This window comes from Microbacterium meiriae, assembly GCF_040702565.1.
Lineage (GTDB): Bacteria > Actinomycetota > Actinomycetes > Actinomycetales > Microbacteriaceae > Microbacterium > Microbacterium meiriae.
In genome coordinates this window covers 1,129,546-1,240,310 of sequence record NZ_JBFBLJ010000002.1, presented here as the reverse complement: position 1 = coordinate 1,240,310, position 110,765 = coordinate 1,129,546, and the positions used below count along the sequence as shown (strand labels likewise).

General features: G+C 68.1%; 114 protein-coding genes and 3 tRNA genes (2 of these 117 only partly in view). 51 read left to right on the top strand and 66 right to left on the bottom strand.

Translation table 11 applies throughout. The features are described from left to right. The 4 genes from AB0310_RS13385 to AB0310_RS13370 form a co-directional block, all read left to right on the top strand. Window positions 1-456 carry the 3' end of an RtcB family protein gene (locus AB0310_RS13385; protein WP_363445388.1) on the top strand. The gene continues 714 nt to the left of window position 1, outside the view, so 456 of the gene's 1,170 nt are visible here — the last part of the coding sequence; its start codon lies off the left edge, out of view; its stop codon occupies window positions 454-456. A gap of 144 nt (window positions 457-600) precedes the next feature. After that, window positions 601-909 carry a hypothetical protein gene (locus tag AB0310_RS13380; protein ID WP_187663289.1) on the top strand — a complete coding sequence of 103 codons (309 nt, stop codon included), beginning with the start codon at window positions 601-603 and terminating at the stop codon, window positions 907-909. A gap of 10 nt (window positions 910-919) precedes the next feature. After that, a complete protein-coding gene (locus AB0310_RS13375; protein WP_366237427.1) occupies window positions 920-1,678 on the top strand; it encodes an SDR family oxidoreductase in 759 nt (252 codons plus the stop codon). Between the two features lie 48 nt (window positions 1,679-1,726). Then, complete coding sequence (locus AB0310_RS13370) at window positions 1,727-2,137, top strand: VOC family protein (RefSeq protein ID WP_187663287.1); 411 nt, start codon at window positions 1,727-1,729, stop codon at window positions 2,135-2,137. 9 nt (window positions 2,138-2,146) lie between these two features. Here AB0310_RS13370 and AB0310_RS13365 read toward each other — a convergent pair whose 3' ends face one another. The 9 genes from AB0310_RS13365 to AB0310_RS13325 form a co-directional block, all read right to left on the bottom strand. Then, window positions 2,147-3,661, bottom strand: coding sequence for a helix-turn-helix domain-containing protein (locus AB0310_RS13365; protein WP_366237426.1), 1,515 nt, complete (start codon window positions 3,659-3,661; stop codon window positions 2,147-2,149). After that, entirely contained in the window at window positions 3,658-4,686 is a 1,029-nt protein-coding gene (locus tag AB0310_RS13360; RefSeq protein ID WP_366237425.1) for an S-methyl thiohydantoin desulfurase domain-containing protein, read from the bottom strand. The genes AB0310_RS13365 and AB0310_RS13360 overlap by 4 nt, the downstream gene beginning before the upstream one ends. Window positions 4,687-4,696: 10 nt before the next feature. Then, entirely contained in the window at window positions 4,697-5,800 is a 1,104-nt protein-coding gene (locus tag AB0310_RS13355; RefSeq protein ID WP_280567531.1) for an S-methyl thiohydantoin desulfurase family protein, read from the bottom strand. Continuing rightward, window positions 5,797-6,897, bottom strand: a complete 1,101-nt coding sequence (locus AB0310_RS13350) for an S-methyl thiohydantoin desulfurase family protein (protein WP_268777258.1) — start codon at window positions 6,895-6,897, stop codon at window positions 5,797-5,799. Before AB0310_RS13350 ends, AB0310_RS13355 begins: the two co-directional genes overlap by 4 nt. A gap of 1 nt (window position 6,898) precedes the next feature. After that, entirely contained in the window at window positions 6,899-8,446 is a 1,548-nt protein-coding gene (locus AB0310_RS13345) for a hydantoinase/oxoprolinase N-terminal domain-containing protein (protein WP_268777259.1), read from the bottom strand. 43 nt (window positions 8,447-8,489) lie between these two features. Beyond that, complete coding sequence (locus tag AB0310_RS13340; RefSeq protein ID WP_336501750.1) at window positions 8,490-9,830, bottom strand: purine-cytosine permease family protein; 1,341 nt, start codon at window positions 9,828-9,830, stop codon at window positions 8,490-8,492. A gap of 208 nt (window positions 9,831-10,038) precedes the next feature. Beyond that, window positions 10,039-11,442, bottom strand: coding sequence for a threonine synthase (thrC, locus tag AB0310_RS13335; RefSeq protein ID WP_187663280.1), 1,404 nt, complete (start codon window positions 11,440-11,442; stop codon window positions 10,039-10,041). Window positions 11,443-11,517: 75 nt separating this feature from the next. Continuing rightward, window positions 11,518-12,120, bottom strand: a complete 603-nt coding sequence (locus tag AB0310_RS13330) for a response regulator transcription factor (RefSeq protein WP_268777262.1) — start codon at window positions 12,118-12,120, stop codon at window positions 11,518-11,520. Further along, window positions 12,117-13,310: a sensor histidine kinase gene (locus AB0310_RS13325; RefSeq protein WP_366237424.1), complete on the bottom strand. Its 1,194-nt coding sequence runs from the start codon at window positions 13,308-13,310 to the stop codon at window positions 12,117-12,119. The genes AB0310_RS13330 and AB0310_RS13325 overlap by 4 nt, the downstream gene beginning before the upstream one ends. Before the next feature lie 156 nt (window positions 13,311-13,466). Between AB0310_RS13325 and AB0310_RS13320 the strand changes: the two genes are divergently transcribed. Together AB0310_RS13320 and AB0310_RS13315 are read left to right on the top strand one after the other, a co-directional pair. Further along, window positions 13,467-14,009, top strand: a complete 543-nt coding sequence (locus AB0310_RS13320; RefSeq protein ID WP_366237423.1) for a small multidrug efflux protein — start codon at window positions 13,467-13,469, stop codon at window positions 14,007-14,009. 38 nt (window positions 14,010-14,047) lie between these two features. Next, window positions 14,048-14,950 (top strand): arginase family protein, encoded by a 903-nt coding sequence (locus AB0310_RS13315; RefSeq protein WP_187663276.1) that lies wholly within the window; start codon window positions 14,048-14,050, stop codon window positions 14,948-14,950. A gap of 24 nt (window positions 14,951-14,974) precedes the next feature. Here the strand turns inward: AB0310_RS13315 and AB0310_RS13310 are convergent, their stop codons facing one another. Then, complete coding sequence (locus AB0310_RS13310) at window positions 14,975-16,267, bottom strand: hemolysin family protein (RefSeq protein WP_268777266.1); 1,293 nt, start codon at window positions 16,265-16,267, stop codon at window positions 14,975-14,977. A 94-nt stretch (window positions 16,268-16,361) separates the two neighbouring features. Continuing rightward, entirely contained in the window at window positions 16,362-17,381 is a 1,020-nt protein-coding gene (locus AB0310_RS13305; protein ID WP_187663274.1) for a TerC family protein, read from the bottom strand. 357 nt (window positions 17,382-17,738) lie between these two features. Here AB0310_RS13305 and aspS point away from each other — a divergent pair, with 357 nt between their 5' ends. Beyond that, a complete protein-coding gene (gene aspS, locus AB0310_RS13300) occupies window positions 17,739-19,040 on the top strand; it encodes an aspartate--tRNA(Asn) ligase (protein ID WP_366237422.1) in 1,302 nt (433 codons plus the stop codon). Window positions 19,041-19,099: 59 nt separating this feature from the next. On the opposite strand, the gene AB0310_RS13295 is transcribed toward aspS, so the two are convergent. The 3 genes from AB0310_RS13295 to AB0310_RS13285 form a co-directional block, all read right to left on the bottom strand. After that, on the bottom strand, window positions 19,100-19,747 hold the full coding sequence (locus AB0310_RS13295; RefSeq protein ID WP_366237421.1) for a GntR family transcriptional regulator: 648 nt from the start codon (window positions 19,745-19,747) through the stop codon (window positions 19,100-19,102). 120 nt (window positions 19,748-19,867) lie between these two features. Next, window positions 19,868-20,890 (bottom strand): NADP-dependent oxidoreductase, encoded by a 1,023-nt coding sequence (locus tag AB0310_RS13290; protein WP_366237420.1) that lies wholly within the window; start codon window positions 20,888-20,890, stop codon window positions 19,868-19,870. Window positions 20,891-20,931: 41 nt separating this feature from the next. After that, a complete protein-coding gene (locus AB0310_RS13285) occupies window positions 20,932-21,321 on the bottom strand; it encodes a DUF1304 domain-containing protein (RefSeq protein WP_187663270.1) in 390 nt (129 codons plus the stop codon). Window positions 21,322-21,420: 99 nt separating this feature from the next. Here AB0310_RS13285 and AB0310_RS13280 point away from each other — a divergent pair, with 99 nt between their 5' ends. Continuing rightward, on the top strand, window positions 21,421-22,014 hold the full coding sequence (locus tag AB0310_RS13280; RefSeq protein ID WP_366237419.1) for a TetR/AcrR family transcriptional regulator: 594 nt from the start codon (window positions 21,421-21,423) through the stop codon (window positions 22,012-22,014). A 75-nt stretch (window positions 22,015-22,089) separates the two neighbouring features. On the opposite strand, the gene AB0310_RS13275 is transcribed toward AB0310_RS13280, so the two are convergent. From AB0310_RS13275 to AB0310_RS13265, 3 genes are all read right to left on the bottom strand, one after another. After that, the gene (locus AB0310_RS13275; protein ID WP_366237418.1) at window positions 22,090-23,004 is read right to left on the bottom strand and encodes a hypothetical protein; all 915 of its coding nucleotides are present in this window, start codon (window positions 23,002-23,004) and stop codon (window positions 22,090-22,092) included. Next, complete coding sequence (locus AB0310_RS13270) at window positions 23,001-23,354, bottom strand: PadR family transcriptional regulator (protein ID WP_259953489.1); 354 nt, start codon at window positions 23,352-23,354, stop codon at window positions 23,001-23,003. Before AB0310_RS13270 ends, AB0310_RS13275 begins: the two co-directional genes overlap by 4 nt. 142 nt (window positions 23,355-23,496) lie before the next feature. Continuing rightward, complete coding sequence (locus AB0310_RS13265) at window positions 23,497-24,543, bottom strand: NAD(P)-dependent alcohol dehydrogenase (RefSeq protein WP_259953491.1); 1,047 nt, start codon at window positions 24,541-24,543, stop codon at window positions 23,497-23,499. A 202-nt stretch (window positions 24,544-24,745) separates the two neighbouring features. Between AB0310_RS13265 and AB0310_RS13260 the strand changes: the two genes are divergently transcribed. The 4 genes from AB0310_RS13260 to AB0310_RS13245 all read left to right on the top strand — a co-directional run bounded on the left by AB0310_RS13260 (window position 24,746) and on the right by AB0310_RS13245 (window position 28,783). Then, window positions 24,746-26,212 (top strand): alanine/glycine:cation symporter family protein, encoded by a 1,467-nt coding sequence (locus AB0310_RS13260; protein ID WP_259953493.1) that lies wholly within the window; start codon window positions 24,746-24,748, stop codon window positions 26,210-26,212. A gap of 101 nt (window positions 26,213-26,313) precedes the next feature. Then, the gene (locus AB0310_RS13255; RefSeq protein WP_366237417.1) at window positions 26,314-27,003 is read left to right on the top strand and encodes a TetR/AcrR family transcriptional regulator; all 690 of its coding nucleotides are present in this window, start codon (window positions 26,314-26,316) and stop codon (window positions 27,001-27,003) included. Between the two features lie 48 nt (window positions 27,004-27,051). Further along, window positions 27,052-27,990, top strand: coding sequence for an ABC transporter ATP-binding protein (locus tag AB0310_RS13250; RefSeq protein ID WP_366237416.1), 939 nt, complete (start codon window positions 27,052-27,054; stop codon window positions 27,988-27,990). Continuing rightward, complete coding sequence (locus AB0310_RS13245) at window positions 27,983-28,783, top strand: ABC transporter permease subunit (protein ID WP_366237415.1); 801 nt, start codon at window positions 27,983-27,985, stop codon at window positions 28,781-28,783. The genes AB0310_RS13250 and AB0310_RS13245 overlap by 8 nt, the downstream gene beginning before the upstream one ends. Window positions 28,784-29,171: 388 nt before the next feature. On the opposite strand, the gene AB0310_RS13240 is transcribed toward AB0310_RS13245, so the two are convergent. Both AB0310_RS13240 and AB0310_RS13235 read right to left on the bottom strand, forming a co-directional pair. Next, window positions 29,172-29,690: a DUF305 domain-containing protein gene (locus tag AB0310_RS13240; protein WP_227991980.1), complete on the bottom strand. Its 519-nt coding sequence runs from the start codon at window positions 29,688-29,690 to the stop codon at window positions 29,172-29,174. Then, the gene (locus AB0310_RS13235; protein ID WP_046747258.1) at window positions 29,687-30,088 is read right to left on the bottom strand and encodes a four-helix bundle copper-binding protein; all 402 of its coding nucleotides are present in this window, start codon (window positions 30,086-30,088) and stop codon (window positions 29,687-29,689) included. The genes AB0310_RS13240 and AB0310_RS13235 overlap by 4 nt, the downstream gene beginning before the upstream one ends. A 269-nt stretch (window positions 30,089-30,357) precedes the next feature. Between AB0310_RS13235 and AB0310_RS13230 the strand changes: the two genes are divergently transcribed. From AB0310_RS13230 to AB0310_RS13190, 9 genes are all read left to right on the top strand, one after another. Then, on the top strand, window positions 30,358-30,639 hold the full coding sequence (locus AB0310_RS13230; protein ID WP_046747257.1) for a metal-sensitive transcriptional regulator: 282 nt from the start codon (window positions 30,358-30,360) through the stop codon (window positions 30,637-30,639). Between the two features lie 35 nt (window positions 30,640-30,674). Beyond that, window positions 30,675-30,998, top strand: coding sequence for a heavy-metal-associated domain-containing protein (locus tag AB0310_RS13225; RefSeq protein ID WP_046747256.1), 324 nt, complete (start codon window positions 30,675-30,677; stop codon window positions 30,996-30,998). A gap of 54 nt (window positions 30,999-31,052) precedes the next feature. Further along, window positions 31,053-33,182, top strand: coding sequence for a heavy metal translocating P-type ATPase (locus tag AB0310_RS13220; protein ID WP_396817728.1), 2,130 nt, complete (start codon window positions 31,053-31,055; stop codon window positions 33,180-33,182). A gap of 53 nt (window positions 33,183-33,235) precedes the next feature. Next, on the top strand, window positions 33,236-33,670 hold the full coding sequence (locus tag AB0310_RS13215; RefSeq protein ID WP_052748655.1) for a DUF6153 family protein: 435 nt from the start codon (window positions 33,236-33,238) through the stop codon (window positions 33,668-33,670). An 86-nt stretch (window positions 33,671-33,756) separates the two neighbouring features. Then, complete coding sequence (locus AB0310_RS13210; RefSeq protein ID WP_366237449.1) at window positions 33,757-34,350, top strand: DUF305 domain-containing protein; 594 nt, start codon at window positions 33,757-33,759, stop codon at window positions 34,348-34,350. 143 nt (window positions 34,351-34,493) lie between these two features. After that, on the top strand, window positions 34,494-35,339 hold the full coding sequence (locus AB0310_RS13205) for a F510_1955 family glycosylhydrolase (RefSeq protein WP_046747253.1): 846 nt from the start codon (window positions 34,494-34,496) through the stop codon (window positions 35,337-35,339). A gap of 420 nt (window positions 35,340-35,759) precedes the next feature. After that, entirely contained in the window at window positions 35,760-36,014 is a 255-nt protein-coding gene (locus AB0310_RS13200) for a hypothetical protein (RefSeq protein ID WP_074731521.1), read from the top strand. 303 nt (window positions 36,015-36,317) lie between these two features. Next, on the top strand, window positions 36,318-36,521 hold the full coding sequence (locus tag AB0310_RS13195; protein ID WP_259953503.1) for a hypothetical protein: 204 nt from the start codon (window positions 36,318-36,320) through the stop codon (window positions 36,519-36,521). A 217-nt stretch (window positions 36,522-36,738) separates the two neighbouring features. After that, window positions 36,739-37,455: a TetR/AcrR family transcriptional regulator C-terminal domain-containing protein gene (locus tag AB0310_RS13190; protein ID WP_259953504.1), complete on the top strand. Its 717-nt coding sequence runs from the start codon at window positions 36,739-36,741 to the stop codon at window positions 37,453-37,455. A 32-nt stretch (window positions 37,456-37,487) separates the two neighbouring features. Here AB0310_RS13190 and AB0310_RS13185 read toward each other — a convergent pair whose 3' ends face one another. The 4 genes from AB0310_RS13185 to AB0310_RS13170 all read right to left on the bottom strand — a co-directional run bounded on the left by AB0310_RS13185 (window position 37,488) and on the right by AB0310_RS13170 (window position 40,306). Further along, window positions 37,488-38,585: a YihY/virulence factor BrkB family protein gene (locus AB0310_RS13185; protein WP_259953506.1), complete on the bottom strand. Its 1,098-nt coding sequence runs from the start codon at window positions 38,583-38,585 to the stop codon at window positions 37,488-37,490. A 62-nt stretch (window positions 38,586-38,647) separates the two neighbouring features. Next, window positions 38,648-39,211 carry a DUF3618 domain-containing protein gene (locus tag AB0310_RS13180; RefSeq protein ID WP_259953508.1) on the bottom strand — a complete coding sequence of 188 codons (564 nt, stop codon included), beginning with the start codon at window positions 39,209-39,211 and terminating at the stop codon, window positions 38,648-38,650. After that, window positions 39,208-39,621, bottom strand: coding sequence for a phage holin family protein (locus AB0310_RS13175; RefSeq protein WP_046746438.1), 414 nt, complete (start codon window positions 39,619-39,621; stop codon window positions 39,208-39,210). The genes AB0310_RS13180 and AB0310_RS13175 overlap by 4 nt, the downstream gene beginning before the upstream one ends. After that, the gene (locus AB0310_RS13170; RefSeq protein WP_259953511.1) at window positions 39,599-40,306 is read right to left on the bottom strand and encodes a hypothetical protein; all 708 of its coding nucleotides are present in this window, start codon (window positions 40,304-40,306) and stop codon (window positions 39,599-39,601) included. Before AB0310_RS13170 ends, AB0310_RS13175 begins: the two co-directional genes overlap by 23 nt. A 214-nt stretch (window positions 40,307-40,520) precedes the next feature. Here AB0310_RS13170 and AB0310_RS13165 point away from each other — a divergent pair, with 214 nt between their 5' ends. The 5 genes from AB0310_RS13165 to AB0310_RS13145 all read left to right on the top strand — a co-directional run bounded on the left by AB0310_RS13165 (window position 40,521) and on the right by AB0310_RS13145 (window position 43,202). Then, window positions 40,521-41,183, top strand: a complete 663-nt coding sequence (locus AB0310_RS13165) for a hypothetical protein (RefSeq protein WP_259953512.1) — start codon at window positions 40,521-40,523, stop codon at window positions 41,181-41,183. Window positions 41,184-41,261: 78 nt separating this feature from the next. Continuing rightward, window positions 41,262-42,023: a DUF2382 domain-containing protein gene (locus AB0310_RS13160; RefSeq protein ID WP_259953513.1), complete on the top strand. Its 762-nt coding sequence runs from the start codon at window positions 41,262-41,264 to the stop codon at window positions 42,021-42,023. 38 nt (window positions 42,024-42,061) lie between these two features. Further along, a complete protein-coding gene (locus AB0310_RS13155; protein WP_082066565.1) occupies window positions 42,062-42,238 on the top strand; it encodes a CsbD family protein in 177 nt (58 codons plus the stop codon). Window positions 42,239-42,536: 298 nt separating this feature from the next. Continuing rightward, window positions 42,537-42,872, top strand: coding sequence for a DUF7882 family protein (locus tag AB0310_RS13150; protein ID WP_259953514.1), 336 nt, complete (start codon window positions 42,537-42,539; stop codon window positions 42,870-42,872). A gap of 54 nt (window positions 42,873-42,926) precedes the next feature. Further along, window positions 42,927-43,202 carry a hypothetical protein gene (locus AB0310_RS13145; RefSeq protein WP_259953516.1) on the top strand — a complete coding sequence of 92 codons (276 nt, stop codon included), beginning with the start codon at window positions 42,927-42,929 and terminating at the stop codon, window positions 43,200-43,202. Here the strand turns inward: AB0310_RS13145 and AB0310_RS13140 are convergent. Then, complete coding sequence (locus AB0310_RS13140; protein WP_366237414.1) at window positions 43,199-43,528, bottom strand: DUF7882 family protein; 330 nt, start codon at window positions 43,526-43,528, stop codon at window positions 43,199-43,201. The genes AB0310_RS13145 and AB0310_RS13140 overlap by 4 nt on opposite strands. Before the next feature lie 231 nt (window positions 43,529-43,759). On the opposite strand from AB0310_RS13140, the gene AB0310_RS13135 reads away from it, so the two are divergent. Together AB0310_RS13135 and AB0310_RS13130 are read left to right on the top strand one after the other, a co-directional pair. Continuing rightward, complete coding sequence (locus tag AB0310_RS13135; RefSeq protein ID WP_045264357.1) at window positions 43,760-44,071, top strand: hypothetical protein; 312 nt, start codon at window positions 43,760-43,762, stop codon at window positions 44,069-44,071. 287 nt (window positions 44,072-44,358) lie between these two features. Beyond that, a complete protein-coding gene (locus AB0310_RS13130) occupies window positions 44,359-45,012 on the top strand; it encodes a DsbA family protein (protein WP_045264183.1) in 654 nt (217 codons plus the stop codon). 85 nt (window positions 45,013-45,097) lie between these two features. Here AB0310_RS13130 and AB0310_RS13125 read toward each other — a convergent pair whose 3' ends face one another. From AB0310_RS13125 to AB0310_RS13100, 6 genes are all read right to left on the bottom strand, one after another. Further along, window positions 45,098-45,631 carry a signal peptidase II gene (locus tag AB0310_RS13125; protein ID WP_227991975.1) on the bottom strand — a complete coding sequence of 178 codons (534 nt, stop codon included), beginning with the start codon at window positions 45,629-45,631 and terminating at the stop codon, window positions 45,098-45,100. Next, window positions 45,628-46,236 (bottom strand): cadmium resistance transporter, encoded by a 609-nt coding sequence (locus AB0310_RS13120; RefSeq protein ID WP_045264185.1) that lies wholly within the window; start codon window positions 46,234-46,236, stop codon window positions 45,628-45,630. The genes AB0310_RS13125 and AB0310_RS13120 overlap by 4 nt, the downstream gene beginning before the upstream one ends. Continuing rightward, window positions 46,236-48,146: a heavy metal translocating P-type ATPase gene (locus tag AB0310_RS13115; RefSeq protein WP_182252218.1), complete on the bottom strand. Its 1,911-nt coding sequence runs from the start codon at window positions 48,144-48,146 to the stop codon at window positions 46,236-46,238. The genes AB0310_RS13120 and AB0310_RS13115 overlap by 1 nt, the downstream gene beginning before the upstream one ends. Then, complete coding sequence (cmtR, locus tag AB0310_RS13110) at window positions 48,143-48,502, bottom strand: Cd(II)/Pb(II)-sensing metalloregulatory transcriptional regulator CmtR (protein WP_045264358.1); 360 nt, start codon at window positions 48,500-48,502, stop codon at window positions 48,143-48,145. Before cmtR ends, AB0310_RS13115 begins: the two co-directional genes overlap by 4 nt. 109 nt (window positions 48,503-48,611) lie before the next feature. Continuing rightward, window positions 48,612-50,012 (bottom strand): FAD-dependent oxidoreductase, encoded by a 1,401-nt coding sequence (locus tag AB0310_RS13105; protein ID WP_045264187.1) that lies wholly within the window; start codon window positions 50,010-50,012, stop codon window positions 48,612-48,614. A gap of 11 nt (window positions 50,013-50,023) precedes the next feature. Continuing rightward, window positions 50,024-50,785 (bottom strand): MIP/aquaporin family protein, encoded by a 762-nt coding sequence (locus tag AB0310_RS13100; RefSeq protein ID WP_363444622.1) that lies wholly within the window; start codon window positions 50,783-50,785, stop codon window positions 50,024-50,026. Between the two features lie 48 nt (window positions 50,786-50,833). On the opposite strand from AB0310_RS13100, the gene AB0310_RS13095 reads away from it, so the two are divergent. Both AB0310_RS13095 and AB0310_RS13090 read left to right on the top strand, forming a co-directional pair. Continuing rightward, entirely contained in the window at window positions 50,834-51,508 is a 675-nt protein-coding gene (locus AB0310_RS13095) for an arsenate reductase/protein-tyrosine-phosphatase family protein (protein WP_363444625.1), read from the top strand. 22 nt (window positions 51,509-51,530) lie between these two features. After that, window positions 51,531-51,929, top strand: a complete 399-nt coding sequence (locus AB0310_RS13090) for an arsenate-mycothiol transferase ArsC (protein ID WP_259953528.1) — start codon at window positions 51,531-51,533, stop codon at window positions 51,927-51,929. Between the two features lie 491 nt (window positions 51,930-52,420). Here AB0310_RS13090 and AB0310_RS13085 read toward each other — a convergent pair whose 3' ends face one another. Further along, window positions 52,421-53,719 carry a nucleotide-binding domain-containing protein gene (locus AB0310_RS13085; protein WP_045264191.1) on the bottom strand — a complete coding sequence of 433 codons (1,299 nt, stop codon included), beginning with the start codon at window positions 53,717-53,719 and terminating at the stop codon, window positions 52,421-52,423. After that, complete coding sequence (locus AB0310_RS13080; protein ID WP_197073244.1) at window positions 53,719-54,273, bottom strand: SLATT domain-containing protein; 555 nt, start codon at window positions 54,271-54,273, stop codon at window positions 53,719-53,721. Before AB0310_RS13080 ends, AB0310_RS13085 begins: the two co-directional genes overlap by 1 nt. Window positions 54,274-54,638: 365 nt before the next feature. Here AB0310_RS13080 and AB0310_RS13075 point away from each other — a divergent pair, with 365 nt between their 5' ends. Further along, window positions 54,639-55,511 (top strand): HNH endonuclease, encoded by an 873-nt coding sequence (locus AB0310_RS13075; protein WP_153243569.1) that lies wholly within the window; start codon window positions 54,639-54,641, stop codon window positions 55,509-55,511. Next, on the top strand, window positions 55,511-57,136 hold the full coding sequence (locus AB0310_RS13070; protein WP_366237413.1) for a restriction endonuclease subunit S domain-containing protein: 1,626 nt from the start codon (window positions 55,511-55,513) through the stop codon (window positions 57,134-57,136). Before AB0310_RS13075 ends, AB0310_RS13070 begins: the two co-directional genes overlap by 1 nt. Window positions 57,137-57,538: 402 nt before the next feature. On the opposite strand, the gene AB0310_RS13065 is transcribed toward AB0310_RS13070, so the two are convergent. After that, complete coding sequence (locus tag AB0310_RS13065) at window positions 57,539-58,204, bottom strand: hypothetical protein (RefSeq protein WP_366237412.1); 666 nt, start codon at window positions 58,202-58,204, stop codon at window positions 57,539-57,541. 442 nt (window positions 58,205-58,646) lie between these two features. On the opposite strand from AB0310_RS13065, the gene AB0310_RS13060 reads away from it, so the two are divergent. Beyond that, a complete protein-coding gene (locus AB0310_RS13060; RefSeq protein ID WP_366237411.1) occupies window positions 58,647-60,935 on the top strand; it encodes an NACHT domain-containing protein in 2,289 nt (762 codons plus the stop codon). On the opposite strand, the gene AB0310_RS13055 is transcribed toward AB0310_RS13060, so the two are convergent. From AB0310_RS13055 to AB0310_RS13045, 3 genes are read right to left on the bottom strand one after another with little or no spacing between them, the layout of a single operon-like run. Continuing rightward, window positions 60,832-61,521 (bottom strand): ATP-binding protein, encoded by a 690-nt coding sequence (locus AB0310_RS13055; protein WP_366237410.1) that lies wholly within the window; start codon window positions 61,519-61,521, stop codon window positions 60,832-60,834. The genes AB0310_RS13060 and AB0310_RS13055 overlap by 104 nt on opposite strands. Beyond that, window positions 61,518-63,467 carry a TnsB C-terminal domain-containing protein gene (locus AB0310_RS13050; RefSeq protein ID WP_259953532.1) on the bottom strand — a complete coding sequence of 650 codons (1,950 nt, stop codon included), beginning with the start codon at window positions 63,465-63,467 and terminating at the stop codon, window positions 61,518-61,520. The genes AB0310_RS13055 and AB0310_RS13050 overlap by 4 nt, the downstream gene beginning before the upstream one ends. 53 nt (window positions 63,468-63,520) lie before the next feature. Further along, the gene (locus tag AB0310_RS13045; protein WP_082066568.1) at window positions 63,521-64,258 is read right to left on the bottom strand and encodes a TnsA-like heteromeric transposase endonuclease subunit; all 738 of its coding nucleotides are present in this window, start codon (window positions 64,256-64,258) and stop codon (window positions 63,521-63,523) included. Window positions 64,259-64,704: 446 nt separating this feature from the next. Between AB0310_RS13045 and AB0310_RS13040 the strand changes: the two genes are divergently transcribed. From AB0310_RS13040 to hrpB, 3 genes are all read left to right on the top strand, one after another. Continuing rightward, window positions 64,705-65,133 carry a MarR family winged helix-turn-helix transcriptional regulator gene (locus AB0310_RS13040; RefSeq protein ID WP_025104537.1) on the top strand — a complete coding sequence of 143 codons (429 nt, stop codon included), beginning with the start codon at window positions 64,705-64,707 and terminating at the stop codon, window positions 65,131-65,133. Between the two features lie 171 nt (window positions 65,134-65,304). Continuing rightward, window positions 65,305-66,906 carry an SPFH domain-containing protein gene (locus tag AB0310_RS13035; protein WP_187663263.1) on the top strand — a complete coding sequence of 534 codons (1,602 nt, stop codon included), beginning with the start codon at window positions 65,305-65,307 and terminating at the stop codon, window positions 66,904-66,906. 197 nt (window positions 66,907-67,103) lie between these two features. Then, the gene (gene hrpB, locus AB0310_RS13030; protein WP_366237409.1) at window positions 67,104-69,659 is read left to right on the top strand and encodes an ATP-dependent helicase HrpB; all 2,556 of its coding nucleotides are present in this window, start codon (window positions 67,104-67,106) and stop codon (window positions 69,657-69,659) included. Window positions 69,660-69,678: 19 nt separating this feature from the next. Here the strand turns inward: hrpB and AB0310_RS13025 are convergent, their stop codons facing one another. The 5 genes from AB0310_RS13025 to AB0310_RS13005 form a co-directional block, all read right to left on the bottom strand. Continuing rightward, the gene (locus AB0310_RS13025) at window positions 69,679-70,413 is read right to left on the bottom strand and encodes an ABC transporter permease (protein ID WP_366237408.1); all 735 of its coding nucleotides are present in this window, start codon (window positions 70,411-70,413) and stop codon (window positions 69,679-69,681) included. Then, complete coding sequence (locus AB0310_RS13020) at window positions 70,410-71,192, bottom strand: ABC transporter ATP-binding protein (protein ID WP_522727342.1); 783 nt, start codon at window positions 71,190-71,192, stop codon at window positions 70,410-70,412. Before AB0310_RS13020 ends, AB0310_RS13025 begins: the two co-directional genes overlap by 4 nt. 147 nt (window positions 71,193-71,339) lie before the next feature. Continuing rightward, entirely contained in the window at window positions 71,340-71,936 is a 597-nt protein-coding gene (locus AB0310_RS13015; protein WP_366237406.1) for a TetR/AcrR family transcriptional regulator, read from the bottom strand. 10 nt (window positions 71,937-71,946) lie between these two features. Further along, window positions 71,947-72,687: an AAA family ATPase gene (locus tag AB0310_RS13010; protein ID WP_366237405.1), complete on the bottom strand. Its 741-nt coding sequence runs from the start codon at window positions 72,685-72,687 to the stop codon at window positions 71,947-71,949. Between the two features lie 108 nt (window positions 72,688-72,795). Next, window positions 72,796-74,289: an L-serine ammonia-lyase, iron-sulfur-dependent, subunit alpha gene (locus AB0310_RS13005; protein WP_366237404.1), complete on the bottom strand. Its 1,494-nt coding sequence runs from the start codon at window positions 74,287-74,289 to the stop codon at window positions 72,796-72,798. Window positions 74,290-74,425: 136 nt separating this feature from the next. On the opposite strand from AB0310_RS13005, the gene AB0310_RS13000 reads away from it, so the two are divergent. After that, on the top strand, window positions 74,426-74,698 hold the full coding sequence (locus tag AB0310_RS13000) for a hypothetical protein (protein WP_268777608.1): 273 nt from the start codon (window positions 74,426-74,428) through the stop codon (window positions 74,696-74,698). A gap of 90 nt (window positions 74,699-74,788) precedes the next feature. Here AB0310_RS13000 and AB0310_RS12995 read toward each other — a convergent pair whose 3' ends face one another. Beyond that, window positions 74,789-76,519, bottom strand: a complete 1,731-nt coding sequence (locus tag AB0310_RS12995; protein WP_366237403.1) for an L-aspartate oxidase — start codon at window positions 76,517-76,519, stop codon at window positions 74,789-74,791. A 71-nt stretch (window positions 76,520-76,590) separates the two neighbouring features. On the opposite strand from AB0310_RS12995, the gene AB0310_RS12990 reads away from it, so the two are divergent. Beyond that, window positions 76,591-77,526: a LysR family transcriptional regulator gene (locus AB0310_RS12990; protein ID WP_370428368.1), complete on the top strand. Its 936-nt coding sequence runs from the start codon at window positions 76,591-76,593 to the stop codon at window positions 77,524-77,526. A gap of 77 nt (window positions 77,527-77,603) precedes the next feature. Here the strand turns inward: AB0310_RS12990 and AB0310_RS12985 are convergent. From AB0310_RS12985 to AB0310_RS12920, 14 genes are all read right to left on the bottom strand, one after another. Next, a tRNA-Arg gene (locus AB0310_RS12985) sits at window positions 77,604-77,676 on the bottom strand. Between the two features lie 77 nt (window positions 77,677-77,753). Continuing rightward, complete coding sequence (locus AB0310_RS12980) at window positions 77,754-78,338, bottom strand: asparagine synthase (protein ID WP_187663254.1); 585 nt, start codon at window positions 78,336-78,338, stop codon at window positions 77,754-77,756. Between the two features lie 113 nt (window positions 78,339-78,451). Continuing rightward, complete coding sequence (locus AB0310_RS12975; RefSeq protein WP_280569275.1) at window positions 78,452-79,312, bottom strand: hypothetical protein; 861 nt, start codon at window positions 79,310-79,312, stop codon at window positions 78,452-78,454. After that, window positions 79,312-79,557, bottom strand: coding sequence for a hypothetical protein (locus AB0310_RS12970; RefSeq protein ID WP_187663252.1), 246 nt, complete (start codon window positions 79,555-79,557; stop codon window positions 79,312-79,314). Before AB0310_RS12970 ends, AB0310_RS12975 begins: the two co-directional genes overlap by 1 nt. 101 nt (window positions 79,558-79,658) lie before the next feature. Then, on the bottom strand, window positions 79,659-80,318 hold the full coding sequence (locus AB0310_RS12965; RefSeq protein ID WP_187663251.1) for a GntR family transcriptional regulator: 660 nt from the start codon (window positions 80,316-80,318) through the stop codon (window positions 79,659-79,661). A gap of 69 nt (window positions 80,319-80,387) precedes the next feature. After that, window positions 80,388-81,029 (bottom strand): NADPH-dependent F420 reductase, encoded by a 642-nt coding sequence (locus AB0310_RS12960; RefSeq protein WP_268777612.1) that lies wholly within the window; start codon window positions 81,027-81,029, stop codon window positions 80,388-80,390. A gap of 59 nt (window positions 81,030-81,088) precedes the next feature. Continuing rightward, a complete protein-coding gene (gene sufU / locus AB0310_RS12955) occupies window positions 81,089-81,523 on the bottom strand; it encodes a Fe-S cluster assembly sulfur transfer protein SufU (RefSeq protein WP_366237402.1) in 435 nt (144 codons plus the stop codon). After that, window positions 81,520-82,827 (bottom strand): SufS family cysteine desulfurase, encoded by a 1,308-nt coding sequence (locus tag AB0310_RS12950; protein WP_366237401.1) that lies wholly within the window; start codon window positions 82,825-82,827, stop codon window positions 81,520-81,522. Before AB0310_RS12950 ends, sufU begins: the two co-directional genes overlap by 4 nt. A 143-nt stretch (window positions 82,828-82,970) precedes the next feature. Beyond that, window positions 82,971-83,774: a DUF1206 domain-containing protein gene (locus AB0310_RS12945; RefSeq protein ID WP_268777614.1), complete on the bottom strand. Its 804-nt coding sequence runs from the start codon at window positions 83,772-83,774 to the stop codon at window positions 82,971-82,973. A 70-nt stretch (window positions 83,775-83,844) separates the two neighbouring features. Next, window positions 83,845-84,480, bottom strand: a complete 636-nt coding sequence (locus AB0310_RS12940) for a GyrI-like domain-containing protein (protein WP_366237400.1) — start codon at window positions 84,478-84,480, stop codon at window positions 83,845-83,847. A gap of 87 nt (window positions 84,481-84,567) precedes the next feature. Beyond that, entirely contained in the window at window positions 84,568-85,431 is an 864-nt protein-coding gene (locus AB0310_RS12935) for an AraC family transcriptional regulator (protein ID WP_366237399.1), read from the bottom strand. 83 nt (window positions 85,432-85,514) lie between these two features. Then, window positions 85,515-85,649 carry a methionine/alanine import family NSS transporter small subunit gene (locus tag AB0310_RS12930; protein ID WP_187663244.1) on the bottom strand — a complete coding sequence of 45 codons (135 nt, stop codon included), beginning with the start codon at window positions 85,647-85,649 and terminating at the stop codon, window positions 85,515-85,517. Then, window positions 85,646-87,265 (bottom strand): sodium-dependent transporter, encoded by a 1,620-nt coding sequence (locus AB0310_RS12925; RefSeq protein WP_268777617.1) that lies wholly within the window; start codon window positions 87,263-87,265, stop codon window positions 85,646-85,648. The genes AB0310_RS12930 and AB0310_RS12925 overlap by 4 nt, the downstream gene beginning before the upstream one ends. 50 nt (window positions 87,266-87,315) lie before the next feature. Next, window positions 87,316-88,107: an SDR family NAD(P)-dependent oxidoreductase gene (locus AB0310_RS12920; RefSeq protein ID WP_366237398.1), complete on the bottom strand. Its 792-nt coding sequence runs from the start codon at window positions 88,105-88,107 to the stop codon at window positions 87,316-87,318. Between the two features lie 116 nt (window positions 88,108-88,223). Here AB0310_RS12920 and AB0310_RS12915 point away from each other — a divergent pair, with 116 nt between their 5' ends. Further along, on the top strand, window positions 88,224-88,715 hold the full coding sequence (locus tag AB0310_RS12915) for a MarR family winged helix-turn-helix transcriptional regulator (RefSeq protein WP_366237397.1): 492 nt from the start codon (window positions 88,224-88,226) through the stop codon (window positions 88,713-88,715). A 66-nt stretch (window positions 88,716-88,781) separates the two neighbouring features. Here AB0310_RS12915 and AB0310_RS12910 read toward each other — a convergent pair. Next, window positions 88,782-88,870 (bottom strand) — tRNA-Ser (locus AB0310_RS12910). Between the two features lie 162 nt (window positions 88,871-89,032). Here AB0310_RS12910 and AB0310_RS12905 point away from each other — a divergent pair. Further along, window positions 89,033-89,740: an ion channel gene (locus AB0310_RS12905; RefSeq protein WP_315637191.1), complete on the top strand. Its 708-nt coding sequence runs from the start codon at window positions 89,033-89,035 to the stop codon at window positions 89,738-89,740. A 6-nt stretch (window positions 89,741-89,746) separates the two neighbouring features. On the opposite strand, the gene AB0310_RS12900 is transcribed toward AB0310_RS12905, so the two are convergent. Continuing rightward, window positions 89,747-90,751 (bottom strand): LacI family DNA-binding transcriptional regulator, encoded by a 1,005-nt coding sequence (locus AB0310_RS12900; protein WP_315637190.1) that lies wholly within the window; start codon window positions 90,749-90,751, stop codon window positions 89,747-89,749. Between the two features lie 148 nt (window positions 90,752-90,899). Between AB0310_RS12900 and AB0310_RS12895 the strand changes: the two genes are divergently transcribed. The 9 genes from AB0310_RS12895 to AB0310_RS12855 are packed head-to-tail and all read left to right on the top strand — an operon-like array spanning window position 90,900 to window position 101,538. Continuing rightward, window positions 90,900-92,417 carry a sugar ABC transporter ATP-binding protein gene (locus AB0310_RS12895; protein WP_366237396.1) on the top strand — a complete coding sequence of 506 codons (1,518 nt, stop codon included), beginning with the start codon at window positions 90,900-90,902 and terminating at the stop codon, window positions 92,415-92,417. After that, on the top strand, window positions 92,414-93,433 hold the full coding sequence (locus AB0310_RS12890; RefSeq protein ID WP_366237395.1) for an ABC transporter permease: 1,020 nt from the start codon (window positions 92,414-92,416) through the stop codon (window positions 93,431-93,433). The genes AB0310_RS12895 and AB0310_RS12890 overlap by 4 nt, the downstream gene beginning before the upstream one ends. Next, window positions 93,430-94,533: an ABC transporter permease gene (locus AB0310_RS12885; RefSeq protein WP_366237394.1), complete on the top strand. Its 1,104-nt coding sequence runs from the start codon at window positions 93,430-93,432 to the stop codon at window positions 94,531-94,533. The genes AB0310_RS12890 and AB0310_RS12885 overlap by 4 nt, the downstream gene beginning before the upstream one ends. Beyond that, the gene (gene rhaS / locus AB0310_RS12880) at window positions 94,530-95,561 is read left to right on the top strand and encodes a rhamnose ABC transporter substrate-binding protein (protein ID WP_366237393.1); all 1,032 of its coding nucleotides are present in this window, start codon (window positions 94,530-94,532) and stop codon (window positions 95,559-95,561) included. Before AB0310_RS12885 ends, rhaS begins: the two co-directional genes overlap by 4 nt. Window positions 95,562-95,618: 57 nt before the next feature. Beyond that, window positions 95,619-95,999: an L-rhamnose mutarotase gene (locus AB0310_RS12875; protein WP_366237392.1), complete on the top strand. Its 381-nt coding sequence runs from the start codon at window positions 95,619-95,621 to the stop codon at window positions 95,997-95,999. Beyond that, window positions 95,996-97,162, top strand: a complete 1,167-nt coding sequence (gene rhaI, locus AB0310_RS12870; protein ID WP_187663234.1) for an L-rhamnose isomerase — start codon at window positions 95,996-95,998, stop codon at window positions 97,160-97,162. The genes AB0310_RS12875 and rhaI overlap by 4 nt, the downstream gene beginning before the upstream one ends. A 4-nt stretch (window positions 97,163-97,166) precedes the next feature. Further along, entirely contained in the window at window positions 97,167-98,015 is an 849-nt protein-coding gene (locus AB0310_RS12865) for an alpha/beta hydrolase fold domain-containing protein (RefSeq protein WP_187663233.1), read from the top strand. A gap of 47 nt (window positions 98,016-98,062) precedes the next feature. Continuing rightward, a complete protein-coding gene (locus AB0310_RS12860; protein ID WP_366237391.1) occupies window positions 98,063-100,099 on the top strand; it encodes a bifunctional aldolase/short-chain dehydrogenase in 2,037 nt (678 codons plus the stop codon). Next, the gene (locus AB0310_RS12855) at window positions 100,096-101,538 is read left to right on the top strand and encodes a rhamnulokinase (RefSeq protein ID WP_366237390.1); all 1,443 of its coding nucleotides are present in this window, start codon (window positions 100,096-100,098) and stop codon (window positions 101,536-101,538) included. The genes AB0310_RS12860 and AB0310_RS12855 overlap by 4 nt, the downstream gene beginning before the upstream one ends. Before the next feature lie 7 nt (window positions 101,539-101,545). Here AB0310_RS12855 and AB0310_RS12850 read toward each other — a convergent pair whose 3' ends face one another. From AB0310_RS12850 to serS, 4 genes are all read right to left on the bottom strand, one after another. Further along, on the bottom strand, window positions 101,546-102,805 hold the full coding sequence (locus AB0310_RS12850) for an LCP family protein (protein WP_280568863.1): 1,260 nt from the start codon (window positions 102,803-102,805) through the stop codon (window positions 101,546-101,548). Window positions 102,806-102,853: 48 nt separating this feature from the next. Beyond that, window positions 102,854-102,938: transfer RNA gene (locus tag AB0310_RS12845), tRNA-Ser, on the bottom strand. A gap of 42 nt (window positions 102,939-102,980) precedes the next feature. Continuing rightward, the gene (locus AB0310_RS12840; RefSeq protein ID WP_366237389.1) at window positions 102,981-103,802 is read right to left on the bottom strand and encodes an HAD family hydrolase; all 822 of its coding nucleotides are present in this window, start codon (window positions 103,800-103,802) and stop codon (window positions 102,981-102,983) included. Next, entirely contained in the window at window positions 103,799-105,103 is a 1,305-nt protein-coding gene (gene serS / locus AB0310_RS12835) for a serine--tRNA ligase (protein ID WP_366237388.1), read from the bottom strand. The genes AB0310_RS12840 and serS overlap by 4 nt, the downstream gene beginning before the upstream one ends. Before the next feature lie 57 nt (window positions 105,104-105,160). Between serS and AB0310_RS12830 the strand changes: the two genes are divergently transcribed. Next, window positions 105,161-106,159, top strand: a complete 999-nt coding sequence (locus tag AB0310_RS12830; protein ID WP_187663227.1) for a diacylglycerol/lipid kinase family protein — start codon at window positions 105,161-105,163, stop codon at window positions 106,157-106,159. Between the two features lie 15 nt (window positions 106,160-106,174). On the opposite strand, the gene AB0310_RS12825 is transcribed toward AB0310_RS12830, so the two are convergent. The 3 genes from AB0310_RS12825 to AB0310_RS12815 all read right to left on the bottom strand — a co-directional run bounded on the left by AB0310_RS12825 (window position 106,175) and on the right by AB0310_RS12815 (window position 108,699). Beyond that, entirely contained in the window at window positions 106,175-106,921 is a 747-nt protein-coding gene (locus AB0310_RS12825; RefSeq protein WP_366237387.1) for a hypothetical protein, read from the bottom strand. A 57-nt stretch (window positions 106,922-106,978) separates the two neighbouring features. Next, entirely contained in the window at window positions 106,979-108,439 is a 1,461-nt protein-coding gene (gene cls, locus AB0310_RS12820; protein ID WP_363588017.1) for a cardiolipin synthase, read from the bottom strand. Window positions 108,440-108,525: 86 nt separating this feature from the next. Beyond that, on the bottom strand, window positions 108,526-108,699 hold the full coding sequence (locus AB0310_RS12815) for a hypothetical protein (RefSeq protein WP_167627854.1): 174 nt from the start codon (window positions 108,697-108,699) through the stop codon (window positions 108,526-108,528). 112 nt (window positions 108,700-108,811) lie between these two features. On the opposite strand from AB0310_RS12815, the gene AB0310_RS12810 reads away from it, so the two are divergent. Continuing rightward, the gene (locus AB0310_RS12810) at window positions 108,812-109,927 is read left to right on the top strand and encodes a DUF4192 family protein (protein ID WP_366237386.1); all 1,116 of its coding nucleotides are present in this window, start codon (window positions 108,812-108,814) and stop codon (window positions 109,925-109,927) included. 11 nt (window positions 109,928-109,938) lie between these two features. On the opposite strand, the gene lysS is transcribed toward AB0310_RS12810, so the two are convergent. Further along, window positions 109,939-110,765, bottom strand: partial view of a lysine--tRNA ligase gene (lysS, locus tag AB0310_RS12805; RefSeq protein ID WP_187663223.1) — the 3' portion only. The gene runs 706 nt beyond the window's last position; the window shows 827 of its 1,533 coding nt (coding positions 707-1,533); its start codon lies beyond the right edge, outside the window — the gene reads right to left on this strand; the stop codon is at window positions 109,939-109,941.

Below are 110,765 nucleotides of genomic sequence, written 5' to 3'. Positions count from 1 at the left end.
GTCATCCGGCAGCTCTCCGAGTTCCTCGGCGCCCCGGTCGAGGAGGAGGAGCGGATCAACTGCCACCACAACTTCACGGAGTCGGAGATGCACTTCGGGAAGCGCGTCTGGGTGTCCCGGAAGGGCGCGATCCAGGCGGATGCGGGTCGGCCCGGACTCATCCCCGGATCGATGGGCACGGCGTCCTACGTGGTGGAGGGGCTCGGCGACCCGCTGTCGCTGAACTCGTCACCGCACGGCGCCGGGCGCGAGTACTCGCGGTCCGCGGCCCGGAAGACGTTCACGCATGCGCAGCTGCGCGAGGCGATGGCCGGCATCGAGTTCCGCGACACCGACGCCTTCATCGACGAGATCCCGCAGGCATACAAGCCCATCGATCGCGTGATGGCGGATGCGGCGAGCCTGGTGCGGATCCGGCACACGCTGCGGCAGCTCGTCAACGTGAAGGGCGACTGACCGAGGGCCGGGTGAGAGGGATCCTCGCTCGGCCTTTCCTCCCCAATCCGCGCGATTCCCGGTGTCTCCACAGAGCGCGGGTCGCCGAGCGTGGCGTCCGCCAGGATGCTGGCAGGCTGAAGGATCCGGTGCCACGATGAGGGGATGGAAACCATGGACGGTGCACAGGTCTGGACCATGATCGGCGCGTTCACGGCGCTGATGATGGGCATGCTCACGGTCGTCTCGACGCTGTTCATCCGCGTCCTGCGCAGCGAGATCGGCGGCCTGCGCAACGAGATGAACGGTCAGCTCGGCGGCCTGCGCAACGAGATGACCGCGCGCTTCGACGCGGTCAACACCCGGTTCGACGCGGTCGGCACCCGCATCGACGGCGTCAACGCCCGTATCGACGGACTCGATCGTGATGTGCAGGCGCTCGTGAAGCGCACCTTCGGACTGGATCGGGAGTGAGGATCGACGCATGAGGATCGTCGTCGCAGGAGGAACCGGCGTCGTCGGCACGCCCACGGTGCAGGCCGTCCGGAGCGCGGGTCATGAGGCCGTCGTGCTCAGTCGTTCGCACGGCGTCGACCTGGTCAGCGGGCGCGGGCTGGAGGCGGCGCTGACCGGAGCCGACGCCGTGATCGACGTCGTGAGCATCGAGACGCTGAAGGCGAGCACGGCGATCGAGTTCTTCACGGCCGCCACCGGGAACCTCCTCGCCGCCGCCGCGGACGCCGGCGTGGGACACGTCGTCCTGCTCTCCATCGTCGGCATCGACCGGATCCCCTACGACTACTACGCGGGCAAGGTGGCCCAGGAGAAGCTGGTCTCCGCGTCCGCCGTCCCCTCGACGATCCTCCGAGCCACGCAGTTCCACGAGTTCGCCGCGCAGATGTTCGCGCGCGCGAAGGCGGGTCCGCTGCATCTCGCCCCGCGTGCGCGCACGCAGCCGGTGGCGGCCCGAGAGGTCGCGGAACGGCTCGTCGCGCTCGCGACCGGGGACGCGCGGGGCCGAGTGCCCGACCTCGCCGGCCCCCGCGAAGAGCAGCTCGCCGACATGGTGCGGGCGTACGCGCGACGCATCGGGTACCGCGGCTGGATCCCGGCGCTGAACGTGCCAGGTCCGCAGATGGCGGGGATGCGCGCGGGGAAGGCGCTGCCGGGACCAGACGCGATTCGCGGGACGCAGACGTTCGCGGAATGGCTTGCCGAAGCGGTGCCGGCGCGCGCAGACTGAGGAGGGGCGGGGGTCTTTCCAGCAGTCGAGCGACCAGGAGCAGCACGCATGGCGAACCTCAATCCCTACCTGTCCTTCCGCACAGAGGCCCGCGAGGCCATGGAGTTCTACCGGGGAGTCCTCGGCGGAGACCTCGACATCACGGTCTTCGGCGACTTCCCCGACATGGTGCAGGATCCGAGCCAGAAGGATCTCGTGATGCATGCGCAGCTCACGACCCCCGACGGTCTCGTGCTCATGGCCTCGGATACTCCGGAGGGCATGACCTACGAGAGACCGCAGGGCATCTCCGTCTCGCTGAGCGGCAATACACAGGAGGTCACCCGACAGGTGTGGGACCGGCTCTCCGAGGGCGCCACGATCACGATGCCGCTCGACGTGCCGCCGTGGGGTGGGACGTTCGGCATGCTCGTCGACCGCTTCGGGATCGCCTGGATGCTGCACGGCGACCCGGAGTGACCGCCGGGCTCAGCGCGGCAGCACGGCGCGACACGCGAGGTGCAACGCCAGCCGCGCCTCGGGGTCGCTCATGTCGATCCCGAGGAGCTCCTGCACCCGCCGGATCCGCACGGCGACCGTGTTGCGATGCAGCCCGAGAGCGGCCGCCGTGGCCGCGATGCCTGACTCATGGTCGAGGTACGCCGACAGCGTCGTGAGCAACTCGCCGTTTCCCTCCCCCAGGGGTGCCAGCAGCGACTGCGCGGCCGGGACGAAGGTGTCGTTCCCGGTCCAGGCGAGCAGGAGCTGTTCGAGCCCGAGGCTGTCGACGCGGACGAACCATCCGGTCGCCGACCGGGCCGCGGCGATCCGTGCGGCATCGCCGGCCTCGTCGAGGGTCGCCGCCAGTCCTTCCGGCCCGGTCTGCGCCGAGCCCACCCCGGTCGCCACCGCGAAGTCGCGCAGGGCCGCGAGGTGGAGGTCGCGCAGCGCCGCCACGGCCCGCTCGATGCGGTCGGGACCGGGGGCTTCGGCGAAGGAGAGCCAACCACTGAGGCCTCGACCGGCGGTGGTCGCGTGCGCCTCGGCGTCGATCGCGCTGAGCCCAGGCCTGATCGCACGAAGGAGCGCGAGCGGCTCCACCCGGCTGCGCGCCACCATGCGGAACCCGAGGTGATGCCCACCGGTGCGCCACCCTCGCTCCGCCATGCGCCGTTCGACATCGGCATCGGCGGCTCCGCGGAGCTCGACGAAGTCCCGCAGCAGCCCGGAAGACGCGGCGACGTCGTTGACGGCCGCGATCTCGTCGATGAGGATGCGGGCGGCTACCGCGGGCATGGCGACCTCCGCGGCCACCAGGAGCGACTGCAGCTGCGCCTCTCCGAAGCCGTCGCCGAACAGGACGAGGCGCAGACCGGACCGGCCGGGGCTGTCCACGCGCACCGATGCGGCCGCGCCCTCCCCCGCCCTCGCGCCATCACTCCACGAGTCGAAGCGGATCGCCGCGTGCAGGTCGGCACCCAGATGTCCTCCGGCCTGACGCAGCACTCCCGCGGCGTCGACGAGGGCGACGCCGAGACCGAGGTTCGCCGCGAGGTGTCCGAGCAGGTCGCCGAGGTCGTCGGCGGCGTACTCGAAGGACTGCGCGACCTTCCGCACCCGTGTGAGCGTGAGGGCGTCTCTCGCCTCGATGAGCATCCAGCAGGCGCGGGCGAGCTGGACCGGCCTCTCGACGTCGAGCAGAGCGAGACCGATCCGGTCCGCGAGGCGGAGCGCCCCGGGATCGACACCGGCGGCGCCGGGGAGCGCGAGTCCGGTGAACCCGCGGTCACGGACCCGGCGCAGCATCGCGTCCTGCTGCCAGGTGGCGAGCGGTGCCCCCGCCGTGAGGATGGCGAGCCGGGCGGTCCCTTCGTCCGGCAGGTCGGACTCCGCAGCCTCCACCACGACCGCATCCCACCCGACGTCGCGCGGGCCGGCGACATGACGGAGGACGCCGTTCTCCTCCTGCGCCAGAAGGGCCCCCAGGGCGAGCGCGTCGTTCACGCGGCGTCCAGATCGACGAGTCCGTAGGCGGAAGGCACGACCCGGGCCCGCCGCTCAGGGCGGGCGTTCCACCACTCCGGCGCGGGAAGGGCGACGGCCGCCACCGTGCGCCCGGGGGCGAGTTCGGTGACCTCGAGGATCTCCCGGGACACGGCATCCAGAAGCACGATGATCTCGGGGGCCGCGGCGACGAGCAGGCCGTCGGTGAGCACCGCCAACGTCTCGGAACGGGTGACGATCCGGTGCACCGCTCCGCCGAGTCCGGCGATCTCGACCGCGTTCACGTGCGGATCGGTGCCGGAGGACGCACCGGCCACGATGCGACCCTCGGCGAGCAGCGTCCCGCCGAGCACGTCGGCCAGGACCGGCAGCGGCGCCGACCGGTGCGCCAGGAAGCTGCGACCGAGGGCGAGCGCGCGGGCGAGGTGGTCGGCGATGGCGTGCTCCCGCAGGTCGCCGACCGTGAAGCCGGCGAGCACGGCGCAGCCGACACCCCCGGCCTGGATGATGGCCGATCGCACGACACGCTCCGCATCGATGGCCCTCGTCGCCTCTACCAGCGCCACCCCGTCGGCGCCGGTCTCGCACGCGAAGACCAGTCCCGGCACGCGGTCGACGAACAGGGACATCTGATCGAGTCCCGGCACCGCACGCCCCGTGCAGTCGGCGTCCACCACGGTGTGCGATCCGGCCAGGGTGAGCGGCGCGAGGCCGTTCATGCCGCCGCCCTCGAGGGAGCACACGGCCGAGACGGGATGCCCGAGCCACCGCTCCACCGCCCGCAGCAGCGGGGCGAAGGGCGCGGCGCCGGGCATCCGCTCGCCGAGCAGCATCGTCGACCCGACGAAGGCCACGCCGAGACAGGGCGTGCCGGGATCGAGCGCATCCACGGGCGAGACCTCGAGGGGCCATCCCGCGGTGGTGTCGAGGATGAGTTCGAGCATCGTCGTGGAACCGCCGCCGCCGGAGCCGAGCAGGGCATACCCGCGGGCGAGCGCCTCCAGGTCGTCCCGCTCCAGCCTCATGGGATCCAGCCTAGGACGCGGCCATCCCCTCGACGGGAGCGAACTCCTCGGTCAGGCCGAAGGCCGACGGCCCGAAGGCGGCCAGCGCCTCGGGGGTGCGCATCATCGCCGGCGTCGAGATGCCGAGCACCCGGACGCGCTGACCGTACCGGAGGCCCTCCGTGGTGATGGGCTCGGCCGTCTCGTGGTCGACGACGCAGATGAGATCGGGGACGATCGCGACGAGCCGTCCAGCCCGCCGCGCGGTGAGGTTCTCGTTCTGGAACGCGATCTCGAACGTGTCGTCCTCCGCGGCACCGAGCGGAGCGATGACCGCCCGCCCCTTCGCGAAACCCTCGGTGGTCCGTCGTTCGACGTCCATCACCTTCCCGACGCAGAGCTCGCGCACATGCGGGTAGAGCGTGGTCGCGAGCGTCGCGGCGATGGCCTCGAACGGCGAGCGGTGCTCCTCCCGGGCGAGGCGGATCGCCCGACCCAGCGCGAGGGCCATCGAGATGGTCCGCGGCACCGCTGTGCGTCGCACGTCGGCGCCGCTCATGGCGTACTCGGCGATGTGACCGACGCCACCCAGCCGGATGGTGATGCCCCGGGCGAGCCACTCCATCTGGCGGTCGTCGTCCCCGGTGTCGATGACGACCCGCTCCCCGCGCTCTCCGGCGAGGGCGAGTGGCGAGCCGTGGACGCCGTACACCGCGAAGGTCTCCATGGACAGCTCGGGGAAGGCGCGTCCCATGCCGTCCGCGTCGACGACCGGCAGTCCGGTCTCCGCGGCGACGATGAGCGGGATCATCGAGTTGATCCCGCCGCATTCGATGGGCATGGTCGCATCGGCCCGACGTCCGAGGTGGTCCTCCAGGGTGCGCAGCGCGAGGGTGGGCTCGGTGCCGGCGGGGATCTTCTCGACCATCACGGTCGGCGCGCCCATCTGCGCGGTCGGGATCACGAAGAGGTCATCGGCGAGGTCGTCCGGATCGAGGATCGTGATGGTCCCGTCGCCGAGCACCCGCTCCACCAGCATCTTGCCGATGTAGGGGTCGCCCCCGCCGCCGGTGCCGAGCAGCGTCGCACCGCGGGCGAGGTCGGGCAGGTCCGCCGCCGTCAGCTCCCAGCTCATGCGGCGGCCCCTGCCGCGGCGTCTCCGGCGGAGACCGTGCCGTCGAAGCGATGCGCCGGGATGTCGTAGCCGAAATATCCCGGGCCGACCATCGCGAGAGCCGCATCCGAGTGCCAGCGCTCGTCGGCCGGAGCGGCGATCACGCGGACGCGCTGTCCGTAGCGCAGCCCCTCGGTCGTGACGGGCTCCCCCGACTCGCCGTCGAGGACCATGATGAGGTCCGGAGTGGTCGCCAGCACCCGTCCGTCCGCTTCGGCGACGAGGTGCTCGTTCTGGAACTGCAGCGTCAGCGAGGTGCCGCCGTCTCCATCGATCCGTGCCCTGCCGCGCGCGAAGCCGGTGGTCGTGGCCCGGTTCACGTCGGCCACCTTGCCGCCGAACAGCTCGCGACCGCCGAGGAGCTCGACGACAGCGGCGACCGGGTCGGTCTTCGCCTCGCGGGCCTCCGCGATCCGCTGACCGATGTCGATGCACCGGGACAGCGATCCCGCCACCAGCGACTGACGTGCGGCGGCACCCGACATCGAGAAGCCGGAGATCATGACGGAGCAGCCCATCTCGACGCACGCGACACGGGCGATGCGCTCGGTCCAGGAGTTGTCGGCGGTCTGCAGCACGCCCGTGTTCCCCTTCTCGTCGCTGAAGGCGAGCGGCGAGGCCGTCACGCCGTAGAGCGTCGGGAGCACCATCTGCAGTTCGGGGAACGCGCGCCCCATGCCGTCCGCATCGACGAGCGGAAGCCCGAGCGCGGCGGCGGCGGCGATCGGGATCGTCGAGTTCACCCCGCCCACCTCGGCACAGGCGATGTGCGTGACCGGGCGGCCGAGGTGGATGCCGAGCGCCTTGACCGGCTCGATGACCTCCGCGAGGCTCGGCAGCTTCTCGACCATGACGGTGGGCGCGCCCATCATCGCGACGAACAGCACCAGGGCGTCGTCCGGCACCTCGTCGAGCGCCACGACCGTGACGTCTCCGGAGGCGAGGGCCTGGCGGGCGAGGAGGGCGCCGATGTACGGGTCGCCACCCCCGCCGGTGCCGAGCACGGCCGCGCCGCGGGCGAGGCCGTCGATGTCGGCCGCGGTGATCGTCGTGCTCATGTCAGGCCCCCATGTCGAGGTCGCCGACCGCCTTCACGCGGATGCGCGTGGCGTTGCCGGGAAGATACGGGATGGGGACCTCGTCGAAGTCGATGATCGTCACGGTCGCGGGCTTGGCACCGGCCGCGATGGCCTTGTCGACGGCCTCCGCGCGCACCTCGGCGATGGTCTCATCGCGACGGCCGGGCTCGATCGCGTAGACCTTGTCGATCTCGCCACCGACCTGCGCGATCGAGGCGCCGATGGCGTTGGCGACCGCATAGTTCTCCGGCCGATGCACGGTGCCGAACAGGGGCAGCTCGTCGGGCAGCAGGATGGACCCGCCACCGACCGCCACGACCGCGATGGGTTCGGGCGACGTGCGCATGCGGTCCACCGCCTCCGCCACCCGCTCCGCGATCCGGGCGAGCACCCGCTCCACGAAAGCGGGGTCCAGGTGCGCGACCTTGGCGGGGTCTCCCACCTGCGCGCGACCGGCGGCGACCGCGATGTCGGTGGCCGTGAGGGTCGAGCCGCCGAAGACCAGCGCCTCCGTCGTCAGCGTGTAGCCGACCGAGGCCGGGCCGACCTCGGCGGTCTCCTCGTCGACGATGCTGCCGCCACCGATGCCGAGGGAGAGCACGTCCGGCATCCGGAAGTTCGTGCGGATGCCGGCGACCTTCACCTCGTTCGCCGTCTCCCGCGGGAAGCCGTTGATGAGCAGGCCGATGTCGGCGGTGGTGCCGCCCACGTCGATGACGGCGCAGTCGACGAGTCCGCTCGTGGCCGCGGCTCCACGCATCGAGTTCGTCGGTCCGGACGCGAACGTGGCGACCGGGTACCGGCGCACGTAGTCCTCGTCCATCAGCGTGCCGTCGTTCTGGCTGAGGAAGATCGGCGCCTCGATGCCCTGCGCGCGGACCGCCGAGGTCAACCCGTCGACGATCTCCGACGCGAGCTCCCGGAGGGCGGCGTTGATGATCGTCGCGTTCTCGCGCTCCAGCAGCCCGATGCGGCCGATCTCGTGCGAGAGCGAGATGGCGGCGTCCTCCCCCAGCACCGAGGCGACGATCTCGGCCGCCTGCACTTCGAGGTCGTGGTTGACCGGGCTGAACACCGACGAGATGGCGACGGACCGGATGCCGTGCGCCTTCATGTCCTCGGCGTGCGCGCGGATCTCATCGGGGTCGAGCGGCGAGATCGGACGGCCGTCGAACTCGTAGCCGCCGTGCGCCAGGTAGCTGCGCGCCCGGGTGGCGGCGACGAGCACCTCCGGCCAGTCGATCAACGGGGGCAGTGCGCGCGTCGCGGGCAGGCCGAGCCGGAGCGCCGCCACCGGGGCGAGCCGGCTCGCCTGCACGAGCGCATTGATGAAGTGCGTCGTGCCGATCATCACCGCGTCGATGTCGGCCCCCTCGAAGGAGTGCCCCGCACGGAGGTCTTCGATGGCCTGGACGATCCCGCTCGTCACATCCGGGGTCGTGGAGTGCTTCACCCCGGCCAGGGTGCGGGTGCCGTCCATGAGGACGGCGTCGGTGTTGGTGCCGCCGACGTCGATGCCGATGTGCATGGTGCTCGCTTTCGTGGAGGTGGTTCTTTTCCGGCGCGTCTGCTCAGACCGCGGCGGGGGTGCTGTCGACGGGGCTGGCCTGCCGGGTCGTGGCGACGCCGACGCCGCGCACCCAGCCGAGCTTGCCCGCGACGATGTAGAGCACCATCGACAGGAAGAGGCTGAGCAGCGACGGGATGCCCCAGGTCACGAAGTAGCCGACCAGCGAGGAGACCAGCCAGACGATGATCGTGGCCGGGACGATCCTCGGGGCGGTGGCGGGCAGGGTCCCCGCGGCACGGGTCGCGTCGAGCTCGGGACGCCAGCGGCGCACCACGTAGTACTCCGCGACCATGATCCCGGCGATCGGCGGGAAGGCGACGCTGAGCACGACGAGGAACTCGGTGAACTGACCGAGGATGCCGACGGCCGCCAGCACCGAGCCGACGACGCCGAGGACGATCGTGGTGGTGACACGGTGGAGGTTCTTGCCGAAGGCCGTGGAGATGAAGTTCACCAGGCCGAGAGTGGAGGAGTACAGGTTCCAGTCGTTGATCTTCAGCGTGCCGGTGAGGACGATGAACAGACCGATGAAGCCGACGGACGAGGTCACGATCGCGACGATGTCGCCGGTCGCCGCCGCGTGGGCGAGGAGGACGCCCGCGAGTCCGATCACGAATTCGCCGAGGGAGACGCCGAGCACCGTCTGCTTGACGACGTCGGCCCGCGAGCGGTTGAACCGGGTCATGTCGCCGGTGATGATGGCGCCGACGATGAGGCCCCCGGCGACGATGCCGGTTCCCGCCCAGACGCTCATGGTCGGGCCGGGCGCCGGGCCGGTGAGCAGTTCGCCGATGTCGTGGCGGGTGAGCTCGGAGATGACGGACCAGCCCACGAGGATGAGGAACAGCGGCACCGTGATGTTGGCGAGCCACTGCATGCCGACGAAGCCGAAGGCGACGATCGCGGTGACGGCGAGGCCGAAGATGAGGCTCCAGGCCCAGACGGGCAGCGCGCCGGGCATCAGCGCGTCGAGCGACTGCGCGGAGATCGCGGACTGGATGCCGAACCAGCCGATGAGGCTGATGCCGATCGCGAGGCCGACGAGCGAGGCGCCGATCTCGCCGAAGCCGGTCCAGCGGGCGAGGAGCGCCGTGTTCAAACCCTCGCGCTGGCCGATGAAGCCGACGACGCACATGATCACTTCGAGGATGAGTGAGCCGAAGAGGAAGGCGAGGACGGCCTCGCCGAAGGTCATGCTGTAACCGAGGGTCGCGCCGAGGAGGAACTGCGAGAGGGCCGAGACCTGCCCGAATCGCTGAACGGCGATTCCGAACCAGGGTTTGCGGGCCTCGGGAGTCACTCGGGAGAGCGCGAAGTCGTCTGCGTGCGCCGTGCGTGCCATGGGAGTCCTTCGGGAGGAGGGAACGGGTTGTCCGCCACGGTACTCACGCCGCCACCTTCCCGACATGTGCACTCCGCCCTGATCTCCCTTCCTCCTGTGCATACTGCCCACCCCCGCTCCTTTCGCCGAGACCCCGGCTTCACGTCGAAACCCCCTGTCTCCGGCGTCGGGGACAGGGGGTTTCGGCGCGAAAGCGGGGTCTTGCGGATCAGTGCAGAGCGTTCGCCTCGATGAAGGCGCGGAGAGAGTCCTCGTCGTCGGGCATCTCGGTCACGTGCTGAGCGGCGTCGAGCATGGCGCGGAGCTCGGGGGCGTACGCCAGCTCGACCCCGATGGCCTCGTGGATGGTCTCGGCGAACTTCTCCGGCTTGGCCGTCTCCAGCACGAGCATCGGCACTCCGGGCTCCACATACTCCCGCGCGACCTTCACCCCGTCGGCGGTGTGCGGGTCGATCACCTCGCCGGAGGTCTCGTAGACGTCCCGGATCGTCGCGAGCCGGTCCTCGTGCGTCGAGGTGCCGCTCACGATGCCGAACTCCTCGGTGAAGCGCGCCTGCTCGGCCGAGAAGTCGAAGAAGCCCTGCGCCTCCAGGTCGTCCCAGGCGCCGACGACGCGCGCGGGGTCGCGGTCCACGAGCTCGAAGATGAACCGCTCGAGGTTCGACGCCTTCGAGATGTCCATCGACGGGCTCGAGGTCGCCAGTGTCTGCGCGGCGCTACGCGGGCGGTACACCCCCGTGCGGAAGAACTCGTCGAGCACGTTGTTCTCGTTCGCGGCCAGGACGAGCCGCCGGATCGGCAGTCCCATCTGCTTCGCGAAGAACCCGGAGAGGATGTTGCCGAAGTTCCCCGAGGGGACGGTGAACGACACCTCGGTCCAGCCGCCGGCGTCGGTCGCGCGCAGCCATGCCCAGAAGTAGTAGACGGTCTGCGCGGTGATGCGGGCGAGGTTGATCGAGTTCACGGCCCCCAGGTGCTGGGCGCGCTTGAAGTCGAGGTCGCCGGCGAGCTTCTTCACGAGGTTCTGGCAGTCGTCGAAGACGCCCTCCACCGCGATGTTGTGCACGTTCGCGTCGTCGAGCGAGAACATCTGCGCCCGCTGGAACGCGCTCATCCGGCCCTGCGGCGAGAGCATGAACACCGCGACGCGCTCCTTGCCGCGCAGCGCGTGCTCCGCAGCCGAGCCGGTGTCGCCCGAGGTCGCGCCGAGGATGTTGAGGACTGCGCCCTGGCGCTCGAGCGTGTACTCCAGCACCTGCCCGAGGAACTGCATGGCCATGTCCTTGAACGCCAGCGTCGGGCCTTCGGAGAGGCCGACCAGCGTGAGGTCGTCGTCCACGCGACGAAGCGGGACCACGCCGTCCGGGAAGTCCGCGTACGCCGCCGCCGTCATCCGCGCGAGGTCCTCTCGCGGGATGTCGGTCGCGAAGAGGCCGAGGACCTCGGTCGCGAGCTGCGGATAGGTCAGCGCCCGCCAGCGCTCGAGCGTCTCGCCGTCGACCTCCGGCATGACATCGGGAACGGCCAGACCGCCGTCGGGCGCCAGGCCCTCCAGCAGCGTCTCGCTGAACGACTGCGGCTGCATGCCGCCGCGGGTGGAGATGAACGGCACGTGTGCTCCTCGGCTCGGGACTCGGCGCCTCCATTCTCGCAGGCCGTGGCCACCGAAACGGACGCGTGACGACGGTCAGATCCAGCCGCGCTCCTCGGCGACGAGCACGGCCTGCTGACGGGTGCTCACCGAGAGCTTCCCGAGGATGACGGAGATGTGGTTGCGCACCGTCCCCGGCGCCAGCGCCAGCGCCCGCGCGATCTGTCCCGTGGTCTCCCCTCGGCGCCCGGCGCGGAGCACGTCCAGTTCGCGGTCCGTGAGCGGCGAGCGCTCGTCGCTCAGCGCATCCGCGGCGATCTCCGGATCGACGTACCGGGCGCCGGCCGCGACGCGGCGGATGATCGCGGCGAGCTCGTCCGCGCCCCGCGACTTGGGCACGAAACCCGAGACGCCGGAGGCGAGCGCCCGCCGGAGCACCCCTGGACGCGCGTGCCGGGTGACGACGATGCAGCGGGTGGGGATCGTGCGGTTGAGTCTCTCGGCGACCTGCACGCCGTCGAGCCCCGGCATCTCCAGATCGAGCAGGCACACGTCAGGTTCGAGCCGGGTGGCGGCGGCGACGGCCTCCTCTCCGTCCGCGCACTCCGCGACGACGTCGATGTCATGCTCGAGGCGCAGCAGAGCGGCGAGCGCGGAGCGGATCATCCCCTCGTCGTCGGCGAGCAGCACCCGGATCATCGGACGATCTCCGCCTGCGCTGGCACGGTGACCGTCACGACGAACTCGTCGGCGTCCCTCCGCTGCTCGTACGTGCCGCCCGCCTCGCCGATCCGCCGGCGGACACCGTCGAGCCCGGAGCCGCCCGCCCCGTCCTCGGACGCGGGGTCCGCGTCGTTGGCGACCTCGTACCGCCAGGCATCCCTCGTCCGGTCGAGGATCAGGCGCGCGTGACCACCGCGTCCGTGCCGCAGGACGTTCGTGGTCGTCTCCCGGATCACGGGGCCGAGGTCGGCCGCGGGCGCCGCGTCCGCATCCGGGTGGATCCGCGCATCCACGATGAGCCCAGCGGCCGTGAGCAGGTCCCTGGCGTTCGCCAGCTCATCGCCGAGCGGTACCGAGCGGAACCGCGTGGCGAGGTCTCTGGTGCCCTGCCGCGCGTCGTCCACGCTCGCCCGGGCCGCACGGAGCTGCTCCATCCCCGCCTGCGGATCGGTGGGCAGCAGACGCTCCGCCAGTTCGAGCTGCAGGGCGATCACCTGGAGATGATGCCCCTGGAGGTCGTGCACGTCGGTCGCCACGCGCAGGCGCTCCTGCGTCGCCGCCAGTCGCGCCTCCGAGGCCCGCGCCCGATCGAGGGCCATGAGCACGTCCCACCACCACAGCGAGCTCACGGTCATCCCGGGGAGCATGACTCCGTAGAGCACCGGCACCCACACCGGGACGCCGGAGCCGAAGGTCGTGGTCGAGTCGAGCAGCGCGAGAGCGACGAGCACGACCGTCGCCGCCACGGCCACCCGCACCCGGATCCCGCGGGGCCAGCTCACCAGCACGAAGACCTGCACCACCGGCATCGCGGCGAGCTGCCAACTGCCGACGAGAGCCCCCGCCGCGCCGCCGTAGATCAGGGCGACGAGGGTCGGCACGGCCAGGCGAGCCCAGCCCACCCCGGGGCCGGATTCGACGCGATGGCGGTAGTCGACCAGCAGCAGGACGGTCGACGCCGCCCAGAGCACGCCCCCGACTCCCACGACGAGCAGCGCGACGCCCGAGCGATCCAGCGCCACGGCGATGCCGAGCCAGGCCGCCACCAGCATTAGCTCGATGAAGATCACCCCGCCCACCGTGTACCACCAGGTGGCGGTGATTCCCCGCGCGAGCTGGCGGGCACCGGGGCCGGGATCGGAGAGGGCGGGGGAAGGACTGCTCACGCTCCCCACGATAGAGGCGTGACACATGTCACGGGATCCGGTGCGAACCGCATGGAGAGCGGTGACGCGGCGGCACTGCCGCGCCGGGGCCGCTTCGACTGGACTGGGGTCATCGCGACGGAGAGACCGTCCGCACCGACACCCGGAGCTTCCCCCATGAACCTCATCGAGACCTTCCAGAACCTCGTCGCCCAGGTCCCCGACCTCGTCCAACCGCTCATCGTCGCCCTCGCCGGGGCGGTCCCCTTCGTCGAGGGCGAGGGCGCCGCGAGCATCGGCATCCTCGGAGGCATCCCGCCCGTGGTCGCCGCCATCGCCGCGATGGTCGGCAACTTCCTCTGCGTCGCGATCCTGGTGCTCGCCAGCGCGGGCGCCCGCCGGGCCATCGTGGACCGCTCGCGGGCGAAGCAGCCGGTGACGGTGGGCGGCGGCACGAGCCTGGAGGCCGACGGCGTCCCGGCGGAGACCGGACGCGGGTCCGCCCGCCGCGAGAAGTTCCAGCGCGCGTTCGAGCGCTACGGCGTCCCCGGGGTGAGCCTGCTGGGACCGCTGCTGCTGCCGACACACTTCACCGCCACCATGTTGGCCGCGTCCGGCATCGGCAAGGGGCGCATCCTCGTGTGGCAGGCCGTCGCGATCATCGGCTGGACGACCGTCATCGCGGTGATCGTAAGCAGCGCCGTCTACGCCATCCGCTGATCGACGGCGATGTCGGACGCCCGGTGCAGGATGAGCGCATGATCACACTGCTGTCGGCCCCCAGCAATCTCGGCCTGCGCCCACCGGAGCCCGGCAGCGTGCCCGGCTCCGCGAAGGCGCCGGAAGCGTTCCGCGAAGCGGGGCTGTTCCGGCGCTTCACCGACCGGGGAGCGACTGACGGCGGCATCGTGCTGGCCGGGCGCTACGTGGACGACGACGCGACCCGGCCCGCCGACCGGGTGCGCAACGAGGCCGCTTTCGTCGACCACTCCCTCCGCCTGGCGTCACGTATCGGCGAGGCCCTCGATGAGGGCCGCGCCCCGCTCGTGATCGGCGGCGACTGCGGCATCCTCGTCGCCGCCGGGATCGCGGTGAAGCGCCGCGGCGGGGCCGGCCTGGTGCACATCGACGGACACACCGACTTCCGCCACCCGGGCAACAGCGACGAGTGCGCGAGCGTGGCGGGCGAAGCGCTGGCGGCCGCCGTCGGCGCGCACTGGCCGGCCATCGCCGACATCGAGGGGCTCGCGCCGTACTTCTCCCCCGCCGGCACGGCCCACATCGGGCACCGTGATGATGACGAGGAGCAGGCGGAGGTCCGCAGCCTCCTCGCACGCGTCACACCTGCGGCCGATGTGCTGGCGCGAGGCGCGGATGCGGTCGCCGCCGAGACGGCGGCGTCCGCGGGCGGTCGCTACTGGCTGCAACTCGACGTCGATGTGCTGGACCCGTCGGTGATGCCCGCCGTCGACAGCCCTGACCCCGGCGGTCTCGACGCGGCGGAGCTCACCGCTCTCCTGCGCGCCCTCGCCCCGCGGGCGATCGGAGCCAGCATCACCGTGTTCGATCCCGACCTCGATCCGGATGGCCGCTACGCGCGGCTCCTCACCGAGGTCCTCCACGACGGACTGCGCGAGCTGGGCAGCGGGGCGCGCGACTGACGCACCCCGCCACCCGGTCGCGCATCAGTCCTCGGCGCCTCGTCCCGCTGCCGGATCGGTCTGCATCGAGACCCGCACCCGCGCGATGCGGCGGCGATCGATCTCGACCACCTGGATCGTCGCACCCGGGACCTCGACGGTGTCGCCGACCACGGCAAGCCGTCCGAGCTGCTCCGTGACGAATCCGGCGATGGTGTCGGAGGAGCCACGGGGCATCGCGAGCCCCGTCGCCTCCTCGAAGTCCTGCAGGTTGAGGCGCCCGTCCAGCCCGTCGTCGGCGGAGAGGAACACCTCGGCGTCGTACTCGTCGAAGATCTCACCGACGACCTCCTCCACGAGGTCCTCCAGCGTGACCAGACCGTCGGTGCCACCGTACTCGTCCACGACGACCGCGATGTGGTGTCCCTCCGCCCGCATGCGGGTCAGAGTCGGCAGCACGCCCGCCGTGGACGGGATGTAGGGGATGTCGCGGACGAGCCCCTGCAGCGGGCGCTCCGGGTCGTCCGCCGCAGCCTCGAAGAGGTCACGTACGTGCACGAAGCCGGTGATGTCGTCGATCGACGTCTGCGACACCGGGTACCGGGAGTAGGGCAGCTCGCGCACCTGCTCCACCGCCGCCCCGACCGTGGCAGCCTCGTCCAGCGCCACGACCTCCGGTCGCGGGCGCATGACCTCGCTGACCTGGCGCCCACGCAGCGAGAGCACGTCGTCGAGGATGCGGCGCTCGTCGTCGGGGAGGCCCTGGTGGGTCGCCACGATATCGCGCACCTCCTCATCGGTGAGCTCGTCGCTCGTCTTGTGCGGGTCGCCGCCGAGCACGCGGACGAGGGCGTTCGTCGAGACGGACAGCAGCCAGATCACCGGACGCATGACGGTCGCGAAGCCATTCAGCGCCGGCGCCACTGCATACGCGAACTGCGCGTTGCGCTGGATCGCGAGCCGCTTCGGCACGAGCTCGCCGAGCACGAGCGACAGGTACGCGATGATGAGCGTCAGCACGATCGTGGCGAGGGTCATAGCGAGCGGAGGTGCGACGCCCCAGCCCTCCAGCAGCGGCGCGACGGACGGCGCGATCGAGGTCGCCCCATAGGCGGCGGACGCGAAGCCCGCCACGGTCACGCCGATCTGCACCGCCGAGAGGAAGGTGTTGGGGTTGCGGGCCAAAGCGGCGACCTTCGCCCCGCGACGGCCACGAGCGGCGATCGCGTTGAGCTGGCTCTCACGGAGCGTGACCAGCGCCATCTCCGTCGCAGCGAAGACACCACCGATCAGCACGAAGAGCAGGACGAGGGCGATGTTCCAGAGCAGATCGCCCATCAGCGGGCGACCTCCTCGGTGGCGGGGTGAGCACCCGGGATGAACCGGGTGCTCGTACTGTCAGAGTCCGAAGAGTCAGAACAGCGCTGCGCGCTCAAGAGTGCTCCTTGTCGATGGTGGGGGTGGAATCGGTCGGGGAAGAGAGGGTGTTGTGGTGCCGGCGCGTCTTCATCAGGCTCGCGACGGTGGCGACCGCGATGGTCGCGGCGATGAACAGCAGCGAGAACCAGATCGGGATCTCGGGCGCCCACAGCATCGGCTCGCCGCCGTTGATGAACGGCACCTCGTTGACGTGCAGGGCGTGCAGCACGAGCTTCACACCGATGAACGCGAGGATGACGGCGAGACCCTGAGCCAGGTAGACCAGGCGCTCGAGCAGGCCGCCGATGAGGAAGTACAGCTGACGCAGACCCATCAGAGCGAACGCGTTCGCGGTGAACACGATGTACGCCTCATCGGTGAGGCCGTAGATGGCGGGGATCGAGTCGACGGCGAAGACGAGGTCGATGAAACCGATCGCGATGATCGTCAGCAGCATCGGCGTGACGTAGCGCTTGCCCTTCTGGACGACCGTGAGCTTGTCGCCGTTGTACTCCTCGCTGACGGGGAGGTGGCGGCGGACGAAGGTCATGAAGCGACCGTTCGCAGGGTTGCTCTCGTGGCTGCTGAAGGCCTGGCGGTACGCGAGGAAGAGCAGCAGCGCGCCGAAGACGTAGAAGATCCAGGAGAAGTTCTCGATGAGGGTAGCGCCGACCGCGATGAAGATGCCGCGGAGGATCAGCGCGATCACGATGCCGATCATCAGCACCTTCTGCTGATAGATCTTCGGCACCGCGAAGCCCGTCATCACGATGAGGAACACGAAGAGGTTGTCGATCGACAGCGCCTTCTCGGTGAGGTAGCCGGCGAAGTACTCGCCGCCGTACGTCCAGCCGGACACCATGCCGATGCCCACGCCGAAGAGCAGCGCGAGGCTGATGTAGAAGATCGACCAGCGTGCGGACTCGCCGATGCTCGGCTCGTGCGGCTTGCGGACGTGCGCGAAGAACTCGTACACGAAGAACGCGATGGTGACCGCGATCGTGATGACCCAGATCAAGGGGGTGATTTCCAACGGGTACTCCAGACTCGGGCGTGACGGAACAGCGCCAAAGTCTTCCCCATCCCGCCGAGCGGGACCGGTGGGCCGGGATGCAGACGCATCCGTAATGACGACCCGACCGTGTCGGAGTACTCCCCTTGGATAATCCAGGGTACGAGACGGTGCCCGCGGGATTCTGTGGATCTGCCGAGAGCGCCCCTAGACTGGACGCGGCGACCGCCGGAGCGTGACGACCTCCGGCCTCCGGGCAGGCGGTCCCCGCGCGTCCGGCGTACCGACGAGAGGCCGGCTTCTCACCGGCGAAGGTGTGGTGGCACCGCGATCTGGCCCCCGCCCACACCTCCAGGGCTCCCACAACCTGGAGGAGAAATGAGATCACCCGACCCCGCCCGCACGCTCGCCGCGGAGCTCGCCGAGGCCGTCCCCGACCACCGCGTCACGCTGCTCGGCCATGTCCACCGCCGGAGGGAGCTCGCCACCGTCGCGTTCCTGATCATCCGCGACCGTTCCGGACTCGCACAGGTCGTCGTCCGCCCCGCGCAGGCTCCGGCCGGCGGGCTCCCTCCGGAGGAGACGGTCGTCCGCGTGACGGGGACCGTCGCCGCGAACCCGCCGGCCCCCGGCGGCGTCGAGATCGTCGACCCGCAGATCGAGAGCCTGTCGGAGCCGGCCGCACCACCGGTCGTGGAACTGTGGCGTCCGACACTCGAAACGAGTCTGCCGACGCTGCTCGACCACGCCGCGGTGACCTGGCGCCATCCGGCACGCCGCGCGACCTGGCAGATCGCCGCGGCGAGCGTGCGCGCGTTCCGCCGGGTGCTCGACGCCGCGGACTTCACCGAGGTGCAGACCCCGAAGATCGTCGACACCGTGACGGAGTCGGGAGCGAACGTGTTCCCGGTCGACTACTTCGGCAGGACCGGATATCTCGCGCAGAGTCCGCAGTTCTACAAGCAGCAGCTGGTGGGGGTGTTCGAGCGCGTCTATGAGGTGGGTCCCGTCTTCCGCGCCGAGCCGCACGAGACCGTGCGGCACCTCTCGGAGTACGTGTCGCTGGACGTCGAGTTCGGGTTCATCCGCGACCACCGCGACGTCCTGCGCCTCCTCGGCCACGTGCTGCGCGGCATGCTCGACGGCATCCGCACCGACGCCGCGGAGGAACTCGCGCTGCTCGACGTGACGCTCCCCGTCATCCCCGAGGACATCCCCGTCGTGCACTTCCGGGATGCGCTGCGCCGAGTCGGTGCTCCGGCCGACGAGCCCGACCTCTCCCCCGCACACGAGCGGGCGCTCGGGGCGTGGGCGAAGGAGGAGTTCGGCAGCGACGTGCTGGCCGTCGAGGGATACCCGATGCGCAAGCGCCCGTTCTACACGCATCCGCAGCCCGACGACACGGAGGGGAGCAACAGCTTCGACCTCCTGTTCCGCGGTCTGGAGCTCGTGACCGGCGGACAGCGGCTGCATCGGCACAGCGAGGTCATCGCGGCGATCGAAGCTCGGGGCGAGTCGCCCTCGGCGTACGCCGGCTACCTCGAGGCGTTCGCGCACGGGATGCCTCCGCACGGCGGCTTCGCGATCGGACTGGAGCGCTGGGTCGGCCGACTGGTCGAGGCGACCAACGTGCGTGAGGTGACGCTGTTCCCGCGCGACGTCCATCGCCTCACGCCGTAGCCCCGGGACGCGACGAGGGCGACCGCGGTGTGCGGTCGCCCTCGTTCGTCAGCGGCGGATCAGTCCGTGATCTCGGCCAGCCCCGATTGCTCGGCCCGATCGATGATCGCGGGGAGCGTCTCGTCGAAGAAGCTCACCAGGACGGCCCGGGTCTTGACTGCGTCCCGTTCGGACGTCGCCTCGCGGATCGCGCCGACGAACTCCTCGACGGCGGACCAGTCCACGGCGTCCTTCGCATGCTGGGTGAAACGACGGATCTGCGGCCCGAGGCGCTCGATGGAGTTGGCGCGCGTGGCGTTGCCCTCGATCCGGGCGAAGCCCGTCGCCGCGCTGCGGAGCGCCGCCCCGAACGCGATGATGTCCCGCCCCTGCACCGACGCCGCCATGTCGTCGGCCAGCTCGACGAGGTAGGCCACATCGTCGTCCTGGATGACCGGCATGACGTGACGGACCGAGCCGATCCAGATGTCGCCGAACAGGTCGACCGCGTTCCGCACGCGCTCCAGATCGATCGGGGCCACGCGGGTGTACCGGTTCCGCTGCATCTCGACGAGGCCGTTGTCGGCCAGGCGGTCGAGGGCGTGACGGATCGGCGTCTTCGAGGTGCCGAGGCGTTCGGCGAGCTCGTAATCGCGCAGGCGCTCGCCGGGCTGGAGTTCGCCGCTGATGATGGCATCCTGCAGGCGCACGAAAGCCTCGTCGCTCATCGACCGGCGTTCGAGGGGGCCGCCAGAGAGTGTCACACTGCCTCCAGTGGGGGTCATGGAGAGTGAAGTTCTACGTCTCAAGCAATATATCTCAAATGCGCGGGCGGCCCGCTCCGGACGTCAGGCGGAGGGCGCGACCCGTACGAGCATCTTCCCCGTGTTGGCTCCGCGCATCATGTCGAGGAACGCGTCGACCGTGTTCTCGATGCCGTCGACGATGGTCTCGTCGTACGCGATCCGCCCTTCTGCGAACCAGCGGGTCATCTTCTCGGTGAACTCCGGCGACAGGTGCAGGTAGTTCGCCAGGGTGAAGCCCTGGAGACGGAGACCGCGCGTGATGATGTTCGCCATGTTGTCGGGCCCGGGCAGGCGCTCGGTCGTGTTGTAGCTCGTGATGGCGCCGCACAGCGCGATCCGGCCGCCGTCGTTCATCACGTCGAGCGCGGCTTCGAGGTGGTCGCCGCCGACGTTGTCGAAGAACACGTCCACGCCCTCGGGCGCGAGGGCGGCGAGCTGCTCGCGCACCCGGCCGTCCTTGTAGTTGAACGCCGCGTCGTAGCCGTACTTCTCGGTCAGCAGGGCGACCTTCTCGGGCGAGCCCGCCGAGCCGATCACGCGGCCCGCGCCGAGGAGCTTGGCGATCTGACCGACAGCCGTGCCGACGGCACCGGCGGCGCCGGAGACGAAGACGGTGTCGCCCGGGGCGAGTCCGGCGATCGCGATGAGCCCGACGTACGCGGTGAGGCCGGTCATGCCGAGGATGTGCAGGCGCAGCGACAGCGGCATGCCGGGCACCTCGGGCACAGCCCGGAATGTCGACGCATCCGCCTGTACGACATCGCTCCAGCCGTGCTGGTGCAGCACGACGGCGCCGACGGGAAGCTCCTCTGCGGCAGAGGCCACGACCCGGCCGATGGCGCCGCCGGCGATGACCTCGCCGAGGGCGTACGGGGCGACGTAGCTGCGGACGTCGTTCATCCGCCCGCGCATATAGGGGTCGACGGAGACGAACTCGTTCGCCACGCGCACCTCCCCCGGCGCCGGATCGCTCAGCTCCACCTCGACGGTGCGGAAGTCGTCGTGGGTCGGCCACCCCTCGGGGCGGCGGGCGAGCTGGATCTGGGTGCTGATGGCGTGGGACATTTCTCTCCTTCGTGAGGATCTGGGGGGTGCTGCGGCCGGACTCAGACGAGGAGGCCGATGGCGAGCGCGATGACGCCGAGCGCCGGGATGACGCCCTGCTTCAGGGCGGCGGACGCCTTGTCGGGGCTCGACAGCAGCAGCACGAGGCTCGCGGCGACCATCGATCCGGCGCCGGTGAAGACGAGAGTCGCGCCGACGGCCGTCGCTCCCGTGGCGAAGAGGACGATGCCGAGGAGGACGGCGACCGCGAGGAACAGGTTGTAGAAGCCCTGGTTGAACGCGAGCTCCTTCTGTCGCGCGGCCTCCTCCGCCGTGCCCGTGCCGAACGTGCGGCGAGCGCGCGCGCTCGTCCAGGCGAAGGACTCGAGCCAGAAGATGTAGACGTGCACGAGTGCCGCGATGCCTGCGAGCACGAGTCCGGCGATGACCATGACAGTCCCCCTTCGACGCGGCGAGGCCGCGCATTCTGTATCGGTCGTTCCAATATATACTGGATCGAGCGATTCACAAAAGGGGCAGGAGCACGGCGAATGGGGCGCACACAGACCTTCGACACCGCCGAGGCGGTCCGCGCGGCACGCGGCGTGTTCTGGGAGCGCGGCTTCGAGAGCGCGCCGCTGCCCGAGCTCGAGCGCGCGACCGGGCTCAGCCGCTCCAGCATCTATCACGCCTTCGGTTCCAAGCGCGGACTCTTCGACGCCGCCGTCGAGAGCTATCTGGACGAGGTGATCCGCCCGCGCCTCGCCCCGTTGACGGGTGAGACCGTGGCGCCGGAGGCTCTGGAGACCTACCTCGGCGGACTCCGTGCGGCGCTGCTGACCGCGGGGAGCCTCCCGGCGACGAGCGGCTGCCTGCTGGTCAACACCGCCGCCGCCCCCATCGGCACCGACGACGCGGTCGCCCGGGTCGTGGCGTCCTATCGCGCGGAGCTCCGTGCGGCGTTCGCCCGCGGCGTCCGGGCCGCCCTCCCCGAGCTCGCGGGAACGGAAGTCGCGACCCTGGCGGACACCTCTACGGGTCTGGTGGTCTCCGCATTCGCCCTCGTCCGCGTGGCCCCCGACGCCGCGGCGAGTGCGATCGACGCGGCGCTCGCCCTCCTCGCCGACCGGCGACGCCGCGCCTGAGGGCCAGCCGCCGCGACTCCTCCCTGGCCTCACCAGGATGGCTGCTGTCTGACTTCCGACGCGCCGCAGCTCAGATCAACGGACGTACGTGCGACGTCGCAGACGCGAACCCCGAACACGCACGGTAACGGCTACTGCGACGGATGCACACAGCCAGATGACAACGATCAGGAACAGGGCCCACGCGGGGGCGCCACCCCTCCCTGCCCCAGCGACCATCAGGATCGCCCAGGGAGCGGCGTAAACCATGCCCGCCAGCGCGACAGACTCGTGCCCACAAGCGGCAGCCGTGAGAAGACCGACGAACCAGGCGCTCAGGACGAAGATCAAGACGTAGGACGACTGCACCCACAGGCGCCAATCGGTGAAACTCCCGAGCAACCCTGACGCCAGCGCGATCGCCGCGACGAAGAGCCCGACCCCGATCAGTGCTCCCCAGGTCACCGACGCTCGGGGACGGCCCAGCAGAGCGACGACAGCCGACAGGGCGAAGAACAACAGGGTCATCGTTGACGGCAGAGGTATATGCGGCAGCCAGAGACGCGCCATGCCGACTGCGAGACATGCGAGCGCTGCGGACACAACAGCCCACCGACTTGCGCGCCCGTATCCGGACATCGCCAGGAACCCCGCAGCGACCCACGGGATGACGAGTGCCACGCCGACGAGCGCCATGCTCGCGGGGACGAACTCCTGCGCCGCTACGGGGGCCACCACGAAGCCCGCCAGGTAGACAGCAGCTACGGCGATGCCGGTGCCCAGTCCGAGCGAGGCGGTCGCGTTGCGCGCGGGGCCAAGGGCATACTCAAGCCACGCAGACCCCGCGTGGAAGTAAATACTCAGTCGCTCTGCGAACGGCAGCCGCGCCTCACCCGAGGACTCCGCGGCATCCATGAGCACGCCTACCGCCGCCGCTTCATTCTGTTCGCGCCACGCTCGCGGATGCAGCAGGAAAGCGCGTCGGAATCGCTGGGGATCGAGCGCGGTCATGCGACGCTCACGGTCATACCGAACGCCGGACGGGCTCGTTTCAACCTCGTTTGAGCCTCGGCCGCAATCCGGGCGGATCGCTCTGCGGCGGCAGCCAACGCCGCCGCCCCCTCGTCCGTCAGCTCGTAGTAGCGACGGACACGACCATCGATCACCTCGTCCCCCGCCGCCCTCACCAGCCCTTCAGCTCCCAGACGATCCAACGCTGCGTAGAGAGTGCCCACCTTGAGCTGAACGCGGTGCGCCGAGAGCTCGTCTGCTTCGGCGATGAGTGCGTAACCGTGCTTTCGCCCTCCGGCGAGTGCGGTCAGAATCAGGAACGTCGGCTCACGCATCTCTCTCGTAGTCATGTCGACATGATATTCAAGTCAATTGAGTATTGACCACGCGACGCGCCGAGCATCGAAGGAGGTGCGGGGAATGGTCTGCGGAGGCGCAACCAGAAGAAGAACGCCCGGGAGGTGAGTCCTCCCGGGCGCTCCCCTGCCGGCGTCAGGGGACGATGACGGCGCGTCCGCGGATACTGTTCGACGCGAGGTCCTCGTACGCCTTCGGGCCGTCGTCGAGCGTGTAGCTCTCGGTCTGGACGTGGATCTTCCCGGCGCGGGCGAGGTCCAGCACCTCGATCAGTTCGGCGCGTGAGCCCCAGTAGGGAATGCGCACGGCGGCGTCGTAGGCGATCGAGCCGAACCCGAGCGTCATGCTGCCCCCGCCGATGCCCACGATGGTGATGTCGGCTTCGAGCGCGGCCACGCTCTGGGCCAGGGCGATCGTCGGGTTCGCGCCCACGAAGTCGAACACCGCGTTCGCGCCGAGACCGCCGGTGAGCTCGCGGATCTTCTCGGCAGCCGATGCATCGCTGATCAGCACGTGATCGGCGCCCACCTCGGTGGCGAGCTTCAGCTTCTCGTCGTTCACGTCGAGGGCGATGACCGTGGCCCCCGAGATGGCCTTGAGGATCTGGATGCCGACGTGGCCGAGACCGCCGGTGCCGATCACGACGGCGAACGTGCCGGCGCCGAGCTTCGGAAGCGAGTTCTTGATCGCGTGGTACGGGGTGAGACCCGCGTCGGTCAGCGAGACGTTCTGCACGGGGTCGAGGTCACCGAGCGGCACGAGGTGGCGCGCGTCGTCGACGATCATGTACTCGGCCATCGAGCCCTGGCTGCCCAGCCCCGGAGGACGGATGCCCTCGGCGGCGGCGTTCGTGCAGTAGTTCTCCTTGCCCATCGAGCAGTTGTGGCAGCGACCACAGCCCCACGGACCGTAGACGGCCACGGCATCCCCGACCTTGAGCGTCGAGTCGACGCCCTCGCCGATCTCGTGCACGATGCCAGCGCCTTCGTGCCCAAGCGTCAGCGGCAGCGGGTAACCCTGCTCGTGGTAGTCCTTCTCGGGGAGCCCCATGACGTAGTCGTCGGAGTGGCAGACACCACCCGCGGTGATCTTGAGCAGGACCTGGCCGGGGCCGGGCTTCGGAATCGGGATGTCGACCACCACCGGGGGCTTGCCGATCTCGACGTAGCGGAGAGCTTTCATGAGCATCTTCTTCCTGGCGTCGAGAGGTCTGCCGCGCGGTGCGGAGGCGGGGGCTCTCGATACCGTCCCTTCCAGTATCCGCCCGATCGGGGCCTTCCTCGTCTTCCGCAGGGCGGGCAGACACCGGCGGCCCCGGCAGCTTCTCAGCTCCTGGATTATTCTCAGCCTGGTGAGCCGGCGTCGACGTCGCCATACTGTGCGGATGGATGCTGTTAACGAGTGGCTGCTGACCTGGGGCGACAACCTGTGGACATGGATCGTCCTTCCGATCGTCGTCCTCCTCGGGCTCTACTTCACGATTCGCTCGGGCGTCGTGCAGTTCCGTTTGATTCCGGAGATGTTCCGCACTCTGAAGGACCGAACGCCCCGCACGGAGACCGGCGAGCCTCAATCGGTCTCCTCCTTTCAGGCATTCACCATCTCCGCCGCTTCACGAGTGGGCGTCGGCAACATCGCGGGAGTGGGAACCGCGATCGCGATCGGCGGTCCCGGCGCGGTCTTCTGGATGTGGCTGATGGCATTCATCGGTGGAGCGTCCGCGTTCATCGAGTCCTCGCTGGCACAGCTGTACAAGAGGCGCGATAGGGACGGGTTCATCGGCGGCCCCGCCTACTACATGCAACGCGGACTCGGAGCGCGATGGATGGGCGTGCTTTTCGCCGTCATCCTCATCATCTGCTTCCCCATCGCTTTCAGCTCGTTGCAGGCGAACACCATCCAGGCGACGATCGCGGGCAGCCTCGGCGGAGAGTCTGCTGCCTGGCTGCCGTGGGTCACCGGCGGCGCACTCGCACTGCTCATGGGGCTCGTCATCTTCGGGGGCGTGCGCCGCATCGCCTCCGTCACCCAGACGCTGGTCCCGATCATGGCACTGCTGTATCTGCTTCTCGGCGTGGTGATCGTCGCGATGCACATCGAGCGCCTTCCCGGAGTCTTCGCCACGATCTTCCTCGAAGCCTTCGGCCCGAACGAGGTCGTCGGCGCAGCGCTCGGCTACATCATCCTCACCGGCGTCAAGAGGGGGATGTTCTCCAACGAAGCCGGACTGGGGTCGGCCCCCAACGCAGGAGCGAGCGCGGCGGTGACGCACCCGGTCAAACAAGGTCTCGTGCAGACGCTGGGCGTGTACTTCGACACCTTCCTCGTCTGCTCGATCACCGCGTTCATCATCCTGGTCTCGGTTCCAGACCTGGCCGGCGCCGAACGCGGCATCGGGCTGACGCAGGGCGCGGTCGTCAGCGCGCTGGGCACCTGGTCGAACATCCTCCTGATCGTCATCATCTTCCTGCTCGCGTTCAGCTCGATCCTCGGCAACTACTACTACGGGCAGACCAACGTGGAGTTCATCACCTCCCGCACCGGAGTCCTGCTCGGCTATCGTCTCTTCGCGATCGCCGCAGTGTTCGCTGGGGCCCTCGTCTCCGCCGATGTCGTGTGGAACTTCGCCGACGGCGCGATGGGATTCATGGCCCTCGTCAACCTCGTCGCGATCGCGCTGCTGTCCGGAATCGCCTTCAAGCTGTTGAAGGACTACACCCAGCAACGACGAGAAGGGCTGGACCCGGTCTTCACGAGGGCACGTCTTCCCGAGGTCAGCGGGATCGAGGTCTGGGAGGACGAGTTGTCGGTCACGGGGCCGATCGATCTCCCCGCGTCGCGTCGGCGATGACCCACATCCATCGCCACCTCAGACGCTCGGTCTGCGAGACCGACGGAACGGAGATGACCTGACTCTTGCCCCGGACTGAACGCTCGTTTAGCATGCTGACTATGCGTTCAGGAGCCGACGACCTCACCACCAGGGCGCGCATTCGCGACGCCGCGATCGTCCGGTTCAGCGAGCGCGGATTCGACGGCACGAGTCTGCGGCAGATCGCGCAGGATGCGGGCGTGAGCCCGGCGCTGATCCTGCACCACTTCGGAAGCAAGGAAGGACTGCGCGACGTGTGCGACGCGCACGTCGTGAGCACTTTCCTCGCCGAGCGAGACGGCATGACGGGTGCCGACGCCGCGCGCCTGATGCGGGAGGCATTGGACTCGTTAGAGGGTCGCAATGTCGCACTGGACTACCTCGCCCGGATGCTTCTCGACGACTCCGCCGCGTCCGACCATCTCTTCGACATGTTCCTCGTCAGCACCAGAGACATGCTGCGCGAACAGATCGCCGCGGGCACGATGCGCGAGCAGTCCGACCTGGAAGCCACTGCCGTGTATATTACCCTCTACGGTCTCGGTCCCGTCATCCTGCGGCGGCACCTCGCGCGCGCCTTCGGAGAGAGCACGCTGACGACATCGCTGCTGGAACGGTCGACCGTTCCCGTGCTGGAGCTCTACACGCACGGGCTCTACGCCGACGACCATCTGCTCGTCGCCGCGAAGGAAGCGCTCGCCAGAAGCAGCGGGCCCTCCTCGGACAAGGGGGAGAACGACCCGAATCAGGACCCGGATCCTCCCCGCTGACGAGATCTCCGAACCTGGTCCCCCTCACCCTCCGAAAGGAGCAGGGCCATGACCCCTGCCATCGAACTCACTCACCTTCGGAAACAGTACGGTCGGCACACAGCGGTCGACTCCATCGATCTCCGCGTCGATCCCGGCACCGTGTTCGGGCTCATCGGCCCTAACGGCGCAGGAAAGACCACCACGCTGCGCATGATCCTCGACATCATCCGCCCCACGTCGGGCGCTATCCGGGTCCTGGGCGAAGACCCGCGCCGCGGCGGCCCGGCCCTCCGACGACGCATCGGCTTCATCCCCGGCGAGCTCCGACTCGACGACCGCACGACGGGACGCCGCATGCTCGACTTCTACGCCGAGGTGTCCGGCCCGGTGAACCCCGGCACGATCGACCGCCTCGCGGACCGACTCGACCTCGATCTGAGTCGACCGGTGCGCGCGCTCTCGAAGGGCAACAAGCAGAAGCTCGGGATCGTCCAAGCCTTCATGCACGAACCGCCGTTGCTCGTGCTGGACGAGCCGACCAGCGGTCTCGACCCGCTCGTCCAGAGAGAGTTCCTCCACCTCGTCACCGAAGCCAGAGATCGCGGCCAGACCGTGCTGCTGAGCTCCCATGTGCTGAGTGAGATCCAGCAGACGGCCGACATCGTCGCCGTCCTCAGTCGAGGGAGGGTCGTGGCGGAGGGTGATGTGGCCTCACTCAGACTCGGCGCGATCCGGCGCGTACGCGTCGGTCTCGATACGACGGCAGCGACCCTGATCCGGGAGCAACTCGGTGCACTGCCGCAGATCTCCGAGCTCGACGTCCGCGGCGAGACGGACATCGTGCAGGTGAATGCCACCGTCGAAGGTGCCATCGACCCGCTGGTGAAGGTGCTGGCGCAGCACCACGTCCTCGACCTCGCGATCGAGGAACCAGACCTGGAGGAATCGGTCCTGCGGCTCTACGGTGACTCCTCGCGTCTCGAGGCAGGTCAGGGCGATGCGTGACGCGCTTCCCATCTTCCGGCGCGCTCTCCGCGAAAGCTGGCGCGGAACGGTGGGCTGGACCATCGGCGTCGCGGCGGTGCTGTTCCTGTACCTGCCGCTGTTCCCGAGCATCGGCGGCAACGGGCAGATGCAGCAGATCCTCGACAGCCTGCCCCCGGAGCTCGTGGGAGCACTCGGCTACGACCAGATCGGCACCGGGGCGGGCTACGCCCAGGGCACCTTCTACGGCCTCATCGGCTTCCTCCTCCTGACCATCGCAGGCACGTCCTGGGGAGCGGGCGCCATCGCCGGCGCGGAGGCGTCAGGGCGCCTCGAACTCAACCTGGCTCACGGTGTGGGACGGGTCGGATACGCGATCGCGTCCGCCTTCGCCATCCTCGCCCGGCTCGCGTGGCTGGGCGTGTTCGCGGGCGCTGTCGTCGCCCTGCTCAACGACTCGGCACAGCTCGACATCGATCCGATCCGCATCATCGACACCACCGTCGTCTTCGTCGGCCTCACGATGCTCTCGGGGAGCGCCGCACTCCTGCTGGGCGCTCTCTTCGGCCGCACTTCCTGGGCTGTCGCAGGGGGCGCGGGAATCGCCGTCGCCGGGTACGCCTTCAACGCGATCGCGAACCAGGTGGAGGACGCCGAGTGGCTCCGGGCGATCTCACCGTACTCCTGGGCGTTCCACCAGGCTCCGCTCGCGGAGGGGTTCGATCCCCGCGGCGCCGTGGCGCTCTGGGCGGTGAACGTCGCATTCGTCGCCGCGAGCGCCTGGGCGCTGCGACGCCGCGATGTGATCGGCTGAGGCGATGCGCGGACCATCGTTGTCCGATCTCACGAAAGCTGTCGGTCGGTGAGACAGAACATTCCCGGGAAGACGGGTGAGTGATGCACGGTCGAGGCTGCCGGCTGTCTCACGAAAGATGTCGTAAATCACCTTCCACTCTCACGCTGCCTAAAACGTCGAACGGCCAGTTTCGGCGCATCTGGTTTCGGCAGGGGGTTTCGGCGGGTGCGCGATCGGCGTGTCGTGCGATCGGCCGGCGACCTCCGTGCGTCTGCCGTAAACGATCGTTTTCGGTGGTTCACGGAGGTCCCCACGCGTAGTGTGTGCCGAGTCGGCCTAGACCCCGCTGATCGGCGGTGGGTCCGGAGTCCTTCTTCGGGCTCACTCGTCGCCAAAGGTCGGTTGACTATTCGTTGAGCCGGTCGAGGATGTCGTTCATCTGGTCGATCTCTTCTTGTTGTGAAGAGATGATCTGCTTGCAGAGGTCTTGGATTTCCGGGTCGCTGATATCTGATTGCTCACATACCAGGATCGCTCGCGAGTGGTGCGGGATCATGGAGCGGAGGAACTGGTCGTCACCGACGAAGGCTTCTGCGCGGCCCATGAAGAACGCGACCAGAAATAGTGCGGCGAAGCCTACGAGCAGCCCGACGTTCACCGCCTTGTTCGGGAACATCTTCCACATCACGATGACCATGATGATGCCCATGGGGAACACCATCATCAGAGCCATGTAGAGGTTGCTGATGTTGAGGAAGAGGTCATCGAGGACGTTGATCATCGCGAACGTGAGGAAGTACATCACGACGAAGCTGAGCGTCAGGGAGATGGCGAGTTTGAGGTAGCTCGACATTCCGCCGTGGTCTTGTTCGTGAGATTCCGGTACGGGCGGGCGTGCCCCGTTGTCGGCGTGGTGCTGTGTCATAGCGTCTCCAACAGCGCAGTGCAGGCTTGTTCGCAGCGCCGGCATGCCTCGGCGCAGATCGTGCAGTGCTCGTGCATGGTGTGCTGTTCGCACTCGTTGGCGCAGCTCGTGCAGGCCGTTCGACAGGCTTCAAGCGCGGCGCGGGTGAGGTTGGCGTCGTACCCGGTGTGGCGGGAGAGGATGCGGGCTGTGGTGGCGCAAAGGTCTGCGCAGTCCAGGTTCGTGCGGATGCATTTGGTCAGGTCAGCGACCATGTCCTCGCTGAGGCAGGCGTCGGCACACGCGGTGCATGCTTGCGCACATTCCAGACACGCGTCGATGCACTCAGCAAGCTTCTCCTGATCGATTCCGCCTAGGTCTTTCGGGTAGGTGCGGAGCATTTCCTCGGTAGTAGACATGAGGGGGTCCTTTCGTGAGCCACGAGCTTCGTGAGCCACGAAGGTACGCTCGCGCCCTCCACTCATTGAGGCCCTTGAGTACCCCGCCGGGGTGTGTTAGCTGTGGTGGGCCGCGTTCGCGCGAGTCTCCGCCGCAACTCCGGATACTCGCGACAGCACCGCCGACGAATCACGGGTCGCAGCGTGAGCGAGGTGGACACAAAGTACTCACGTCGGGAATGGAACCGGAACCACTTGAGTTGCATACCCCCAGGGGGTATCTTCGAATCATGAACGGGTATGACGGAAACAAGGACGATCTGCGCAAGCGGTTGAACCGTGTCGAGGGTCAGGTGCGAGGGATTGCCCGGATGGTCGATGAGGACAAGTACTGCATCGACATCCTCACCCAGGTTTCTGCGGCGACGAAGGCCCTGGAGACGGTCGCCTTGTCACTGCTCAGCGATCACCTGAGTCACTGCGTCACCGAAGCGAGCGCCACAGGCGGGGCGGTCGCTGCAGAAAAGGTCCGCGAGGCCAACGAAGCAATCGCCCGCCTGGTCCGTTCATGACCCCCACGTCTGTCTAGTTGAAGGAGAACACACGCATGACTGATCGCATCGAACTCGGACTGAAGGACGCGAACGCGGGCTGCGCATGCTGCGCGACCCCCTTGAACGCGGAGACATCCGCACCCGTGGCGTCTGCGGTTACGCAGGACGTGCTGGTCGAGGGAATGACGTGCTCGCACTGTGTGTCGAGCGTCAGTGAGGAACTGAGCGCTGTCGACGGCGTCGAGTCCGTCACCGTAAATCTGAACGCTGGCGGCCCCTCCCGGGTGACCATTCACAGCACCAGCCCTGTCGACCCCGCTGCCGTGCAGGCTGCGGTTGAAGAGGCCGGCTACGCCCTCGCGACCAACCACGCCTGAGTCGCACCTGAGAGCGTCCGGCCCGACCCGGGCGGATTCGAGCAAGGAGTTCCGATGAGCCAGCACGACGACCACACCGATCACACCGCACACGCCAAACACGGCGGGGCGCCCACAACAGAGCACGACCACGCGGCGATGGGCCACGACCACGGCGCATCACCAGAACACACAGGTCACGGCGGGCACGAGGGTCACGGCGGCCACGGGGGCCACGGAGATCACGTAGGCCAGTTCCGGCGCCTGTTCTGGATCATGCTGCTCCTCGCGGTGCCCGTGGTCGGGTTCTCGACGATGTTCTCGACGATCCTCGGCTATCCGTTGCCCGATGCCGCGTGGGTTGCGTGGATCTCCCCGGTCCTCGGAACCGTAATGTACGTGTGGGGCGGGACCCCGTTCCTCACCGGCGCGGTGAGTGAGCTCCGTGCCCGCAAGCCCGGGATGATGCTTCTGATCGCCCTCGCGATCACCGTGGCATTCCTCGCTTCGTGGGGTGCGAGCCTCGGCCTGCTGCACCACGAGCTGGACTTCTGGTGGGAGCTGGCCCTACTCATCGTGATCATGCTGCTCGGGCACTGGATCGAGATGCGCTCCCTCGCACAGACGACATCGGCGTTGGACTCCCTGGCCGCGTTGCTGCCCGACGAGGCCGAAAAGATCGACGGTGACACGACCGTCACGGTCGCACCTTCCGACTTGCAGGTGGGCGATGTCGTGGTCGTGCGCCCCGGCGGGCGGATTCCTGCGGACGGGCGGATCGTGCAGGGCTCGGCCAGCATGGACGAGTCGATGATCACCGGAGAATCCAGGCCGGTACGCCGCAGCGACGGTGACCCGGTCATCGCCGGCACCGTCGCCACTGACTCCGGTGTGCGAGTGGAGATCACCGCCATCGGTGAGGACACCGCTCTCGCGGGCATCCAGAAGCTCGTCACCGAAGCGCAGAGCTCGTCGTCGCGGGCCCAGCGTCTCGCGGATAAGGCGGCGGGATGGCTGTTCTGGTTCGCGCTCGGCGCCGCCGCGATCACCGCCATCGTCTGGACCATCGTCGGCTTCCCGGACGCTGCCGTGATCCGTACGATCACGGTGCTGGTGATCGCCTGCCCGCACGCTCTTGGCCTGGCGATCCCGCTTGTCGTCTCGATCGCGACCGAGCGGGCCGCTCGTGGTGGCGTTCTGATCAAGGATCGTCTTGCTCTGGAGAGCATGCGCACCGTCGATACGGTGCTGTTCGACAAGACCGGCACGCTCACCAAGGGCACCCCTGCCGTGACCGCAATCGATCCCATCACGGGGATCGACGCGGATCAATTGCTGGCGTGGGCTGCGGCCGCGGAAGCGGACTCCGAGCATCCCCTCGCCCGCGCGATCGTCAACGCGGCGAAGGAGAAGAACCTCACCGTTCCGGGCTCGTCCGACTTCGAGTCCTCGCCTGCGGTCGGGGTGCGCGCCCGTGTCGATGGTCGTGTCGTGCAGGTCGGTGGCCCGTACATGCTCGAGCAAGAACACGCCGCCGAGCTGCCGGTTGCCGACGAGTGGCGCGGTGAGGGTGCGATCATCCTCCACGTGCTCGTCGACGGTCAGGTGACGGGTGCGTTGCGCCTCGCGGATGAGATCCGCTCCGAGTCGCGTCACGCAGTCGATGCGCTTCACGAGCGCGGCGTGCAGGTCGTCATGATCACCGGTGACGCTGACGCGGTAGCCGCGTCCGTCGCCGACGAGCTGGGTATCGACCGGTACTTCGCCGGGGTCCGTCCGGAGGACAAAGCCTCCAAGGTGAAAGAACTGCAAAACGAAGGCCGCAAGGTCGCGATGGTCGGTGACGGCGTGAACGACGCCCCCGCCCTCGCCCAGGCGGACGTGGGGATTGCGATCGGCGCAGGAACGGACGTCGCGATCGCCTCCGCGGGTGTCATCCTCGCCAGCGACGACCCCAGATCGGTGATCTCCGTGATTGAGCTGTCACGGGCCAGTTACCGGAAGATGAAACAGAACCTCTGGTGGGCCGCCGGGTACAACCTTCTCTCGGTGCCGTTGGCTGCCGGTGTGCTCGCCCCCGTCGGGTTCGTGTTGCCGATGTCGGTCGGGGCGGTGTTGATGTCACTGTCCACGATCGTTGTCGCGCTGAATGCGCAGTTGCTGCGACGGCTGAACCTCAGCCCGGGCGACGTCGTCGACAAGTAGGCGCATGGGCGGCAGCGACGTACCCTGGAAGAAAGGGAGGTGGGACAGTGTTGATGACGATCGCACGCCGCGTGCATAACCAGCGCACCCTCACCCGCACCCTCCTGGCCGTCGTCGCCGTCGCCTTTTCCGTGATCTTCGGGCTTCTGGCTATGCACTCGATGAACACGCACACCATGCCCTCCGGGCACAGTGAGACCATCGCCGTCGCACCCGCGCATGCCGACGCTCACCCCGCACACGCCTCAGGCGACGCCGCAGCGATGGACGAGGCGGGGTGCGCCACGTGTTCTGACGATCACGGCATGGCGTGGATGGCCTGCGTTCTCGCGCTCCTCATTGCCGTCGTGCTGCTCACCCGGCCGTCCGCCTGGTGGCGAGCCGTCGCGCACTCCCCGGGAACGCCCGTGTCCCGCCTACACCTCCGGGATGCGCTGCATCCGCTGCGGCCTCCGTCTCTCACCGTTCTCTGCATCAGTCGCACGTGATGGCAGGCGTGCCCGCCTTCTGCGGGTAACGCCCTCGCCCAGCCTCTCTCGCTGGGCACTACCATCGACTCTTGGAGAACCCCATCATGAAGACCCGTTTTGCGGCGACTGCCGCACTCACCCTCGCCGCAGTGCTTGGATTCGCCGGCTGCGCCAGTAACACCGCCGGCGGCGACATGCCCGGCATGAACCATGAAAGCAGCAGCTCCACCCCGGCCTCCGCGGACGCCAATGACGCCGACATCATGTTCGCCAGCATGATGAAGGAGCACCACGCCCAGGCCATCGACATGTCCGACATGCTTCTCAGCAAGGAGGGCGTCGACGAACGCGTCGTCGCCCTTGCGGAAGAGATCAAGGCCGCGCAGGAGCCCGAGATCCAGAAGATGGACCAGTGGCTCGAAGAGTGGGGCGCTGACACTTCCGACATGGAGGGCATGGATCACGGGGGCGGCATGATGTCCGAAGATGACATGCAGGCTCTCGAGGATGCCACCGGCGCGGACGCCAGCCGCCTGTTCCTCGAGCAGATGATCCAGCACCACGAGGGTGCCGTCGAGATGGCCCAAGAAGAGGTCGACAACGGCCAGAACAGCGACGCGGTCGCTCTGGCCGAGACGATCATCGAGGCGCAGACCACGGAGATCGCCACGATGGAAGACCTCCTCGACACGCTCTGATCCACCTTCGGGGGTGCGGCGCTCGCCCGCACCCCCGAACTGGCCTTCTCGCAGTAACCCACGCCACCGCGCTGGCGCCATGTCGCGACTCTCATTCGCGTACCGGCCGCGCACCCGCATGCACTTCTTCACGTCGGAGTCTCATGAACCGCCACTCGCCCTTACCCGCTTTCGCGATCGCTCTCGTAGCCGTCGCCCTCACCGGCTGCGCCGCGCCGCAGGCCCCCGGCGCCAACGCGGTGCCCCCCGTTATCCAACACATTCACGGTGTTGCCGCTGACCCCCGCGGTGAGGACCTCTTCGTAGCCACCCACGGAGGACTCTTCACCCTCACGCCCGAAGGTGCGATCGCCGGTCCCATCGGAGGCCACGACTTCGATGCGATGGGCTTTACCGTCCTCGACGACGCCCTCTTCGCATCCGGACACCCGGGCACACAGACACCCGCACAGCTCGGCTCCCCGAACCTAGGTGTCATTCGTAGTGACGACTTCGGCGAATCGTGGTCACCGATCGCGCTCACTGGCAGCACGGACTTCCATGTCCTCACCGCCGGACCAGACGGCACTCTTTACGGGATCGCGTCCGATGGCGTCGATCTCCTCGTCAGCACGGACGACGGTCTCGAATGGACCCGCGGCGCAACACTTTCCGCGGCAGACCTCGCGGCCACCGGCGACGGTCTCTACGCGGCCGCAGAAGAAGGGCTGCTCCTCAGCACCGACAACGGCGCCACCTTCACCCCCATCGCCGACGCCCCACTGCTCTACACACTCGACGCCAAACCCAATGGCTCGCTCGCAGGAGTCGGAACCGACGGTGCCCTCTGGTCACAGAACACCGAAGGAACATGGCAACGCCTCGACGCGCTTCAAGGGGCCGCTCAGGCCTTCACCGCGATCGATGACGAACGCTTCATCGTTGTCGACGACCGAGGCATCGTCCAGATCACAGCCGACGACACAACCATCCTCGCCCCCGCCCGGTAGAGAACGCCACCACCAGAACGGCCACCCATGGTCCCCCGCCGCAATCCCTTCCGCCGCATATCCATCTTCATCGCGTGCGCCACAGTCCTCGCCTTGCTTCTCGCCCTTGCGAGCTTCTACCTCATCGGAGCCATATTCAGATGACCCGCCACCTGCACCCAGCTCGGCACCGTCCACCAGCACACGTTCCCACGCGCACCAGCCACGTGTCCCCACAGCGGCGTCACGATCGCCTCGTACGTGTCGGGGCCTTCCTTCTCCTGGCCGCCGTCGCACTGATCGCGGCTCATCTCCTCATCGACACAACCGTTCCAGACCAATGGTCACTCTGGGCATACACGCTCGGAAGCTACGAAACAGCGTTCATCCTCGCAATCGTCGGACTGGCGCTCGTGCTGCGTGAGCCCCCGGGAGGCGCGGATGAATCTCAATGACTACTGGACCAACGCCTTTTGGTCCGTCATCCCCACGATCGCCGTCGTCGCAGCATTCTGGTTCGTCCTGCGGTCCATCATCAGAGCCGACCGCAACGAACGAAAAGCACACGCCAAGATCGAGCAACAACTCCGCGCGGAACGAAACCAACCACGCCAACTCGCATCGACGGACGACGAGCAAGATCAGCTACCTGAACGCCGGAAACGTCTACCGAAAGCAGATACCGGCGAACGTTAACGGCGGGCGTACGATGACGTGCGACGCGAGCTCGCCGGAAACGATCGTTTTCGGTCGGCAACTATCCCGACGGGCCGGAGCATCGCGGGCCTAGTCCCGATACCTGGTCATGCGCAGCAGTCGACGCTAGCGTCCGACTTGAGTCGCGGCGTCGTGAGACCGTCTTGACGCTGAGGCGTGGCGAAATTCCCAACCTCGGTCGACCGTGACCTGGGTTCATAGGCAGTGGGGTGCTAACTAACGTGTCGCAGGAGGTATTCTTGCCGTCTCTTGCAGTACAGGACATAGTGAAAGCAGAAGCCGATGACGAACGATAGCAATGCTTCGAGCCGTGAATACTCCGACACCGATGTTCCGACCAACGATTCCGATGGGACAGTCAAGCCCGGGGGCCTGGGGGAAGACAACACCATCCCCACGAACCCCGACGGGGTAGCCGCAGGCCTCTCCGACTCACCTTCGCACTTTAACCCAGAAGAAGACGAAGCCGCCGACGGGGACAACTGACGCTCCCGACTATCGCCTACGACCGAAGCACTCTCTCTGGTCCGCCAATCGAGCTCAACCCGTCTAGTGGTCGGAGTCGCGCGGCGAGTCTCGGACAGCGCGGGGGTCGGTAGCCCTGCTTACAACGTAAGCGGGTCTACCGTGGGCATACATCGGTCGGTCCTGCTGCACTCGCGGATAGGGTGCGTGCTTTGACCGGTGGGAGGGATGACGCGTCATGTCGAGAGAATCTAGCCGGGAGTCCAGAGGGTCAGCGGCCGGCCGCCTGAGCCGCGAACTCATTATCGAGACTGCTCTTGGCCAGATTGATCGCTCTGGTGCGCAGGGGCTCTCGATGCGTTCGCTCGCTCAGGAGTTGGGTGTGGAGGCGATGTCTCTTTACCGGTACGTGCACGGGCGTGAGGATCTGCTTGAGGGTGTGATCGCTCTGCTCCTCGGACAGTTGACATCGGACCTGGATGAGGAGTTGGCCGAGCATTGGCAAGGCTTTCTGCAGGATGTCGCCCATAAGGTGCGTCAGATCGCGATCGATCATCCTCAGGCATTTCCGTTAGTGGCGACCCGGCATCCCGCGGCCCCTTGGCTGCGCCCGCCGCTTCGTAGCGTCGAGGTGGTGAACACGTTCCTCAGCACCCTGCTGGGGCATGGGTTCACCGACGCTCAAGCGGTGGATGCGTACCGTGCCTTCAGTAGTTTCCTACTGGGTCAACTCTTGCTGGAGTCCGCGGTTCGGGGGGCTGAGACGGGCCCGGTGGAAGAACCGCTGGACGAAGGAGGCGCGGATATTCCCGAGCGTGACGGGAGCATCGGCTTGGATGACGCTCCGGAGGTCCGTCGGCTACGGGCTCTTCTGAGCGAGGACCATTCTGACGAAGAGTTCGAGGTATCGCTAGAAGTACTCCTCGACCGTCTCGCCCGAGAGCTGACCCAATAGACATGACGTGAGCGCCCAAGGCCGGGCAGACGTCAGCGTTTCCGAGGCGTTCCTCGAGTGGTGGTGTCCTCGGCTGTGTCATCGTCCGGGTCCACGTTCTGTCGGATCTCTCGGCCCTTCTCGACATCCTCCTGCTCCTTTGCGGCGGCCTTGTCGCTCTTGCGCGTGTCGCGTGGCGGGAGCTGGATGTCCTCCTCCGCTGCGATGCCGGCCTGCAGTTGGCGGCCGCGCTCGAGCTCAGCGTCGAACTCTGCCCCGAACAGCAGCGCGAGGTTGGCGATCCACAGCCAGAGCAGGAAGATGATGACGCCCGCGAGCGAGCCGTAGGTGCGGTCGTAGTTGGAGAAGTTGCCGACGTAGAACCCGAAGGCTGCGGTGGCGAGTGCGAGCACGATGATTGCCAGCAGGGCGCCCATGCTGATCCACCGGAATTTCGGCTGCTTCGCGTTTGGGGTGGCGTAGTAGAGGATGGCGACGACCAACACCACGATGAATATGAGCAACGGCCACTTGGCGATGGACCAGACCGTCTGGGGCACGTCGCCGATGCCGAGTGCGTCGCCGATCGCCTTGGTGACCGAGCCGGAGACGACAAGAATGATCGCGGCGATCACGAGCAGCACGATCGTGATCACGGTGACCAGCAGCTGGGCGGGCTTCAGCTTCCAGAACGGGCGCCCCTCCTCGATCTCGTAGATCCGGTTCATCGCACGGCTGAACGCTCCCACGTACCCGGATGCTGACCAGATCGCCAGCAGGATGCCGGTGACGAGGGCAAATCCGGCACCGGGGGATTCCGCGATCTGCTCGATCGGCCCGCGGATCGTGTCAACCGTGTCGCCGGGAGCGACCTGCTCGATGATTCCCAGCACCGCATCGCTGGCGGCTTTCCCCTGCCCAAAGACACCCAGCAGCGAGAAGATCGCAATCAGGCCCGGGAAGAGCGACAGCACAGCGTAATACGTCAGCGACGCAGCGATGTCCGTGCACTGGTCCGAGGAAAACTCGCGAATAGTCTTCCGCAGTACGTACTTCCAGGACCTCTTGTGCAGATCGTCCGGGGAATCCGGCTTGCCTGATGCTTCGGGGCCCGGGGCGTTGCGCGGGGCGGCGGGGGCTGTGCTGGTCATCGCAGGTTCCTTCGTAAAGGGGCGGGCCCGTCGTCTGACGGGCCCGCCCGATTCGTGCGGGGTCAGCTGTCGGAGATGTTCTCGCGAGCGTGCTGAGCCTGGTCTTTCACGTCGCTGGCCGCGCCCTGGACTTCGTCCTTAACGGTGGCGACGGAGTCCTGTGCCGACGACTTCACGGATTCGACCGACGCCTGCAGAGGCTCCTTCAGATGCTCGCCGACTTCTTTCGCAGCATCGGTGACCTCGTCAACCAGCGGCTGCGCCTGCTCCTTCACGGTTGCAGCGAGGTCCTTCTCCTTCGATGACGCGGGGATCAGCGACGCCGCGAGCAGGCCGGCACCGAACGCGATCAGTCCGACCGCCAGCGGGTTCCCTTCCGCTTTCGCGACCGCCCGGTCCTTCAGCTCTCCCGCGTGAGAGCCCGCATCCGACAGCGACGAGCCGGCGTCATCCGCGGCGCCCATCACACGCTCGCGCACGGAGGTGAACGCACCGCGCACCTTGCCGAGCTGTCGGTCCACGATCTTCGACGGGGAGACCTTATCGGCCAGGGCGTCCACGTCCATGCCGAGGTCGTGGCGGGTCCGCTCGATGTCGGCGCGGATCTCGTCGGGTGAATCGCTCATCGGTTCTCCTCATTTCTCTTCAGCGTTTCGGGGATCTCTTTCAGGGTGTCCACGGTCTGCGGGACGCCCTTCACTTGCTTGATCTGGCTGCGCCCGACCAGGAACAGGATCAGGGCAATGACTGCCCACAGGACCGCGACGACAACGCCGGACCAGCCGCCGCCCATCAGCGTTCCCAGAGCCCACCACAGCGCGACGGACAGGAAGAACACCGCCATCAGCGCGCCGTAGCCAGCCGCACCCATCAGGCCCGCACCCTTGGCGGACTTCGTGGCCGAGTCCTTCAACTCTGCTTTAGCGAGGGCGACCTCCTGGCGCATCAGCGTCGAAATGTCACGGGACACTTCCCCGAGCAGATCTCCGATCGAGGTCGATGCGGCTTTGGCTTCAGACGGTGTCGGGTCGGTCATAGCCGTCCTCCCTCAGAATGTCCGGACGGCTGGCGGCCGCCTGCGAGTACATGGGCGTGCCAGCGCCCGTGTCGTTCACCACGGGGACGGGCACGGACGGGTCAGGGTGCACCTGCGGAGGTGCCGGCGCGGGAGCGGACACGGGTGCGGCGTCTTTATCGTCGGAGGCGTTCGCGGCGAGGGCGCGGGTGAGGCGTCCCACAACGATGCCGCCGATCGCGGCGGCGAGGATGAACGTGCCGGGCTTGCGACGTGCGTACCGCTTGACCTCCGTGAGCACAGCACCAGGATCGCGGTCGCTGAGCCAGCTCGCGGCATCAGACAAACGCCCCGACACCTGCTGAACCAGATCGCTCGCGACGCCACTGCCTTCCGAATTGCTGGCCATGGAGCCGAGCTCGTCGCTGACAGAGCGGAGACCACCGGCGAGACGCTGCTGCTGGGTGTTCGCCTGCTCCGACAGCTCCCGCTGAGTCTGCGCGTACAGATCCTTCGCCTGCGTCTTCGCCTCCCCCACGACGGTCGCAGCCTCATCCTTGGCGGTGCCAAGAACGTCCTTCGCCTGGGTCGCCGCCGTGTCTTTCAGGTCGGTGGCTTCCTGCTTGACAGCATCCACCTTGCCCGAAGAACCGGGGGCGTTCACGCCCGAGCCGCTCGGGCTGGACGTCTCATAGTTGTCCGACATTAGTGCTCCTCTCGCGGACCGACCGAACAGTCGGTGGAACCCGTTCTAAACCGTCTCTCCCGCCTCGGTCAGGACCCTTGTTCCGAGCAGACTTACGGTGTATTCAGGCCGGGCACAGAAGAGCCTTACTTTGTAAGCCTGCATACAGTACGCGCCTCGATCCCCAGAGGCAACCACCTCCTGCGCTCGTTCCGAAAGCGCCTACTTTCGCCGTATGAACAGCAACGATTCCCACGAGCCCCGGGAACCCGGCGCACCCGTCTACGACAAGGACTCCTCTCACGCAGCCGTCCCCGTCGATGCGAATCACACTCTCCGCGCCGATGTCCACGAGCGTGAGAAAGCAGAATTCGGCGGGTTCAAATTCGGATCCGCGTTCTTCGGATGGCTGACCGCCATGGGCACCACCGTGCTCCTGACCGCCCTGGTCGCCGCGATCGGGGCCGCTGTCGGGCTCGGCAACGGCACCACCCCAGAGGAGGCCGCCGACGCCGCGACAGAGAACGTCGACGCGACCGGCATCATTAGCGCCATCGCGATCGGAATCGTCCTGCTCATCGCCTACTACGCCGGGGGCTACGTCGCCGGACGGATGGCCCGCTTCAGTGGAGTCAAGCAGGGTGTCGCGGTGTGGCTGTGGGCGATCGTGATCGCGATCATCCTCGCCATCGTCACCGCGATAGCCGGTTCCCAGTGGGACATCCTCGCCAACTTGCAGAGCTTCCCGCGCATCCCCGTCGCCCCCGAGACAGCCACTCTCACCGGCATCCTCACCGCCCTCGGTGCCGCTGTGGTCGCCCTCATCGGCGCGATCCTCGGCGGCCTTGCGGGGATGCGGTACCACCGCAGGGTCGACCGCGTGGGACTTGGCCGGTAACCCCTGCCGTCGTCGCCCCTGACACACCGACTTCCTCAACCACCCACCACCCGCACGACCGAACGAAAGGCAACACCAATGATCAGCGAACAGAACATCGCCAGCCTCATCGGGGCCACCGTCACGGACACTGACGGCAACAAGATCGGAAAGGTCGGCCAGATCTATGTCGACCCCACCAGCGGTCGGCCGAACTGGGCAACCGTAGCGACGGGCTTGTTCGGAACCTCGGAATCGTTCGTCCCGCTCGACCAGGCCGACGCCGTCGACGGAGATCTCCGAGTCCCGTACGCGAAAGACTTCGTCAAGGACGCACCTCGCATCGATGTTGGCACCGACCTCACCGACAACGAACAGGACGAGCTGTACACCTACTACGGAACCGGCGCCGCTCCCGTCGCCAACGCACCCGCGGACCGGGATGTGGCATCGACCGACGGCTACGACACCTCCGGACCGACGACCGACGACGCGATGACTCGGTCCGAGGAGCAGCTGCACGTCGGCACGGAGCGCGTCGAGACCGGCCGAGCCCGCCTCCGCAAGTACGTCGTCACCGAGCAGGAGACCGTCACGGTCCCCGTCAGCCACGAAGAGGTTCGTCTCGAGCGTGAACCCATCACGGAGGCGAACGTCGAAGACGCCCTGGATGGTCCGGACATCAGCGAGGAAGAGCACGAGGTCGTCCTCACGGAGGAGCGCCCCGTGGTCGAGAAGGAGACGGTGCCGGTCGAGCGTGTCCGCATCGGCACAGAAACCAAGACCGACACTGAGCAGGTCAGCGCAGAGGTCCGCAAGGAAGAGATCGAGCTCGAGGGCGACACCCACACCGACCGCTGACAACTCCCCGTCGTCAGCCCCGCTGAAAGGAGAATCCGATGGGTATCGGAGATGACATCAAGAACACTGCCGAAGATCTGAAAGGCAAAGCCAAGGAATCTGTCGGCAAAGCAACCAACGACAAGTCGACCACAGCCGACGGCCACGCCGACCAGGCCAAGGCCAGCGCGAAGAAGGCTGGCGAGAACGTCAAGGACGCACTGTCCGACAACTAACAAATCCCGCTCCCTCGTATCCGGTGCCCACGCCCCCGCGGGCACCGGATACTTCTCTGCTCGGCACTCGGTGCTTGCGTCTCACTATTTCGCGTGCGGGTCTCCCGCACCGCGGAGACAACGGGGGCCAGGGCGCCGGAGAGTCAAAACACGCCAACGCGGCCGGTGAGCGTCTTGGTCGGACGCGAACACTAGCCGTCAAGGATCGGTGAGAGATGAAGATTCACGACACGACGATTTCCTTCGTCTCGCCTGCTTGCAGAGGTGTCCGTGGCGATACGACCGAGGAGTGCACGTCATGGGAAAGTTCTACGAAGGCGGACTGAAGGTCGACATCGAAGATCGGGCACTCAGCCATCTACAGCTCGTCATCTCGGCGAAGCTCCGCCGTGGTGAGCCCTTCGCGTTCACATGGAAAGACGATGCCGGTACGGGCGGTGGCCGCACAACGGTGTGGGTGCACTCCGGAAGTGCGCTGGTATTCAAGTATTTCGGCGGCCGGCAACCGGCAATCAATCGGGCGTGGGTCGCTGCTCTCGCCTTCGCCGCCAGCTCTCCCACGGGCCTGTACCTCACTCCCGAACGCGCCGAGGGCACTCGCCTCGAACGCGATCTGGATAGTGCACCAGCCTGACCCCAGCGCGCAAGCCCCTTAGGATCCCACCCACCCGGCTCCTACCCTGGTCGGATGAGCGAGCGCACCACACTTCAGACGCTTGTCACCATCGACGAGGCAAGTTTCATCCTCTCCCCGACGCAGGACGCGGAACAGCTCTGCGACGACCTAGAAGTGGCCGCCGCCAGCACAGGAAGAATCGTGCGCTTCAAAGATGCAGGAGATCGACTCGTCCGTTCCCTGGTCACGCCCTCCAGTCACGTGATCATCACCGAGGAAGAAGTGACACTGGATTCCGACCAGGCAGTGTTGACACTCGGCCTGTCCGGAAGCTGGGATCTGCTCTAGTCTGCAGCAGCTTCGATCTCAGGGGCATCCAGCACTTCGTCGACGAGCGTGATCCCGCCCGACGAATTCGCGGTGTGCATGAGCTGCTCGACCCACCTGAGACTGATCGGCGGCGGCTCAACTTCATCGAAAGTGAACCGTAGCGGAATCGACGGATGAATCCAGATCGTCGAACGCCCCCCCGGATCACCCTCGGGATGCTCCCACGACAACGTGAAGCTCTCATTACGACGCAACTTCGTCGCAATAACGATCTTCAGATGCGCGAGCGCCCGATCCTCAATATGAATCGGATCCCCGCCATCCCCGTACACAAGACTGGCCATGAGAACCACCCTAGTGACCCGGACCCACCCGAAGACCCAGTTTCGGCTACTGCTTACGGCAGGACCCGCGCCCTCCGGTCATGCCCGCGCCGGAAACGATCGTTTTCGGCTGGTCGCGCACCTGGTTGACGACGACCGCTGCCTTGCCATAGCCGATCGTTACAAAAGATTGAAGCGTAGGCCTCCGGCGATGCTGCGCGGTCAGCAGCAGATGGGAGGATCCTTGTGATCATGGAGATTGAGTTATTGCATATCGCGGGCTGTCCCAGCTGGATCGCCGCGGGCCACAATGTTGCCGAGGCGCTTCGGGAGACAGGCCATGGGGCCACGCCGTTGCGCTATCGACTCATCCGCACGGAGGAGGATGCCGCTGCGGTTCCCTTTGCCGGGTCTCCCACGATCACACTGAACGGGAAGGATCTGTTCCCCGGCGCGGATCACAGCGTCGCCTTAGCGTGTCGCGTCTACGCGACACCCGCGGGCGTGGCAGGTACGCCGACGGTTGATCAGATCCGGGAGGCGATCATCACTCGTGGCCGCTGAGTCAGACGAGACATGTACGTGTTGCGGGCGATCGTTGCCCCGAAGGAAATTGCATGCCCTTGGGAAGCGCGGGGTGTTCATCTGTCGCCGGTGCGGCTGGTGGGTTGCGCTTCGTCTGCGACGCGACCATCCACCGGATCACCAGGAGAGTTAGTCAGCAGTCCCTGTACAGTCAGCGTGTGCTGACTTTTGCTTTCGTCTCGATGCAATGAACGAGACGCCCCTACTCGCCCTCTTCTAAACCTCCCTACCTTGGCGACGCCCGCCACCGATCTGGAGCATCCGTCTTGAAACCCCCCGTCAAGGTCGCCCTCGTCACCGGCTCCACCCTCACCGTGCTCGCCATTATGGCGCTCGTGGTCGTCCTGATGACCCGCCCCGCAGCTCCGGAATCCCGCACAGAAGGTGCACTGCCTGGTACCCGTGCGGATTCGCATGTGCTCGACGCGGCCGGGCCAGACGCTCCGACGCTGGTTGAGTTCCTCGACTTCGAGTGCGAAGCGTGCGGTGCGTTCTATCCGGTCGTCGAGCAGATCCGCGAACAGTACGAGGGTGGAATCAACTACGTCGTTCGCTACTACCCCCTCCCCGGACACTTCAATTCGATGAACGCCGCCCTGGCTGCGGAAGCCGCGTCCGAGCAGGGGAAGTTCGAGGAGATGTATCAGCGCCTGTTCGAAACGCAGACTCAGTGGGGCGAACAGCAGACCTCGCGAGCGGACCTGTTCCGTACCTTCGCGGAGGACCTCGGGTTGGATTTGGGTGCCTATGACGCGGCTGTAGCCGCCCCGGCGACTAGGGAGAGAGTCGAAGCTGACTTCAACGATGGACAGTATCTTGGGGTCAGCGGCACGCCATCATTTTTCCTGGATGGCGAGAAGCTTGAACTCACTCAGCTCAGCGACCTGACTAACGCACTCGACGAGGCGACCAACCGTTGACCTCGAGTGTTCGAACCCTCTCGCGTCCTGCCGCCGCAATCAGCCCTCCTACCGCATCCGCGCATTAGCGGCTGCCCTAGACGTCTCATTCTTGGGTCTCATCGCCGCCGCGGATCATAAGGAACGCTCCGGCGATCGCAGCAGCGAAGATCACAATGTCCGCGACATTTCCGATGAACCAGTTCCCGTAGGCGAGGAAGTCCACGACGTGTCCGCGGGCGAACCCGGGATCTCGGAAGAGACGGTCGCCTGCGTGTGATGCTGCGGCTCCTCCGAGCGCGCCGATGATGATCGCCCATCCCAGGCGTTGAACTCGAAACGCGAACACGATCGCTGTAACGGTGGCGGCGACAGCGAGCAGCGCGAACACCCAGGTGAAGTCTTCGCCGAAGGAGAAGGCGGCACCAGGGTTGTACGCAAGCTGCAGGCCCAGCAGGTCGCCCGCCAGCGGGATGCGCTCGCGCTCCGTGAGAGTCGCTACCGCCCACACTTTCGTTCCCTGATCGATCAGGACGACGAACACGGCGATCAGGAGCGCTCCAACCGTGAGTTGCCAGCGCGGCGCCGACGGCACTTTTCGCGCAATAGACGGGCGAGCTTCGGCCTCGGACGACATCATCCGAGGACCTCAATCAGGCGAACGATGACGCCGGATTCGATCAGTATGAACAGCCCGAGACCGATGAATACGGCCGGTACGAGCCAGTGCTCGACTCGTTCCAGCCCCTCGGTGACGGCCTTGTTGGTGCCGATCAGCCGTCCGGCAGCGCACCAGACGGCGACGAGGATGAGGAACACGACGATCATGACGACGACGTCGCCGGGCGCGCTGGTGCGGAAGATCGGCGTGTAAAGGGAGATGTTGTCGGCCCCGTTGGCGATCGTGATCCCGGCGACGCCCCACAACCCGACCGCTGTGATCTTGGCGTCATCATCATCGTCATCACCGTTTCGACGCAAGCCACGTACGAGCGTCCAGATGCCGATGCCGAGCGGGATCAGCCCGAGGAAGCCCACCCACTCGTCCGGGACGATCGTGAGGCCGAGCGCGGCGATCACGCTGATCACGACGAGGGTGATGAACCCGAAGTACTGGCCTGCGACGATCTGCCACGGTCGCGGCTTTCCTCGGCTGGAAGCGAGGAACAGCACGGTGAGCACGACAATGTCATCGATGTTGGTCGCAGCGAACAGGCCGATCGCTGATCCGATGGTCGCGAGCATCAGCTCTTCACTCGCGGAGTGCGGGCGGCGCGCAGGCCGTTGAGAATAACGATGACCTCGGCGACCTCGTGGACCAGGACGACCGCCGCGAGCCCGAGGACACCGAAGAGCGCGAGCGGGAGCAGTGCGGTGATGATCAGCAGCGACAGGATGATGTTCTGGTTGATGATCCGTCGTCCCCGTCGGGCGTGGTCAAACGCGCGCGGGATCAGACGCAGATCGTGACCGGTGAACGCGACGTCGGCGGATTCGATCGCTGCGTCGGAGCCGGTCGCGCCCATCGCGATGCCGATGTCTGCGCCGGCGAGAGCCGGGGCATCATTGATTCCGTCACCGATCATCGCGACCGGCCCTACCTTCGACAACTCCGCGATCGCGGTCGCCTTGTCCTCCGGACGCAACTCGGCTCGCACGTCACTGATCCCGGCCTGCGCACCAAGCGCACGGGCAGTCCGGGCGTTGTCGCCGGTGAGCATCGTCACGCCGACGCCCTGGCCGGTGAGCGTTCGGACCACCTCGGGGACTTCTGGGCGCAGCTCGTCACGGACGCCGATCGCGGCGACCGGCGTCCCGTCACGATGCACGATCACGACGGTCATGCCCTGCTCTTCGAGCTCCGCGACCCGATCCCCGAGCGCGCCGGCGTCCAGCCAGCGGGGGCTTCCCACAGTGATTCTCGAGTCGTCGACCGTGCCGTCAATGCCGTGACCAGCCCGCTCGGTCACGTCCGCAGCGGCTGTGACACCCGGAGCGGCCGCCGTGATCGCGGCAGCGAGAGGATGCGTGCTGTGCTGCTCCAGCGCTGCCGCCCACGCCAGCGCCTGAGCCTCCGACACGCCATCTGCGGTGAGGACAGCGGTAACGATGGGCTCGTTGCGGGTGAGGGTGCCGGTCTTGTCGAGGGCAACGTGCCGGACGGTGCCGAAGCGCTCGAAGACGGCACCGGACTTGATGATCACGCCGAACTTGCTTGCGGCGCCGATCGCGGCGACGACCGTGAGTGGCACCGAGATTGCGAGTGCACACGGAGAAGCCGCGACCAGCACGACAAGCGCGCGGGTGATCCACACCTCTGGATCGCCCAGCAGCGACCCGATGATCGCGACGAGCGCCGCGAGGATCAGAACACCGGGCACCAGCGGGCGGGCGATCCTGTCCGCGAGACGAGCACGCTCGCCCTTCTCTGTCTGCGCTTTCTCTACCAGCTCCACGATCGTAGTGAGCGAGTTGTCGGTGCCAGCAGCCGTCGTCTCGACCTCCAGCGCACCGGCACTGTTGATCGCACCCGCCGACACCGCATCGCCGGGCTCCACCTCTACCGGGATCGATTCGCCGGTGATCGCCGAGGTATCCAGGCTCGAGCGACCAGAACGCACGACCCCATCGGTCGCGATCCGCTCGCCCGGCCGGACCACCATGACCTGGCCGACCGTCAGCTCTCTCGCCTGCACCTGCACAGTAGTGTCGCCCTGCAGGATCGTGGCTGTTTCCGGTACGAGCTTGAGCAGTGCGCGCAGGCCGCCGCGGGCACGGTCCATCGCCTTGTCCTCGAGCGCCTCAGCGATCGAGTACAGGAACGCGAGAGCTGCGGCCTCCTCCACGTAGCCGAGGATGACTGCACCGATGGCGCTGATCGTCATCAGCAGACCGATGCCCAGCTTGCCCTTGAACAGCTTTCGAACCGCTCCCGGCGTAAACGTCGAGGCACCCAGCAGCAGACCGACCCAGAACAGCACCAGCGCGGGGATCTCCTGGCCAGACCACTCCAAGATCAGGCCGGCCAGGAACGCGACCCCGGAGAAAACCGGCACCAGAACTCCGCGGTCTTTCCACCAGGGGCGCTCGGCCTCTTCGATTTCCTCGTCCACCGCGCTGGCAGGCTCGTGCTCGCAGCCACACGCCGCGCTCACGCGTCCACCCCCGTCGCACAGCAACCGGCCACCGTACACGCTGAGTCCACGCACGGCGCGTGCTCATCCACAGCCAGCGTCACATCCACCAGCGCAATGAGGGCAGCAGCGAGGTGCGGATCGGCGATCTCATAGCGAGTCTGGCGGCCTTCTGGTTCCGCGACGACGATTCCGCAATCGCGCAGGCACGTCAGGTGGTTCGACACGTTCGAACGAGTGAGTACCAGATCGCGCGAGAGGACGGCCGGATAGCTGGGCCCCTGGAGCAGGGTCATCAGGATCCGGGAGCGCGTCGGATCGGCCATCGCCCGGCCAAGCCGGTTCATTACATCGATACGGGAAGCAATAGTCAGCACGTACTGAACTATACAGCCATCGGTGACCAATCGCGATCGTCGAAAGAGGACTCGAGTAAGGCTTCCAGCGTCGTTGGTGGGCCCGGAGTATCCCCACGTCAGAGCGATCCTAAGCAGCAGGCTGTCGCAGCGCAGATGCCGACCGGCGCGTTTCCCGCTCCCACGCCTGGGTTGCGACCTGCACGGCGTCCCACGGTGAGCCGAGCGGGGGCGTGTACGACAGGTCGAGGTCACTCATCGCCGCGACAGTCATGCCGTGGTGCAGAGCCGTGGCGTAGGTGTCGACGCGCTTGGAGATTTCGGCACCGCGGGTGCCGACGAGCTGCGCGCCGAGCAGACGGCCGTCGTTGGTGTCTCCGGTGATGCGGATGCTGATGGGCGTGGCGCCCGGGTAGTACCGTTTGTGGTCGTCCGCGATCGCGGTGTGACTGTGCGGGGCGAAGCTGGCGGCTGTGGCTTCGTGGTCGCGGAGCCCCGTGCGTGCGGCCACGACGTCGAAGACCTTCACGACCTGCGTGCCGAGGCTCCCTGCAAATCGGGTGTCGCCGCCGATCGCGTTCTCCCCTGCGACGCGCCCTTGCTTATGCGCCGTGGTGCCGAGAGGAAGGTATGTGACGCCGAGCAGGCGGTGATGGGTGACCACCCCGTCGCCGGCCGCCCACACGTTCGGCAGGCCGGTGCGCATCTGTTCGTCGACGACGACAGCGCCGCCCGCTCCCGTGGTTGCGCCGGCTGCGGTGAGGAGGCTGGTGTTGGGTCGCACGCCGACGACGACGAGGACCACGTCAGCGTTGCGGGAGAATGCTTCGCCGTCACGGGTGCCGGTGACGGCGATCCGTCCGGCTTCACGGGCGACGGCTTCGACGCGCGTGCCGGTGAGGACGTCGACGCCGTGTCGGGTGAGTTCGTCGTGGACGAGGGAGCCGAGTTCGGGATCGAGGGTGGAGAGGACTTCGGGGCCGCGCTGCAGCTGGGTGACCTGGAGGCCCCGCACGGTGAGCGCTTCGGCCATTTCGAGGCCGACGTAGCCAGCTCCGACGATGATTGCCGTCTCGGGCTGATGTTCGTCGAGGTACTTCTCGAGCGCGAAGGTGTCGCCCATCGAGTGCAGCAGGTGCACGCCGTCGTCGGGGCCGAGCTGGTCGAGGCCTGCGATGCCGGCGATTGACGGGGATGCTCCGGTGCCGACCATGAGTTCGTCGTACGCGATGGTCGATTCGCTGCCGTGCGCGTCGCGGACCGTGAGTCGTCGGCTGTCGACGTCGATACCCGTGGCGAGGGTGTCCAGGCGGAGGTTCATGCCGGTGGCTTCGAGATCCGCGTGGGTGCGGTGGGCGAGCGACTGCCAGGGCTGCACCTCGCGGGAGAAGTAGTACGGGATGCCGCAGATCGAGAAGTTCGGATACGCATCGGCTACCACGACGGTGACGTCGACGGACGGGTCGAGTTCGCGGGCCCGGAGGGCGGTGGAGATTCCAGCGTCGCTTCCGCCGATCGCTACAAGATGCATGAGGGTGCCTTTCAGGGCTGGTTTTCGAGTTGCTGAGGGACCACGACGTCGCCGGCCGTGCGGGAGGCGGTCGGGTAGAGGGCGAGCAGCACAGCGAGGCCGATCGCAGCCCCGACGAGCTGTGCAGCGATGAACGGCGCGACAGAGGCGGGCGCAATGCCGGCAAAGGTGTCGGTGAACATGCGGGCGATCGTCACCGCGGGATTCGCGAACGACGTAGAGCTTGTGAACCAGTACGCGGCGCCGATGTACGCACCGACCGCGGCCGCCGTGGCAGATCCCTTGCCCGTGCGCGCGAGCGCGAAGATCAACAGCACCAGTCCCGCCGTGGCGACCACCTCCCCGACCAGGTGTCCACCGGTCGCGCGATCATTCGATGAGAGCGCGGGGGCCGCGTCGAACATCACTCCCGCCAAGAACGTTCCGGTGATACCGCCGAGAACTTGCGCGAGCACGTACGGGGCGAGGTCGCGCAGCGGGAGTCCCGTCCGGGCGCGGCGTCCGAGCAGCCAATCCGCGATCGACACCACGGGGTTGAAGTGCGCACCGGACACGGGGCCCAGCATGAGGATCAGGACCGTCAGACCGAGCGCGGTGGTCAGGCTGTTCTCCAGCAGTTGGAGGCCGACGTCATCCGGCGAGAGTCGCTGCGCCGCGATGCCGGAACCCACAACGATCGTGACGAGCAGGCCAGTTCCAAGGAACTCGGCAGCAGCTCGGCGCAGCAGGTGAGGTCGCGCGGGCTCGGACTGGGAGCGGGTAGCAATGTTCATGTCGGCTTATCTTGACCCGAGAGGTGTAGTTCAGTCAAGATTGAAACAATGAACACTGAACGAACTGATCAGGTGGAGGCGCGCGCGGCGAAGCACGCTGCGCTGGGTGACCCATCTCGCCTGCGGATCGTCGACCGTCTCACGCTGGGCGACCTCTCCCCCACCGAAATCGGGGTGGCGTTGGGCCTTCCCTCCAACCTCGTCACACACCATCTGAATGTGCTGGAGTCCGTGGGGATGGTCTCACGTTCACGCTCGGAGGCTGACAAACGGCGCAGCTATGTTCACCTGACCGAAACCGCGCTTCGCGGGCTCACTCCCGGCCGAGTGGAGCGCGCGGATCGCGTCGTGTTCGTCTGTACGGCGAACTCCGCCCGGTCGCAGCTTGCTGCGGCATTGTGGTCTACCCGCAGCAGCATCCCGGCGTCATCGGGAGGAACGCACCCGGCCGAGCGGATAGATCCGGGCGCGGTTGCTACAGCCGAGCGCCACGCCCTCGCGCTGCCTACGGAATCACCGCGCGCCCTGACTTCGGTCCTGACCGATTCGGATTTCGTGGTGACGGTGTGCGATAACGCTCACGAAGAACTCGGCGTCTCCGGGCACCTGCACTGGTCGATCCCCGACCCCGTGCGGATCGGCACCGATGACGCCTTCGACACCACTTACGACGAGCTGGAGCGCCGCATCGCGGAACTCGCGCCCCGTCTCGCCGCCAGCTGAAACCCAACCCGGAAGAAAACCCGTGACCGACACCACCCCCACCGTCCTATTCATCTGCCAGCACAACGCCGGCCGCTCACAGCTCGGCGCAGCTCTCCTAGAGCACCTGGCCGGCGACCGATTCCGCGCCACCTCCGCAGGCCTCGCCCCTGCCGACCAAGTGAACCCCGCCGTGGCCACCACAGTCGCAGAACTCGGAATGGACATCACCGCCCGGGCACCTCGCGCCGTCACCATCGACGACCTGGATACTGCCGACATCGTGGTCCTGATGAAGCCCGGACTCACCCTGCCTTCCACCCCCCGCGGCGAAGTGCTGGAATGGTCGTTCCCCAACCCGGAGTCCTGGGACGCCGAAGCAGTGCGCCCGCTGCGCCAAGCCGTATCCGAGAAGATCCAGAGCTCACTTCTCAACCGTTGAGCTGACTGGAGCGGAGCGCCAGAGGTCAGCGAATACGCCTGCCAAAACCCTCTGACGGCTCACGTTTCTGGACCCCATTCAGCGGCTGTACGAGTCATCCCGCCGTACACGATCATTCTCGGCGGGGTCGGTAGCTTCGCCGCCGATCGGTGCTGCGACAGGTTTCATGAGAATCCGCCACCTTCCATGAGAACTGCGACAACATTCGTGAGAAAGTGACGACTTTCGTGAGAAACGACAGGCCTGTCGAAATCTGCTTGATGTCCGATCTCACGAGAGTTGTCGTGAGATCGGATCGCGATCCCGCGAGTTTCCGGGACAGCTGTAGCCGGCACATGGAGCGACTTGCCTCATGACGCTTATCAAAATTCCGACGACGAGAATGATCGACCAAGCTGACTTGCTCGAGAGGCGTTGGAGCCAGTCACCTGTGGCAGGGTGGATCGCCGCAGGGCCGCGGGCATGGGCACCCACTGCACCAGGGGCGCGGTCTAGGAAGACTCTGCTGCGATCGGGATGTCGATATGCCCGCGAGCCACGACGACGTTGCGCTGGATGACGTAGCACTCCACGTAATGATTCCCTCGGAAGGAGGTCACTTCGCGGCGCTCGGTGCCGTGGGTCGGACGGATGATCTCACCGCGTACGTGATCCCGCCGCTCAGCTTCGGCTCCTCGGTTCAGTACCTTCCAACGCACCTCATATGATCCCGGCACGTCGATGTTGTCGATCGCGAACGTAAGTTGTTTCTTTGCGGGCAGTAGCGAGAACAGGTTGAGAAATGAGTTCAGCGAGGTAGGACGGAATCCGTCCTGGGTCACGGTACAGCTGATCTCGACCGAAAAACGGATGTCCACGGGATGGGTGTCCTCGATGAACTCCTCCGTGTCGTTGAACGATCTGGCTGCAAGCGCATTCTCCCCTCCAGCCACTACTGCTGGGACGGACTTTCCGAATACTGCTCTCCACTTCTTGTACTCGTTCTTCTGACCAGCAGCGTCGACCGCCTCGGTGCAAAGCTCAGCGCCGGACGCAGCCTTCTTCTGGAAGCGCTTCTTGACTCGAACGCGCTGACGGCTTCCAAGCGCCAGATAGAAATCGTGGTCCACCTGGTCCGCGAGGTACAGAAGGAAGTCGCGCATCATCTCGCCGTAGGATTCGGACGTGCCAGAGCGATGTTCCGTCGTAGACGTTAGGAAATTGTACGCAAGGGTGTCTACGAGCAGCCCGCCCATCACGACTCCTTGCTTGTTGCGCCATGCTCGAGCGAGCTTGCACAAGCGTCGCAGATTGCCACTAGTAGCTGAGTCTTCCTCGCTGATTGCGGAGATCTCATCGCGAGGCTTCGTCATCTTCCACGAGTCGCTGTAAGTGTCCGGGTAGTCGAAGGACCCGTCCTCGTTTTCGAACACGGGCTGCACCTCGAAAGTGAAGTTCGAGAACTCCACTACGACGACCAGCCTGTCGACCCCGACAGTCGTCGTCGGATACCGCTTCTGGATCGCAGCGCGGGCGCGCCGCAGCGCTTTGAGCGGCCCGCCTTCCTCCTCGTATGAGGCGCGCAGACTGGACGGCAATATGTACAGGAGGTCAAGGTCCGATATACCTTTGATCGCTGTCCAACGACCGTAGGAACCGACCATCAGCTTGTTCGCCGTGGAGCCGGTCAAGCTGCGGAACTCGCTGTTCAGAGCTTTCGTTACTTCGTCCCGCCGGTCGGCGATGCTCTCAGCAGTGTTGACCCTGAGATTGGTGAGGAGACCATCGAAGATGTCACCGGTTTGCGACATCAGTGCTCCCAATCCTCTCGAAGCGCCTCCGGCAGCATCAAATCGATCTCCTGCGTGCTGAGAGTGAGATCTTCCTTGTCCTTCAGGCCGGATTGAGCCATGGCATACGCCTGCGGTGTCGTTCGCGGGGCGTCCTTCAGCACGGCCTGAGCCGCCTTCTGCAGCTCGTCTCGTTTCTGCCGCGCCTGGTCGAGCGGCAGAGACTCGGACTTCAGGTCCACAATCAGCGACAGATACGACTCCCGCAAGTTCCATAGCAAAGCCGCGGTGTCGCGGTGCTGCTGCATCTCCTCGCCGTATCGGAATGTCCGGTCACCCAGGCTTGCCGCCGTGACTAGCACGGCGATGAAGGAGGTAGCTAGCGATGCCCACTGCGGGTCCAGCAGCAGCCCGAAGAGTGACGCTAGGAACGTCCCCGATCCGACCGCCGTGAGAACGAACTTCCAGACTCTTTGCCTCCGCGAGGACATCGCGCAGATGTCAGCTTGCTTCTCATGGGTCTTCTGCGTGTACGCGATGCGCCCATATAGCTCTCTCACCTGGTTGAGAAGCAAGTCACGACCCGCCTCTGACGGTTCTGTCTCTCGTCGATGCATCTTTCCCCCAGCCCACGGCGACAGTCCGCCGCAAGTGCATGCTAGCGGCGGACACCGACACGGCCCGTTTCGAAGGCGAACCAATGGGCGTAGCTCGGCCGGAACGTTGGGGACGAAGTCCCGCGCAGGCTACGACTCTTTCCGTTCACCCCAGAGAGAAACGACTCTGCATGCCCCGGAATTTACATCCGGCTCACAAGCGCGATCCGTCATGAAGCCTGAGCGAATTCACCGATAGAGGCGACGCAGTCGCGCTACTTCCTCGATTTAGAGAGCTAGCGGACATTCCCGCAACGTCGAGGACGACGAGTACAGTCTGACCCGTGAGCGATTCGTCTGGCCAGCCTCGTGTACGCGGTGTGATTGAAAGCGTCAATGGGCGTGCGAATGGTCGCGGCATCCCTGAGCTCAGCCAGGCCGTTCTTCGTCTGGAGGATGGGTCGACGCTCGAGGTGCGTATGCCGCGGCCATTGGGAACAGAGCGGTATTTTCAGGCGCTCCCTGTCGCGTTCGATTTTGTCGACTTTGGTGTTTGCCCGATCTGCTTCGCGCCGGAGCCGCGAAGCCGAGAGCATGTGCCGCCCCACTCAGTTGGCGGGAGCGTGATCACGATGACCTGTGAAAATTGCAACAACGAGTTCGGCAGCAAGTACGAGCCGCACCTGCGCAATTGGTATGAGAACGCGATCGGGAAGGTACGACTCTCGGGCAAGACCGTTCCCGGCCGCCGCAGCGTTGGCGAGTACCTACTACGCGAGAACGCATCCGGCGGGTTTGTTCTCTTCCAACACGGCAAACACGACCCGGCGGTCTCTCAGATCTTGGGAGAACAGGAGTTCGAGATGAGCTACGAGATTGTCGACGCAACCCGTTCGCACATCGCAGCGGTCAAGACTGCATATTTGGCCGGATGCGTTGCGCTGCACGCGATCCCGCGGACGCCCCGCGCTGATGCGTTGAGAGCTGAGCTCCTCGTTGCCCGAGACGTGCCCCGTGACCAGAAGGCTGAGCTCGGCGACGTAGCGAGGTCCATCAAGGTCGCGCGTTCCGCACACGAACCGAGCCCTGGCGAGATCATCTTGATGGCAGCCTCGGATGAACTAACGGAATCGGCAATGGTGATCAGCTTCAATCGCGTCTTCGCCGTCGATTGGCCGTTCGACCCGATCACGGGATTCACAAGGCGTGTGGACTGATGGCGGCTCAGAACGATCGTCGCGGCCAGAAGAAGGTGGCACCGACGATCGAGCCCGCAAAGATCGTGGAACGCTTTGTTCTGCGTGCGCGACGGGTTGCCGCGTACTCACTCTCGCAGTCGAGGGACCGCCTCCAGGCGTTCGCCAACACCATGATCCGCGGCAACATCGATCTCGCGGGCCGCTTTACCGTCGTAGAGGACCTGCCCGATGAGGAGACCTTCGAGTCTCTCGTCGCTCGCCTGCGCCCGCTCACGGTCGAGTCGGAGCCGATCTTTTACAACCGGGTCCTCGACGCGATCACCGCATTGACTGCCGGGGCGGCATCAGCTTCCGATAGGCAGCGAATCACGGCCCTACGAGCAGCCTGGGGGTCTACGGAAATCCAGGGAACACAAGTCCAGGGATACACCGTTCAGGCGGTCGGACCCGATCATGCACCGACCAGCATCGTCTCGGATACGCAACTTGCGGCAGGCTGGCTCTACGCAGATCTCGTCCACGCGGACCCCCGCGGAGCGAAGGTGGCGGCGCTCGAGCATGATCTCAAGGAGCGCTACACCGCGGCGGTTCGCGTGTTCTCGCGCATCGCAATGCTCACACTCGACACATTGGACCTTGTTCGCGACCTGCAAGAACGATCGCTGATCATGTTGCCTGATGATGCATGGACGTCCGCGGTAAGCGTTCACGAGTCGGAGTCACCGATCGATGTGCGCGTGTTTTACGCCGACACCGGCACCGCGGTCCCTGATCTAGCGGAAGGCAGCGACCTGCCGACCGAATGGTCGCGCTTCACCGTCTCTGACCTGTTCCTGCAGGACCCCGCCAATCAGGTGTCCCTCACCCTTCAGACTGGCGACGAGCATACGAACCTCGAAGCCGCAGTCATGCACCGTCGCCCTGAAGAAGGCGGCGTCGAATGGGACATTTTCGTCGATGGGTGCCTCATCCTCACCTTCGCGTTCACATTCGAGAACGATCGGGCAGTCGCATGCACCCTCGCTGAGGAAAAGTACCTCGAACTCACAAACGCGCAAAAGCTTCGCTCCACACAGCTCGCACGGCGCCTGCACTCAGCAGATCGCGCGGTGTTCGACGTCCCCGGCGGAAACATCACCATCTCGATGGAGGACCTCAGCGCCGAAGAGGAACTCCAGATGCGCGTTATCGAGGAGGCGCTCAGTGATGTGATCGAGATCGAGAGGATCACGGGAAATGAGATCGGAGTCTGCAACGGACGCTTCACTAACCTGGAACGCGTCAGACTGCGGCAGACACGTCTGATCTGGGAAGGCAAAGTCGTCCATGCCCGCCTAAAGAGCGCGACCGTCACCTCACCATCGGGAAATCCACCGCAGGTCATCACCATCAAGGAGGGATCGATCGCGTTCGCCGGGCAACAGATCCCAACGCCCGCGACGCACCTCTGGCATCAGCAGCTCGAGGTGCATCCCACCACGGCGACCGACAGCCCCGGGCACCCGCGCGACTACATCATGAGTCCGCCGCAAGGCGAGCACCTTGTAGCGTGGGCCCCCACACGGTTAGTCCGCTCTGAAACCGAGCCAGTGCTCGCGTCGCCGTGGGATCTCACCGGAATCGATGAAAAGTCGTTCCCGTAGCACCGACGAGTTCGGCACAACGCAGTCGACGCGCCGAGCACGGACAGAGCACCGGCAGCCCATCAGTTCCGTCTCGGCCAGCAAGGCAGGCGCGATCCTCACCAGAACTTTCCTGCACGCGGGCTTCACCAACTACGCCATAGTGGCGGGCTGCAGATGGCGATCGACGCGAAACGCGCCTGTCTCACCTGGAGCCGCCTGCGGAGTTCGCGGTGCCCGCCGAGTGGGAACGCACCTATCGACCACTCGCCGTGAAGACCCCTGCAGCTGGCGAGATCCTCACGCTCACGTACACAGCTGCACCCCGCACTACCCTCCCCAATCAGAAGCGCCCGGGGCGAGGTGCCCGTGCGCAGCCATTGGCGTAGCGGTCAGCCTGCACTCTCGAAGGCCGCGAAGCCCCTAGAGCTTCCCAGCGAGGACCATCGCGCGCATCGCGATCTTGCCGGCATTCATGATCCCGTATCGGTCTTCGACCCGCGCGGCGAGCTCGTTCACGGATTCTCCTGCTTCCGCGGCACCGAGCACGCTGCCGAGCAGCACCGATTGATCGTAGACATCTCCGCCGGGGGCTAGGAACTGCGCCATCAGCTCTTCGGTGGGAGTGAGGGGTTTCCCGCGCAACGGAGTGCTCACCTTCCATCGAGCATCCAGGCGGTTCAGCGAGTACCACTTCGCTCTCGACCGGACGGAGCTCGGCGATAGTTTGACGCCACCTTTCCCCGACGTCACGGCTGCGCGAGCCCAGATATTTCCCCCCGCTCCTTGAGGCTTCTGGAAGGTCATGTCGCTGCGCGCGATGACGGCCATCGGCTGCAGCATCAGGGTAAAGACGCAGGAGTCATGGACCTCGAGCCGGATCCGGCTTTCGTCCTCTCCCCAGCTGCCGCCTACCAGCTGACCCGACACTCGCAAGTCCTCCGCACCCTTCGAGCTGAAGAGCAGCGCCGGGCTGAGTAGCGTCACCGGGGTTCGGCCCTTGTTGATCACTGTGATGACAGCGACATCGAGTGCGGGACCGTCCAGTCTGTATGGCATCCGCCAGTCGATGGCATCGGGGTTCTCCATATCTGCCGGAGAGGCACGTACCATCGGAGGCCATCGGTTCGGCCGAGCTCGAGCTGCACCTTCAGGATGCTGCCGCCCCATACCCACTCCCGGACAGCCCAGAAGAGTGCCACAGCCGCGACGACCAGGATCCCCACCTGCACCAGGTCGGCAAGAGGATTAGGGGCCGGCGCGACGCAGGCGAGGGCGGCTAGATAGATCACGTGGCCTCCTGGCGGTCACGTGATCTTACCGAGGCCGACGCTCTGCGCTTCTCCGGACATGTTCGGCACGGGTCACTCGTAAGGGAGGGCGCTTCGCACAATCTTCAACGCTCCTGCTCGAGCAGCCTCGGCGAGCACCCTGCCGTGAAACAGTGGCCCTGTTCGGTACATTGATGCGACCGACTGGATCTGTCACGTATTGAATCGTCTCGCCTCGAAAGACCACGAATGGAGCCCCCATGGCCCAGGACTACCCGCTCGAGGAACTCAGTCCGCGCGCTTTCGAACAAATGACGATCGCCGTGTGTGAGGAGGTGTTCGGTCCAGGGCTTGAAGCCTTCGGGGCGGGGCCGGACGGGGGGCGCGAGGCCACCTTCCGTGGGCTCATTCGGTGGGGCACCGAGCCTGACGATCCGAACGTGTGGGATGGGTACACGGTGATCCAAGCGAAACAGCGCGAGCATCACTCCGTCGATCCCGCTAACAACCTCTCTTGGCTTCTCAAGCAGATCGACGCGGAACTCGAGAAATGGCTGGACATGTCCAGCACCCGGGCTTCAGTCCCGGACCACCTCCTTTTCGTCACGAACGCCCGCATCTCGAGTGCGCCGGGCGCCGGCATCGACCGCCTCACCGCGCACCTTGCCAAATGGTTGGACAACCCCGCGTCCGGCGACCCGAGAGTCACCCTGCGAAAGCGCGGCCTTCGACAGATCCGGGTGTGGCACCGAGACAAAGTCAACTCTCTTCTCACCGCGCACGGATCCGTGCGCAACGGGTTCAGGGCTCTCCTCACCGTGGGTGACCTGCTCGAACGCCTCACTCAGATTTCCGACACCTTGAGGCCCGACGAGCTGCATCCCTTCTTACACACCCACGCGGGAGCGGCGCTGTCCGCCGAACGCTGGGTCCATTTTCAAGAAGCTGGCGGCAGCGACCGCGAGTCCGTCGAGCAGATCGTCATCGACCTGAAAACTACCGACGAAGACGCAACGGAGTCTACGGTCCTCTCCGAGATCTTCACCCGGTCAAGCGCTGTGCTGAAACCCATGATGGCCGATCGGGTGGAGCGCCCCCACGTCGTCATAACCGGACGAGCAGGAAGCGGCAAGAGCACCATCACGAAATTCGTCACGCAGGCATTTCGCTCACAATTTGCGGCAGAAGAGTCTCTGCCACCCACCGCTCGGCACGTCCGCGAAGCAACCGAGGCAGCATTCCGCGGCCTCGGGACGGATGGTCCTACCGGGCGGCGATGGCCCGTGCTCATCAGGCTCACGGATTTCGCTGCGGCCATCGGGCCGAGCGGCGACCTCATGCTGCTCCGATTCCTCGCCGACACGATCTCGCGCCGGGCCGACATCGACATCAAACCGAACGTCCTCAAACGGTGGCTCACCTCCTGGCCGTCGATCATCATCCTCGACGGGCTCGATGAAGTGACCGCGCTCGAGGTCCGCCCACGAGTGCTCGACGCGATCACCTACTTTGTGGAAGACCTCGAGAACAGCAACGCCGACCTCCTCTGCATCTTCACCACCCGCCCCTCCAGCGACGCGGAACGATTCATGCCCGAACGATTCCGTCAACTTAACCTCACCTCCCTCGATCGGGAAACAGCAGAACGCTACGGGCGCATGGTCACTCAACGGCGCCTCGCCGACGATCCGGACCGCCGAGACCCACTCCTCGCGTCCCTGGAACGTCAGTTCTCACTGAGCACGATGCAACGCCTCATGAAGACTCCGCTCCAGGTACTGATCATGACGATCATCCTGGAGCGAGTCGGAACACTGCCCTCGGACCGCTACCAGCTCTACTCCCAGTACTTCGACACGATGTACACGCGCGAAGCAGGAAAACCCACCACCCTGGCACCCCTCCTCGCGTCACAGAATCACGCCATCATCTATCTGCACGAAACGGTCGGCCGGGTCCTCCACATCAAGGCGGAAACTTCCGGAGGCGAAAAATCGGTGATGCCCCGCGGGCAGATGCGCGAGCTTCTCGACGCCCGACTCACCGAACTCGAACACGACACAGACCGCCTCCGAACCCAGATCGGGGACCGGATCATGCAAGCCGCAACCGAACGGCTCGTCCTCCTCGTGCCCGCCGAAGACGACGGGTTCGCCTTCGAAGTCCGCAGCCTTCAAGAACTCATGGCTGCTCGGTCACTCGTGAAAACCAACGACGCCAACCTTCGCACGCGGCTCATCGCCCTCGCCCCCAGCCCGCACTGGCGCGCAACCTGGGTGTTCATGGCCGGATACGTATTCTCCAACGGCACCGACGAACAACGAGAAATGATCGTCCACATCGTGGAGAACGTCGACATCGGCGAGACGTGGCCCGGCTGGTTGAGCCCGATCGGCCCCGAACTCGCCGCTGCCCTCCTCGACGATGGCCTCGCCACCCAGACACCTAAATGGCTGCGCCACCACGTGAGCCGTCGAGAAGTCCGGTCCCCTCAACTGCGATTCCGGCGTAGACGAACGTGCCTCCACATCGCTCGGAAAGCTGCTTGAGCATGTCTGATGCCTCGACGTTCTGCCGGTACTTCAGATCGAGGTGATGCACGTCATCGACCAAGACAAGTTCGGTGGAGCATCTGCGCAGGGCGTTCGAGACCGCTTCCAGCAGGTCCCCGTAGGTCATCCTGCTGAGAACCGGGAGACCAAGGAATCGGGCGAACTCATGCATCAGAGCTTTGGCTGAGCACTGGGCGGGTACCGCGACATACACGACTGGGAGCATGCCCGGCCCCGCAGCCGGGTGGCCGGTGTCTCGCCGCCTGCGTTCGTGTGCTCTACCGATCTCGACTAGCGAAGTAGTCTTGCCCTGGCCTGGCTCCCCCGAGAGGATCAGGCCTAGCTTCCCGACTCGTCGGTAGGCGTTGAGCATGACGCGATCCCGCACGGCTCGCTGGAAGGCTTCGAACTGCGGTGTCCGCACGAAGGCGCCTGCCTGCGAGTATTGAGCTCGTCCCTGGTTGTATAACGCGCGGTCCCCGAAGCTCATGGCCCGAAGCTCCTCGGATGTGACCGGCGCCGGGCGCTCATACGCGGTGTCGACGTGCTCGCGCCAGCCTTCCTTGGTCGCGATCTCGATCATTCGTCGATCCTCCGCCGCACCTCGTCGAGCCTGTCTCCGATGAGAGGGAAGCCACCGGTGTTAGGCCATTCCTCAGTAGAGGTGGTCTCGATGGACGAATTGTCATCGTCAGCAGGTCGTTTCTCGTCCTCGATGCCCTTCACACTGGTGAAGTTCATCGGATCTTCAGCGATCGCTGCCAATCGAGCGCGCTCTCGCCCGCTTCGCTTCTGACCGTTGCTTCGAGGGGCCGGATTCCCTTGACCGGCGAACGCCTTGATCGCCATCGCAAGCTCGCGACGTTCAGCATCGAGATCCGCGACACCACCGGAGCGCGACGTGCGAGCGTACCGCCAGACATCACCCAGCATCGGGAGTTCATGGACCTGATTGGACCATCTCAGAGGGATGAACTCGCCGTCCCGCTCGAGCCAGACGACGTGCAGATTGTAGGGGTCTACGCGGATCGGCCATCGGCCGTTCCGCGCTTTGTCAGGAGACTTGCGCCTCCACAGGCCTTTGAGCCGCTCGGAGTTGTAGACGCGGTTATCGATGCGCACGCCGTAGCGGTTCAGAACTCGGTAGTCCACAGGTAGCAGCGCGATGTAGTCGTCTCGCGTCAGCGGTACGTGGAGTTCGGGCACGTAAGCGCGGAACGCGCGACACATCTCGTTCGGCGACAACTTGATGCGCGGATGCAACGGGTCCCGCAGTCCGTCATGCGGACGATTCTGCCACTCGACCGCGATCCAGTCCTCTAGGAGCTCCTGGGCCTGTGCGATCGTCAGTAGTTCGTCGGATTCCGTGTCTGTGTCGCGCCCGCGATGTTCGACGCTGCGGCCGACATATCCCTTCACATGCTGCAGCAGCATTGAGTTGATTGCCCCGAACGCTCGCTCTACGTGCGGTTTGTCCGTTGGTGTGTGCGGCGCCGAGGTGATCAGCGAGATATTCAAGGTTTCACACGCAGCGCGGAAATGCCGCGACAAATAGTTTCGTCCGCGGTCGGTGGTGATCGTGTCCGGAAACACATACGGCTGCGCGATACGCAATCGCTCAAATCGCTCCTGATCGATCAGTTGATCGTCAGCCCATGCCGTCGAAATCAGCTGTCGGGTCTCGCGAACCCCTTCCATACGCCGGCCATAGGGCACCAGGGCCCGTGCAAGGACAGCCACCAGGTCGACGCTCTTCGTCCCTTCGGGGCGGAGCATCGCGGCAAGAATCGAGCGCGTTGCGACGTCAAGGAGAATCGTCAGTTCGGGCCGGCCGACGGTTTCGTCATCGATCCGCAACATGACATCAATCCGCGTGGAGTCCATCTCGACCAGTTCGCCGGGACGCAGTGCGGTGCGAGTGCCGAATGTGCCGTCGGGTTGAAGCGCAAGCGACTCGCGAGTCTTGGCCGAACCGAAGGTGAATTGCCCGTGCTCGTCTGCTTCGAGAAGTCGGAAGAACGTCGCTCGGCTCGGCAGCTTCACCGCATCGCCGTGGAGACGTTCGACGCGCCTCATGATTTGTTCGATCGCTGTAGTTCGACTCACAGTCGAGGCGCGGCTCTTTCCTCCGAGTACGTGGTTGATGGCCTCGACGAGGCGTGGATCCCATGTGCTCTTGCGTGGGGAGCCTTTGCCTGCAGTGGTCGTCCCCTGCTCTCGGAACGCTTTAAGCCGACGCTCCACGGCGCGCGTGGAGACAGTTCTACTTAGGCGCACCTCCAGCCACTCGCGCTCTGCTTCAACAGCCTTCCCGACCCCGATCTCTTCTCGGGTCGCCTCGATACGTATGCAGGATTGCAGCCACGCATCCATGTCCGGCGTGATGTCCTGCACCTGCAGAGGAAGGTTCAGCAGACCTGAAGTGTCGCTAGGCACCGGTGTTGCATCATGTCGAAGCTCGTCGAGAGCGACTTCGACCTCACTTCCGTCCTCATCTCGGAGCATCGCCGAATCCTTCTCGATGAACAAGACCGAGAACTTGCGTTGACGCCACGTGAGCGACCCGCCAACTACAACCCGCATTACACGCTCCTTTGCCACACGATCGTTCTGATGTTGAGGGCTTGATCGAGATCTGCCTCGAGCGCCCCTGACCAGAGGTGCGCGTAGCAGTGTGCGAAGCCCTCGGATCCGACGCCGAGCAGCGCAGCTACCTCAGCCAGGGGCAGCCCATCTTCTGGGAGCATTGGCAGTTCTTCGCTGCTCGCCCAGTCTCGAAACGGGCCCAGGAATCGGAGGTTGGCCTCGCGGACTACCGATTCCGCGTCATAGACGACATACCGCCAGCCGCGCTCAGCGGCGAACACCGCTGTCATGTCGAACTGTCTTCTGACGTCGTCCTTGATCTGAGTCGCCGGCTTGACGTCCATCAGCACGGCGTGCCCGTCGTCCAGACGCACGAAGTAGTCCGGGCAGTGCTCGCGCGGGCCGTCGGGTGTGGTCCATCGGATCCACATGGGCTGGCTGGCGATCGCAACCACGCCCGGGGTGCGGTCCAATTCGATGAGGCAGCCCCGCTCCGTCAGCGACTCGAATCCGACAGACGCGCCAAGCGCACCCATCCAGTGGTAGCCGTCGTAATGACGCTTGAGCCGCCAACTGGGAAAGTTCCGAACGGGATCGCCTCGTTCGAAGGGCACGCTGTCGCAGTCGACGGCGTCGAGCTCTAGTTGCACGCCATCGAGACGGTACTCAACGCGAGCTCGCGTCCGGTTGGCTTTAGTGGTGGGAGGAACAGGCCACTGCTGAGTCAGGTCCATAGGGATCCAATCGACATCGACGGATACTTCCTATTCGGCAGTCAGCCTCTCTCCTGGGGAGCGGTACTGGCCTATGTCCTGAGCCCTGACAAAGATGCCCCGACTGGGGATCTGCTCACGGGCAGACTATGTCCGGCACCCAACGAGGCTGGTCGACACGCCGCTCTTCCGACACGTCTAGTGAGACTCCGACACTTTCGTGAGACTCTCCGACAGCCTTCGTGAGACTCCGACACTTTTCGTGAGATCGGACAATCGTCGCCGGGTGCCTGCCATTTGTGATCAAACCGTTGCATTCGTTACCTCGCCGTTATACAGTGATCGCACGGTGAATGTTTGCTGTGGCATCCACCGCATGTGATTGCAGGACACTCTTGGTGCAAGGGACAAGGGCCGGTCGGGAGCCTCTCCGACCGGCCCTTTACTGCGCCCGGTACTCTGTGAGGATGACCGATCGGAAGCTCGCGCTGGAGGCCTGGGAAAGCCTGTTCCGCGCGCAGCACGAATTGTTCACCGAGATGGCAGCCGACTTCGACACCGGCGACATCACGCAGGCCGAGTACGACGTGCTGCTCACCGTCACACGCTCGCCGGAGATGACCGCCCGCCTGCGCGACATCACCGCCAACATGCTCATCAGCCAGCCGAGCGTCTCCCGCCTCGTCGACCGGATGGTGACGCGGGGACTGGTCGCGAAGTGCGCCGACCCGGACGACGGCCGCGGCGCCCTGATCCGCGCGACGGACGAGGGCGCCCGGGCCTTCCGTGCGCTCGCGACCGTGCACGGCCGGTCGATCGCCGACCGGATGTCACGCCTCGACGACGAGGAGCTGCGCCTGCTGCGCGACCTCGCGGAGAAACTCCGCACCCGCTGACCGCTCCCCTCCTCCACAGGCAGGGCGGCGGGAGGAACGCCCACCGATACCGGCATGATGGCGCCCGACGCGGTGGCGGGCGTCTCTTTTCTGGCAGGGTGGGTTGCGCACGCCCACATCGACCGTGGGCATATCGGACCGCCCCCTCGGGGGGAACCAGGGAGGTCATCCATGGAGATCGCCGGAATCGTCGGCATCCTCATCGTCATCGGGATCGCGGTCGTCGCCGCGATCGTCGTCCTGCTGATCCTGCTGCTGTTCGCCCGCAGCTGGATCAAGGTGGCTCGCGCCGACGAAGCGCTCGTCATCTCCGGACGCAAGCAGAAGGTGCAGCGTGCCGTGATCGGCGCCGACGGCACGAGCAGCTCGGAGATGTCGGAATCGCCCGTCACGGTCATCGTGAACGGGAAGTCGCTCGTCAACCCGATCACCCAGCGCCACGAGATCATCTCCCTCCGCTCGCGGCAGGTGTCGCTCAACGCCGAGGCTCAGTCGCTCGACAACGTGACGCTCAACGTCGACGGCGTCGCCATCGTCAAGATCGGCTCCGACCCGCTGCTGGTGCGCCGGGCCGCCGAGCGCTTCGCCTCCCAGGACAAGGCCATCGAGCAGTTCACCACCGAGCAGCTGGAGGGCGCCCTGCGCGGCATCGTCGCGACGCTCTCCGTCGTGGAGCTCATGCGGGAGCGCAAGAAGTTCTCGGACCAGATCGCCGCCGACGTCTCCCAGGAGCTCGCCGAACAGGGCCTCATCCTCGACTCCTTCCAGATCAAGGGCATCACCGACAAGGTCGGCTACATCCAGTCCCTCGGTGCGCCGGAGATCCAGGCGAAGCGTCAGGCCGCGGAGATCTCGCAGACCAACGCCGACCGCGCGATCAACCAGAAGAACATCGCCAACCAGGAGGCGAACCTCGTCGAGCAGACCGCTCTCGACACCAACACCGCCAACGCCAACGCCGGCATCGGCCGGGCCCGCGCCGAGGCGGAGCAGGCCGAGCAGCTCGCCCGCGCCCAGGCCGAGCAGGCCGTGCTGCAGCAACAGGCCGAGAACAAGCAGGCGCAGCTCGACGCCGACGTCAAGCGCGTCGCGGACGCCCAGCGGTACGAGGCGGAGACCCGCGCGCAGGCCGAGCTCTACACGCGTGAGCGGGCGGCCGAGGCGGCGGCGATCGAGCAGGTCAAGCAGGCCGAGGCGCGCACCCGCATCGCCGAGCAGCAGGCGCAGGCCGACAAGGCGCGCGCCGACGGTGAGGCTGCCGCCGCGATCGCGAAGGCGACCGGTGACGCGGATGCTCTGCGCGCCCAGGCGGAGGCCGAAGCCGAGGCCCGTCGCCTCCGCGCCAACGCCGAGGCCGAGGCGATCCGCGCCGAGGGTGAGGCCCGTGCAGCCGCTGTCGAGGCCGAGGCCAAGGCCATCGCCTCCAACCAGGATGCCTTCCTCTCGCAGCGCGTGCTGGAAGTGCTGCCGTCGATCATGTCGGAGTTCGCGAAGGGCTACGCCGCCATCGGCAGCGTCTCGATCGTCGGCGGATCCGCCGAGGACGGCGCGTCGAACGTCGTCGGCGCCGACAGCGCGAAGGCCATGCGCTCGGTGTTCGACAGCGTGCACTCCGCGACAGGCCTCGACCTGGCCGGAATCATCCAGGGGCAGGCCGTCGGTCGCGGCTTCGGAGCCGGAGTCGCCGAAGCGTCCGCACCGACCCCGGCGCCGCGCACGCCCGCACCGACCACCCCGCCGCCACCCGCTCCCCCGGCTCCCGACGCGGAGTAAGCAGCACAGGACAGCGGATGCCGCGACCGACTCGGTCGCGGCATCCGCTGTCTGTCGTCGGGCACCGCCTCTGCCGGTTCACAACTCAGGAGATCGGCAAGCACGGACGCGGCGATCCCTCTCTGTGCGCCGAATCCCCCCGGATCTCCTGAGTTGTGAACGGCTCCGGGCGCCGATCAACCGGGCAGACTGGACGGGTGACCCGCGCTGCCTTCGACCTCGCCGCCATCGGTGCCGGCCTGTCGTTCGCGGGCGCCCTCGAGGAGCTCTCCGCTGCCCTCGACACGAGCGGCTCCGTGGTGGTGACCGCGCCGCCGGGCACGGGCAAGACCACCCTCGTACCGCCGCTCCTCGCCTCACGAACCACCGACCGCGTGATCGTCACCCAACCCCGCCGGGTCGCCGCGCGTGCCGCCGCCCGCCGACTCGCACACCTCGATGGCTCCCCGCTCGGATCCCGGGTGGGCTTCACCGTCCGCGGCGAGCGCACCGCCGGGCCGGATACGAGGGTCGAGTTCGTCACCGCCGGCGTGCTCCTGCGACGGTTGCTGGACGACCCGGGACTCGACGGCGTGAGTGCGGTCATCATCGATGAGGTGCACGAGCGTGCCCTCGAGACCGACCTCCTCGTCGGCCTGCTCTCGGAGGTGCGGGAGCTGCGGGATGACCTCGTCGTCGTCGCGATGTCCGCCACCCTCGACGCTGCCCGGCTCGCCGCCGTCATCGGCACCGCCGAGTCCCCCGCGCCGATCGTCGACCATGACGTCCCGGCCTTCCCCCTCACCGAGCGCTGGGCTCCGAGTCCCACGCCCCGCCTCGACGAACGGGGAGTCACCCGCGGCTTCCTCGAGCACATCGCGAGTGTCTCCGCCTCCGCCGCCACCGAGCTGGTCCGCGAAGACCCCGAAGCCGACGTGCTCGTGTTCGCCCCGGGCGCTCGCGAGGTGTCGGAGATCGCCCGACGCGTCCGCACTCTGAACGGCGCCTTCGACGTGCGGGAGCTGCACGGCCAGATCCCGCCGGCCGAACAGGATGCCGTGATCCGCGGTCGTGCACCGGGGGGCGTGCCCCGCATCATCGTCGCCACCTCGCTCGCCGAGTCGTCGATCACGGTGCCGGGTGTGCGGATGGTCGTGGACAGCTGTCTGTCCCGGCAGCCGCAGCGCGACGCCGCCCGCGGCATGACGGGCCTGGTCACCACCGCCGCCTCCCGTTCCTCGTGCGTGCAGCGTGCCGGACGCGCGACGCGTCAGGGCCCCGGCATCGTCGTCCGGTGTGTGGACGAGCGCGCCTACGCCGCGGCTCCCGCGCGTCCGTCCCCGGAGATCGCGACGGCCGACCTCACCGACGCCGCCCTCCTCCTGGCGTGCTGGGGTGCCCCGGGCGGACGAGGCCTGCGGTTGATCGAACCGCTGCGAGCCGACAGCCTCGCCGACGCCGTCGCGGTGCTTCGCGGTCTCGGAGCGATCGACGACGACGGGCGCGCCACGGCCGAGGGCCGCGTGCTGGCCCGCATCCCGACCGACCCCCGGCTGGCCAGGGCGCTGCGGGACGGCAGCCCCGTGGTGGGGAGCCGGCTCGCCGCCGAGGTCGTCGCGCTTCTGGGCGGTGATCAGCGCGTCCCGGATGCCGACGTCGCCCACGCTCTTGTCGCGTTGCGGGGCGGCGGGACTGCGGAGGCCCGTCGCTGGCGCGAGGACGCGCGTCGTCTGGAACGCCTCGCCGATCCGACGCCGGACACCCGCGCGGGTCTCGACGGCGTCGGTCTCGTGATCGCGCTGGCCTTCCCCGAACGTGTCGCCCACCGCGTCGAGCACACGGGATCGGGAGCGACGTTCCTGCTGGCCTCCGGCACGCGGGCCGGAGTGAGCGGTTCCCTCGCGTCCTCGGAATGGCTCGCCGTGGCCGATGTCGCCCGCGCCTCGTCCCGGGCGGCCGCCGGTTCCGGTGCGGTCATCCGTTCCGCGGCGGCCCTCACCGAGGAGCAGGCGGAGCGCGCGGCGGGCCCCCTGATGAGCGACCGCGTGGAGGCCGAGTTCGTCGGAGGTCGTGTGCAGGCCCGCCGCGAGCGCCGGATCGGTGCGATCCTGCGCTCATCGGTGCCGGTGCGAGCGGCGGCATCGGAAGGGCGGGACGCCGTGGCCCGAGCCGTCCGACGCGATGGCCTCGGCATGTTCATCTGGTCCGACGGGGCGGAGGCCCTGCGCCGCAGACTCGCGCTGCTGCGACGTGAGCTCGGAGAGCCCTGGCCCGATGTGTCGGACGCGGGGTTGGTCGACGCCCTCGATGCCTGGATGGCGCCGGAGCTCGACGCGCTGGCATCCGGCACCCCCGCGAGTCGGCTGGATCTGTCCTCGGCGCTGCGCCGTCTGCTGCCCTGGCCCGAGGCCGTGCACCTCGATGCCCTCGTCCCGGAGCGGCTCGAGGTCCCCAGCGGCTCCCGCGTCCGCATCACCTACCCGGAACCCGACGGGGATCCGACCGCACGCCCCGTCGTCGCGGTGAAGCTGCAGGAGTGCTTCGGGTGGGCGGAGACTCCCCGGCTGGTGGACGGCCGCGTTCCCGTCCTCTTCCACCTGCTGTCCCCCGCGGGGCGGCCGCTCGCCGTGACCGACGACCTCGCCTCGTTCTGGTCCGGCCCCTATGCCCAGGTGCGCGCCGAGATGCGCGGCCGCTACCCCCGGCACCCCTGGCCCGAGGACCCCTGGGCCGCCGTGCCGACGAAGCACACCAAGAACCGCGCCGCGCGCTGACCCAGGCCAGGACTCCGGCTCAGCGTGTACGCCGCCGCAGCGTGAGGGCGGCGAGCACCAGAGCGCCGACCGCGAAGGCCGCGACGATGAGCAGCGGACCGAACACGTCCCACTCTTCGTCCCCCGCCGTGACGGCGTTGATCGTGTCGATCGCGTAGCTGAGCGGCAGCCAGTCGGAGATGGCGTACAGCACGTCGGGCATGTGGTCGCGCGGCATGAACAACCCGCCGAGGATGATCTGCGGGAACACCAGCAACGGCATGAACTGCATGGCCTGGAACTCGGTCTGGGCGAACGCGCTCGCCAGCAGGCCGAGGGCTGTGCCGAGCAGTGCGTCGACCACCGCGACGAGGCCCAGCTGCCACAGCGGTCCGTCGACGTCGAGCCCGCACACCCCGACCGCGAACGACACCGTGATCACCGCCTGCAGCACGGCCATCAGCCCGAACGCGAGCGCATACCCGAGGATGAAGTCGGCCTTCTCGAGCGGCGTGGTCATCAGCCGTTCGAGCGTGCCGGAACGGCGTTCGCGCAAGGTGGTGATCGACGTGATGAGGAACATCACGATGAACGGGAACAGCGCCAGGATGGCACCCCCGAACTGATCGAACACACCGTCCTGCTCGCTGAACAGCCAGGCGAAGAGACCGACGAGCAGGCTCGGGGCGATGAGCATCAGGGCGATGGACCGCGGGTCGTGTCGGAGCTGCGTGAGCACACGGCCGGCGGTCGCGAACAGCCGGCGGCCGTTCATGTCGCGTCCTCCTCCTGGCGCTCGTGCGCTTCTCGCCGCGCCCGCCGGGTGGTCGCGGCGCCGGCGGCCCTGTCACGTTCGATCAGCGCCAGGAACGCGGCCTCGGCGTCGGTCGTGCCGGTGTCGGCGAGCAGGGACGACGGCGTGGTGTCGGCGATGATCCTCCCCTCCCGCATCAGCAGCAGCCGGTCGCAGCGCACCGCCTCGTCCATCACGTGACTGGACACGATGAGCGTGACGCCCCGGTCGGCCAGCCGGCGGAACAGGGTCCAGAGCTCCGCCCGCAACACGGGGTCGAGTCCGACGGTCGGCTCGTCCAGCACGACCAGTTCCGGCGAGCCGATCAGAGCCACCGCGAGCGACACCCGCGTCGCCTGGCCGCCGCTCAGCGCATCGACGAGCTGCGTGGCCTGTGCGCCGAGGCCGACCTCCTGGATGACCCGGTCGACATCGCCCTTCGGCGCCTTCAGGAGCGACGCGAAGTACGAGAGGTTCTGCCGCACGCTGAGGTCGCCGTAGACCGAGGCGCCCTGCGTACCGTAGGCCACGCGGTGCCGGAGCCGACGCGAACCGCCCGGCTCACCCAGAACGGTCACGTCGCCGGAGGCGATCCGCTGCACACCGACGATCGACCGCATGAGCGTGGTCTTGCCGCACCCCGAGGGGCCGAGGAGACCCGTGATCTGCCCGCGCGGGACGGCGAGGTCGATGCCGTCGAACACGGATACGGCCCCACGCCGCACGCGGAGCTGCGTGATCTCGACCGCCGCGTTATTCATCATGCGATGAATTATGCGCCTCGCCTCGTCGGGCGTCAACGGCTCGGTGGGCACAGCTGCGGAGCGCCGGATCGACACGCCGTCGCCGGCCCGTGCCGACCAGCGCGGCGGCCGAGATCTCCGCAGCCGTGCCCGGGGACGCGGGCGTCAGTCGAAGAGGTAGCGCTGGACGGTGGGGCCGACGCGGCGGACGAGCTCGTCGACGGAGGCTCCGGCGAGCGCGGGGAGCTGCAGCACGTAGCGACCGATGAGCATGCCGGCGATCTGCGAGGCGACGAGGGCGGCGCGGAGGTCGGCGTCCTCCACGTCGAGGCGTCGTGCCACGCGGGAGAGCAGTTCGCGGGAGAGGAAGCCGGCGAGCAGGGGGGTCGTCAGCCTGCTCCCGATCGCCGTGCGCAGGAGCAGCACCCCGCGGCGGCGCACGTCGGGCTTCTCGAACGCGTCGAGCACGTAGCGGACGAGCCGGACCCCCGCTTCGTCCTTCGGCCCCGCGAGGATCTCCGGGACGTCGAGGTCGGGGCGCAACGGGATCCCGGCGGCCTCTGCGAACAGGTCGGCCTTGGTGCCGAAGTAGTGGTGGACGAGCGCGGAGTCGACGCCGGCGCGGGCGGCGATCGACCGCACCGTGGCGCCGTCGTACCCCTGCGCGCCGAACTCGTCGACGGCCGCGGACACGATGCGCTCGCGGGAGTCGGTGCCGCCGCGCGGGCGCCCGCGTCGTCTCGGCGCCCTCTGCTCGGTCATGCCCGTCAGCCTACGGCTCCGCGGAGCCTCGCTCGTCGAGCAGATGCCGGAGATACCGCTGCGGCTGCCCGAGGAACGAGCGCCAGTGGTTCACGATCTCGAGGTCCTCCCAGGCGGCAGGGCGGAGCCCCCACTCCCCGACCTCCAGGATGGTGGCGCCCGGGAGCGCCGCGAGCACCGGGGAGTGCGTGGCGCACAGCACCTGGCCGCCCTCGTCGGCGATGCGCTGCAGCACGGCGATCAGCGTGAGAGTCGAATGGAACGACAGGGCGGCCTCCGGCTCGTCCAGGCAGTAGAACCCCGGATCATCGAAGCGGCTGTCGAGCAGGGCGAGGAACGACTCCCCGTGGCTCATCTCGTGGAAGGACACGTCGCCGCGCAGGGAGGGGTTCTCCTCGAGGTACGTGTAGAACGAGTGCATCGTCTCGGCCCGCAGGAAGAATCCCCAGCGGTGCGCGCCGACGCCCCGTTGGAGGCGCAGCCAGTCCGACAGCGGCGACTCGGTCGGACGCGTCCGGTGCTGTGCCTGCCGGGATCCGCCTTCCGGGGAGAGACCGTACGCGATCGCGATGCCCTCGACGAGGGTGGACTTCCCGCTGCCGTTCTCGCCGACGAGGAAGGTCACTCCCGGTCCCAGATCCAGTCCCTCGCGCAGCACCTGTGCCACCGCGGGGATGTTCGTCGGCCACGTCCCGTCCGGGGTCGGCGCCTCGTCGTTCGCCCGCACCGCGACGACCGGCTGCTGCCGCATATGCCTCTCCCTTCCCTCCTCCGTCGACCCACCCCTCTGTGTGCCTGCCACCCCTCTTCATGCGCACGCAACGGGCCGGAGCGCACGAGAGGGGGTGGGTCGGCGAGGTCAGCACTCGATGACGTTCACCGCCAGACCGCCCTCGCTGGTCTCCTTGTACTTGGTCGACATGTCGAGACCGGTCTGGCGCATCGTCTCGACGACGGCATCCAGCGAGACATAGTGGCTCCCGTCGCCGCGGAGCGCGAGACGTGCGGCGGTGACCGCGGTGGAGGCGGCGATCGCGTTGCGCTCGATGCACGGGATCTGCACGAGTCCGCCGATCGGGTCGCATGTGAGGCCGAGGTGATGCTCCATCGCGATCTCCGCGGCGTTCTCGATCTGCCGGTTCGTGCCGCCCATCACCGCGGTGAGCCCACCCGCGGCCATCGCGCACGCGGAGCCGACCTCGGCCTGACACCCGCCTTCGGCGCCGGAGATCGAGGCGTTGGCCTTGAACAGCGACCCGAGGGCGGTGGCCGTCAGCAGGAACCGGCGGATGCCCCGGCGGCGATTGGCCTCCGCGATCTCCGCGTCCTCCCCGTCGAGTGCGGGAGCGGGCGGCGGGGCCCCGTCGAACCCGAGCAGCGCGCTGCCGACGAGCTCCCCGTACGGCGTCACCGCGTTCCCGGCGCCGAGCCCCGAGTCGGCGAGGAAGCGCCACCAGTACATCGCCACCGCGGGGAGAATGCCCGCCGCGCCGTTGGTCGGAGCGGTCACGACGCGCCCACCCGCCGCGTTCTCCTCGTTCACGGCCAGCGCGAACGCGCCGAGCCACTCGCCGGGCAGCTCTCGGTGCCCCTCGGCTTCGACCGCCTCGAGCTGTGCGCGGATCGTGCCGGCGCGGCGCTTCACCTGCAGCATGCCCGGAAGCACCCCGTCGGCGTGGAGCCCCGCGTCCACGCAGCCCGACATCGCATCCCAGATCGCGTCGAGGCCGGCGGCGACCTCCTCCTCGCTCCGCAGCGCCGTCTCGTTGCGGCGGGCGACCTCCGCGATGGACAGTCCCAGCTCGTCGCACAGGGTGAGCAGCGAGGCGGCATCGGCATACGGGTGCGGGAAGGCGCCGGTGGAGAGCTGCGCTTCCTCCCCCTCGCGCCGGATGAACCCGCCGCCGATCGAGTAGTACGTCTGCTCGAACAGGATGGTTCCGTCCCGGTCACGGGCGATGAGCGTCATGGCGTTCGGATGGCCGGGGAGGCGGGTCCGCGGCGCGAACACGATGTCGTCCTTCCGGAACGGCACCGCGTGGGCGCCGTCGATCCGCAGCGGCTCACCCTCGGGGTAGGCGGACCAGGCCGCGCGCACCGCCGCCGGGTCACAGGTCTCGGGTGCGAGACCGCGCAGCCCCGCGACCACCGCGTCCGGGGTGCCATGGCCGATACCGGTGGCGCCGAGCGAGCCGTACAGCGTGCATTCGACCCGGGCGATGCGGTCGAGCTCGCCGGAACCGGAGAGCCGGCGCGCGAAGTCGAGTGCCGCCCGCATCGGTCCGACGGTGTGCGAGCTGGACGGGCCGACGCCGATGGAGAAGAGGTCGAAGGCCGAGACGTACGCAGTCACCCCTCCAGGCTACGCCGAGTTCACGGATCCGGTTCACCGCGATTAACCGCGTGGCCGACGGGTCGGCGTCAAGGCCCTTCATCTCGTGTCGAGGCGGAGGCAGGCTGAGAGCACGACATCGCAGAAAGGGACGATCATGACCGACAGCACTCCCGAACAGACCGCGAACGACGAGCTCTCGCCCGAGGCGCAGACCCCCACGCCGACCCCCGCGTCCGACACCTCGGAGGGCGAGGCGACGACGCCGGAGCAGGCGGACTCCCCGGAGGACGCGGACCCGGCCGAGGTCCCGAGCACCGAGGAGCTGGAGGAGCCCAGCACCGAGAAGTCCCCCGGCGAGGAGCCGAAGGCCCCGAAGCGCGACGACCCGGAACCGGATCACGAGGCCGTCGGCCTCGGCGTCGACTGACCCGGCCCGAAACCCCGGACTACCGCCGAGACCCCGCCCTGCAGACGTCTGCAGGGCGGGGTCTCGACGCGAGAGCGGGGTCTCGGGGATCTACTCGACGAGCTTGCCGGTCGTGTCGACGTCGCGCATGAGCTCGGCGATCTCCTCGGGGATCGCGGGGATCTCCTCGCGGGTCACGCCGGCGGACGGGGACCACACGAGGTTCACCTGCAGCGTGGGATCGGTGTCCGGGAAGTCGCTGCGGTTGTGGCATCCGCGAGTCTCCCGACGCTCCCGCGCCGCCTCCAGCGTGGCCCGGGCAGCGAGCGCGGAGGCCTTGAGGTCGAACGCGTGCGCGAGGTCCTGGAATCCGGCGATGTCCGGGTGGATGCCGATGTCCTCCATGCGCCCCTCGATCATGTCGAGGTCGGCGAGGCCCGCCTTCAGCCCGTCCTCCGACCGCACCACGCCGGCGTACTCCGTCATGAGGTTGCGGATCGCGCGCTGCAGAGCCCGCACGTTCTCGCGCCCCTCCGCGGCCAGGAGGTCGTCGATCTCGGCACGAGCGGCGGCGACCGCATCGGCCGACCGGCGCTGGGCGTCGAGCCCCGCAGCGTGGGCCATGGCGGCCTGACCGACGATCCGGCCATAGACGAGCAACTCGATGAGCGAGTTCCCGCCGAGACGGTTCGCGCCGTGGAGTCCGCTCGACGCCTCCCCGATCGCGTACAGCCCGTCGACGTCGGTCTGGTGGTCGTCCGGCCGCACCCACACGCCGCCCATCGAGTAGTGCGCGGTCGGCGCGATCTCGATCGGGTCCGCGGTGATGTCGAGCATCTGCAGCTCCATCATCGTCTGATAGACGCGCGGAAGCCGGGTCATGATGGTCTCGCGGGGCAGGTGCGACACGTCGAGCCAGACGCCGCCGTTCTCCGTACCGCGGCCCTCCTGGATCTCCGTGTAGGCGGCGAGCGCGACACGGTCGCGGGTCGACAGCTCCATCCGCTCGGGGTCGTACTTCTCCATGAACCGCTCGCCCCGGGCATTGCGGAGGATGCCGCCCTCCCCGCGCGCGGCCTCGGAGATGAGGGTACCGGCGGCGTTCTCGGGCTCGATGATGCCGGACGGATGGAACTGCACCAGCTCGGGGTCGCGGAGTCGCGCCCCCGCCTCCACAGCGAGCCGGAAGGAGTCTCCGGTGTTCTCGTCACGCCTCGACGACGTCCGGCGCCAGATGCGGTTGTGCCCGCCCGCGGCGAGGATCACCGCGTCCGCATGGATGAGGTAGCGCGTGCCGTCCGCCTGATCGAAGCCGTAAGCGCCGAAGATGACGTTGTCGCGCACGAGCAGACGGGTGATGTAGACGTTGTCGAGGATGGGGACGTCGAGCTGCTCGGCGCGGGCGACCAGCGTCCGCTGGATCTCGAGGCCGGTGTAATCGCCGGCGAAGGCGGTGCGGCGGTAGGTGTGCGCACCGAAGAAGCGCTGCGAGATGCGGCCGTCGCCCTCGCGGGCGAAGTCCATGCCCCAGCGCTCGAGGTCGCGGATGCCGCGCTCGGCGCCCTGGGTGACGATCTGGACGGTATGGGGGTTGGCGAGGAGGTAGCTTTCCTTGATCGTGTCCGCCGCGTGCTGCTGCCAGCTGTCTTCGGCGTCCATCGTGCCGAGAGCGGCGTTGATGCCGCCGGCCGCGAGCGACGTGTGGGCGTCCTGCCGCGGGCGTTTGCCGACGGCGAGCACGTCGACGCCGTGCTCGGCGACCTCGATCGCGGCGCGGAGCCCGGAGCCTCCGGTGCCGATCACGAGGACCGTGGTGGAGATCTGACGTTCGAGTGCATTCATGCTCTCGACGCTAGTTAGGCGATCCTAATAACTCCAATGCATAGTTTGTCTGGAAACCATGCGGGTACGCTATGGATATGAACCTCGAGCAGCTCCGCGGGTTCGTCGAAGTCGCCCGCCTCGGCCACTTCACCCGCGCCTCCGAGCACCTCCACCTCGCCCAGCCGTCGCTGAGCCGTCAGATCTCGACCCTCGAACGCGAGCTCGGCGCCGAGCTGTTCCATCGCGCGCGCGGCCACATCGCCCTGACGGCGGCCGGGGAGACGGTCCTCCCTCGCGCGCAGCGCATGCTCGCCGAAGCCGACGCCATCCGCGACGAGGTGGCCGAGCTCGCCGGGCTCCGCCGTGGACGGGTGCGACTCGGCGCCCCGCCCACCCTGTGCATCAGCCTCGTGGCGGAAGCTCTCAGCTCGTTCCATGCCACCCACCCCGGCATCGATCTGCACCTCACGGAGGGCGGCTCTCGCCTGCTCGTCGAGCAGCTCGCGGTCGGCGCGGTCGACATCGCCCTCGTGACCCAGTCCGAGGGTCCGGTGCCGGCAGGGGTCAGCCTCACGCACGTCCCGCTGCTCGCCGAGGAGCTCGTGGTGATCTCGTCGGCGGCGGCCCCTCCGGTGACCCACGGCTCGTCCGTGAGCCTGGCGCACCTCGCCACGCTCCCGCTCATCCAGTTCGACGAGAGCTACGAACTGCGCGCCGCGATGGACGCCGTCTTCCGGGCCGCCGATCTCACCCCGACCCTCGCGCTGGAGGGCGCGGAGATGGATGCGGTGCTGCGCTTCGTCGAGCGCGGCGTCGGCGTCGCGGTGGTCCCGGCGATGGTGCTGTACGAACGCCCCGCACTGCGATCCGCGCGTCTCGCCCACCCCGCGATGTCCCGGACGATCAGCCTCGCCCACCGCTCCGACGTGACGCCCGCCGTCGCGGTCGCCGCGATGCGGTCGGCGATCATGGCGACGGCGGCCGACCTCGCGGAACGCGATCCCGCTATCACCAGCCTGCTCTGACCGCGGCACCTGCCCCCGGACAGCGAAAACCCCCGCCGCTTCCGCGACGGGGGTTTCCGTACTGTCTCAACACAGTGTGCGCCTCGAGGGACTCGAACCCCCAACCTTCTGATCCGTAGTCAGATGCTCTATCCATTGAGCTAGAGGCGCAGGACCCGCGGTGCTTTACCGCTCAGCGGGCCGACGACCAGCCTACAACAGACGAGACCGGAAAGCGAAACGAGGGCTCACTCCCCCTTCGCGGCCACCTTCTCCTGCTTCTTCCGCCGCTTCTCCCTGGCCCGCTGCTGCGAGGAGAGCGCCTGCAGGTCGACGAGCCGCAGTGCCTGCATCCGCGCCTCACGCATACGTGCGTAGTCGGGATCCTGATCGGGTCGCATGCCCTCGACGCGCAGTCGACGGTCGAGGTTGTGCCGCACGTCGGCCCAGGCCGCCGCGCGCGCCTCCTCGACGATGCTCTCCAGCTGGGCACGGTCATCCATCATCTCGCGCAGACGCTGCGCGACGCCGAGCGACTGCTTCGCCCGCCTCCGGAGATTGCGCACATCGCGGTCGCGGTAGTCGTGCGTGCCGACTGGATCGGAATGCCGACCGCGGGCGCGCTTGCGCAAGGCCGTGACCGTGGCCGCGGCCTCCTCCGACTCCTCGGCCATCGCGCCGAGAGCAGCCCTCGCATCCTCGACGTACTTGTCGAGGTCGAAGACGCCGTCCTCGGCGATGGTGCCGATGAGGATGTGATTCTTCACGGCGAGGCGCGCAGCGGCCGTCGCGATCGCGACGCCTTCGGCGATGGCATCCGCAGTCCGTCCCACCGGCACCTCCTTCTCTCGAGCGTACCGGTACCGATGCCGCGCAGTCTCGGCCGGATTGGCTCCGGATCAGCATGCCGCACACCTCCGACATCGAAGCCCCTGTCGGGCCGGGGCTAGCGGACGACCCCGACCCAGATACCGGAGGCCCAGGTCTGCTGCTCGCCGGAGCACCCGACCGAACCCGGGAAGCCGCGGACGACGGCCATGCAGTTGGCCAGGAACTCCGGATCGCCGCCGAACATCGTCGCGTAGGCGCCGGACGAGGTGAGGGCACCCCAGACCCGGAACTGATGGATGTGGGCGAGCTCGTGCGCCATCGCCCAGTTCAGGCGTCCGTCGCTCCACCCGGTGATGTCGGCACGGTACTTGATGTAGCCGTTGCTGTTGGCGCAGGCCGGCGCTGTGCCGCCCGCACACGACGACGACTCGTACAGCCCGACGCCCCCGCCGCCCACCCGGTCGAGGGCCGCGCGCACCCGCGCATAGCCGTCCGGCCCGCTCGACGTCCACACGGGCCCGCCGGGACCGGCGCTCTGCGATGCCTGCCACCCTGCGACCTCGGTGCCGACCTTCTGCGTGAGCGCCTCGACCGTCGCGGTCGCCGCGACCACGGTGTCGGGATCGTGGCGCTCGACGCGCACCGTCTCCTGAGCCGACCGGGCGGAAGCGAGATGCGCCGCGGTGTCGACCTTGCCGTCCGCACCACGGAGGACGGCCGCGAGCGTCGAGAGCTCCTCGAGGAACGCGGGACGCACGGCCAGCACGGCGGCCCGATCCGCGGTGTCCTGCTCGGCCTGCGCGACGGCGCCGGACAGGTGGTCGGTGCGCTGCGCGGCGTCGTGCGATCGGTCGGCCAGAACGGAGAGCTGCGCCAACGCCTCCGCCCGCTCGTGGTCCAGCGCGTCGGCCCGGGCGACGACGGCCGCCGCGAGGAGCACGGCCACCGACACCGTCACCGCCAGTTTCCGGCGCATCACGGCAGGAAGCCCGTCGTGTCCGAGAGATCGGCGTCCTGCTCAGCGATACGGGACCGGAGTTCGGTGAGACGCTCCGCGAGGGCGAGGTTCTCCGTCTGCGACTCGTCGAGCACGTCCTCGATCCGAGCGATCTCGGCCTTCACAGCGGCGACGTCCGCGGCACGCTCCTGGTCGGCCATGACGAGGAGCGCAGCACCGCCGAGCAGGAGGATTCCCCCGACGACGACAGCAAGATTTCGCATCTCGCTCCCCAGGACAGCACGAACAGACCGGACCGACTCCGACCGGACAAGGATACAACCGGCCTTCCGCGCGGTGGGGGTGTCTTCGCAGACGGACGCGCTCAGCCGGTCACGGTCTGCGCCAGCCGTCGTTCGGCCGCCGAATGTCCGCTGGCCAGGTGAGCGGGGACCATCCGGCGCACCGCCTCGACGTCCCGCGCGGCGACGGCCTCGAGGATGACGCGGTGCTCGTCCGCCATCGCCGCCAGATCGTCGTGTTGTCCGAACAGCCACCGCAGGCGGGTCAGGAACACCGCGATGAGCTCGCCCAGCATCTCGTTGCCCGCCAGATCGACGGCGATCTCGTGGAACTCCGCCGCCGCTGTGCGCGCGGTCTCGGCGTCTCCTGCCCGCGCCGCCGCAGCCTCGCGCTCATAGGCATCCCGCAGGCGTGCGAGCCCGGCGGCGTCATGCCGCTCGGCCGCGAAGACGAAGATGAGGGTCTCGATCGCCTCCCGCACCTCGGCGAAGTTGCGGATGTCGTCATGGGTGAACTCCCGCACGACCGCCCACGTCCGCGGTCGTGCGACCACCACGCCCTCCGCGACCAGGGTCCTGATCGCCTCCCGCACCGGGAGACGCGACACCTGCAGCTCGGCCGCGATGTCCCGTTCCACGAGACGCGATCCCGGTGGGCGTCGCCCGAGCACGATGTCGTCTCGGAGGATCCTCGTGACCCTGACCGACTCGAGTTCCCCGCCTACCCCCACAGCCCCCGCCATCCGGGCATTCTCGCACCCCGGCCCGGGATTGGCCAAGTTTGGTATCCCAGACCGGAGGCGCGAGCCGACTCAGGGCAGACGGTTCGCCCGCGCGACGTTCGCGGTCAGCTCTTCCGCGTTCTGCCGGACGACGTACGCCGGACGGTCGCGCTCGACCCGCCACGACTCGCTGAGCGGGCCGACGTTGACCGTGTCGAAGCCGGCCTCGTCGTAGAAGCGGGTCACGAAGGCCACAGCCTCGGCGTCATCACCCGCGGTGGCCAGCGCCCGCCGGTTCGGCGTACCGGCCGGAGTCCCGTCGGTCGTGATGTCCGCGGCGTAGATGTGGTTGAACGCCTTGGCGATCCTCGATTCCGGGAGCTGCGCCTGCACGAGCTCGGACGTGGTGGTCTCGCCCTTGTCGAGGGACTCGATGTGCCCGTCGCGCTCGAAGTAGTAGTTGTTCGTGTCGAGCACGATCTTCCCGGCGAGCTGTGCGGCGGGAAGCTGATCGATCGCGTGCAGCGGCACCGTCACCACGGCCACGTCCGCCGCGGCGGCCGCTTCCTCCGCCGTCGCCGCCTTCGCGTGCGGCCCGAGCTCTGCGACGAGGTCGGCCAAGGTTTCCGGCCCTCGCGAGTTCGCGATCACGACGTCATAGCCGTTGGCCACCGCCACTCGGGCGACCTGGCTGCCGATGTTGCCTGCTCCGATGATTCCGAGAGTTGTCATGCTCGGGCCAACGCCTGCCGCCCGATGCTATTCCCGGTCCGAGACAGGAGCGGACGAGGTCAGAGGCGCGTGAGCGCGTCCTCGGCCGCCACCCAGGCGAGCATGGCGCACTTCACGCGAGCCACATACCGGGAGACCCCGCTGAGGGCCGCGGCGTCGCCGAGCAGCTCCTCGTCCGGCTCGATCGTGCCCCGGGAGCGCATCGCCTCGCGGAAGGCCGCGATGCGCACCTCGAGCTCGTCCACGGTGAGGCCTTCGGCGAGCTCGGCGAGCAGGGAGGCGGACGCCTGGGAGATGGCGCACCCGTGCCCCTCCCACGCGATCGCCTCCACGTCGCCGTCGGCGCCGCGATGCACCTGCAGGGTGATCTCGTCGCCGCAGGTCGGGTTGAGCTGATGCGACTGCGCCGCGATCTCCTCGCGGAGCCCGAAGCCGTGCGGCGTGCGCGAGTGGTCGAGGATCAGCTCCTGGTACAGGCTCTGCAGGTCGCTCATGCGCCCCTCCCGAAGAACGCGATCGCCCCGGCGACCGCCTCGATGACGGCATCCACCTCGGACGCTGTCGTGTACAGATAGGTGCTCGCCCTCGTCGACGAGGTCACACCGAGCCGGCGGTGCAGCGGCTGCGCGCAGTGGTGCCCGACGCGCACGGCGATGCCCTGGTCGTCGAGGAACTGCCCGACGTCGTGCGAGTGGATCCCGGCGACGTCGAAGCTTGCGAGCCCCACGCGCGGCAGCTCGATGCCCGCGCCCAGGACCCGCACGCCGTCGATCGCCCCGAGCCCGTCGACGAGTCGCTGCCCGAACGCGGCCTCGTGCGCGGCGATGCGATCCATCCCCACCGCGGAGAGGTAGTCGACCGCGGCGGCGAGCGCGATCGCCTGGGACACCCGCTGCGTGCCCGCTTCGAAGCGCTGCGGCGGTGGCAGGTATTCGGCCTCGGTCGTGGTGACGGTCGTGATCATGGAACCGCCCGTGAGGAACGGGGGCATCGCGGTGAGGACCTCGCGACGGCCGTAGAGCGCCCCGATGCCGGTGGGGCCGAGCATCTTGTGGCCGGAGAGGACGGCGAGATCGACCCCGAGCGCGTGGAGGTCCAGCGGCAGGTGCGGAGCCGACTGGCAGGCATCGAGCAGCGTGAGGGCGCCGACCTCCCTGGCCAGCGCGACGAGGGTCTCGACGGGGTTGATCACGCCCAACACGTTCGATACGTGGGTGAAGGCCACGAGCTTCGTGCGCTCCGAGATGAGCTCCGCGGCCGCATCCAGACGGAGGGCCCCGTCGTCGTCGAGCGGGATGACCCGGAGCGTGGCCCCGGTGCGCGCAGCGAGCTCCTGCCAGGGGATGAGGTTGGCGTGGTGCTCCATCTCGGTGGTGACGATCTCGTCCCCCTCGCGGAGCCGGAGGCCTGCAGCGGCGGCACCGCCCCGGCCGAGCGAGGCATTGGAGAGGGAGTAGGCGACGAGATTGACGGCCTCGGTGGCGTTCGAGGTCCAGACGATCTCGTCGTCGTCGGCGCCCACGAAACGAGCGAGCGTGCTGCGGGCGTCCTCGAACAGCTCGGTCGCCTCTGCCGCGAGCGTGTGGGCGCCGCGGTGGACGGCCGCGTTCATGGCGGTGGCGAAGCGTCGTTCGGCGTCGAGCACGGACTCCGGACGCTGCGACGTCGCGCCCGAGTCGAGGTACGCCAGGGGGTGGCCGTGCACGCGGGTGTGCAGGATCGGGAAGTCCTCGCGGATCCGCTGCACCTCGGTCTCGGTCAGCGGGGTGATCACGTCGACTCCGGGAGAAGCGCTCATCGTTCCAGTCTCCCATCTTCCGCGTGGCCCGGGTCCGGCTCCGGGCGGGCACAGCTTCGGAGACGGGACGAGACACCCCGGGCCGTGCGACTACCGAGCGGCGCGTCGGCGGCGATCTCCGAAGTCGTGCACGGGCGGAAGGACTAGGACATGCGGGCGAGACGGGCCCGCGCGATGCAGAAGGCGCCGTACAGCGCGAAGCCGACGCCGACCGCCCCGAGGATGAGGCGGCCGAACGGCAGGGTGAGGAGACTGTGCAGGGCGGCGTCGAGCCCCGCGGCGCGCTCCGGATCCTGCGTCACAGCGGCCACCACGAACAGCACGCCGGTGACTCCCACCGCGATGCCCTTGCCGATGTAGCCCACGATGCCGAGGGCCATCACTCCGGCTCGGGCGGCTCCGGTCGGCACGTCGATGAGCTTGCGGAACGAGCGCATGACCCCGCCGACGATGAAGCCGATGCCGACACCGATGACGCTGAGACCGATCACCACGAGCAGCGCCACCCCGCCGGGCGCGGACAGGACCACCTGGCTCAGGGTCTTCGAGGCGTCGGAGGACTCCGCCCGGCCGCCCACGGCGTAGATGAGCGCCAGTCCGGCGATCACGAGGTACGTGCCGGAGATGCCGAAGAGCTTGAGACGCTTGCCCCACTTCTTCGTCTCGGCGGGGTCGGCGGCGAGGAACCCGCTCGCCACCTGCCACACGGCGAGCGCGAGGAGGCCCACGGCGATCGCGAGCAGCAGCAGTCCCCCGACCGGGTTGTTGCGCACCTGCTCCATCGCGCCGTCCTGGTCGGCGTCACCCGACCCGCCCGCGGCGATCGTGATGGCGATCGCGCCGATGATGATGTGGATGACGCCGAGGACGACGAAACCCGCGCGGGCGGTCCGCCGGAACGCGGTGGAGTCCTTCGCCACGCGCGCCGCATGCTTGACGGTGCTCATGCTCGAAGAGTATCCGCCGCGGGCGGTCGGAATCAGGGGGTTGCTTTCCGGACGCGCGGTGCGGAAGCACTCAGGTGATCCGCTCCACCGGCTGCCGCAGGATGGTGCGCAGCTTCTCCGGGGCCGTCCGGCGACGGTCACTGAGGTAGATCTCGTGGTGCCGACCGCGCATCCGCAACCCGTTCTCTGGGACGAACCGCTCGTGCAGCTCCTCCAGCACGGGGCCCTCATCGTCGAACGGTCCGACGTGCAGCGTCTGCACGCACAGCCCCTCGTCTAGCACCTCCCGCCGGACCGCGGCCAGCGCCGGGAGCTCCTCCCCCTTCTTCGCGCTCTTCGCCGCGACCGTCTCGACCGCGCGGTCGAAGAAGGCGGGAGCGACGTGGTCGCCGACCATGATCATCAGCGTCCAGAGCCAGGTCGACTTGTCGCGCCGGGTGGTGAACGACGCCATGTCGGGCGCGTGCCACAGGCCTTCCAGGGGCATCACGACCTGATCGACGCCGAGCTCGGCACGGCCGGCGAACTTGAGCGTGTACGCCAGCGGGTAGAGGGCAGCGACCGCGTCGAAGAACGCCGGCGCGGTGTTCGGATCGCCGGCGCCGTCGACCATCAGATAGGTCAGTGGCGGCACGTCGAGGATCCGGAAGGTCCCCCGTTTCGCCTGGTACGCATCGAGCGTCTTCTTTGGATCGGTCGCCGTCATGGCCTGCCCCGCTTCGTCGTCGTGCGGTCAGTGTGCCCCAGGGCACCGACATCGGGTCGAGCCCCACGGGCCCGACCCGATCCACGGTCAGCTCTGCTCGACGGGGAGCCAGAGCTCACAGGAGGCCGTGTCGCCGGTGAACTCCCGGTAGCGGACGATCGAGGGCCCGGGTCGCAGCCGCCACGGGTTCGACGGGAACCACTCGGTCGCCGTCGCCGCCCACAGATTCTGCAGAGTCTCCGGGAAGGGGCCGCTCGCGCCGAACACGGCCCACGTGCCCTCCGCCACGCGCAGGGTGTCGAGCTCGTCCGGAACCGCGGTGTCGTCGAGCACGGCCACCCCGTGCAGGTAGGTCAGCGGCGTCCCCTCCGGGGCATCCGGATCGATGTCGGCGGTCACGGCGAGGATGCCCGCGGGCTCCTCGTTGCCGAGCGCCTTGAGGCGGGCGTGCTCGTCCGGCGGGATGGCGGCGATGTGCGCCTGGATGTGCGGATTGACGCCGACGTGGATGAGCGGGACCTCCGCGGCATGACCGACGAGGGCGAACGCGGGGCGGTGGGTGATGGTGACATCCATCGGGGTGCTCCCTTCGACGCTCAGGCGGAACCGGAGCGTGGGTTGTGTGCGGAGAGGACCCCCGTGCCGACGCGCGTCCGCCGGCCCGATGCCGTGCACGGCGCGGAACGCCCGGGCGAACGCCTCGGTCGAGCCGTAGCCGTGCCGAACGGCGACATCGAGCAGACTCGGTGCACCGGCGGCGAGCTCCGCACCCGCGAGCGTCATCCGACGACGCCGCACGTATTCGGTCAACGGCACCCCGGCGAGCGCCGAGAACATCCGGCGCAGGTGGTACTCGGTGGTGCCGTGCGCGCGGGCGAACGCGGCGACGTCGATCTCCTGACCGCTGTCCGCGTCGACGAGGTCGACCAGGGCGTTGAGCGTGCCGATCACGGGGGTCCTCCTTTCCCCACCATCGTGTCGCCGCAGCCCTCCCGGTACCCGATCGTCCCGGTCCGATGCGATCGGGTCGGAGCTCAGAGCTCGGTCGGCACCGCCGGCTCGGCGTCCTCCACCTCGGGGTGCCGAGCGAGGTTCACGACGGCGGCGATGAGGCCGCCCCACACCGTGACCATGGCGATGATCATCATGACGATCGCAGTGGTGGTCATGCCCCCGCTCCCTTCGTCTGCGCGGCCGGGACGGCGATGCTCGTCGTCTCCGGATCGGCGGCGTACTCCTCCTGGTCCAGGAAGTCGTCGTAGCCGACGTCGTCCTTGGCGCGGGAGCGCCTGCTCCACGGCACCAGCGACAGCAGTACTCCGCCGACCACCAACGCGATGACCATGCCCCAGCCGAACACGCCGAGGAACCAGCCGGGGTAGCCGCTGTACGGCTCCGCGATCTTCGTCAGGAGTTCGGTGATCAGCAGGTACCCGAGCACGAGCGGGGCCAGCACGCCCACGAGCAGGCGCCAGAGGAGGCCGACGCGGAAGCTCGAACGGCGGTTCAGGTGCTCCTGCAGCTGCGGCAGCTTGTGCAGCACCCAGGCCACGACGATCACCGCGACGAGGGCGACCGCCATGATGCCGAAGGCGTTGACGAAGGCATCGGTGGTGTCGAGCACCGACAGCGCGGTGGTGGTGGAGAACAGCGCGGCGGAGATGATGGCCAGCGGGATCGAGACGACGAGGGTGGTGCGCACCCGCGCCCAGCCGAGCTTGTCCTGCAGCGCCGCGACGATCACCTCCAGGATCGAGATCATCGAGGTGATCCCCGCGAAGACGAGGGCGCCGAAGAACAGCACGCCGATGATCGACCCGCCGGTCGCCTGGGACACGATCGTCGGGAACGCGACGAAGGCGAGGCCGATGCCCGAGGTCGCGACGCCGGAGACATCCGTGCCCTGCGCCTGTGCCATGAACCCGAGGGCCGCGAACACGCCGATGCCGGCGAGGATCTCGAAGCCGGAGTTGGCGAACGCGACCACGAGGCCCGAGCCGGTGAGGTCGGTCTTGCGCTTCAGGTAGGAGGCATAGGTCACCATGATGCCGAAGGCGACGGACAGCGAGAAGAAGATGTGCCCGTAGGCGGAGGCCCACACGGCCGGGTCGGCGAGTGCCTCCCAGTTCGGCGTGAAGAAGGCGTTGAGACCGTCCAGGGCGCCGGGGAGGAAGAGGGCCTGCACCACGAGCACGGCGAACATGAGGGTGAGCAGCGGCATCAGGATCATGTTGGCGCGCCCGATGCCGCGCTTGACGCCGAGGGCCATGATGACGATGACGATCAGCCACACCGCGATCAGCGGCAGGCCCACCTGCGGCACGAACTCCCCGGACAGACCGACCTCCGCCACGTCTGCCGACTGCAGGAAGTCCACGAAGAAGAAGTCGTTCTCGTTACCCGCTCCCCAGGTGAGCTGCGCCGAGAACCAGGTGTACATGCCGGCCCACGCGACGATCACGGCGTAGTACACCGCGATGACGACGCAGATCAGCACCTGCCACCACCCCAGCGGTTCGGCGGCCCGGTGCAGGCGTCGGAACGCGAGCGGCGCGGAGCCCCGGAACCGGTGGCCGACCGCGTAGTCCAGGAACAGCAGCGGGATGCCGGCCGTCAGCAGCGCACACAGATACGGGATGAGGAACGCACCGCCGCCGCCCTCGTAGGCGACGTACGGGAAGCGCCAGATGTTCCCGAGACCCACGGCCGAGCCGATCGCCGAGAGGATGAACACGTTCCGCGAGCCGAAGGCCTCGCGCTGCGGCGTCTGGGTGGGTCTAGGCATGCCCGCGAGGATACCGGAAGCCATGGGCCCCGGCGAGTGACGCGCTCGGGTCAGAGCATCGCCGTCAGCACGCCCCCATCCGCCCGCAGCGCGGCGCCGTTCGTCGCGGAGGCCCGGACGCTGGAGAGGTAGACAACGAGGTCCGCGACCTCGGTCGGATCGAGGAAGCGCTCCAGGAGTGTGGTCGTGTTCTGTCCGATGATCGCCTCTTTCATCACGTCCACGGAGACGGACTGGGCTGCTGCGACGGCGGCGACGCTCGCCGCGACGCCCTCCGAGTAGGTCGGGCCACCCAGGACGGTGTTGACCGTCACGCCGGTGCCGCGAGTGAGCTTGGCCAGCCCGTTCCCGAGCGCGATCATCGCGGCCTTCGTCACGCCGTAGTGCACCATGTCAGCCGGGACGTTGACGCCGGACTCGCGGCTGACGAAGACGATGCGCCCCCAGCCCCGTTCCCGCATCCCCGGCAGGAGAGAGCGGGACAGACGCACTCCGCTCATCACGTTCACCTCGAAGTAGCGCGCCCAGTCCTCGTCGGTGATGTCCGCGAAGTCGGCGAGTCCGAAGAGACCGACGTTGTTGACGAGGATGTCCACCCGACCGAGCTTCTCCGTCACCGCGACCACCTGGTCGGGGTCGGTGAAGTCCGCGGCGATCCCGGAGACGGCCGCCCCGGGATGCGCGAGGGCCACGGCGGCGACCGCGGCGTCGACGCGTCGCTCGTCACGACCGTTGATCACGACATCGACCCCCTCGGCAGCGAGAGCGGACGCGACCGCAAATCCGATCCCCTGGCTCGACCCGCTGATGAACGCCCTCTTGCCGCGCAACCCCAGTTCCATCCATCTCCCTCTCGCTTCAGCGGACCTCCCGCATGACTTGCCTGAGCAAGTCATACTAGCCGCTGTTCACTTTCCCAAGCAAGCCACGAGCATGGCTCAACCGCTACGGTGGAGGAATGTCGCCGCTCTCCCCCGCCCCCTTGAACGCCGAAGAGATGGACGTCTGGTCGGCACTCGCGACGCTCCTCGAACGGCTCCCGGCGGCCCTCGACGCGCAGTTGCAGCGGGACAGCGGGCTCACCCACTTCGAGCACGGGATCCTCTTCGCCCTCGATTCGGCGCCGGAGCGCACCCTCCGCCTCAGCGTCCTCGCCGGCTACGCGAACAGCACGCTGTCCCGGCTCTCCCGCGCCATCACTCGCCTGGAGGCGAAAGGCTGGGTCCGACGCGAAGTCGACGTGGAGGACGGGCGCTTCACCCTCGGCATCCTCACCGACGCCGGCCATCGGAAGGTCGAGGAGTCGACTCCCGCCCACCAGGCCCTCATCCGCCGCGTCGTCTTCGATGCCCTCACACCGGCGCAGGCGCGGCAGCTCGGTGCGGCCAGCCGGAAGATCTCCGCCGCACTCTCCCCTGATCCGACCTGGATGCCCGGGACGCAGGCGTGAGGAGGACAGCCCCGCAGCCGGGAACACGAAAGCCCCGGCGAGCGGACTCGTCGGGGCTTCTCCGTGCGGAGACGAGGGGATTTGAACCCCTGGTCCCCGTGAGGGGACTCCACCTTAGCAGGGTGGTGCACTAGGCCGGACTATGCGACGTCTCCAGGCATCCGGCTCGAGAGCACGGATGCACCCCACCATCATAACGGGTCCGACGCGTGGTCACGAACCGCCGGTCTCGGACGCTCCCCGGCGCGGGCCGGCCGCCCTGCGATACTGGCCGCACGTTGCGAGGGCCCGCCCCCGCGGACGCGAGAGGAGACGCCATGTCCGAGCCATCGGGAGCGCACGTCCGCGCGGGATTCGCCGCCCCGGCCGACCCGAGGCGCGGTGCCCTCGGCTATGCCGCGGTGCTCGCCCTCCTCATCGTCTCGTACGGACTGTGCGCGGCCCAGCCCGGCACGGTTCCCAGCCCCTGGGCGTTCCTGGCGATGCTGGTCACGGTCGCGATCGTGTTCCGCGTGACCAGGGCCCGCGCCCTCGTGCAGCGGGTGTCGTGGGTCGTGCTCTCGGCCGCCGGGCTCGCTGCCCTCCTCGCGGCGTTCTTCGCCACGGACAGTCCGGCCCTCGCCGTCGCCCTCTCCGCCGCCTCCATGATCGCGCTGCTGGTCGCGCCGTGGGCGATCATCGCGCACCAGGTCACCCGACGAGGCCTCGACGTCGAGGCCCTCCTGGCCGCCGTGACGGCCTACATCCTCGTGGGCATGTTCTTCGCCTTCGTCTACAACCTGCTGTCGCTGCTGCTGCCGACCCCGCTGTTCGGCGATGCGGCGAGCGATTCGCTCGGCAATCAACTCTTCTTCTCGTTCACCGCCCTGACGACGACGGGCTACGGCAACCTCGTCCCCGTCGGATCGGGCGTGCAGGCGGTGGCCATCGCCGAGGGGATCACCGGGCAGCTCTTCCTCATCACCGCCGTGGCGCGCATCATGCGGGGCGCCAGCGCCCAGCGCTCCACGCCGACGCCGGCCTGACCGCGGTCACTCCCCGGTGGTCGAGCGGCGGGCGACGAGCTCCGGCCGGAACAGCACGTGCTCCGGCGCGGGCGCCACGTCGTCCTGGCCCCGCAGCAGCAGGTCGACCGCGGTGGAGCCGATGAGCGCGGCCGGCTGCCGCACCGAGCTGAGCGGGATCACGGCGGCCGCGGCGAAGTCGATGTCGTCGTAGCCGACGAGCGCGATGTCCTCGGGGACCCGGGCATCGCCGGTCATCACCAGGCTCTGCAGGAGGCCGAGGGCCAGGAGATCGTTCGCCGCGAAGACGGCGTCCGGCCGGTCCCCCGCGGCACGGTCGAGAATCTGCGCACCGGCGCGCCGCCCCTCCTCGACGGTGAGCGCGGAGGTCGCGATGAACTCCAGCCCGACCCCTGCCGCAGCCGCCGCGGCCTGCGCGCCGCTCAGGCGATCGGAGACCTGGCGCAGCGCGACCGGGCCGCCGACGAAGGCGATCCGGCGACGGCCGACCCCGAGCAGGTGCTCCGTCGCGATGCGTCCGCCCTCGACGTCGTCGACGGCGACGGAGGCGAACCGCTCATCCTGCGATTCCCGGTCGACGAGGACGGCGTGCGTACCGCGCTCATGCATCCGCACCAGCCGCGGCAGGGACTCCGCCACCGGGGTGACGAGCACACCCGTCACCCGCTGCTCCTCGAAGAGGTCCAGGTGCATCGCCTCGCGGTCCTGCTTCTCGTCGCTGTTCGCGACGAGGACGGAGAGTCCGTGCTGGTCGGCGCGCTCCTCGGCCCCGCGGATCACCTCGGCGAAGAACGGGTTCCGGATGTCGAGCACGACGAGCCCGATTGTGCGGCTGCGCCCGGCACGGAGCTGCCGCGCCGCGTCGTTGCGCACGAACCCGAGACGGTCGATGGACGCCTGTACGCGAGCGACGGTCTCCGCGGCCACCTTCTCCGGCCGATTGAGCACGTTCGACACGGTCCCGACGGAGACACCCGCGTCCTCGGCGACCTCCCGCACACTGACGGCCATCGCGCCCTCCCTCCGGTTCCCGCCGCTGAAACGACTCATCCGCGGGGATCGCCTCAGACTCTCACGCCGTATTGACACGCGTCAACACAGCCCCTAGTCTCAACTCCATCAGGGTTTGAAACGATTCATTCCCTCAATGGAGAGAGAAATGATGTCCTCACCCACGACGGCGCCCGTGCTCGAGCTCGCCGACGTCCAGAAGGCCTTCGGGTCGGTGATCGCCCTGCGCTCCGGCACCATCGCCGTCCACCCCGGTTCCATCCATGCGCTCGTCGGCGAGAACGGTGCCGGCAAGTCGACCCTCGTGAAGATCGTCGCCGGTCTCTACCAGCGCGACGGCGGAGTCTTCCGCCTCCGCGGCGAGGACGTCGACTTCACCTCGACCGCGCAGTCGAAGGCCGCCGGCGTCGCGGTGATCTACCAGGAGCCGACACTCTTCCCCGACCTCTCCGTCACTGAGAACATCTTCATGGGCCGCCAGCCGGTCGGGCGGTTCGGACGGATCGATCGCAAGGCCATGCGCCACGAGGTCGAGCGCCTCTTCACCCGCCTCGGCGTCACGATCGACCCCGACCGTCCCGCCGAGGGCCTGTCGATCGCGGACCAGCAGGTCATCGAGATCGCCAAGGCCGTCTCCCTCGACGCCACGCTGCTCATCATGGACGAGCCCACCGCGGCACTGTCCGGCGTCGAGGTGGAGCGTCTGTTCGCGATCGCCCGGAGCCTGCGCGACGAGGGCCGCGGCCTCATCTTCATCTCGCACCGGTTCGACGAGGTGTTCGCGCTCTGCGACACCGTGACGGTCATGCGGGACGGCGCGTACATCGCGACCTCCGCCATCGCCGAGACCACCGTGGACGAGCTCGTCCATCAGATGGTGGGTCGCGAGGTGTCCGAGCTGTTCCCGAAGCAGGAGGCGACGATCGGCGAACCGTTGCTCGAGGTCGAGGGGCTGACCAGCCCCGGCCTCTTCCACGACATCTCCCTCTCCGTCCGCGCCGGCGAGATCGTCGGACTGGCCGGCCTCGTCGGCGCCGGACGCAGCGAGGTCGCCCGCGCCGTCTTCGGCGTGGACGGGTACCGCGAGGGCAGCGTGCACATGAAGGGGCGCCGTATCCGAGCCCGGCGCCCGGTGGACGCCATGCGCGCCGGGCTCGCCCTCGTCCCCGAGGATCGCCGCAAGCAGGGCCTCGTCATCGAAGCCGGCGTCGGTGGGAACATCACCCTCGCGATCCGTCGGCGCCTCGCCCGCCTCGGCCTGCTCACCACGGCGATGGAGAACCGTGCCGCCCGGGAGTGGGCCTCACGGCTGGAGGTGAAGACGCACGCGCTCGACACCGTCGCCGCCACGCTCTCCGGCGGCAACCAGCAGAAGGTCGTGCTCGCGAAGTGGCTCGCGACGCAGCCGCAGGTGCTCCTCATCGACGAGCCCACCCGCGGCATCGACGTCGGCACCAAGTCCGAGGTGCACCGTCTGCTGTCCCAGCTCGCCGGTCAGGGCATGGGGATCCTGATGATCTCGTCCGAGCTGCCCGAGGTCCTCGGCATGGCCGACCACGTGCTCGTGATGCGCGAGGGTCGCATCACGGCCGAGATCCCCCGCTCGGAGGCCACCTCCGAGAACGTCATGTTCGCCGCGACGCACGCATCGGAGCTCAGCTCGTGACCACCGCCATCCCCGTCTCCGCGCTCACCAAGCGCATCTCCGGTCTCGGCAGAGCCCGCGAGTTCGGCATCCTCCTGGCCCTCGTGCTCGTGGTGACCGCCGCGACCCTCAACAACCCCAAGTTCTTGTTCAGCGCCGACGGCTGGCGCGACCTGCTGCTGACGCCCTCGATCCTCGTGCTCGTCGCGGTGGGACAGGCCATCGTCCTCATCACGCGCAACGTCGACCTGTCCGTGGGGTCCGTGATGGGTCTGACCGCCTACCTGACCGGACGACTCTTCATCGACATCCCGGGCATCCCGATCGTGCTGGTCGTGGTCGCCGCCGTGGTGCTCGGCGCCGTCCTCGGCCTCATCAACGGCGCGCTCGTCGCGTACGCCAAAGTGCCGGCGATGGTCATCACCCTCGGCACCCTCTACGCCTACCGCGGCATCAACGTGCTGTGGACCGGCAGCGACCGCGTGAACGCGTCCGACATGCCGCGCGACTTCCTTGCCCTGGGCACGGGCCAGCTCCTCGGCATCCCGATCCTCGCGATCGTCGCGGTCCTCGTGCTCGCCGTCGCCGCCTGGTACATGAAGAACACCCGCGGCGGCCGGGAGTTCTACGCGATCGGCTCCGACCCGGCGGCGGCCGAGCTGTACGGCCTGCGTGTCACCCGCCGCGTGCTCACCGCTTTCGTCCTGTCGGGGGCCCTCGCCGGACTCGCCGGCGTCTTCTACGCGGCCCGCTACGGCACCATCAACTCCCAGGCGGGAGCGGGATGGGAGCTGGACGCGGTGGGCGCGGCCGTCATCGGCGGCGTCGCGATCACCGGCGGCATCGGCTCGGTCTGGGGTGCGGCGATCGGCGCCGTCCTCCTGCTGACCATCAACCGGGCGCTGCCGATCCTCGGCATCCCCGACTTCTGGCAGCGTGCCGTCGTCGGCCTGCTCATCATCGGCGCCATCGTGCTCGACCGCGTGCTCGCGGTACGGCAGAGACGGCGTCTCATCGAGGCGAGGGACGAATCATGACCACCGCGACCGCCACCGCGACCACCCGCGTCATCCGCGACTACGACAAGCCCCTGTGGCGTCGCCTCCTGCTCACCCGCGAGGCCGCGATCGTGGGTCTGCTCCTGCTCGTCGCGATCGTCTCGGCGTCCAGCATCCGCGGGTTCGGACAGCCCATCACGCTGACCTACCTGCTGCTCGACATCGCCCCGATCCTGCTGATCGCCCTGCCGATGACCCTCATCATGATCACCGGCGAGATCGACCTCTCGGTGGGCAGCATGGTCGGACTGTCCAGCGTCGTCACCGGCGCGCTGGTGCAGGCGGGGATCCCTTTCGAGCTCGCGGCCCTCGCCGCCCTCGTCGTGGGCGTGGTCGGCGGAGCGTTCAACGGCTTCCTCGTGACAGTCGTCGGCCTGCCCTCGCTCGCCGTCACGATCGGCACACTCGCGCTCTTCCGCGGCCTCGCCGTCGGGCTGCTCGGCACGGCGGCCGTCACCGACTTCCCGGAGTTCTGGACGGCTCTCGCCAAGGCGAAGATCGCCGGGACCCCCATCCCCGTCATCACGATCCCGTTCCTCGTGCTCGTCGCGGTCTTCTCGGTCCTGCTGCACTTCACGCCGTTCGGCCGCGGGGTGTACGCGATCGGTCTGTCGAAGGACGCGGCCCACTTCTCCGGTGTGCACGTCGAGCGCACGAAGCTCATCCTGTTCGTGCTGTCCGGGGCGGTCGCCGCGTTCGCCGGCACCTTCTACACGCTCCGCTACGGCAGCGCCCGCGGCGACAACGCCACCGGCCTCGAGCTCCAGGTCATCGCGGCCGTCGTGCTCGGCGGCGTGTCGGTGTTCGGCGGTCGCGGCAAGATCTATGGCGTCATCGCCGCCGCCTTCCTCATCGGAGCGCTCGCGAGTGCACTCCGCCTGGTGAACGTCACCTCCGACGTCATCAACATCATCACCGGCACGCTCCTCGTGATCTCGGTGGTGGCCGCAAGCTTCCTGGCCTGGCTGCAGAAGGCACGCCGCCGACCGGGCAGACCCCCCGCCGGTGCCGCCACAGCGACGAAGGCACCGATGGACGCCGCATCCGCGGCATCTCCCGACGAAAGGAACGAACAATGACGTTTGCACGCAAGCGTGTCACCGCCTTCGCAGCCCTCGCGGTGGCGGCGGCGGTCGCACTCACCGGCTGCGCCGGCTCCACCGACGGCGGAGGAGACGGCGGCGGCGACGGGTCGGACGCCTCGATCACCTTCCTGCCCAAGAACCTCGGCAACCCGTACTTCGACACGTCCAGCGAGGGCGGCAAGAAAGCCGTCGAGGAGTTCGGCGGCACGTTCTCCGAGGTCGGCCCGGCCGAGGCCACGCCCGACGCTCAGGTCAGCTACATCAACACGGCCACGCAGCAGGGAGTATGCGCCCTCGTCGTCTCGGCCAACGACCCGCAGGCCATCTGCGACGCGTTGAACGAGGCCAGGGACGCCGGCGTCAAGGTCGTCACCTTCGACTCCGACACCAACACCGACTGCCGCGACCTGTTCATCAACCAGGCCGACTCCGAAGGCATCGCGAAGGTGCAGATCGACCTCATCGCCGAGCAGATCGGCGGCGCCGGGGAGATCGCCATCCTCTCCGCCTCGGCCAACGCCACGAACCAGAACGCCTGGATCGAGCTGATGGAGGAGTACGTCGCCAACGAGTACCCCGACATCACGATCGTGGAGACGGTCTACGGCGACGATGACGACCAGACGTCGTTCGACAAGACGGCCGCGCTGCTGCAGACCCACCCCGACCTCAAGGGCATCGTCTCGCCCACCACGGTCGGCATCGCCGCCGCGGCGCGCTACCTGTCGACGTCCGACTTCAAGGGCCAGGTCGCGCTGACCGGCCTCGGCACGCCCAACCAGATGCGCGAGTACGTGGAGGACGGCACCGTCACCGCCTTCGCGCTGTGGAACCCGGCCGACCTCGGCTACCTGGCCGCCTACGCCGCGCAGGCCCTGATCGCGGGTGACATCACCGGTGAGGAAGGCGACACCTTCGAGGCCGGCGACCTCGGCGAGTACACCGTCGGCGCCGACGGCGTCGTCCTGCTGGGCGACCCGTTCGTGTTCGACGCCGACAACATCGGCGACTTCGACTTCTGAGTCGCCCTCCGGCCGGCGCTCCCCGCGGGCGCCGGCCGGACCTCCGAGAGGAATCGCATGACCCGCGTCGCCTTCCAGCTCCAGGTGAAGCCCGAGCTGCTGTCCGAGTACCTCGCCCGCCACACGCCGGTGCGTCCCGAGATGCTCCGCGAGATCGCGGCCGCCGGCCGGCGCGACTACAGTCTCTTCCTCGGTGCCGGCGGCGTGCTCTTCGGCTACTACGAGACCGATGACGATGCGGCCGCGCAGGCCTACCTCGCCGCCTCCCCCGTCGCCGCACGCTGGGAAGCCGAGATGGCCCCCTTCTTCCTCGACCTCGACGGCCGTCCCGATCAGGCCGCCACCCCTCTCACCGAGGTGTTCCACCTCGAAGACCAGCTCGCCGCCGCCGGCGAGAGCGTCACACCCGCCACCGACAACGAAGGCCGTGCATCGTGAGCATCCTCACCCCCGACATCCTCGCCGCGCTCGAGAAGCAGAGCATCGAGCTGCCCAGCTGGGCGTTCGGCAACTCCGGGACCCGGTTCAAGGTGTTCAGCACTCCCGGCACGCCCCGCGACCCGTACGAGAAGATCGCGGACGCCGCGCAGGTCCACGCCCACACCGGGCTCGCCCCGACCGTGGCGCTGCACATCCCGTGGGACCTCGTCGACTCGTTCGACGACCTGCGACGTCACGCCGAGGACCACGGCGTCTCCCTCGGCACGGTGAACTCCAACACCTTCCAGGACGATGACTACAAGTTCGGCGCCCTCACCCACGAGGATGCGGCCGTCCGCCGCAAGGCCATCGATCACCACCTGGCCTGCATCGACGTCATGGACGCGACCGGCAGCCGCGACCTGAAGATCTGGCTCGCGGAGGGGTCGAACTATCCCGGGCAAGCGGATCTGCGCGGCCGGCAGGATCGGCTGCACGACTCTCTGCAGCAGATCTACGCGCGCCTCGGCGACCACCAGCGCCTCGTGCTCGAGTACAAGTTCTTCGAGCCGGCGTTCTACCACACCGACGTGCCGGACTGGGGGACGTCCTACGTGCAGGTGACCGCCCTCGGTGACAAGGCGATGGTCTGCCTCGACACCGGTCACCACGCGCCGGGCACCAACATCGAGTTCATCGTCATGCAGCTGCTGCGCCTCGGAAAGCTCGGCTCGTTCGACTTCAACTCCCGCTTCTACGCGGACGACGACCTCATCGTGGGCGCCGCCGACCCGTTCCAGCTGTTCCGGATCCTGTTCGAGGTGATCCGGGGCGGAGGGCTGAACAACCCCGACGTCGCGTTCATGCTGGACCAGTGCCACAACATCGAGGACAAGATCCCCGGACAGATCCGCTCCGTGCTGAACGTGCAGGAGATGACAGCGCGTGCGCTGCTCGTCGACCGCGAAGCCCTGACGACCGCTCAGCGCAGCGGGGACGTGCTGACGGCGCACGCCGTCTTCATGGACGCCTTCTCCACCGACGTCCGTCCGGCGCTGGCCGAATGGCGAGAGGGACGGGGTCTCCCCGCCGACCCGATGGCGGCCTACGCGGCCTCCGGGTACGGGCAGCGGATCGCGGAGGAGCGCGTGGGCGGCGTGCAGGCCGGCTGGGGGGCCTGAGCCGATGACCGCGCACGACATCCGCGACCACGTCCTCGACGGCCCGCACGGTCCGCTGCGTGTGCGCGTCTACTCCTCGAAGTCGCCGAGCGGCCACGGCCTGGTCTGGGCGCACGGCGGCGGATTCGCGGGCGGCGACATTGACATGCCGGAAGCCGACGCCGTCGCACGGGCGTTCGTAGATCGGGGAATCGCGGTCGTGAGCGTGGACTACGCTCTCGCCCCGATCACCCCCGAGTGGACCGCGCGCCTCGGCGCGCCCGAACGCGGCGGCGTGCACTACCCCGTCCCGCACGACGAGATGGTCTTCGCGTTCCGCTGGGCCGCCACGTCGGACGTCGCCACGCGAGGATGGGCGATCGGCGGAGCCAGCGCAGGTGGCAACCTTGCGACCGGCGCGGCGCTCCGCCTCTCCCACGAGGGCGGCATCGTGCCCGCTCTCGCCGTCCTCGCCTACCCGACGTTGCAAGCGGTGCAGGCGGCGCCCGGCCCAAAGCTGCGCGCCCTGCTCGACGGAGATCCTTCCGCCGACGTGTTCACCCCCGACTTCGTGCGTGGCATGTATGAGAACTACCTCGGCGGCGACCCCGAGACGGCGGACGTCTATGCCATCCCCGGCACCGCAGCATCCGCGGCGCTCGTCTCCTTCCCGCCCACCATCATGGTCAACGACGAGACCGACGAGCTCCGCGTGTCCGGCGAGACATTCGCCCGAGCCCTCACCGCCGCCGGCGTCGAGGTCGCCGTCGCTGTCGAGCCGGGCACCACCCACGGCCATCTCAATCGCCCCGAGGAATCCGCGTTCGCCTCGACGATCGATCGGTTCGCGGCTCGGATCCTGCAACTCCCCTGACTCTCCGGCGCCGACCGGGTATTTTCACTTTCGAACCGAGGACTCGCATGACGAACCCCACCGCCGCCGAACTACTCGCGCGGAGCAACCGCCTGGGCGCCGACCCCAAGAACACGAACTACGCCGGCGGCAACACGTCCGCCAAGGGCACCGAGATCGACCCCGTGACCGGGCAGCCGGTCGAGCTCCTCTGGGTCAAGGGGTCGGGCGGGGACCTCGGCACGCTGACCGAGAACGGCCTCGCCGTCCTCCGCCTCGATCGCATGCGCGCGCTCGTCGACGTCTATCCGGGCGTCGACCGGGAGGACGAGATGGTCGCCGCCTTCGACTACTGCCTCCACGGCAAGGGCGGCGCCGCCCCCTCGATCGACACCGCGATGCACGGCCTGGTCGACGCCCCGCACGTGGACCACCTCCATCCCGACTCGGGCATCGCGATCGCCACCGCCGCCGACGGCGAGGAGCTCACGAGAGCGATCTTCGGCGACCGGGTCGTCTGGGTGCCGTGGCGCCGCCCGGGCTTCCAGCTGGGGCTGGACATCGCGGAGATCAAGGCGGCGAACCCGCAGGCCATCGGCACGATCCTCGGCGGACACGGCATCACCGCCTGGGGCGATTCCTCCGAGGAGGCGGAGGCGAACTCCCTCTGGATCATCGACACCGCCGCCGCCTACATCGCGGAGCACGGGTCCCCCGAACCGTTCGGCGGCACGCGCTCGGGCTTCGAAGCCCTGCCGGAGCCGGAGCGCCGCGCGCGGGCGGCCGCCCTCGCCGGAACCATCCGCGGGCTCGCGTCGACGGACAAGCCGATGGTCGGTCACTTCACCGACAGCGACGTGGTCCTCGACTTCCTCGCCTCCGAGAAGGCCCCGGCCCTCGCCGCTCTCGGCACGAGCTGCCCCGATCACTTCCTGCGCACCAAGGTCAAGCCGCTCCTCCTCGACCTCCCTGTCACGGCGACCGTGGAGGAGCAGACAGCACGGCTGCGGGAGCTCCACGCCGCCTACCGCGCCGACTACCAGGCCTACTACGACGCCCACGCCACGGCCGAGTCGCCGGCGATCCGCGGCGCGGATCCGCTGATCGTCCTCGTGCCCGGCGTCGGCATGTTCTCCTACGGGGCGAACAAGCAGACCGCTCGGGTCGCCGGCGAGTTCTACGTGAACGCCATCAACGTCATGCGCGGTGCCGAGGCGCTGTCCACGTACTCCCCCATCTCCGACGCCGAGAAGTTCCGCATCGAGTACTGGGCACTGGAGGAGGCGAAGCTGCAGCGCATGCCGAAGCCGAAGTCCCACCAGGGCCGCATCGCCCTCGTCACCGGTGCCGCGAGCGGGATCGGCAAGGCCATCGCGACCCGCCTCGCCGCGGAGGGCGCCTGCGTGGTCGTCGCCGACCTGGACCTGGACAAGGCCAGGGCCGCGGCCGCCGAGCTCGGGAACGACGACGCGGCGATCGGCGTGGCCGCGAACGTCGCCGACGCCGATGCGGTGCAGGCCGCGATCGACCAGGCGGTGCTCGCGTTCGGCGGCCTCGACCTCGTCGTGAACAACGCCGGCCTCTCGCTGTCGAAGCCTCTGCTGGAGACGACCGAGAAGGACTGGGATCTCCAGCACGACGTGATGGCGAAAGGCTCGTTCCTCGTCTCGCAGGCGGCGGCTCGGGTGCTCATCGACCAGGGACTCGGCGGCGACATCGTCTACATCTCCTCCAAGAACTCCGTCTTCGCCGGCCCGAACAACATCGCGTACTCGGCGACGAAGGCCGATCAGGCGCACCAGGTGCGTCTGCTCGCCGTGGAGCTCGGTGCGCACGGCATCCGGGTCAACGGCATCAACCCCGACGGCGTGGTCCGCGGGTCCGGGATCTTCGCCTCCGGCTGGGGAGCGAACCGGGCGGCCACGTACGGCGTCAAGGAGGAGGACCTCGGCCAGTTCTACGCCGACCGCACGATCCTCAAGCGCGAAGTCGTGCCGGAGAACGTCGCGGACGCCGTCTATGTGCTGACCGGCCCGGAGCTGAGCCGCACCACCGGTCTGCACATCCCCGTCGACTCCGGCGTCGCCGCGGCGTTCCTGCGATGACCGACGACCGCTCGCCCGCGACCGTACGGCACGTCCGTGCGGTCGCGGCGGTGGATCTCGGCGCCACGAGCGGTCGGGTGATGATCGGCCGAGTGGGACCGGGTGTCCTGGAGCTCGAGCCCGTGTCGCGGTTCCCGAACGGACCGGTGACCCGCGCCGACGGTCTGCACTGGGACTTCGACGCCCTCGTCGCCCATGTCCTCGACGGCCTCGCGGAAGCGGTGCGCCGAGAACCGAACATCGAGTCCATCGGCATCGACTCGTGGGCGGTCGACTACGGCCTCCTGCGTGCCGGTGAGCTGCTCGCCGAGCCGTTCCACTACCGCGACGACCGCACCGCCGGCGGCGTGGACGAGGTCCACGCCCTGGTCCCGTTCGAGGAGCTCCACGCCCGCAACGGCCTGCAGTTCCTCCCGTTCAACACGCTCTACCAGCTCCGGGCGGACGAGCTCCGACACGACGCCGACACCGCGCTCCTCATCCCGGACCTTCTCGCCTTCCTCCTCACCGGTGCCCGCGTCGCCGAACGGACCAACGCCTCGACGACAGGCCTGCTGAACGTGGAGTCCGGCACCTGGGATGTGGCGCTCGCGACCCGTCTCGGGATCGACGCCTCCCTCCTGGCGGACCTCGTCGATCCCGGCACGGTCATCGGCCGGCTGCGCCCGGAGGTGGCAGAGCGCATCGGCGCCGATCTGCCGGTGATCGCGGTCGGTTCGCACGACACCGCGTCGGCGGTGGCCGCCGTTCCGATGACGTCGCCCCGCGCCGCGTACATCTCCTGCGGCACCTGGGGGCTGGTCGGTGTGGAGCACGCTCAGCCGATCCTCACGGACGCGGCCAGGGAAGCGAACTTCACCAACGAACGCGGTGTGGACGATCGGTTCCGCGTCCTCCACAACGTGACCGGTCTCTGGCTCCTCAGCGAGACCGTGCGCGCGTGGGAGAGCGAAGACGGCAAGGCCATCGACCTGTCAGGGCTTCTCGACCAGGCGGCCGCCACAGCGCCGCCCTCCGCCGTGTTCGACGCGAACGACCCCTCGCTGTCGGCCCCCGGGGACATGCCGACGCGTATCGCTGGCCTCCTGCACGCACACGGTGCCGTCGCGCCCACCGATCGTCCGGCGTTCGTCCGGCTCGTCGTGGAGAGCATCGCCGCCGCGTTCGCCGACGCGGTCCGCACGGCGGGCCGGCTCTCCGGGCAGTCTCTCGACGTCGTCCACCTTGTCGGCGGCGGGTCTCTCAACCGGCTGCTGTGTCAGGCGACGGCGGACCGCACCGGGCTTCCCGTCCTGGCAGGGCCTGTCGAGGCGACCGCCCTCGGCAACGTCCTCGTCCAGGCGCGGGCTCTGGGCGCGGCGCCGGCCGAGCTCTCGGAGCTTCGCGCCCTCGTCGCCGCGACGCATCCGCCGGCGGCCTATCGCCCGCGGAGCTCCTGAGCCCCGGTCAGCGCACGTTGCCGTTCGAGCACGTCTGCTGCGCGGCGGAGTTGCCCTTGATGGAATCGGGAAGCGCCACGACGTCCGGAGCCGTCGTGGGGGTCGGCGTCGCCCCCTGTGTCGGCGTGGTGGGCTCCGCGGGCTCGGTCGGAGTCGTCGGTTCCTCCACGACGACGCCATCGTTGCTGGTGTTCTCGTGCGTGATCTGCAACTGGGCGTTGGCCTCGATCGCGTCCCAGAGGGCGGCGGCGGCCTCCTCGTTCGGCACGACCTTGTTCGGGTCGTCCCAGTCCTCCAGGGTCGGATACTGCACGAACACGATGTCCTCGAACGGCACCGACTTCACGGCCAGCGCGATCTGCACGATCATCATCGGGTCGGCGAGCGACGTGCTCGTCTCCAGGTTCTGGATGCCGGTGTTGGCGAGCTTCAGCATGACCGGCACGTTGCCCAGCACCTCGCCGCTGATGAGCTTGCGGGCGAGACTGGACATGTACTGCTGCTGGTTGCCGATGCGGCCCAGGTCGCTGCCGTCGCCGACGCCGTGCCGGGTGCGGAGGAACTGCAGAGCCTCGAGGCCCTGCACGGTGTGCGTGCCGGCCGCCATGTCCAGACCTGTGTAGCGGTCCCGGATCGGGTTCGCGAGGCAGACGTCGACCCCGCCGATCGCGTTGGTGATCTCGATGACACCACCGAACGTCACGGAGGCGGCGAACTGCACCTCCTGGTCCGTGAGCGCCGAGATCGTACGGACGACGCAGTTCAGCCCGCCGTCGGTGTACGCGACGTTGAGCGGCTGCTTGCTCATCGCGGCCGTGGCGTTACCGTCCTCGTCCTCGCACGACGGGATCGGGATCATGAGGTCACGCGGGAAGCTGACGACGGTGATCCGCCGCGGCTCCTCGGACACGTGCACGAGCAGGTTCACGTCGTTGAGCGTGCCCTCGGCGTCGCCGCCGGTGCACCGGTCGCCGAAGTACTGCTTGTAGTCGTCCTCGCAGGTGTCGACTCCGGCGAGGACGAGGTTGAACCCACCCTTGTAGGCCCCGATGTCCGGCGGCAGGTCTTCCTGCCCGTCGAGATCGACGGCGTTCGCGGAGACGGTGCTGGAGAAGTCGAGGTAGAAGTAGGCCGCGACGCCGATGCCGCTGACGAGCACCACCGCCATGCTGATCGCGAGAAGCCGGAGGAGCTGGCTGACGGGACCGGGCGAGCGCAGCTGACCATGTCGCGCGACGGTGCGGCGGCGTCGGGTGTTCTCGCTCACTCGGGCCCTTTCGGATTCAGCGACGGCGGGGGTACCGCGCTCAGGAAGCGGAGGGTGTGGGATTCGAACCCACGAGACATCTCTGCCCACTGGTTTTCAAGACCAGCTCCATCGGCCGCTCGGACAACCCTCCCGACAGAAACTTCTGTCGACCAGGCGCGAGTCTAGCCGAGTTCTATTCTCCGGCGTCGACCTGGGCGGGCGCTGGAAGCGTGTTCAGGGCGGCGGCGAGCCCTCCCCGCTCGACGTCGGCGGTGATCTCCCCCGCGGCGTCCTTCACCTCGACCGGCGCCTGTCCCATGGCCACCGCGCGTCCGCCGCCGCTGCGGGCCCAGCCGAACATGCCGATGTCGTTGCGTCCGTCCCCGGCGACGAGCACCCGCGCAGCGTCGAGACCGAGTTCGTCCCGCACACGCTCCAGGGCCGTGCCCTTGTCGACGCCCTGCGGAGCGATGTCCAGCCAGGCCGTCCACCCGATCGCATAGGAGACCTCGTTGAGGCCGGCGTCGGCGACGAGCCGATGGAAGTCGTCCTCGTCGTGTCCGGGCGAGACGACGACGATCCGGGAGACGGGAAGGGCTCCGAGCTCCTCGAAGTCGACCTGGCGTCCCCCGTCGAGAGTCCAGTCGTCGAGCTGCTCGGTGAACAGGCGCCGGCCGGAGCCGAGCTCGACCATGTACCGGGCGTCCGGAAGCCGATCCCGCAACAGGGCCAGCACGGGTGTCGGGTCGAAGGTCTCGACGTGCCAGCGCTCCCAGTCATCCCCGTCTCGGCGCATCGTCACGGCACCGTTGGAACACACCACGTAGTCGGCGGTGAGGCCGAGCTCCTCCACATAGCGGCGGGTCGCCATCCAGCTGCGGCCGGTGGCGATGGTGACCACGTGCCCCGCCTCGCGGACACGGGTGATGGCCTCGGGAACCCCGGGGCTCATCGTCTCGTCCTGGAGGAGGATGGTCCCGTCGACGTCGAGGCCGACCAGCCAGGGCGCCGTCACCGGGTGCTCTGCTCGTCGGCGAGCGGGCGGATCACCTCGAGTCCGCCGAGGTAGGGGCGCAGGACCTCGGGGACCCGTACCGAGCCGTCCGCCTGCTGATGCGTCTCGAGCAGGGCGACGATCCAGCGCGTGGTCGCGAGCGTGCCGTTGAGGGTCGCGACATGCTGGGTCTTCGGCGCCGTGCCGCCCTCCTCCGCCGCCGGGCGGTATCGCACGTCGAGACGACGCGCCTGGAAGGTCGTGCAGTTCGACGTGGAGGTCAGCTCGCGGAACGCTCCCTGGGTGGGGACCCATGCCTCGATGTCGTACTTGCGGGCTGCGCTGGACCCGAGGTCACCTGCCGCCACATCGATCACCCGGTACGCGAGACCGAGCGAGGTCAGCATCTCCTCCTGGAGAGCGACGAGGCGCAGGTGCTCGGCCTCAGCGTCCTCGGCCGTGGTGTAGACGAACATCTCCAGCTTGTTGAACTGGTGCACGCGGATGATCCCGCGGGTGTCCTTGCCGTGCGAGCCGGCCTCACGGCGGTAGCAGGTCGACCATCCGGCGTAACGGAGCGCGCCAGGTGCCAGATCGACGATCTCGTCCTTGTGGTAGCCGGCGAGGGCGACCTCGCTCGTGCCGACCAGGTAGAGGTCGTCGTCCTTGTCGAGGTGGTAGACCTCATCGGCGTGCTCGCCGAGGAAGCCGGTGCCCTGCATGATCTCGGGGCGCACGAGGGTGGGCGTGATGAGCGGGACGAAGCCGTTCTGCAGCGCCTTGTCGAGAGCGAGGTTCATGAGCGCGATCTCGAGCCGGGCGCCGATCCCGCGGAGGAAGTAGAAGCGCGCTCCGGAGACCTTGGCCCCGCGCTCCATGTCGATGGCGCCGAGCATCTCACCGAGCTCGAGGTGGTCGCGCGGCTCGAAGTCGAACGCGGAGACCTCGCCCACGCGGCGCAATTCGACGAAGTCCTCCTCACCGCCGGCGGGGACACCGTCGATGACGACGTTCTCGATCCGCGCCAGTGCCGTGGCCGCGGCCTCGGCCGCCTCGTTCGCCGCGTGCTGCGCCTGCTTGACCCGGTCGGCGAGGTCCTTGGCCTGCGCGACCAGGGCGGCCTTCTCCTCCTTGGGTGCCTTCGCGACCTGCTTGCCGAACGCGTTCTGCTCGGCGCGCAGCTCCTCGAATGCGGCGAGCGCGGCGCGGCGCGACCGGTCGGCCTCGAGTGCGACGTCGACGGTGCTCTGGTCGTTGCCACGGGCAGCCTGCGAACGGCGGACGATCTCCGGGTTGTCGCGGAGGAGTGCGAGGTCGATCATCCCGCAAGTCTACGAGGTGCGAGGGGAGGGCCCGGGCGGGCGGTCTAGAGTAGCGCCATGACCACGAGTCCCCCCGTCCTGAAGCAGGCGGCGCTCGTGTACAACCCGGTGAAAGTGGACGGGAAGCGCCTGCGCGCTCAGGTCCGCGACCTCTCCCGCGAAGCGGGGTGGGATCACCCCGCTTTCTATCCGACGACCATCGAGGACGCGGGGCAGGGGGCGACGGCGGAAGCGCTCGCACGCGGGGTGGACGTCGTGCTCGTGGCCGGCGGCGACGGCACGGTGCGGGCGGTCGCCGAAGCCATCGCCCGCACGGGTGTCCCACTCGCGATCCTCCCGAGCGGCACCGGGAATCTCCTCGCGCGGAACCTCGGCCTCCCGCTGACCGACCCTGCGGAGATGATCCGCGCCGCGCTGGGCGACTTCCACCATCCGATCGACATCGGGTGGGCACGGATGACCAGGGAGGACGGCAGCGAGGAGGAGCACGCCTTCGTCGTGCTCGCCGGCATCGGTCTCGACGCCGACATGATCGCCAACACCCGAGCCGACCTGAAGAAGTCCGTCGGCTGGATCGCGTACGTCGACGGCGCGGCCCGGTCCCTTCCGCGCGCGAAGCCCTTCCGCGCCGTGTACCAGATCGGCACGGGACGCCTGCACTCCACGAAGGTGCACAGCATCCTGTTCGCGAACTGCGGCACCCTCCCGGCGGGCATCTCCCTCATCCCGGACGCCTCCATCACGGATGCCACCCTCGACGTCGCGGTCATCCAGCCCACCGGCGTGCTCGGCTGGCTGGGCGTCTGGCGGAAGATCTGGTGGGACAACTCCGTGCTGCGCCGCTTCCGCGCCGGACGCTTCGTGCTCGATCGCCGCGGCACGGACGCGTCCGTCCACTACTTCCGCGGCGCCCGCGCCGAGGCCGCCGCACCCGGCCCCACGCCGATCGAGCTCGACGGCGACGAGTTCGGGGAGGCCGTGCACGTCACCTGCCGGGCGGACCCCGGTGCGCTCCTGCTGGCGCTGCCCACCGGGCACCCGGTGCACATCCTCTGACCAGGGGCTGCGGACTCAGCGCACCTCGACCGTGCCGTCGAGTCCGCCACCGACGAGCGTCAGCTGGAACGGACCGTCGTCGTCGACGTCATCCTCGGGGAATTCGACCACCGTAGCCCGCGGCGCCATGTCCATGGTGCAGACCTGGTTCTCGTCGGTGACGAAGGACACGGTCCCCGTGGATCCGTCGGCCTCGGCGGATTCGACGACCGGAGCACAACTGGAGGACCCCCAGGTCAACAGGACGAGCCCGCCGTCGTCGAACCAGCCGGCCGACGGCTGGTACTCGGTCGCCGAGCCCGGCGTCGCCGTGGCCTCGGGGTCGGCATCGACATCGATCTCGTCGAGCAGGTCGCCGTAGGTCACCACGAGGGTGATGTCCTTCGTCGGGTCCACGCCCTCGGGCAGAGCGCCGACGCTCGCCCGCGGCGCGAGGTCCGCCGTGCACGCCTGCTCCGTCGCGCCATCGCCTTCAGGTTCGACGAGGGTGACCGAGACCCGCTGCCCCTCGGCGGTGATCTCTTCGACCTGAGGCAGGCACGTCGAGGATCCCCAGCTCACGATGGCGAACATCCGCCCGTCGTCGAGGAGCGTCGCGTCCATGTCGTCCTGCTCGTCGCTGCTCCCGGCGTTCCCGGGGCCGCTGGAGGGATCCGACGTGGTGTGCGGTGCGGTGCCGCCCGGGCCCACCGTGCAGCCGGCGAGGACGAGGGCCGCGGCGAGCGCGGAGGACACGGCGATCACGAGCCTGCGGGGAGTCATGCCCTCAGGGTAGCGGCGGGTTCCTCCGCCCGAAACGGGGGTTGACGGAATGCCCGCTCACTGCAGTGCGGAGGTGAGCCGCGCGAGGTTGTCGAGCACGGTGGAGCGCAGGGGCTGCTGCATCCATTCCTCGAGGCTCAGCTCCCTGCTCAGCGACCGGTACTTGTCCTCCACCTCGCGCATCTCGGCGACGAACTCCTCGCCGCGCACGAGCATCGAGACCTCGAGGTTCAGGCCGAAGGAGCGCATGTCCATGTTGCTCGAGCCGATGACGGCGACCTCGTCGTCGATGGTGAGGCTCTTCGTGTGGAGGATGTACGGCTTCCGGTACATCCAGATCCGCACGCCGGCGCGCAGCAGCGCTTCGTAGTAGCTGCGCTGCGCGTGGTAGACCATCGCTTGATCGCCCTCCTCCGAGACGAACAGCTGCACCTCGACCCCGCGGTCCACGGCCGCGGTGACCGCCAGCAGCAGGGCCTCGTCGGGCACGAAGTACGGGCTGACGATCATGATCTGTTTCTTCGCCGCGTAGAGGAGCGCGAGGAACAGCCGCAGGTTGTTCTCGACCTCGAAGCCGGGACCGGACGGCACGACCTGGCAGTCCAGGTCCCCGGAGCCGATGTTGGCGTGGGAGATGTCGATCTCTTCGAGCACCTCATCGGTCTCGCTGTACCAGTCGCTGAGGAAGATCGCGTTGACGCTCAGCACGACGGGTCCGTCGAGCCTGACCATCAGGTCGACCCAGTGCAGACCGCGCCGGATGTTCTTCGGCAGGTTGTAGGTGGAGTCCGTGATGTTCTGCGAGCCCAGGAAGGCGATGTTGCCGTCCACGACGAGGAGCTTGCGGTGGTTGCGCAGGTCCGGCCGCTGCATCTTGCCCTTGAGCGGCTGCACGGGCAGCATCAGGTGCCACTCGGCGCCCATCTCGTTCAGACGCGCGATGGTCTGGCGGTAGCGGGGCTTGCCGCGGTTCGCCCAGTGGTCCAGGAGCACGCGCACCGCCACGCCCCGCGCGGCGACCTCCTCGAGGGCGCGGAAGAAGTTGTCCGTCGAGTCGTCGGACTGCAGGATGTAGAACTCCACGTGCACGTAATCCTGCGCGGTGCGGATGGCCTCGGCCATCTCGTCGAGCGACTCCTGGTAGTCCGAGATGAGGTGCGCGCCGTTGTCCCCGGAGAGCGGCAGGGCACCGAGGCGCTGGTTCATCTGCACGATGGGACCGAACCATGCGGGGGCGTTGGGCCGCAGCGTCCCGAAGTGCAGGTGCTCGCTCGTCTCGGCGATGTACTCGTTGATCTGCTCCTGCTTCCGGCGCCGCGCGCGCGGCAGGCGGGGGTTCCCGATCAGCAGGAACAGGAAGACGCCGACCACCGGGATGAAGAACACGGCGAGGAGCCAGGCCATCGCCGCGGTGGGGCGGCGGTTGCGCGGGATGACGATGACGGCGGTGACGCGGATGATGATGTCGAGCACCAGGACCACGGCGGCGACCCACCAGCCCCAGGACTCCGCGGTCATCACGCCCCCTCACCCACACCGGGGATCGTCACCCCGGGGCGCACCGGACCCGGCGCGCTCGCTTCACAGTAGCGGATGGGTCGGGCTCAGGCCCGCGGAGGCAGCCCGCGCGCGGCGCGTTCCTCGGCCTCGATCTGCGCATGGACCTTCCGTTCCGTGCGGTCGAACCGCAGGATGCCGCGGAGCACGACGAAGAAGACGATGCTGACGCCGACCGTCGGCAGGAGCGACCATGCCGCGGCGAGCCAGAAGTTGTCCATGCCTCCATCGTACGCGAGCGACTGATCGTGCACAGGCGGCGCTTCTCAGGATTCTCATCCACATGGGTCCATCACCGGTCCGACGGGCGCGAAGGCACGCGAACCTCTCCTCATGACAACCGTGCTCCGCGCCTCCGACTCCGCCCAGTTCCTCAGTATCGTGCCCGCACTCGCCGGCTTCACGCCGCGCGAGAGCATCGCCCTCCTCCCGTTCCACGGCACCCGCAGCGACGGGGCGATGCGCCTCGACCTCCCTGACGCCGCCGTCCCGGTCCTGCACTACGCCGCAGCGGCGGTCGAGCTCGTCGTCCGTGTCCCTGGCACCGACGCGGTGGCCGTCGTGGTGTACACCGACGAGCCCCCGCAGCGCACGCCTGACGGCCTGGTCCTGCCGCACGCCGTGATGGTCGACACACTGCTGGGCTGCGCCGAGGGAGCGGGCCTGCGCGCCGTCGAGGCCCTGTGCGTCACGCCCGAGGGATGGGCCCGCTACGACGACGCCGAGCCGGCGCTCCATCCGCTGTCGGACATCGTTCCCCCGCCGGACGCCTCCGCGCTCGGCGACGTCTCCGGCGACCAGTTCTCCGGCGCGGGACTCCCGCCGGTTCCCGCCGCAGAGGAGCAGCAGGTCGCGCGCGTGCTGCGCGGACTCGACGGCGCGCTTTCGTCCGGGCCTGCCGAGGCCCCCGATCCGGCGGACGCGGAGGTGATCGCGGCGTACGCCCTCCTCGACGACATCCCCGCCTTCCTCGAAGCCGTCGCCCTCGCCCGTGAACCCCTGCAGCCTCTGGCCGCCGCAGCGCTCGTGTGGTGCCTCGGGCGCCCGCCGGTGCGCGACGCGGCCATCGCCCAGTGGGCCACCGATCACCGCCGCGGGATCCGCACCATGGAGGCGCAGCTGGCTTTCGCAGCCTCCGGCGCTCCGGTACCCGACGACATCGGACGGGTGTTCCTCGGTCGCGGCCCGGCGCCGGACGGCGAGCGCCTTCGTACCGCGCTGCACGCCGTCCGACACGCCACCGCCCTGGCGCCACGAGAAGCGCGCCCCGGACCGCTCACGGTCGCCGCCTGGCTCTCGTGGGCGCTCGGCCGCGCCACGCACGCGGGACGCTACCTCGACATGGCCAGGGAGATCGATCCCGACTACAGCCTCGCCCTGCTCCTGGACACCATGATGTGCGGTGCCGTGCTACCCGAGTGGGCTTTCCGCGGGCGGCGTGGAGAGTGAGCGGCTCGCGGCTACTTGACCAGCGGGAAGAGGATCGTCTCGCGGATGCCGAGGCCGGTGATCGCCATCAGCAGGCGATCGATGCCCATGCCCATGCCCCCGGACGGCGGCATGCCGTGCTCCAGCGCCCGCAGGAACTCCTGGTCGATCGGCATGGCCTCGACATCGCCGCGCGCGGCGAGCTTCGCCTGCTCCTCGAACCGTTCCCGCTGGATGACCGGGTCGACGAGCTCGGAGTAGCCGGTCGCCAGCTCGAAGCCACGGATGTAGAGGTCCCACTTCTCCACGACGCCCTCGACGGACCGGTGCTCGCGTACGAGAGGCGACGTGTCGACGGGGAAGTCCATGACGAAGGTCGGCCGCACGAGGTCACCCTTCACGAAGTGCTCCCAGAGCTCCTCGACGAGCTTCCCGTGCGTGGCCTGGGGCGGCACGTCGACGCCGTTGGCCTCGGCGAAGGCGATCAGGTCCTCGACGGCGTCCGTCGGCGTGACGGTGCGGCCGGAGGCGGCCGACAGCGACTCGTACATCGAGATGCGGTCCCACTCGCCGCCCAGGTCGTACTCGGTGCCGTCCGCCCAGGTCACCGTGGTCGACCCGGCGACGGCGACCGCCGCCTGCTGGACGAGCTCCTGGGTGAGCGCCGCCATCTGGTTGTAGTCGCCGTAGGCCTGGTAGGCCTCGAGCATCGCGAATTCCGGGCTGTGGGTCGAGTCGGCGCCCTCGTTGCGGAAGTTCCGGTTGATCTCGAACACGCGCTCGATACCGCCCACGACCGCGCGCTTCAGGTAGAGCTCCGGCGCGATGCGGAGGTAGAGCTCGGTGTCGAAGGCGTTGG

Excerpts from the sequence above, each read along its gene's own strand:
- AB0310_RS13370 (WP_187663287.1), top strand. The coding sequence starts at position 1,727 with ATGGCGAACCTCAATCCCTACCTGTCCTTCCGCACAGAGGCCCGCGAG.
- AB0310_RS12970 (WP_187663252.1), bottom strand. The coding sequence starts at position 79,557 with ATGCGAAATCTTGCTGTCGTCGTCGGGGGAATCCTCCTGCTCGGCGGT.
- AB0310_RS13350 (WP_268777258.1), bottom strand. The coding sequence starts at position 6,897 with ATGAGCACGACGATCACCGCGGCCGACATCGACGGCCTCGCCCGCGGC.
- AB0310_RS13135 (WP_045264357.1), top strand. The coding sequence starts at position 43,760 with ATGGAGATTGAGTTATTGCATATCGCGGGCTGTCCCAGCTGGATCGCC.
- AB0310_RS13145 (WP_259953516.1), top strand. The coding sequence starts at position 42,927 with ATGAGCGAGCGCACCACACTTCAGACGCTTGTCACCATCGACGAGGCA.
- AB0310_RS12990 (WP_370428368.1), top strand. The coding sequence starts at position 76,591 with ATGGATATGAACCTCGAGCAGCTCCGCGGGTTCGTCGAAGTCGCCCGC.
- AB0310_RS13220 (WP_396817728.1), top strand. The coding sequence starts at position 31,053 with ATGAGCCAGCACGACGACCACACCGATCACACCGCACACGCCAAACAC.
- AB0310_RS12925 (WP_268777617.1), bottom strand. The coding sequence starts at position 87,265 with ATGCCTAGACCCACCCAGACGCCGCAGCGCGAGGCCTTCGGCTCGCGG.
- AB0310_RS12905 (WP_315637191.1), top strand. The coding sequence starts at position 89,033 with ATGTCCGAGCCATCGGGAGCGCACGTCCGCGCGGGATTCGCCGCCCCG.
- aspS (WP_366237422.1), top strand. The coding sequence starts at position 17,739 with ATGAGATCACCCGACCCCGCCCGCACGCTCGCCGCGGAGCTCGCCGAG.
- AB0310_RS12810 (WP_366237386.1), top strand. The coding sequence starts at position 108,812 with ATGACAACCGTGCTCCGCGCCTCCGACTCCGCCCAGTTCCTCAGTATC.
- AB0310_RS13255 (WP_366237417.1), top strand. The coding sequence starts at position 26,314 with ATGCGTTCAGGAGCCGACGACCTCACCACCAGGGCGCGCATTCGCGAC.
- AB0310_RS13340 (WP_336501750.1), bottom strand. The coding sequence starts at position 9,830 with ATGGCACGCACGGCGCACGCAGACGACTTCGCGCTCTCCCGAGTGACT.
- AB0310_RS13000 (WP_268777608.1), top strand. The coding sequence starts at position 74,426 with ATGACCGACAGCACTCCCGAACAGACCGCGAACGACGAGCTCTCGCCC.
- AB0310_RS13260 (WP_259953493.1), top strand. The coding sequence starts at position 24,746 with ATGGATGCTGTTAACGAGTGGCTGCTGACCTGGGGCGACAACCTGTGG.
- AB0310_RS13275 (WP_366237418.1), bottom strand. The coding sequence starts at position 23,004 with ATGACCGCGCTCGATCCCCAGCGATTCCGACGCGCTTTCCTGCTGCAT.
- AB0310_RS13020 (WP_522727342.1), bottom strand. The coding sequence starts at position 71,192 with ATGAATAACGCGGCGGTCGAGATCACGCAGCTCCGCGTGCGGCGTGGG.
- AB0310_RS13215 (WP_052748655.1), top strand. The coding sequence starts at position 33,236 with ATGACGATCGCACGCCGCGTGCATAACCAGCGCACCCTCACCCGCACC.
- AB0310_RS12960 (WP_268777612.1), bottom strand. The coding sequence starts at position 81,029 with ATGACAACTCTCGGAATCATCGGAGCAGGCAACATCGGCAGCCAGGTC.
- rhaS (WP_366237393.1), top strand. The coding sequence starts at position 94,530 with ATGACGTTTGCACGCAAGCGTGTCACCGCCTTCGCAGCCCTCGCGGTG.
- AB0310_RS13105 (WP_045264187.1), bottom strand. The coding sequence starts at position 50,012 with ATGCATCTTGTAGCGATCGGCGGAAGCGACGCTGGAATCTCCACCGCC.
- AB0310_RS13190 (WP_259953504.1), top strand. The coding sequence starts at position 36,739 with ATGTCGAGAGAATCTAGCCGGGAGTCCAGAGGGTCAGCGGCCGGCCGC.
- AB0310_RS13060 (WP_366237411.1), top strand. The coding sequence starts at position 58,647 with ATGGCCCAGGACTACCCGCTCGAGGAACTCAGTCCGCGCGCTTTCGAA.
- AB0310_RS13185 (WP_259953506.1), bottom strand. The coding sequence starts at position 38,585 with ATGACCAGCACAGCCCCCGCCGCCCCGCGCAACGCCCCGGGCCCCGAA.
- AB0310_RS13320 (WP_366237423.1), top strand. The coding sequence starts at position 13,467 with ATGAACCTCATCGAGACCTTCCAGAACCTCGTCGCCCAGGTCCCCGAC.
- AB0310_RS13125 (WP_227991975.1), bottom strand. The coding sequence starts at position 45,631 with ATGATGTCGTCCGAGGCCGAAGCTCGCCCGTCTATTGCGCGAAAAGTG.
- AB0310_RS13285 (WP_187663270.1), bottom strand. The coding sequence starts at position 21,321 with ATGGTCATCGCCGGACTCGTGCTCGCAGGCATCGCGGCACTCGTGCAC.
- AB0310_RS12875 (WP_366237392.1), top strand. The coding sequence starts at position 95,619 with ATGACCCGCGTCGCCTTCCAGCTCCAGGTGAAGCCCGAGCTGCTGTCC.
- AB0310_RS13345 (WP_268777259.1), bottom strand. The coding sequence starts at position 8,446 with ATGCACATCGGCATCGACGTCGGCGGCACCAACACCGACGCCGTCCTC.
- AB0310_RS13040 (WP_025104537.1), top strand. The coding sequence starts at position 64,705 with ATGACCGATCGGAAGCTCGCGCTGGAGGCCTGGGAAAGCCTGTTCCGC.
- AB0310_RS12995 (WP_366237403.1), bottom strand. The coding sequence starts at position 76,519 with ATGAATGCACTCGAACGTCAGATCTCCACCACGGTCCTCGTGATCGGC.
- AB0310_RS12895 (WP_366237396.1), top strand. The coding sequence starts at position 90,900 with ATGATGTCCTCACCCACGACGGCGCCCGTGCTCGAGCTCGCCGACGTC.
- AB0310_RS13085 (WP_045264191.1), bottom strand. The coding sequence starts at position 53,719 with ATGTCGCAAACCGGTGACATCTTCGATGGTCTCCTCACCAATCTCAGG.
- AB0310_RS13140 (WP_366237414.1), bottom strand. The coding sequence starts at position 43,528 with ATGGCCAGTCTTGTGTACGGGGATGGCGGGGATCCGATTCATATTGAG.
- AB0310_RS13210 (WP_366237449.1), top strand. The coding sequence starts at position 33,757 with ATGAAGACCCGTTTTGCGGCGACTGCCGCACTCACCCTCGCCGCAGTG.
- AB0310_RS13025 (WP_366237408.1), bottom strand. The coding sequence starts at position 70,413 with ATGAACGGCCGCCGGCTGTTCGCGACCGCCGGCCGTGTGCTCACGCAG.
- sufU (WP_366237402.1), bottom strand. The coding sequence starts at position 81,523 with ATGAGCGACCTGCAGAGCCTGTACCAGGAGCTGATCCTCGACCACTCG.
- AB0310_RS12830 (WP_187663227.1), top strand. The coding sequence starts at position 105,161 with ATGACCACGAGTCCCCCCGTCCTGAAGCAGGCGGCGCTCGTGTACAAC.
- AB0310_RS13295 (WP_366237421.1), bottom strand. The coding sequence starts at position 19,747 with ATGAGCGACGAGGCTTTCGTGCGCCTGCAGGATGCCATCATCAGCGGC.
- AB0310_RS13195 (WP_259953503.1), top strand. The coding sequence starts at position 36,318 with ATGACGAACGATAGCAATGCTTCGAGCCGTGAATACTCCGACACCGAT.
- AB0310_RS12860 (WP_366237391.1), top strand. The coding sequence starts at position 98,063 with ATGACGAACCCCACCGCCGCCGAACTACTCGCGCGGAGCAACCGCCTG.
- AB0310_RS13200 (WP_074731521.1), top strand. The coding sequence starts at position 35,760 with ATGAATCTCAATGACTACTGGACCAACGCCTTTTGGTCCGTCATCCCC.
- serS (WP_366237388.1), bottom strand. The coding sequence starts at position 105,103 with ATGATCGACCTCGCACTCCTCCGCGACAACCCGGAGATCGTCCGCCGT.
- AB0310_RS13015 (WP_366237406.1), bottom strand. The coding sequence starts at position 71,936 with ATGACCGAGCAGAGGGCGCCGAGACGACGCGGGCGCCCGCGCGGCGGC.
- AB0310_RS13265 (WP_259953491.1), bottom strand. The coding sequence starts at position 24,543 with ATGAAAGCTCTCCGCTACGTCGAGATCGGCAAGCCCCCGGTGGTGGTC.
- AB0310_RS13170 (WP_259953511.1), bottom strand. The coding sequence starts at position 40,306 with ATGTCGGACAACTATGAGACGTCCAGCCCGAGCGGCTCGGGCGTGAAC.
- AB0310_RS13175 (WP_046746438.1), bottom strand. The coding sequence starts at position 39,621 with ATGACCGACCCGACACCGTCTGAAGCCAAAGCCGCATCGACCTCGATC.
- AB0310_RS12855 (WP_366237390.1), top strand. The coding sequence starts at position 100,096 with ATGACCGACGACCGCTCGCCCGCGACCGTACGGCACGTCCGTGCGGTC.
- AB0310_RS13310 (WP_268777266.1), bottom strand. The coding sequence starts at position 16,267 with ATGGGCGATCTGCTCTGGAACATCGCCCTCGTCCTGCTCTTCGTGCTG.
- AB0310_RS13010 (WP_366237405.1), bottom strand. The coding sequence starts at position 72,687 with ATGCGGCAGCAGCCGGTCGTCGCGGTGCGGGCGAACGACGAGGCGCCG.
- AB0310_RS12885 (WP_366237394.1), top strand. The coding sequence starts at position 93,430 with ATGACCACCGCGACCGCCACCGCGACCACCCGCGTCATCCGCGACTAC.
- AB0310_RS13160 (WP_259953513.1), top strand. The coding sequence starts at position 41,262 with ATGATCAGCGAACAGAACATCGCCAGCCTCATCGGGGCCACCGTCACG.
- AB0310_RS13225 (WP_046747256.1), top strand. The coding sequence starts at position 30,675 with ATGACTGATCGCATCGAACTCGGACTGAAGGACGCGAACGCGGGCTGC.
- AB0310_RS12900 (WP_315637190.1), bottom strand. The coding sequence starts at position 90,751 with ATGGCCGTCAGTGTGCGGGAGGTCGCCGAGGACGCGGGTGTCTCCGTC.
- AB0310_RS12815 (WP_167627854.1), bottom strand. The coding sequence starts at position 108,699 with ATGGACAACTTCTGGCTCGCCGCGGCATGGTCGCTCCTGCCGACGGTC.
- AB0310_RS13240 (WP_227991980.1), bottom strand. The coding sequence starts at position 29,690 with ATGACACAGCACCACGCCGACAACGGGGCACGCCCGCCCGTACCGGAA.
- AB0310_RS13280 (WP_366237419.1), top strand. The coding sequence starts at position 21,421 with ATGGGGCGCACACAGACCTTCGACACCGCCGAGGCGGTCCGCGCGGCA.
- AB0310_RS13165 (WP_259953512.1), top strand. The coding sequence starts at position 40,521 with ATGAACAGCAACGATTCCCACGAGCCCCGGGAACCCGGCGCACCCGTC.
- AB0310_RS13355 (WP_280567531.1), bottom strand. The coding sequence starts at position 5,800 with ATGAGCTGGGAGCTGACGGCGGCGGACCTGCCCGACCTCGCCCGCGGT.
- AB0310_RS12945 (WP_268777614.1), bottom strand. The coding sequence starts at position 83,774 with ATGAGCACCGTCAAGCATGCGGCGCGCGTGGCGAAGGACTCCACCGCG.
- AB0310_RS13230 (WP_046747257.1), top strand. The coding sequence starts at position 30,358 with ATGAACGGGTATGACGGAAACAAGGACGATCTGCGCAAGCGGTTGAAC.
- AB0310_RS12825 (WP_366237387.1), bottom strand. The coding sequence starts at position 106,921 with ATGACTCCCCGCAGGCTCGTGATCGCCGTGTCCTCCGCGCTCGCCGCG.
- AB0310_RS13290 (WP_366237420.1), bottom strand. The coding sequence starts at position 20,890 with ATGTCCCACGCCATCAGCACCCAGATCCAGCTCGCCCGCCGCCCCGAG.
- AB0310_RS13055 (WP_366237410.1), bottom strand. The coding sequence starts at position 61,521 with ATGATCGAGATCGCGACCAAGGAAGGCTGGCGCGAGCACGTCGACACC.
- AB0310_RS12940 (WP_366237400.1), bottom strand. The coding sequence starts at position 84,480 with ATGACGGCGACCGATCCAAAGAAGACGCTCGATGCGTACCAGGCGAAA.
- AB0310_RS13180 (WP_259953508.1), bottom strand. The coding sequence starts at position 39,211 with ATGAGCGATTCACCCGACGAGATCCGCGCCGACATCGAGCGGACCCGC.
- AB0310_RS13245 (WP_366237415.1), top strand. The coding sequence starts at position 27,983 with ATGCGTGACGCGCTTCCCATCTTCCGGCGCGCTCTCCGCGAAAGCTGG.
- AB0310_RS12975 (WP_280569275.1), bottom strand. The coding sequence starts at position 79,312 with ATGCGCCGGAAACTGGCGGTGACGGTGTCGGTGGCCGTGCTCCTCGCG.
- AB0310_RS13235 (WP_046747258.1), bottom strand. The coding sequence starts at position 30,088 with ATGTCTACTACCGAGGAAATGCTCCGCACCTACCCGAAAGACCTAGGC.
- AB0310_RS13150 (WP_259953514.1), top strand. The coding sequence starts at position 42,537 with ATGGGAAAGTTCTACGAAGGCGGACTGAAGGTCGACATCGAAGATCGG.
- AB0310_RS13120 (WP_045264185.1), bottom strand. The coding sequence starts at position 46,236 with ATGCTCGCGACCATCGGATCAGCGATCGGCCTGTTCGCTGCGACCAAC.
- cls (WP_363588017.1), bottom strand. The coding sequence starts at position 108,439 with ATGACCGCGGAGTCCTGGGGCTGGTGGGTCGCCGCCGTGGTCCTGGTG.
- AB0310_RS13270 (WP_259953489.1), bottom strand. The coding sequence starts at position 23,354 with ATGACTACGAGAGAGATGCGTGAGCCGACGTTCCTGATTCTGACCGCA.
- AB0310_RS13315 (WP_187663276.1), top strand. The coding sequence starts at position 14,048 with ATGATCACACTGCTGTCGGCCCCCAGCAATCTCGGCCTGCGCCCACCG.
- AB0310_RS13250 (WP_366237416.1), top strand. The coding sequence starts at position 27,052 with ATGACCCCTGCCATCGAACTCACTCACCTTCGGAAACAGTACGGTCGG.
- AB0310_RS12915 (WP_366237397.1), top strand. The coding sequence starts at position 88,224 with ATGTCGCCGCTCTCCCCCGCCCCCTTGAACGCCGAAGAGATGGACGTC.
- AB0310_RS12950 (WP_366237401.1), bottom strand. The coding sequence starts at position 82,827 with ATGAGCGCTTCTCCCGGAGTCGACGTGATCACCCCGCTGACCGAGACC.
- AB0310_RS12865 (WP_187663233.1), top strand. The coding sequence starts at position 97,167 with ATGACCGCGCACGACATCCGCGACCACGTCCTCGACGGCCCGCACGGT.
- AB0310_RS13070 (WP_366237413.1), top strand. The coding sequence starts at position 55,511 with ATGGCGGCTCAGAACGATCGTCGCGGCCAGAAGAAGGTGGCACCGACG.
- AB0310_RS12920 (WP_366237398.1), bottom strand. The coding sequence starts at position 88,107 with ATGGAACTGGGGTTGCGCGGCAAGAGGGCGTTCATCAGCGGGTCGAGC.
- AB0310_RS13035 (WP_187663263.1), top strand. The coding sequence starts at position 65,305 with ATGGAGATCGCCGGAATCGTCGGCATCCTCATCGTCATCGGGATCGCG.
- AB0310_RS13065 (WP_366237412.1), bottom strand. The coding sequence starts at position 58,204 with ATGGAGAACCCCGATGCCATCGACTGGCGGATGCCATACAGACTGGAC.
- AB0310_RS13155 (WP_082066565.1), top strand. The coding sequence starts at position 42,062 with ATGGGTATCGGAGATGACATCAAGAACACTGCCGAAGATCTGAAAGGC.
- AB0310_RS13380 (WP_187663289.1), top strand. The coding sequence starts at position 601 with ATGGAAACCATGGACGGTGCACAGGTCTGGACCATGATCGGCGCGTTC.
- AB0310_RS12965 (WP_187663251.1), bottom strand. The coding sequence starts at position 80,318 with ATGGCGGGGGCTGTGGGGGTAGGCGGGGAACTCGAGTCGGTCAGGGTC.
- AB0310_RS13095 (WP_363444625.1), top strand. The coding sequence starts at position 50,834 with ATGAACACTGAACGAACTGATCAGGTGGAGGCGCGCGCGGCGAAGCAC.
- AB0310_RS13100 (WP_363444622.1), bottom strand. The coding sequence starts at position 50,785 with ATGAACATTGCTACCCGCTCCCAGTCCGAGCCCGCGCGACCTCACCTG.
- AB0310_RS13360 (WP_366237425.1), bottom strand. The coding sequence starts at position 4,686 with ATGAGGCTGGAGCGGGACGACCTGGAGGCGCTCGCCCGCGGGTATGCC.
- AB0310_RS12930 (WP_187663244.1), bottom strand. The coding sequence starts at position 85,649 with ATGACCACCACTGCGATCGTCATGATGATCATCGCCATGGTCACGGTG.
- AB0310_RS13205 (WP_046747253.1), top strand. The coding sequence starts at position 34,494 with ATGAACCGCCACTCGCCCTTACCCGCTTTCGCGATCGCTCTCGTAGCC.
- AB0310_RS13375 (WP_366237427.1), top strand. The coding sequence starts at position 920 with ATGAGGATCGTCGTCGCAGGAGGAACCGGCGTCGTCGGCACGCCCACG.
- AB0310_RS13045 (WP_082066568.1), bottom strand. The coding sequence starts at position 64,258 with ATGGACCTGACTCAGCAGTGGCCTGTTCCTCCCACCACTAAAGCCAAC.
- AB0310_RS13330 (WP_268777262.1), bottom strand. The coding sequence starts at position 12,120 with ATGATCCGGGTGCTGCTCGCCGACGACGAGGGGATGATCCGCTCCGCG.